Below are 92,355 nucleotides of genomic sequence, written 5' to 3' on the forward strand. Positions count from 1 at the left end.
CATTGATTAACTCTAATCAAATTCTACACTTTAATGTGCTTTTTCAGCAAACCATTTACACATTCGTAACCGTGTTTCCATCAAATGATCTGACATTCACGGAGCAACGCTTTGGATCGCAGGGGGATTGATCCCGGACGCATTGCTCCAGACAGAAACGTGTGACCCGGATTGGGATTAGTAGCTGTGTTAGGTATGCGTTTTCTTCGCAGTGCACGGGCGATTGCCCGGATAGGCAAGGTACTGGCGCTCGGCGCTGTTTTTTTAAGCCTTCCCGCGACCGCAATGGCCAACCCAAAGTATGCCGGCATCGTCGTCGACGCCAAGACTGGCAAAACGCTTTATTCTTATTCGGCAGACGCCTACCGGTATCCCGCTTCTCTCACCAAGATCATGACGCTCTACGTGGTGTTTGAGGAACTCGAAGCCGGGCGCCTGTCCTTGAGCTCGCGCCTCAAGGTCTCGAAATATGCCGCTGGCCGGCCGCCTTCCAAGATTGGCCTGAAACCAGGAACGACCATCAAGGTTAAGGACGCGATCCTGGCGCTTGTGACCAAATCTGCCAATGACGTTGCCACGGTTGTTGCTGAGAATATTGGCGGCTCCGAGAAAAGATTTGCTGAGCGCATGACCCGCACAGCGCGCGCGCTCGGGATGAAGAAGACGACTTTCCGCAATCCTCATGGCTTGCCGAATTCGGGTCAACGCACGACGGCTCGGGACATGGCGACCCTTGGGCGCGCCATCCAGGAGCACTTCCCGCAGTACTACGGGTACTTCAAGACACGGTCCTACAAGTACAAGGGCCGCACATACGGCAACCACAACAAGTTGCTCGGCAGCGTGAAGGGTGTCGACGGTATCAAGACAGGTTACATCCGGGCCTCCGGCTTCAATCTCGTCACGTCCGTCAATACGAATGGCCGCCAGATTGTTGCCGTTGTCATGGGTGGCAGGACCGGTGCGTCCCGAAACGCTCAGATGACCAAACTGATCAACCGGCATCTGTCAAAGGCAAGTCGCGGCAAAAAGACCGTACCAGCGATCGCAAAACGGGGCGCAGCGCAGATCTTCGTCGCATCAGCGCTCACGAACCCGCCCTTGCCGAAAGCCAAGCCCGGCAGCACGCCTGCTCCCGCCACCGGGTCGCCAATGGTGCTTGCATTCAATCCCGTCGAAAAGCCATCGCCAATTCCTGCACCGGCCGCGGCAGCTGAAACAAAACCCGCAGACGTGGCACGGACGACCTCTTCCACGGTTCCTGGCTTCGGTGAATCGATCCCGCTGCCGCCGAGACTGGTCAAGCAGCGTTTCGACAGCACCTTTGCCGTTGCGACGGCACTGCCTCCGATCCGGCGCGAGAATCCCGAACTTGATTTGACGACCAACTCGGTTTCGAAACAGGCGCTCCGGGATGCCGCAAGGTCCGAGGCTGAAAGACGGACTCAGGGTCAAAAAGCCATTGCAGCTGCAGTGCCGCCCAAGACAATTCAGGTCGAGACCATCAGGATTGAAACGGCCCCGGCTCCCGAAGTGCGGACCGCACCGGTAAAGGTGGCAACCGCATCAATTGCCGCGACCCCGGTCTCCAATGTCAGTGAAAAGGGTGACACCGTTACGGTGGCGACCAGCGACACACCAGACATTGAACCAGGCTGGCAGGTACAGATCGCGGCCTCCGAAACAGAGAACCAGGCTGTTGCGCTCCTCAAGAAAGCCAGGGCCAGGACCGGCGGCGCCCTTCGCGGACGCTCGCCTTACACCGAACCGGTGCAAGCGAACGGGACCACTCTTTACCGCGCTCGCTTCGTCGGCTTTGAAACCAAGTCTTCAGCCCGCAAGGCTTGTAGAACACTCAAAAAGGCAAAATTCGCCTGCTTCGCCATCTATCAGTAACTGCGTAATGGATGCCGTCAATGTCTTCTGAGAAGCGTGTCTTTAGCCTCGTTGATTTTCGCCGCGAGGAAACTGGATCCCCCCTTGTCGGGGTGAACCCGCACCATAAGTCTGCGATGCGCGGCTCGAATTTCCGCGTCCCCGGCATCGGGAGAAAGCCCCAGGATCTCGTAGGCCTCCTCATCTGTCATGGGGCCAGAGCTCGCCGGGCTTCCCTGCCCCTCTGCTCCATCCGACTGGAAGTGTTCACGCCATCCGGAAAGCCTGCGGTCGAGATAAGCTTCGACTAGTTTCCGGCTCTGATCGTCCTGACCGGTCTCCTGCCAGAAGGCATAGAGATCCTGTTCGCTGAGATCGTCGAGCCTCTGACCCTGAAAACTGCCGGCCAATATCAGACCGGCCATTTCACCAGTATCGTGGTCCAGCTCCATTTCAACCATCGCGGTGCGGACGCGCGATCTTTGCCCGGACGCCTTGTTGGGCTTGTAAGTCCCCGTCAGGCCGCCAAGGCCGGCGACACCTAGAAGCGACAAACCCAGCCCTATTGCCGGTATCGCAAACATGAAGCGACCGGTTACGGCGAAAAGACCCCCCAGAAGCAAAAGCAGAATCCCACCGTATTTTCGCACCTGCCGCGCGAGATCCGCCGGATTGGCCTGGACGAAGCCACGCGCTCCGAAAATGATCGCAAGGAGCAGGATCACTCCAACGAGAAAATAAAACATCAGCTGCGTTTAATCTGTTCCAGGAGCAACCGGGCACCTCGCCCACCGCTCTTGTCGAGCGCCTTGAGCGCTTTGTGCCCACCGCTGGCGAAGACTGCCACCGCCTTCAGCAGCTCTGCCAATTGCTGCGCCGATCCGGCATCGAAGGGACAATAGGCGCCATTGGTCAGACGTGCCATTTCCCGAAAGGCGCTTTCGGCGACCGAGTCCCGTCCTTCCTGAAACAGGAACATCGGCACGCCCAACAGGCCGAGTTGACCCGCCCGGTCGCAAAGCATGTCAACGTCTTCCTCCATGCAGTCGCCGACGTAAACGACTGCGGCAATTTTTTCGTCAGCCGCCGCAGACAGCGCCGCCGACAGCACTTTGCCTATTTGCGTGCGCCCTCCCTGCACCGATATCCGGCTCATGGCCCTGGCAAGCTCGTCGCTCTTCTCGAACCAACGCGAGGCCCTGCATTCACCAAAACCGCGAAAATAAACGAGCTTGATTTTCAAGCCGCCGATCTTCCCGGCCTCCTGAAACATTTCCGCCTGGATGTGGCAAGCCCTGTCCCATGTCGCCTGCCGGCTCATGGTCGCATCCAGAGCAAATATCAACCGGCCACCGCCTCCCGGCTGGGGTTTGATTTCTTTCGCCTTTTCGAGAAAAGCGGAGATATCATCGGCAGCCGAAGGGACGCCGGCACTTTGCCGAACGAGAGTGTCCCTGTCGCTGTTCCGGGTTTTGGCCATTCTGCCTGATCCTTGTCGCAGTCCTTGTCCAAGAAAGTGGGACGGGCAGTTCGATTTGGCAAGTTTTGAAAAGCTGCTCAGTGTTCAAGGCTATGCCTTAAAGCAGGCAGAGTTCAGTCAGATCGCGGCGCATACCATCCGGCATCGCCTTGGTATCACCGATCGCGCGCATGTCTTCGGGTGCGTCCGACACCTTCAGATAGCGCCAACCCTGAAACGGGCGCTTTGGCTGGTAGCGGGTCAGTATCAGCCGTGGCTCCAGAACAAGATTGCATCTCTTGACCCCGGCATCGTCCGTGAACGGGCGAATATCCAGCAGATGCTGACGTGCCTGGATCCTGCCCTTGATGACCCAATAGAGCGAACCGCCGTCCAGCAGTTCATCTTTGCGGGTCGGCACCATGCGTGTGGTGTGGGTCGTTACTTCCTCAAGACCGGCAGTCCGCGCCTGTTCAACGCGAAAGTCGATCCAGGCCTGAAGAGACTCCGCACTATCGGCGCCCACGCATAATTTCACCAGATGCAAGGTCATACTTCTGACCTAGCAGGCCTGCACATAAGGTCAAGGAAACCGGCTCAATGGGTGGTGGGTTGTACACAGGTGCCCACATCAAAACCTTGCGCGCCAACCGCGAAAAGGGTTCACTTTTCCAATGGACGTGTTTGTAACCGGCGGCACCGGTGTCATTGGTTCCGCCGTGGTGAGAAGCCTGATTTCAAACGGCGTCCGTGTCATCGCTCTGGCACGGTCGGAATCTTCGTCTGACAAATTACGTGCCCTTGGGGCAAGCGCCTTTCCCGGTGATCTCAGAACGCCTGAGGGCTGGGTGGAACGGGCAGCATCATGCGAGGCCGTCATCCACACGGCCGCGACATTCACTGAGGACATGGGCCGAATCGACCGGTTGGCGATGTTGTCGCTCAAACAGGCAGCCAAACACAAGAAACAGCCCCTGAAGCTCATCTACACAGGTGGCATATGGTTGTTTCCTGCACTCGGCGGTGAAGAGGTCATCACGGAGAAAACCCCCTTCTCTCCTCTCCCGGCCTTTCGATTCATGGGTGAAACGATCCGGACGCTTTCACACGGTATGGATTTGAACCTTGTGATCATCCATCCGGCTCTTGTGTGCGGTCGGGAGCACGGGCCGATCACAGACATGACCAAAGCGCTCAAAGAGGGCGTTCCCTTTGAAACACGGGCGACGCCGGATACCATCTGGCCGCTCATCGAGGTCAACGATCTTGCCGCATTTTATGTCCTGGGTCTGAAGCAGGCCCGTTTCCGAATGTCCCTGATTGCCAGCAGTATACCGGGTATATCGGTCGGACATCTGGCCTCTCACATTTCTGCACGGCACGGTCTGCCGCTGGAAATCAAGACGGTGCCGACGCCTGAGAATGCAGTTCCGGAAACGGACTGGTCAGCAGGTTATGCCCTTTCGCAACGTGTCGATGTCGCGCACACGCAAAGGGCAATCGGCTGGCAAGCAGAGCTTTCCACGATCGAAGACCTTGTCGTGACACTCTCACGATAACCGGCTCATCTGACGCACTCACAACCCAGCCTGTTCCAAGACTTTCTAAACCTGTCTTCCTTTAGGATGCGCGGAAGAACAACAGGACCTGTGCATGCCAAGGCTGATTTCAATTTTTGCGTCTTTGATTTTGCTCGCCGTCACGCAAACGACTGCGCAGGAACTACCAACAGGCGAATTCAGCGTCGTCAACACCACCGGTTTCGTGGAACAAAATGGCAGCAGACAGCCCCTGCTTCCGGATCGCAAATCCGGCCTGGTCACCATGGTCTTGGATCCGGACCACAATCTCAACGTATCGATCAACGGCACGCAATTCAGGCTGTTCCCGCTTGAAGGCGGCCTTGCAGGCCTGTCCTGGAACGCATCTGATACTGAACTGTTGCACGGGATTGATATCGAGGCGTTGAACGCTCCAGAAAAGCTGGAAGCAATTCCAGCATGGGGCGCAGACATTGTTTGGCCGCAACTTGGCCTTGCGCGGTTCGTTCTCTTGCCGCTTGGACCGGCAGCCTACACTGGTTTCCTGGTGAGCTATCCAGAGGGCAAGACAGTCGTGCGCCAGATGGAATTCCGCCGGAATTCCGGCCCGCTTGACCGGCCCGATCCGTCCATCGCGCTTGATTGACGCTTGAATGGCTTCAAATTGAAAAAGGCGCAGTCTTCGCTGCGCCTTTTATTGAAAACGTCCCGTTGGCCTTACTTGGCAACGATGACGGCTTGTTGAGCGCTTTCCACGTCATTGAACAAAAGGATCATCGTCAATGCGGCGCCTACTGCAGCGACAGTCCAAAGAGTGACGCTCCAACAAGATTTCTGCACGTTTTCGTCCATAAAAGCCCTACACTTTTTTTTAGAGCGCCATGCCCTGCATCACGAAATATGGCGCCATTGGGGCGAGGAGGTAAACGATCCATTACCAAACCGCAAGCGCAAAAATGGAGCAGCTGACCAGCTATTTTTGCAGATCAAAAAATCCCTTCTTTGATTTCAGCCGCTTATGATTTTAAAGGGAGGCAGAATTTGAATGAAAGTTTTGCCATGCATGCTCTTTCGAACCTGGATTTAGCCGCAGCTATCTGGTTCCTGGTCGCCTGGTTCGGCTACGATCTGATCGTGGAGCTGAGCCCTTTAAGCAAAAGGACACTCTCCCACGCCATGGACGACTACCGGCGCGGCTGGATGATTTCCATGTGCTCGCGCGAGGTTCGCATCATGGACACCTCGATTATGTCCGGACTTCAACAGGGCACCGCTTTTTTCGCCTCAACTGCCTTATTGGCGATCGGTGGAGGGTTCGCGCTGCTTGAAGCAACGGACCGGATCGTTCAGATCGCAGGAGACCTTTCGATACCGGTTGAAACGAGCCGCGCCCTATGGGAGGTCAAAGTCCTCGGGCTGATGCTCATTTTTGCGTACAGCTTCTTCAAGTTTGGCTGGGCCTACCGGCTCTTCAACTACGCCAGCATTGTCATGGGAGCGGTGCCTGAACGGGAAACGTCTGACTCTCGCGAGGCTCAGAAAGTTGGCCTTCAGGCAGCGGACCTGATCGTGCTCGCCGGCCGCCACTTTAACCGCGGCCAGCGAGCCCTTTTCTTCGCGATCGGATTTCTGGGCTGGTTCGCCGGACCCTTTGCCTTCGCCCTGGCAACGCTGGCAGTGCTTGTTGTGCTGCTGCGTCGTCAGTTCGCTTCAAGGGCCAGAGCTGCCGTGTTGTCAGGGCAGTATCCGAACTTGGAGTCTCCGGACAAGTCAGGTGAATAGACAGAAACAGGCTCTTCGAAGCCCTTGACCTTGTAACGGCCGTAGAGGCCTGACCGGCATCCCATGATGTCCGACAAGGCATCAGATACGAGCACTTCCCGACCAAGATCCTTTGACAGCTGGGCAATCCGGGCAGCCAGATTGACAACCGGACCGACAACGGTGAAATCGAGGCGGGTCTCACTCCCGACATTGCCGTAAAAGACGTCGCCGGCATGAAGCGCGATGCCAACGCTCAGATCCGGTGTCATGGCACATGTGTTCGAAGAATTGATGTTGTCGATGCGCTTAAGCGTGTCCCGCGCTGCAAGCAGCGCCCGCTTCGCCGCATCCCGTGCCTCTTCCTCGCTCTCGTACGGAAAGATTGCCATGACCTCGTCGCCTATGAACTTCAACACCTCGCCGCCATGCGCTTCGACCGCAGCCGTCATGGCGCCGAAATACTTGTTCAGGAACTTAACGAGCATGTCCGCTGGAAGCGTGTTGGAAAGACGTGTGAAACCGCGAATATCCGCGAAACTGACAACCGCCTTGATCCATTCTCCCTGACCGCGCCGCGTGGTCCCGTCCAGAACCTTCACGCCCGCGCGCGGCCCGACATAGGTGTCGAGCACCGTCTCGGCAGTCCGCCGGAGCGTTTTGAGTTCACAGACCAGAGCAAGGGGACGAACGAGTGATTCAAAGACGCTGATGTGAGAGCCGCTGAACCCCCCGGGCGACTTGGTTGCAAATCCCGTCACCTTGACCGAACCGTCCGAGAACGGCAACGGCAACGCTATGTAATCCGTGTATCCGGCATCGCGCAGTTCGACGGTTATCGGAAATTGCGCAGCCTCTTCGGGTGACTTTTCCAACCGCACCCTGACGGGCTCTCTGGTCACATGGACTCGTTTGATCGGACTGGTCTGATAGTCTTCGTCGGAGCTGTTATCGGCTGTATAGAGCCGCAGTTCCTTGGTCCCGTCACTGGTCCAAACGGATCCCTCTGCGCGCACAATGGGATGAACAACCCAAATTCCGGTGGTCGCCCTGTCGACAGGCACACCGCCATCGCGCAGGCGCTCGGCCAGCTCGCTGATAATTTCAAGCGTGTCTTTCAAATGAGATGCATCGCTATAGAGCCACTGCACCACGTCTGCCGCAACAATCGGCGCTTCGAGGACCATCTGCCCACGTCCTTATCTAACCCTGAGATCCTTCATATGGTGCGCCGCAACGTCCTGAAAAAGAGGTAACTTTGGACTTATGATCACTATTTGTCCGATTGCGGCAGTTTCGGTGCCGGGAAAAGTGACGCACTGCGCCCCGTCAATCGGTAAACGAGCAGTCCGACCCATTCCCTGAAGGCAAGATCAAATCGCCTCAATCCCTTGGAAGCACCTGAAAACCCAAGTGACCTGTCCTCTTCACCGCGCGTTCTGTAGTCGACCGGATAGGCCGTTACGCCGGTCCACCCGGCCTCCTCAAAAACGCCCATGGCACGCGGCATGTGATATGCAGAGGTAGCAACCATTTTTGGCCCAGCTTCGGGTCAACGAGCTCCTTGGTCAGAACGGCATTCTCCCAGGTATTGCGAGACGCGTCCTCGAGAATCACCCTGTCAGGTGAAATGCCAAAATCGTCAAACAACCGGGCCGCTCCTTCAGCTTCGGTCGCCTGAGAAGACACGATGATCCCCTGCCCCCCGGAATGAATGACCTTGGCTTCGGGAAGGTGCGTCGCAAGACGCGCCGTAATGGTGATTCGCTCACCGGACGTGGTCAGTGCCGTATCACCACGCCCTCCCGTCACAATGGTATCGACTGCACCGCCCAGAACCACAATTCCGTCGACGTTTTCGATTTCCGAGGGTCTTGGGAACCGTTCTTCAAGGGGCAGGATTATCCAATTCGCTGCCGGAGACAGGCCACAAACTGCCAGTCCGGCGACCCCGAGCCAGGCCAAACTCAGGCCCGTTTTCCGGCGCTTGCCTAACGCAGTGAGCGCTAATCCGAAAAGCACAATCGCAATGAGAAAATTGGAGGGCTGGATGAAAAAATATCCGATCTTTGCAAGGTAAAAGAACATAAAGCAGTATCCGTTTGGCTTGGAATCGATTGCAAAGGCGGTGAGCCAGAGGCTGACTATTTTGAGATCGCAATGCAATCCACCTCAGACCTTGAGTAACAGTGTTACCCACTCGACAGGCAACATGTTTTCAGTCGTACCGGCTTTATTTCCAGGTTCTCATCTTCGTACAGCCAGATAAATTCTTCAGAAAAAAGATCCATTATTCCAGCTACTTAAGCTAATCGCGTTTGAGACATTACTGTAAATCAAATGTCATAATTTACGGCGAAGCTTCACCGGGTTTCCGCGCTTGAATGCAGGGTGACGCGTCGCTCATGTTGTCACAAAAACCTGTCGTTTTTCACAAAGGTGATAACCGTGATCGGGGTCACAGGGATGTGAGCGGAACTGCGGCAGTATTGTGGCACTCATTCAAAGGCACATTCGAGGGTAGCCAGATGACACTTTATTTGAAACTCGGTGGACGCGAAGCAGTCATGCGAGCGATGCCCCGCCTGCAAGCCAGGCTTGAGCAGGATCCTTGTTTCGACACCGCCGCGTTCCGCCAGGAATTTGAAAGCTCGGACGACCTGTCCGAATTCCTGATTTTTCTTGCAGGCGGTGCACCCTTTTATGACGGCAAGCCGATATGCGAACTCTTGTCACCGATTTGCACATGCGCGGATGTCTACGACCGCTTCGTGGATCATCTGATCATCGTGTTCTTCGCCGGAAAGAGAAACGAGTGCGATGAAGCGGAACTGCGCGGTCTGATGGAGATGTTGCAGCCTCAGGTTCTCGATCCAAAGCCAGTCGCGCCGATCATGGTGTATTCCGTCGAACAGGATGTCCTGAGCGCCTGACAAAGCCCGCCCTCATACAAAAAACGCCGGCGATCCCTCGCCGGTGTTTTTGTTTGAAATCGAGGGATTTCAGCCCAGTTCCTCGACGCTGGTCACAATCTTGCCGACCAGCCCGTATTCGATCCCCTCTTCAGGGCTCATCCAATAATCACGGTCGGTGTCTTTCTCGATCCGGTCAATCGGCTGCCCCGTTGCATCTGCAAAGATCTTGTTGAGGCGATCCCGCATCTTGATGATCTCTTTGGCCTGAATCTCGATGTCGGTCGCCATACCACCGGCCCCACCTGACGGTTGATGCAGCAGGAAGCGGGTATTTGGGGTGCAGAAACGTTTGTCCTTGGGTACGGAAACGTAAATCAAAGCACCGGCACTCGCGACCCATCCCATGCCGAGAATACGAACTTCCGGAGCAATGAACTTGATCGTGTCATGAATCATGTCACCGGATTCGACGTGGCCGCCAGGCGAAGACACGATAACCGTGATCGGATCGTTTGAGACCTGTGCCAGAGCCAGAAGACGGGCACAAACGTCACGGGCCATGTCCTGCGTCACCGGTCCGGTGATGAGCACGGTACGCGCCTCAAACAGGTGCTTGTCGACCTGAATCGACGGCTGGCTCTTTGGTTTGTCGTCCTCGTCATCATCGAGACGTGCAGGCACAGTGGTCGAATAGTCTTTCATGCGCAGGATTTAGCTCCCTTGGCTGTTGGGCCGGCCGGACCGGCAATTGTCTGGCGCGGACTGGTCTCGCCGCCGCGCAGGATTGGTTCATGTTTATGCGAAGTGTCGGCTCCTCGCAAACCTTGAAAACCTGAATAACGTGAAAAGAGTTATCAGAAAGGCAATGGTGGACGACACGCCCTGTTTCAATCTCCGCTCTTCGGGTTTTCGTTCAAAGCTCCCTCTCTTCGACCGACGACAAGGTGCCAGACAAGCATTGCTGCAAAGGGCAGCGAAGGCCAGAAGAACCAGAGCGTCGACAGGCCGGACGTCAGAAGGTTCAACACGAAGAAAACGCCGATCATGAAGACGCAGAACCTTACCCGGCGCGGCTGCCCGCGTAACCAGCGGCGCGCCTGTTCAAATCCATTCGCGACCGCGCGCGTGTCTTTGTCCCAGTCGGGGTGGGGTTCACTAGCGTTCGGCGCCGCAGAAGGGTCTTCTCCAGTCTGGTCAGACGGCATCTCCTGCGGAGCGTTTCGACCGCCAAGTCTTACGGCATAAGTCTCCACGGGCTCGCTTACGTTCTTGACCTGCTGCGGACCGAGTGGGTCGAAGCCAAGCGCGACCTTGGCCTTGACCTGGTCATACACCGATTGCGACAGCATGATCCCGCCGCGCGGCGCAAGCTCTTGCAAGCGCGCGGCAACGTTCACGCCGTCGCCGTATATGTCGTCCCCCTCAACCATGATGTCGCCGAGGTTGATTCCGACACGAAAGTCCATCCGGTTGATTTCAGGGAGGTCCGAATTTCGAAGCGACAGTTCGTTTTGAATGTCGACCGCGCACTGCACCGCCTCAATCACGGAGGCGAATTCAATGATAACCGCATCGCCCCACGTATTCACAATGCGCCCATTGTGGCTTTCTGTCAGCGACGACATGACGGACCGATAGGCTTTTAAGCGGTCGAGCGTCCCGTGTTCGTCCCGCTCCATCAGCTTGGAATATTGTGCAACATCTGCGCACATAATGGCCGACAGACGCCGCTTCACCCGTTGCATGACCTTACCCCTGAATGCTTACGGTTAGGAATGGGAACCCGCGCGCCAAATTGCAAGGTCAAATCCACGGCTCCTAAGACTTTCAGCCGGTCAGGCTATCCCTGATTTCGCTCTGAGAACCTCCAGGGCGTCTTCCGCCCGTTCAGCCGGCACGAAGACGTGGTCGTGAAAATAGGCCGCGACCACATTGGCCGGTATCCCTTCTTCAGCAAGCGCTGCAGCAATTGCAGCGGTGAGACCGACTGCTTCCAGGGAAGAGTGTACCGTCAGCGTGATTCTGCGAAACCACTCGGCGTCAGCAAGGCCCAGTTCCCGGGCGCGCTCGACCGGCAAGATCGCCGTTATGCCCTCCGTTTCAGCGAACAGGCCGACGGGCTCATACTCGGCAAGTTGCTCAAGTGTCCTGTTTGCGAAGGTGCAAAAGACATAGGGCTCCGGATCGAGCATGGGCCGCATATGCGAGATCAGGACATTCAGGTCGGTTTCGCCGGACATGGCGGGACACCTCTTAAGCGATTCCAAATCCGTCTGTCCGAATTTGGCGGAACATTTGAACTATGGCGCACATTGCGCTGCTCTGAATCGGTCAGGCAGCGCGCGCCCTTGCGGCCATTGCCATGTTGCACAGCAGCTCGAATATGATGGAAACACCGAGAAACGCGGTCGCGCCGCTCGCGTCGAAGGGCGGCGATACTTCCACCAGGTCGGCGCCGACGATATCCACGCCCTCCAGCAGCCGCGCCACCTGCAGCGACTGAAACGAATTCGGACCGCCCACTTCAGGCGTACCCGTGCCCGGAGCGAACGCGGGATCGACAAAATCAATGTCGTAGGAAACATAGGTTGGACCTGTTCCGGCGATCTCCCGCGCCTCGACCATCACATCTTCCGGTCCGCGTGCATGAAATTCTTCGATGGGAATGACCTTGATCCCGACACTTTCGGCAAAATCCCTGTCTTCGCTGTCATAGGCCGTGCCTCGAATGCCGATCTGCACGACCCGCTTCGGGTCCAGCAAACCTTCTTCGACGGCGCGGCGAAACGGTGTGCCGTGAGTGTACTGCATCCCACCGAAATAACTCTTGAAGAGGTCCGTGTGGCTGTCGAAGTGGATCATGCCAAGCGGCTTGGTCCTGGCCAGCGATCTCAATATCGGCAGGGAACACAAATGATCGCCGCCTGCCGAGAGTGGAACAATGCCAGCGGCAACGACCTTGTCGTAGAAGGTGGTCATGCGCACGAGACTGTCGTCAACGCTCGCGGGATTGGGGCCAACATCACCAAGGTCCGCGCAATTGACCAGTTCAAACGGCCTGACACCGGTCGCACCGTTCTGGGCCCGGATCATCGTGGACATGTCCCTGAGTTGCCGCGGGCCATGCCGCGGGCCCGGCCGGTTCGTCGTTCCGCCATCCCAGGGCATGCCGATCAAACCGATGGTAACCTCCGAAATCCTTGGATCCTCCAGATCCACATGCGGCAGTCGCATGAATGTCGGAACACCTGCAAAACGCGGCAAGTCGAACCCGGACACGGGATGGAAAAATGGATCGGTCATGTGTGCTACCTGAAACGTGCCAAATTGGAGGAAACCAGCTCAGAACGTTATTTCTGGCAGAAACGATGGCAGGTTCAACAAAAACCCGCTTACCAGGAAATCGTCTTGCCCATGTGGTCGAAAAAGCCGCCGGTCTGCGATGGAGACAGAGAGTCTACCACAGACAGCAGACGGCCTGCCGCGATTTCGGGCTCCTGGACGTCCAGACCGCTTTTGGAAAAACCGTCCGTCAGCTGGGTCCGGACGGTACCGGGATGCAAAGCAACGCAGATCGCCTCCGGAGCCTTTCGCGCAAGTTCCACGGAAGCCGTTCGCACGATCTGGTTCAGCGCGGCCTTGGAGGCACGATAGGCGTACCATCCACCGAGCTTGTTGTCGCCGATCGACCCCACGCGGGCAGATAGCACGGCAAAGACGCTGCGGCCTTGTCTCGGCAACAATGGCAAAAAGTGTTTCAGCAACAGCGCAGGTCCAATTGCGTTGATCGCGTAAGACCTTGCCAGCAGATCGGGATCAATTTCGCGCAAGCTCTTTTCCGGGCGCATGCCATCCGGCGTAAGCGAACCGGTCGCCACGAAAACCAATCGAATGTCACCTTCAAGTGACCCGGCCCAGTGCGCACAAGCAGCGATCGTCTTTTCGTCCAGCAAATCCAGAGGCGGCGCGGAGTTTCGGTTCAGCCCGATGACCTCATCGTAACTGGCCGATGTTTCCAGGGCCTCAATTGTAGCTCCGCCAATTCCTCCCGTGGAACCGGCAACCAACGCGATTTTTCGGGTCATGCAACGTCCTGATCAACTCTTCGGGCATGTACGCAACCCGGACAGCAGGAGATCAGGCATCAATGGTTTCCTGCCAAATGCCGTCCACATATTCAGCTTCGTCATCTCCGGGCCATGGCGGCATGGATATGCAGATGAACTTGAGGAATTGGTTTTCGTCGCTCCGATACTGAAAAGCAGTGCCAACGGGGATGTCGATCGACACGCCAGGTTCCAAATCGACAACACTTTGCGAACTGCCGTCCGACCGCCAGATTTGCCCCTTGCCTTCCAGCACGAACCAGAATTCGCTTACGGTCTTGTGCCGCGTCGCCCGATTGATCTGACCGGCTGGAACTGATGCGTGGATCATGTTGCCAGTCGCACCGTCCATGAGAAAACTGATATCTGCTCCCGCCGGGGATTTTGCATCCGCAGTGTCCGGCACTCTTGATTGTTTCACGACCCGCTCGCTTCCTCGTCGATCCTGGATTGAAGGTATTCAGAGAACCAGCCTCGATACCGTTTTTGCAGGTTTTCGATTTTCCAGTCCATTCCCGAGACCAGACCCCGGCAGTTTTTCGATCCGCAGGAACACGTCATGCTCCAGTCGTCATTGTCCCCGGTCGCATAATCGAAAGTCAGTTCTTCACCGGGCTCGATGCTGCGCATTGCATGAAAGCAGATTTGGCCTTTGATGCCGACATTGGGTTCACAGGAATGATTGAGGAACATCATGGAAGCGGCGCGCTCTTCGGGCGCTCGCGGCCCAAGAAACAGGTCATCGGCAATCTGGATCTCGGCCGGACCGAGACTTTGCGCCAGATGGTCGCGGGTTGCGCGGTCGAAGATGTGCCCGCCTTTCACAACAAGCAGCTCACCTTCAAAAATCTGAGTTTTGGCAAAAAGGCCCGTCCCCTCAATCCTGCTGGACTTCTTTTCGACCTTCGCTGAGAACCAGCTCGCGCTCATTCTCCCCCTCCTCCTGGGCAAAGGCGCGACCCTGCCTGACAATTACGACGTCTTGTTGAAGATTTCACGCCCGATCAGCATGCGCCGGATTTCGGACGTTCCTGCCCCGATCTCATAGAGTTTGGCATCGCGCAGCAAGCGTCCTGTCGGATATTCGTTGATATACCCGTTGCCTCCCAGAAGCTGGATGGCATCAAGCGCGATTTTGGTCGCATTTTCCGCGGCAAACAAAATGGCCCCGGCAGCATCTTCGCGTGTGGTCTCGCCGCGGTCGCATGCTCTTGCGACCGCATAAACGTAGGACTTCGTCGCATTCATGGTGACATACATGTCGGCGACCTTGCCCTGCACCAACTGGAACGTGCCGATCGGCTGGCCGAACTGCTGACGTTCATGCACATAAGGCATGACCACATCCATGGCCGCCTGCATAATGCCGACCGAGCCGGCGGCAAGTACAGCTCGTTCGTAATCGAGACCGGACATCAGGACATTGACGCCCTTACCGACTTCGCCAAGAACGTTTTCCTCCGGCACCTCGCAGTCCTGGAACACAAGCTCGCCCGTGTCGGAGCCACGCATGCCCAGTTTGTCCAGTTTCTGGGCAACGGAAAACCCTGGAAAGTCCCGCTCGACAAGGAACGCTGTTATCCCTTTCGGTCCCGCGTCAGGATCCGTTTTTGCATAGATGATCAAGGTGTCCGCAGTCGGTCCGTTGGTGATCCACATCTTCGAACCGTTAAGGACATAGCGATCCCCTTTCTTGTCAGCGCGCAGCTTCATGGAAACCACATCAGACCCGGCTCCCGGCTCGGACATGGCCAGCGCACCGAGATGCTCTCCGGTAATCAGTTTTTCAAGATATCTCTTTTTCTGATCGTCGGTGCCCCAACGGCGCATTTGATTGACGCACAGGTTGGAGTGCGCGCCGTAGCTCAATCCGACGGAGGCTGATGCCCGGCTGACTTCTTCCATCGCGATGCAGTGCTCCAGATAGCCAAGTCCGGAACCACCCCACTCTTCCTCAACCGTGATGCCATGCAGACCGAGTTCACCCATCTCGGGCCAGATTTCCCGCGGGAACCAGTCCTCCCTGTCAATCTTTTCGGCAAGGGGCGCTATACGGTCCTGACTGTAGGAACGTACGGTGTCCCGAAGCATGTCCGCCGTTTCACCGAGATCGAAGTTAAAGTTCGGAAAGTCGTTTCTGATCATTGATTTACCTCCCGGCGGCCCCATCCTTGGGCCGCACGTAGCGTATGGAATCGCTTAGCTCGCCGATGCGGTCGTAGAGCACCTGCGCGCGCTTGTTCTTTTGATCTGTGTGCCAGTACACCTTGCCGCTCGCATTCGATTCCGCGTCGGCGGCTGCGTAGACGGCTTCAATCAGTTTGCCACCAACACCACCGCCGCGAATGTCCGGGCTGACATACAAGTCTTCCAAATAGCAGACCCGATCCGAAGTCCACGTGCTGTCGTGGAAAAGGTAATGGACCAGGCCGACAACGTTCCCGTCGATTTCGGCGACAAAAGCACGGTGGGACGCCGGCGAAAGCAGCCTTTCAAACAGATCCTCCGTTACTCCGGCCGCCAGTTCCTGCTCGTAGAACACGAGGTATTCGCCCCAGAGCTTTTCCCACTCGGGTCTGTCGTCCCGTTCCAGCGGGCGCACCAGAATTTCAACCATTCTTCAGTCCTTCACCCCGGCAACGCTCATCAGCGTAAAAAGCCCGGTCGCCACATGAACCTGCAAACCATCGTCGAGCCCGTAAACGTCCGCCTTTGCGATCGTCAGCGTTTTGCCGGGCTTGATTACCCTTCCGCGCGCAAGAAGCACGGATTGTTTCGCGGGATTGAGCAGATTGACTTTGTACTCGCTGGTAAGCACCCCAAAGTCGGCGGCAAACAGCGTCAACGCCGCATATCCAGCGGAACTGTCGGCAATCGAGGATGTCGCCCCGGCGTGAAAGAAACCATGCTGCTGGGTGAGCTCCGGCCGCATCCTGAGCTCGATATCGACCCCACCAGGGGACAGATGCACCAGCTCGGCTCCCAGATATTCCATGAATTTTTGGGCCGCGAAACTCTTTCGAACACGGCTTTCCCAATCGGGATCCCTCGGGGCAAGATCCATCAATCGTTCTCCATTCGAACCTTGGCGCCTAATTCGGCCATACGCGCCTTGGCACCTTCTTCGACTTCATCGAGTTCGAGCAGGGTCAGCTCGATGTCACGCTGTTTTTCAAGCAGCTCGTCGCGCCGGAAGGAAATCCTTTCAAGCAGCAACCCAAGCTGCCCGGCTTCACCTGGCGCACTGCCATACATCTCGATCATTTCCTTGATCTCATTCAGGGAAAAGCCGAGCCGCTTGCCACGCAAAATCAGCTTGATGCGGGTCCTGTCACCGGGTGTGTAAAGCCGTTGCCTGCCACGCCGGTTCGGAGACACAAGTCCCTGAGCCTCGTAAAAGCGAAGCGTACGTGTGGTGATGTCAAATTCCTGCGTAAGCTGGGTGATCGTGAAATAGCGCTGCATGCCCGCTCCTTGTTGAGCGCACAGTTTCGCCTTTTTACGTTAAAGTCAATACATCTGTTTTTTTATAATAAATACAGATAATTAAATATCATGACTTCAGATCATTCACGCTGATCTCGCCGTTCAGAACATTCAGGTCCACATTGCCTGTAATGCCCTCGATCATGCCCCTGTCCTGATACTGCCAGAGGAACCAGTCCTTTGTGTAGGACGGCGAATGCCAGATGGACCGGGTCCAGAGCCGCCGGTTCAACCCCTGATCTTTCAGATAGGAGCGATAGAACTCTTCCGGTGCGTAGAAGATGACCTTTTTGGCGACCGACTGCTCCACGAGCTTCACGAATTCAGAGATTTCCCTTTGAACGTCCGCGACCGGCGGCCGCTTCGTGCAGCCATCGGTGAATTCAAGATCCAGCACGGGTGCCAGCATTCCCTGGTCGTTCGGCAGAACGCTCAGGAAGTTGGCCGCCTGTTCACGACCTGGCTTGCACAGACTGAAATAATGATAAGCGCCGCGTGCGACACCGGCTGCGCCCGCCCCTGCCCAGTTCCGAGCAAATGCACCATCCCGGAAGTCACCGCCCTCGCTGGCTTTCATATAGGCGAAGGCAACGTCGTCGCCGGCAACCTTGTCCCAATCGATCTCACCGAGATGATGCGAGACATCTATGCCTCGAATGGGAAATTCGTCTCTGTCCGGTTCCCAGTTCATGAAGAAATATGCCGCCCCTGCGATCGAGATAACCCCCCCGACCACAACGTAGAACAATGTTCGAAAGATTGCCTGCAAGAAGTTCATTTTGCCACCCGCACGCTAGGGTACGGACTCATAAATGAAGCCGATTTGGCGGCAGAATGGCGAAATCTCGCGAGGAAGCGTGTGAAGAGCGGGCTTGTTGCCCGGTCAAGCACGGTGACGCTGCGAGGTGAAGCCATTTTGCCGTCCTTCGGATTTGGCCGTTTTGACCATCTGCCACGTCACGAAAGGCTTGAAAATGAACCACAATTCCTGCGCTTTCGTTCCTTTCATATGGTCAAAACGACCCAAACCAGATCGATTTCATTTATGAGTCCGTACCCTTGGCTCAGACCCCAAGTGGCAAAACTTGCCCGAAAAATCTTAAGATTCACGATAAGAAGTTGAGCCAGAGTGGCGCAGCTGCCAATTCCAGGACATTTCCGTCCGGGTCCTCGAAGTAAATGCTGATACCTCCTGCGGGCCAGGTGACCTCACTCGTAATCGCCACGCCGCTTTTGGTCAGGTAGTCGCGCCAGGGCTGCAACTGATCTCTGGAAATCCGAAAGGCAAAATGGCCGTGCCCGACCGTGTCATGGCCCGGAACAACACCGCCTGACGTTTCAACGTCTTCACCTGTATGGCCGCGGTAAAACACGAGCAGTGTCTGCGCAGGGCCCGCGTCATAGGCAAACAAGCGCTCGCCGGCGACCATACGCTTGAGCCCAAGTATGTCTGAATAAAAAGCGTGAGCGGCCTCCATATCGTCGACATAGACGGCTGTTTCCAAAATGCCATCGATAGGTGGTGGTGCACTGGTCATTCATCCGCTCACAAAGACTCGTGTTAAAGGCAGTATTTCAGGTAACCGACTTGCTCGTCCATCGGTTTGAACGCAAAAACGCCCCGCACAGATGCAGGGCGTTCTGAATTGATTTCAATGCTACTCCGACCTAGGCAATCGAAAGCTTCACATCGATGTTGTTGCGTGTCGCGTTGGAATAGGGGCAGACCTGATGGGCTTTGGCAACGAGGTCTTCAGCCACGGAGCGCTCGACACCTGGCAATGAAATTTCCAGAGCCACCTCCAGACCGAAGCCACCTTCAGAACGCGGGCCGATCCCGACCGTGGACGTGATGGAGGTTTCGGCTGGTACCGCAATCTTTTCCTGGCCACCGACAAATTTCATTGCACCGATGAAACAGGCCGCATAACCGGCGGCAAACAGTTCTTCAGGGTTGTTTCCCGCACCGCCGGCGCCGCCCAATTCCTTTGGTGTCGCAAGATCCACCTTGAATGAACCGCTAAGGGTCTCAGCTTTGCCATCGCGTCCGCCCGTTGCGCGGGCCCTGGTTTCATAAAGCACATCCACTGTCATCTCATCGCTCCTTTTTCATCTGTAAATTCGCAGCAATCGCATTAGCTTGCAAATTTTTATATCGTGCACGATATATTTATTCACATATACAAACGTCCGAAAGAGGTCAACTGGTTGCGACCATATCGCGCACGACTTATAAGGTGACGAATGAACGAGACGACCAATCAGATGTCTCTTCTGGACGCGATCGGATTTTCCGCGCCCGGAGAGACCCAAAAGAGCAAAAAAGACCCTTCGCCAACGAAGAAGAAGCCCCTCAACAAGTCACAAGCCAAGAAAGAGGATGCGCCACAATCAGGTGCTACGGACAAGCGTGACACTGGGGAGGTGCGGCCCGGCGGGCAACCACCGGAAGGAGCCGCGACCGGCACCAGTCCGCAAGAAGCGGTGCGGGAAACGGCTCCGCATTCAGCAAACGCGTCGGCTCCACCCGAGCCGTTGCACCTTGATGATTTTCTCTGCTTTGCGCTTTATTCGGCAAATCACGCCATGCACGGCGTCTACAAGGACCTCTTGAAGGAGATCGGCCTCACCTATCCGCAGTTCCTCGCCATGACGGTGCTTTGGGAAAAGAACAACGTGCCGGTCGGAACCATCACCTCGAAATTGCAACTCGACACCAATACGTTGACGCCTCTCCTGAAACGCCTTGAGGCGATGGGGCTGCTGACGCGCACGCGCAACAGCAAGGACGAGCGCCAGGTCATTTTGAAGCTGACTCGCAAAGGCCGCGAATTGCGGAAAAAAACCGAGCGTTTCAGCTCCTGTGTCTTCTCCGCATCTGGCTTGACCACGGACGAGATCATGGATCTTCAGGCAAAGATCATGAAGCTGCGCGATAACTTAAGAAAATCCGATCAAAGCTGAATGCTCAAAGCGGCAGCCCGAACCAGATTGCCGCAATGCCGAGAAAGGCAAAGAAGCCGACGACATCTGTCACGGTGGTGACGAATACGCTCGATGCGATGGCCGGGTCGACATTGAACCGATCCAGCACGATCGGGATCAGCAGACCCGAAAGACCGGCAAACAGCATGTTGATGACAATGGCCCCGGCAATCACCACGCCAAGCCCTGGGCTGGAAAACCAAAGCCAGGCCGTCACACCGATAAGCACGGCCAGCGCCACGCCGTTGACCACACTGACAAGAACCTCGCGATTGAGAACCCGCATCATGTTGCGGGCACTGAGTTCCTGGGTCGCGATCCCGCGCACGGCAACCGTCATTGTCTGAGTGCCGGCATTCCCGCCCATGGACGCAACGATCGGCATCAGCACCGCAAGGGCAACCATCGCTTCGATGGTATCTTCAAAGAGGGCAATCACGATCGACGCCAGGATCGCTGTGCCGAGATTGACCACAAGCCAGGCAAGGCGCGAGCGGGCAATGGTGACCACGCTGTCGGAAATCTCTTCGTCGCCGACCCCTGCCAGCGCGCGCAGATCCTCTTCGGCCTCTTCCTGGATCACGTCGACGATATCGTCGACGGTGAGGACCCCGACCAGCCGGTCGTTCTCGTCGACGACGGCCGAAGACACCAGATTGTAGCGTTCGAACCGGCGCGCAACTTCCTCCTGATCCTCCGTCGCCAGAACCGCCTGCCGGGTTTCCTCCATGATTGAGGTCACCTTCTCGGCGCGCTTGGTGCGCAGGATCTTGTCGAGATGGACGGAGCCGAGGAGCTTGAAAGCCGGATCAACCACATAAATTTCGTAAAAACTGTCCGGCAAGTCGCGCGCTTCGCGCATGTAGTCGATGGTCTGGCCGACCGTCCAGAAGGGAGCAACGGCGATAAACTCGCTTTGCATCCGCCGGCCGGCACTTTCTTCCGGATAATCAAGGGCTTTTTTCAGCTGCGCCCGGTCGGCATATGGCAGCTCCTCAAGAATGGCCGCCTGATCGTCTTCGTCCAGATCTTCAAGGATGTAGACGGCATCATCTGAATCGAGGTCGCCAAGCCCCTCGGCGATGACTTCATTCGGCAGGTCTTCCAGCACCTGGAGGCGAACGGCCTCGTCCGTCTCCGTGAGCGCCGTATAATCGAATTCGTCGCCCAAAAGCCGGATAAAGGCCGCACGTTCATCGGCATCGAGCGTTTCAAGAAGGTCACCGGTGTCCGCTTCGTGCAGATCCCCGGCAAGATCCTTCAGCTCAATTCGGTCATCGGCTTCAATCGCAGCTTCGACCGCAGCAATGAAGTCGGGATTGAGGCGTTCTTCCTCGTCGCGAACAGGAATTTGCGGTTCCGGTGAGGCTGTGACGTCCAGCTCAGCTGCTTCGCTCATCTGTTGCCTCCCTCACCGCGCGTTCCCCGAAACCACGTCAAGAACTAGCGGTTACGCAGATAAAGCGCCACCGCAAAAGCCGAACCGGTCCACAGGCCAGCCGTGTTTTAGCTTGGAAGGATTTGGCTGTGTATTTTCGCACATACCGGATTTGTTCAAAATCCGGCACAACCCTTTTGCCGCCCAACCTGCCGGAGCTGGCCGAGATAATTTTGTGCTTTGGCTGGCAAAATCTTTTCGTTCGATGAGATGCAGCGATCAGCGCGGCTGAAGGCCCGCTTGGCCCGCTCGCTCTGAAGGCACACCCTGCCCTCGGCAAGCGTCTGCTGCTCCACATACCAAAGCTGCTGGCACGTCATTGCCGTAAAGCGTGCCGGGTTCGTGGAAAGGGACTGAGCGACCGAAACGGTCACAGGCAAAAACGCAATGCCGACGCCCGCCAGACCAAGAAAGACGAATTTGAAAAGAGCCATGCAACCGCCGCACACATGATAGCAACGCCGGTTATCTAGAGATCCAATCAGGGCGGCACCAAGGCCCCAAACCTGCCGGCGATAAATGCCCACAAAAAAACCGGCTCACGCCGGTTTTTGCACCACTCCTGTCGGAGTGAATGGTGCGGTCGAGAAGCATATTTTTGCATATGCAGTTACATGCAAATTCGCGCACATAGCGGAAAAATGCTATTATAATCAGTAACTTGACTGCGCAATTTTTTGCAAACTCGCTTGAAATTGTGCAGGCCGTGTGCCTATTTTTTGTGTAAGACATTGCATGGAGCACATAACATGGGCGCGATCCACAAGATCACACAGAAGCAAATCAACGAGGCCGAACGCACTTGCAGGAGCCTTGCAAAAGACACTCGAATCTCAGATGGCGGCGGGCTCTCCCTTCATATCAGAAGGCACGGCGCTTTGTATTGGGCGGTGCAGGTTACCATCAAGGCACCGTTTGGTCAGGGCAAGCGTGTCGAGATCGGCTTGGGCCGGTATCCTGACATGAGCCTTGCGCAAGCACGTGACGCGGCAAAAGAAGCCCGCGATCTTGCACGGCAGGGCATTGACCTCAGAGAGGAACGCAAGAAGCAGATAATTGCGAACCAGCACAAGGGCCGCACATTCAAAGAGATGTGCGACGAAGCATTTGAAGCCTACAAAGCCAAGCTTAAAGGCGGTGGCAAAAATGGCCGCTGGATGTCGCCTCTTGAGATTCATGTGCTGCCAACGTTGGGCACACGGCCGATTGAAGAGATCGACCAGAAAGAGCTAGCAAAGCTGCTCAAGCCGATTTGGCACACGAAGGCGTCAACCGCTGCAAAGTGCATGGACCGTATCGGCATCGTGTTCCGGCACGCGGCAGCGGCCGACCTCAATGTCAGCCTGGAAACAGTTCCTAAGGCCCGCACGCTGCTCGGCGCACAAGATCATGTCGTCAAGCATATCGAAGCGCTGTTGTGGCAGGACACGCCGGACTTCTACACCACGTTGGCCGACGACAACGTCACACAGCTTGCCCTTAAGCTACTGATCTTGACCGGTGCCCGTAGCTACGCCATTCGTCACGCCCATGTCGACCAGCTTAACGACGGTGTATGGACGATTCCGGCTGAGAACATGAAAGGGCAAAAGGGCAAGGCAAAGGACTTTGATATCCCACTTAGCCGTGAAGCTCAGCGCGTCGTTAAACTAGCTGTTTCCCGCAGCAAAGGCGGCTACCTATTCGCCAGCCCGCGCAAAGGCGTTATCAGCGACATGGCTATGAGCAAGTTTATGAAGGATCGCGGCATGGACGCCCGGCCACACGGTTTCCGTAGCACGCTCCGCGATTGGCTGACCGAGGAAACCGATGCTCAGTTTGACACTCGCGAACGCGTCCTGGCCCATAAGATTGGTGACAGCACGACTCAGGCATATGACCGCTCAAAAGACCTGAAGCGCCGCGCCGTGCTGATGGAACGTTGGGCCGGTCACGTAACTGGCGATGACGGTGTTGTCGTTAAACTGCTGAAGGCAAGCTAATGGCTGAGATCGAGTTCGACGAAGTTAAACTAGAAGCTGTACGTGCGGTGTTGAACGCAGACGTGTTTATTCGGACTGGTGGAACTGTTTCGATTCCGCCTGAGTTTCTCAACGATGCAGACAGCTTGAAGGAACTTGTTGATAGGGCCGAAACGGATTTTTTCCTCCACGAGTATCTTCGATCCTGGCTTGCCGGAGATTTAGAACACGAGGTGCCTGAGCACTTGCCAGCGGCACTTACGCCCTTCGTACAAAGGCTTGCCGCGCGTAAAGCCCCCGACGGTAGAGGCAGAAAGAAACCAGCACCGGACAGCCGACTTATTGCCATGTGCTACGCTGCACTGATGATGCAGTTCAAGTGCAAAAAAGGCGAGGCCTACGCCCACATCGGACATGTCCTAAATTGGAGCGCCGAAACAGTTCGGAGAGAAATTCAAAAGGTAAAAGAAGCCCGGAAACGGGGGTAAAACATATTTTTATAAACACAATATGCAAATACGCGCCAATTCGCAAACATAGCTCCATAACAACTCTAAACAACGCTAAAGTAAGTTATGGATCAATACAGTGTCATGGATAAATCTAAAACAACTATGCGAAAAGCTTGGCGATAGATCTAAGCGCGCAATCTATGATGACCTTAAGAAAGGTCTTCTCCCCCAGCCCCTCAAGCTGAACGGTACCAACCTCTGGAATGAGGAAGAGATTGACAAGCATCTAGCCGACATGGCCCTCAAGCAGCGTGAGGAGGCAGGCAAATGACCATCGCCCTCAAGCTGCTCGAACTGTTCGGCCTTACGCTTTATGTGCAGACAGCAAATCACATCATGCAGATCGCCGGGGGTGTGGCATGACCATCATTCCAGCTTTCCCCGGCCATTGGGAACAGGACCACGGCAACAAGTTGATGGTTGTTGCTTGGAAAATTTCTAGTAACGGAACTGCCAGCCCCATCGCCGTTGAGCCCGGTTCCCAAGTCGAATACGTCAGCCCTTACGAAGCCTCAGCACCGACCGTGGGGCCGGTGCCGCACACTCCGCCCAAAACAGCCGCACCAGCGCCCGTAAAGCCCGCCCCTGTGCCAATACCCCCGGCACCCGTGGCAAAGCCACCAGCGGCCCCCGCTAGCGATGCAGGCTACGTTAAGCAGCCTCGCGTGGCATCCACCTTTGAGATCAAAAGCAGTTCGGTGCACGGCCCAAACGCAAGCTCGAAGCAACGGTACCTTGCGTTCAGTTTGAAGAACGACATTACCCAGAGCTTGCTTCTCAAGTTCATGCGCAACAGCCCAAACGAACAAGAACGCTGGGACCGCTTGTTGCGCGAGTTCTACCTGAAAACCGGCATTGACGCGTTTGAAGATACCAGCGAGTTGAACGGTTACACCGTGAACCTGAATGTCTGGGGCATACCTCCGCACTCCGACACGTTGGCCGGATTGGATTCCATTGCCAACGCATTGGGAGTGCGACAACCATGAACCGCGAGCTAAGGCGAAAAATTGGAGCCGTGAAACGGCAGGGTCGCGGGTTACCAGTTGAGCTGGGGCCTGCGAATGCTGCGTTCCTGCGTGGCCGTATTTCAGCAAAGCCCGGCAAGATGCTTATCGACGGCAGTTCCTCTCAAAGTGACCGACATGTCACTGGTGTAAAGATATCCGAGTAGAACAATAAAAAAAAGCAATAAAACAAGATAAATCTACCAATTACTTGGATTCTATAGCGATGCCACGTACCGCTTGCTTCCCTGTTACTGCAGACAACACTGCAAAACAGAGCGACGAAAAGTAAAATCCCGAGCACTAGGGCCAGGATTCCGAGCAGACATCAAGGAATGATGAACACGCAACAGGTTAAGCACTGTTAGGCGCACAGCACACCAAAGATGTTTTCGCGTATAAATTTGTAGATTATTGGAATGTGCAATGCTTTCTCGGAATATATCTCCCATACACTCCGACCGTATACTTGGTATTATTCATAACGGTTCAAGAGATACACACATTGACATACTTTCTGACGGTAGAATAAACACTTCGCCGCATGCTGGTCAGCCATACGACACAATTACGCTTTCGAAGTTCATTGAGCTGGTTGAAAACCCGCAGGACGTACTAAAGGAAAACGCTCAGTGCATTATTGCTTCCAGCTACAACGAGTTTGACGCCCGAACCCACGAAGTGCAGCGTCAACGAGGAATGTACAATGCGCTTGTCGGTGACTTGGACGACTGTAACGCCAGCCTGTCACATGTCGATGCGTGCCTAGCTAAGTGTCTGGGCAACGATGTCTTTCGCATCCTGTACACCACTAAAAGCAGCACACCTGAAAAGCAGAAGTCGCGTTTTGTTATCCCGCTGGCCAAACAGTTGCCTGGCGACAAGTACAGCGCCTATCAGGCAGCGCTTTTTGATGCCCTGCAACAACAAGGCTTAGCGCTAGACCGCAGCCTGGAGCGCACCGCGCAAGTCTTTTACGGGCCGAACATGGGTGACCACTATGAGCACCTTATCAATGGCAGTGAGTTTCTAGACTACGACGGGCACCCGATAGAAATCGTCGCTAAGATCCATCTGGACACCATGCACAGCGAGAGCCAGAAAAGCAACACGGCGGCCACCGAGGGGCGCATGTCCTATATCGGCGCATTCCGCCGGAAGCATTCAATTGACGAGATGCTTGCGCTTTACGGTTTTGAATGTAGTCCAACGCACCGGGATCTGTGGCGGCATCCAGATCAGTCGACGGTCGGCTACGGCTCGATGCGCATAATGCGATACGCCAACGGTGACCGCTGGGTTTCCCTGTCCGACACGATCAACAAGTTCGGTGTTGGGCGTGAATCAGGACACGGGAGGCGGACTGGCGACGCTTTCGATTTGTACCTCTGTTTCGATGCCAACCGCGAACAGGCGAAAGCTTATGCGGTTGTGTGTTGGGAAGAATGGGAAGCGAAGCTTCTTGGTTGGAATCCAGAGTTGGAAACCGCCCGGGAATGTCTGGACCGCTTTATAAAACATGGGAAAGAGCTTTGGGCTAGGGTGGATTATATCGAAGGCATTCCTTACAGCGCCATAGCGAAAAACGAACAGATTGAATCCATCCGGCAGAAAAACCAAGCCGCTATACAGCCGGAAACTAGCGAGGACGACGAATGGGAGAGTGTGCCCAAAATCGACCCTGTCGCGCCACGGGAGCGTCCCACACCAGCACGTGCGATGACGGCGGCTGAGTTCTATAAGCGCTTCCCTCTAAAGCTGTCGCCATTCCCCATTACTAACCCACAAGAACAAGTTGGCGGCTTTGCAGGGGCGCTTGCGGACTATATCGACCGAGCTTCCGAAGTCAGTTCAATCAACGGCTCGTTTATGTTGTCCCTGTCGCTGCTAGCTGCCGTCATTGGACCCCGATGCGCGACGGCTGGCACACAAACCAGAACCAATATGAACTTCGCCGGTCTGGATGAGTCTGGCATGGGTAAGTCGTCGCTGCTCCAAGTTGTTTACGATCTCTTGGATAACTTTAAGCCGGTGGAAAGCGACTTAAACGCAACGAGCTATCTGTCAGCGCTGCGAGGGAGTGAAGACTTCCACAGCGACAGCGCCATCGTCGACGAACTACTCAACAAGAAAGCCGGTGGCTACAGCGTGAAGCTCTGTCTTATGGACGAGTTCGGAAAGATAATGCACCACGCGCTGAAGGGATCATCGGCAACACACAAACGCAAAATCATTGATGCGTTCACCAAGCTTTTCAGCAAGAGCAACAGCATCGACAAGGGAACGGGAGCTGCGACAAAGGAAGCCAAGCGCCCGCCTATTGAATACCCACACTTAAACCTTTTCGGATTCAGCACACCTGAAGTTTATTGGGGTGCTCTTGGCAGTGGAAACCTGCTTGACGGCAGTATCGCCCGCTACCTTGCTTTTTGCTTGGGCGATACCGTTGACCAGACAGCCGACCGCGCAGACGAGGAACACTTCCGAACGAAGCTGGAGCAGTTTGTTGTCTGGCTAAACGCCCTGCCCTCGGTGACCGCTGCCAACCCTTACCGCATCGCGTGGGATGGCAATACACACGATCGACGCATCAAGCTTCGCCGTTCGATGGCTGCCGCAGCAAAATTTGCACGAGAGAACAGCATACCGGGCGCTCCCGCCATCGTAAGGCGCGTGGCAGAAATGACCGCTAAGATCGCGCTGGTCCTGGCCCTGAGCCGAACCTTCTGGATCACCGGTCATAAGGCAGAAGAAACCCGCATCACGGACCACGATTTTGATATCGCCGCTGCGGTCGCGTTCCATTGCGCTGGTCTGGCCATCAACAATATCGGCAACCACATAACCGAGAACGACCACGACGCTAATTCAAAAGAGGTGTTGCGGTTCATTGAGGACGGCAAGGCCAAGGGCAAAACGATGAGCGACATCCGTCGCAAGTTTTCCAAGAAGTTCCCGTCTAGAGCTTTGGCCACCGTGTTGGAGTCTCTTGTTTCTGGCGAGGAAGTAGTCCACATCACTGAGGAAATGGACAGGATTCGCAAGCTGGGTCAAAAAGGCCGTCCGTCAGAACGCTATATTCATAGGGCGCACCTTTAGCATTTGTTGTATTTCTTGCACCGAAATGCAATAAATCAAAAAAGAATTTAAGTTATTGTTTTTATTATTTTTTTACCTTTAAGGGCTCATTTGTTGTATTTTTGCAGGGGGTGCACCTCCACTCCCCACAAATCACCAAAAAGTTGCAAAGCAATTTGAATACAGTCAAAAACAATGCTGGGGAAGCTACCCCCATAGCAACAATTAAAACAAATACTTTTTCCTTATATAAGTTATTGGTTTTATTGGGTTTCATTTGTTGTTTTTTTCAAATGCAACAAATGCGCAACAAATACAAGAAATGAAGGCTGGTGCTTCTTGAAGTTTTGTCTAAGGGCACATCAATTTAGAGATTGGAGAATTTTGTTGGTTGGGTGGCTGGCCGAGCAAAACCCTCGTTGGCCAAGGCTATTGGACTGTAGTAAACTGCCTTGCCGTTTCTACCCTTGATTGAATCCATGAGCCCGTCTTAGGATTGCTTTGAGCTTTGCCCGTGACCATCCAATCCGGTCGCTCCAATAACACTTGAACTAACTACCCCACCGCCTTAAGCCCGCCCTTCGGACCGGGCTTTTTCTCCTTGCAATCTTTGGTTGATTTTGTGACGTGTATTTACGGCCCGTTTTTTGGGCCTCTAAGCACAGCACTTACTTGAAGGCTGCCCTTGTGGGTGGCCTTTCTTTTTGCCTGACTAGTCTATTTTTCGTGTAATGAATCGCGCACGATACTTCCTATCTTGCTGTTAATAATAGACTTTTGACTCAAAACAGGTGCGTTCCGAGCGCACATAACTCTCATAGAATGCCCCCCACTGGTGGTGCACTAAGGGCAACTTTCAACGACTGAGATTCCGATACTGAGTTTTCAGGAGTGTCGTCCAACGAAGGTGCGAGCCACCACGCCTGTTTGCCTAGCCCCCAATTGACCGCAAAAAAGTAAGCCTTGCAAAGTGGAAACCCACCCGCTTGGATTGCGGATTACCAATGCCATAGGCTACAATTTTTCCATGCAAACGGCAGTCTAATGCGATGAAAATCAGAGATAAAAACCCCAATCGCCCTCCCTGGAGACCGCGAAAGATCGCTGCTCCTGAGGAGCTTATTGAATCCTTCGTAGCATACGCAAAGGACGTAGAGGAAAATCCTTTCTACACCGAAAAAATTTTCATAGTCGATGGCGGTGTCTTGAAAGCGAATCTGCGGGTCGCTCGTCCCATGACTATCGCCGGTTTCTGCAACTTCCTCGGCGTGTCTTCTCAAGCATGGAGATACTGGCGCGCTAAGCGCAAAGATCTCGCTGAGGCAATAGAGATTATCGACGGTGCAGTGTTTGCGCAAAAATTTGAAGGTGCTGCTGCAGGGATATTTAAAGCGAACATCATAAGCCGCGACTTGGCCCGCGGACATCAATCATAGCCCGAGACGTCCACTAGCAGCTGAAGCGTCGCCAGCCATTTGGTCTGGCTTGCGACGTAGTATTTTTATTTTGCCCAACGACCAGACAAAACCGCTTTTCGTCCACTCAGTCTAAGCAGGTCCGTGAGCTTGTCTCTTCGTGGGCACCAATAAGGGTCACTTCTCTTACAAACTGTCGATTGTCTGCATCCACAACATCCGCGACAGATGCGGTGATGCTGAGCTCGTTTGCCGGAATGTCATTGGGCGTTGTGTATAAGCCAATTCCGATTTCTCGTGACTCACCTGGATTTATTCCGCCAGAGATTTTGTAGAAGCTATTGCCCTCTTCCCACGGCACTTGCCGATTTTGGGATTGAACTGAATAAGAAATGCGCACTGAAGACACTGGCCAGGACAAATTGTTAGTAACAGTCACTCGCAGCTGCCTACTCGACACATATTTCATGCGTTCAACCCGAGCATTTTTAACAGGCAAGGCGCTCATCAGACAACGCTTCTTGCCTTCCTTATCGGCAACTTGAGATTTGGGTTCGGGTGTCGCTTTTCCAGCGTTTGGTGTTTTCAACCCTGCGGCTATGATTTCCGCGGCGGTCTTTCCGTCAACCATTGGCCGGATAAAGGCGATCACATCGGCCTGGGACAATTTAGATGCCCCGTTCTCGGCTTTCGGTCGCGCAAAAGCTTTTGGAAGAAGCGCAGTAACGGTGATTTTTGTCAGTGCCGCTTTAAACCTCTGCTGGTCTTCCGGCGACAGTTTGGACACAACGACGGCGATACTTTTTTCCATCGCCTCAGCAGAACTCGCATCTATCGTTTGTGCTCGAACCGAAAAAGACATCACTGTTGTAGCACCCACCAATATGGCTCCAGCAGTCAACACAGCCTTTAACATCACGGCCACTCTTTCTACTCTTGATTGCGTTTCTCGTACAAGCTACTTATGTGTGATTTATTAAACAAACGTAAATGGTCAAAAATTTCTTTAAAATTCTGTTTTTATTCACCTTTTTAGATTTCACGAATAGAGCAACCAATTCACACGACAGACGCGTTAGTGATATCTGACGCTGTTGGGTTGGAGCAATTGAACGAGTTTGTGGCCACCTCCCAGCACAAACAGCTGCTTTACAAAAAAGCCCTAGCACTGAAACACCAGTTTCAAGCTTCAAGATCACTTAAGAGTGTTGAGACTCTGAATTACCGGCTCGTTTGTTGCCCTACCATTGTCCACTTTGCGCTTCCATTTCGGTCGCTCGCCGCATATTAGGCTGCGCCCGAAAGCAGACGTTCATTTGAGGCGCAGCAAATTCACGGATTGGGCGGAGAGCGGACTTTTCCAGTGATTTGCATAATGGTCCGCTTTGCAAATGAATGTTATTTCGATCCGCAGATGTGGACTCGCGCCACTAGGTATTTGCCCGCGTTGGGAGCAGAACAAGCCAAGAAACGCTGCTGCCCAAAAAGACACTTTTTGAAGCACTAGCGCCCAGATTCACAGCGTCGTCTCATTGTAAGCAAGGTTCTTAGTGCACCTGACTTGCGCTCTGAAAATGACGTTTGCGGTCGTGGAAACGTGGCTCTCTTGCTGCAAGATTATTCGAGTATGGCACCTACGAAAGCGGCGATCGCAGCAGCATCCCAGCCGGTAAAGGCCTGTTCGCGACCATCTGCTAGCCGGACATAGAAGCCTGGCGTTCCTTGTATCCCAAGAGCGCGCATCGCGGCAGTGTTGATCCGCATTTCGTTCTGGTAGGCGTCGATCGCTTCCTGAGTGTTTGTCAGACCTGGCAAGATTCCGAGTTTCTCAAGTTCGCGCAAGGCCCGCACGCCGTTTATCTGACCCCGCCCGACCATCAACGCGTGGTAGGCGCGGTTGTAATCGTCAGGGGACACGAGCGAGAATGTGTGTGCCGTCGCTTCGCGCGAACCTGGCCCGATCAACGGCACGTCCACCGCGACGACGCGGGTGTTGTCGGGCAATTGCGCAAGGAAACGACCCATCTGCCGGTGCGCGATCCGGCAGATGGAGCAGTTGAAGTCGAAGAATTTATAGATCACGAGATCGCCGTCTGGGTTCCCGAAATATCCGCCCCGCGCCTCGGCGGCGGCCAGCGCTTCGGCGATGATCGCCTGCGGGTCTTCGTCGGCGTCGGGGGCTGCGGTCACCGCCAGCGGCAGCGGACGAGTCTGTGCAACCGGTCGTCCGGCGATGCGGTCGTCGATCCAGGCCGCGATGGCCCGGCGCCCGGCTCCGCTGACAACGTGGGGGACGGCGAAGATCTGCAACTCAACCGACAGGTCCGCGTCCGACAGCGCCGCGATTGTGGCGTCAAGCTCCTCGGCGCTGAACCGCGAGTCGCGGGTGCCATACCCAATAAGCACAGGAGCGCCGTTTTTGATTGTCCAGCCTTCGGCCCGCACTTCAGGCGGAAGGCCACCAGCGAACGCGATGTACCCCGCTGCAAGATCGGGGTGCGTCAGCGCAAGTCCGAGCGCCATCGACGCCCCTTGGCTGAAGCCGACGATATAGACTTGCGCCGGGTCCGCGCCAGTCTCGGTAACCAGTGCAGAGGTCGCGCTGGCGACCCATTCCGCATTCAAGCGCACGTCATCGGGGTCAACGGCGACAAAGCCAGAGCTGTCGTCAACCGGGTACCAAGCTCCGCCTCCGCCCTCTACGGGAACAGGCGCCTGGAGCGCAGCAAATGCGTGATCCGCTTGGGGTTCGACGTTGACAAGGGTTTCAATCTGCCTGGCATCCATCCCGTAGCCGTGAAGCCCGACAATCAGCGCGGCGCCAGGCATGTCAGCCTGGCGTATGATCCGGGCTTCGACTTCGCCGACTCCAGTTGTCAGCGTGACCGTCTCGGATGCCGACTGCGCTGTGGCACCGGTCGGTGCCACAGCAACGAGAGTAGCTGCCACGCCAAGTGCCATCAACATTGACTTGAATCTAAGCATGTACAGCACCTTTGCGATCAGGTCGGTGACGGGAACTGACGGGCGTAGGGCTCCCCGTTCTCGAGGAAGTACTTGAGATCGTCGATACCGAACCCGGCGAACATGTAGAAATTCGTCCGCGCGAATGCGACGGCCTGCGGTGGAACACCAGGGGCGGTCTCGAAAACGATCGAAACCGTAACTTCAGAAGTGTTCTCGTCGATCGGTGCGACGCTCCACACTGCCTCGTTGGAAGTCACAAAGGGAGGCATGCCTTCTTCGATCGTGTAAGCATAGGTGAGATTGTCTTCGTCGTACCGTGTGATGATCTCGCGGGTCGCGCCACCAAGACCGGGGATGAAGCAGGCGCGAACGTCGCCAACTTTCCCATCCGTGTCCTCAAATTCGATGGACTCGATCACGCTCGACCATTCGTGAGCGTTGGCGTAGTTCTCGGCAACCTCAGCCCAGACCTCCTGCGCCGACACGTTGAACACCCGGGTATGGGTGAGCGTCACGTCGGCAATTCCGGTGTGGGTACCCGCAATGTAACCGCCCAATTCCGAAGCCAGGCTGGCCGCGGCGTTCGTGTAAAGCGCGAGATCCTCTTTGCTGGCCTGTCCATCATAATATTGCTGCCAGCTCACAACCGAGCCCTCGCGCTCTTCGGCAGGACGGACCTGAAGGACGCCAAGGTGGTTCGACAACCCCATCGGGTTACCGTCGGCCAGACTGTAGGCGAACGAAAGTTTGTCGGCGTCGTTGACATGGATGATCTCTTTGATCTTGCTACCGTCGGACAAGGTCAGATCGCGAGACATGCCGTCAGCGGCCATCATCGCGGCGTCCACGCCATCTACCACTTTGGCGACGTTGTCGGCATCTGTGACGAACGCAAAGACGTCCGCTGGCGAGGCGGCAAGTTCGACTTCAATTGTAAACTGCATCGGTGCCATGGTCAGTTCGTCGACCATAACCGCGCCGACGACACGCGGCGGCATTTCCTGAGCGACCGCAACAGGTGCGGTAGCCGCGAGACTTGTGGCAACGGCCACAATGGCGGCGGTTGTCTTGAGAGTAGAAATCAGGCGCATGGGAAACCTCCTGGTTGGGTACCTGCGCACGAAAGCTACACCATTCGAATGTGCACCTCGTGTTCTGAATATGGGCCGAGCTGGACGAAAAATGGAACACCGGCTATGTATTGAAGTGTGACATCCACACACGAACGAAAATACAGCCTCTTAGCCAAAGGTGATCTCCACGGTGTCTGTCGATTGGAACGATTTGAAGGTCTTTCTCGCCGTCGCGCGTGCGGGTTCGATTCGCGGTGCATCAGATAGCTTGAAGGTCGCGCACTCCACCGTGTCCCGCAGAATGGATGCGCTTGAATTTGCGTTAAAGACCCGACTCTTTGACCGGACGTCGGACGGCTTGCTGATAACCTCGGCGGGCGAAGACCTGCTTGGATCTGCGCGAACGATTGAAGAAACAATGCATTCTGCCGAACGGTCCGTCGCGGGACGGGACCGCGAGCTGTCCGGCGACGTCCGCTTTACTCTTCCGCTACCAATGGCCGTTTGCGTTCTGACCGACGACCTAGCCAGCTTCGTTGAGCAAAATCCACTCGTTAACCTGATCCTCGATATAACCGAGGACCTTCTTGATCTGTCAAAGCGGGAAGCTGACATCGCAATGCGTTTTACATCGCAAGGCAATTCACCGCCTGACTACCTGGTTGGGCGCAACCTGGCGACTCAGGCGTCTTGTGCCTATGCCTCGGCCGGTTACATCGAGTCACATGTCTTTACAGGATCCGATCGAAACGGACGTTGGCTTGGATGGGATGACGTTGTCGAATATCCAAAATGGGTTCACTCGGCGGGGCTGGAGCCCATGCCAGTCACCGGCAGTTTCGACGACGTGTTTGTTCAGATGGCTTTTGCCAAGCGTGGCCTTGGTATGGCCTTTCTACCATGCATGATGGGCGACCTCGAACCGGGACTTCAGCGGGTACCCGGCGCACGACCGGTTCCGCATACTTCGCTGTGGGTTCTGACCCATCCGGACCTGCGGGACAGCGTACGACTTCGCAGCTTCCGCGAGTATCTGTACGACGCCGTTTCCGACAAGCTTGATCTCATCGAGGGGCGCGGCGCTTAACCTTGCGCCTCCCGAAGGGCGTCTAGGACGGCTCCGCGGGTCAAAAGCTCAGGCAGCACGATCCCGTCCGGCGCGCCGGGCCCGTAGACCACATTGAACGGAATGCCGTAGCGGCCGTGGCTCGTCAGATACGAAAGAATGCTATCGTCGCGCTGCGTCCAGTCGGCTTGCAGGGGCACGACTCCCTCCGCTTCCAATGCCGCGCGTACATCGCCGTCGCTGAGGGCAATGCGCTTATTGACCTGGCACGTGATGCACCAATCCGCTGTCACATCGACGAAGACGACCTCGCCCGCCGAGACGAGACGGTCTCGCTCCGCTACGTTGAATACTCCGAATTCGGCTGTTGCCACAGAGGAAGCACCGGGCTGCGGCGAGGTGATCACGCTAGGGCTGAACAACAGTGCCAACGCGACAATGGCAAGTGTCGCTCCGATGGCGCCGCCCCGGCCCTCCACCGACCGGCCTGTCCAAAGCGCCGCCCCCATAGCGACAAGGCCAACCGACACGACGATGGCAAGGCTCTGCCCAGAAACGCCAGCGATGACGAATAGAAGCCACACGGTCGTTGCAGCAAGGGCAAGCCCAAGCACCTTCTTCATTGTTAGCATCCACTTGCCGGGCTTGGGCATCGACGTCGCAAGTCGAGGGAACACAGCAACCAGCAGGAAGGGCGCGGCAAGACCGACACCGAGCGCCGTGAAAATAACGAGTATCTCGAACGTACCCGATGAAAGCGCGAAACCGATTGCTGTTCCGACGAAGGGCGCGGAACACGGGGTTGCGAGCAGTGTTGCGAAGACGCCCGTCAGAAAGTGACCCTTTAGCGTGTCGGAGTTGCCGATCTGCGCGGCTCCGGACATCCATTTTGGGAGCGGAATTTCGAACATGCCCAGCAGATTGTAGGCGAACACCGTAACGATGACGGCCATGAAGACAAGGAAGTAGGGGTTCTGGAATTGAATGCCCCATCCGACCGCAACACCGACTGATCGCAACGCGACAGCCCCAAGTGCGAGGACCCAGAACGAGGCGAGGATGCCCAAGGCTGACGCGAGAAAAGACAGCCGCACTCTCGCCGGGCTGTGCCCACCGTAAGACACGACCGAGAGCAGCTTCAAAGACAGCACGGGCAGCACGCATGGCATCAGGTTAAGGATCATGCCGCCGACAAAGGCGATCCCGACGAATCCCAGAAACGCGGAAATCGAGATGCCGGTCGTTGCCTGGGCGAACGCCGCGGTGTTCAGGTGAGCTTCAAGACCGCGTGTGCCATCCACGATGGTGAGTGTCAGGTTTTTGCCCGCGAGGTCGGCGGGCGTCCCTTCAAACGTCTCGGCCTCTAGCGTTGCCGAAAATCCCAGCCCGTTTTCCTGCAACTCTATCATTGGCCTCGAAAACAGGATGTCTTCTGGTCCCTCCACGACCACGTCCGGAGAAGTCAGCGGGAAAACGGAATTAACGCGCACTGAGATGCCGTTGCCGGTGTCCGTGAGGGTGACGTCCTCCAGAGACAAACCGGATTGCGAACCATCGCCCGGAACCTGAGACTGGTAGAAGTCTATCAACTGCGCATCCGGGCCAGCGGTCGGCGTACCTGGTTCGAGTGTAAGAGAGACTGAGGCGACCTGCGGGACGCAAATTTCCTTGCAGAGCAGATAGTCTACCACCGCATTCAATTGAACGGGCTGTGTCGGATCTGGGACATTCACATTCACCGGAAACACGACGCGTTCGCCGTATCCAAAGGTGTCAAGGTCGAACAGCGAAAACCGATGCGGTGCCGGCCATTGCATTTGGGTAGGTTGGGCGTTGTCCGAACCCGACCAATCCACCGTTACCGGATACCCCGCGTCGCCTGGGCTTCTCCAATAGGTTTTCCAGCCATCGACGAGCCGAATGTCGACGCCGACCTGAAGCGGCCCATCGGCTGGCGCTGCCGCTTGCGCCGCGATCAACCGCGCGCTGGACAAATCCAGATCCGTCCAGCCCTCATCCGCCTGCGCGGACAACCCTGAAAAGAGGGCAATCGCAACTGCAAACGACCTGAAAAACCTCATCGGACCACTCCTGTTCTCAGATAACTGCACACATCCTAACGGACCAACTTCAGACCAACATCCATCATTTTTGGAACTGACCGGTGCAAAATTGAGCATGGCGTAGATGAAGCCAAGCCCCCACCTTGGCGTCATCGATAATCAAAGGAGTTACGGCCATGTCCAAGCCTTCGCTCATATCAGTTGAGCTCAAGACATCCGACACCGCCGAAGGTGCCGCAGCGGGTATGGCGGGCTATGCCCTGTCCGATGACGATCTCGCGGAAAATGCCGCATAAGCGCGTGTCGCGCGCACCTCACCCTTAAACCTAGAAGGAACAAAAACATGCATGCTGAAATGACAAAACGCGTGAATGCGTCGGCCGAAGACGTCTGGGCGGCCTTTAACGACTGGGGCGGCATCTGGCGCTTTCAGCCATGGGTCGTGCGCTCCCCGCTGCTGAGCGAGAATAACCACGGAGTAGGCGCCAAGCGCCGCTGTGAGTTCGTCGACAAGACGTCCATCGTCGAGACAATCACGAAAATCGACGAAGGTCGCGCCATTCACATGTCGCTCAGCGAGACCCCCAAACCTATGAAGGGCGGGATGTCCGTCATCCGACTTAGCCCAAGTGGCAACATCACCAACGTCACCGTCGAAATGGACATAGAAATCGGCATGGGGCCCCTCGGCGCGATCATGGGAAATCTCATGATGAAGCCGATGATGAAAAAGCGCGTGTCGCTGATGCTGGAAAGCCTCGAGCACCACCTCAAGACCGGCGGAAAGATCGACAGCAAAGGCGTCAAGCACAGCTCCCCGTCTGCGGCAGGTGTCGTGCCCGCATAAAACATCAAAACGAAACAGGGCGTGGCCGGTCGTCGCGCCGCCTACGATGGAGAAAAAGATGAAGAAGATACTCAAAATATTTGGCGGCCTCGTCGTGATCGCTATCGTTGGGGGATTTGGGTTTCTCAGTTTCAGCCCCACTCTGAGAAGCGACCCGGGTGTCGGCCTTTCGCCCGAAACTCATGTGTTTGGGGAGTTGGATGTCCGCGATTTCACCGATAAACCGCTCGGCGCTGAGGTCAAGGTGTTCCTGCCGATGACACCGTCTGAAGCGATGGTGATCGTCGCTGCGTTCGAAGACTACTCCGAGTGGGTATCCCCTCCACCGGAGAATGTTGTGATTGACAACTCAGCCAGGGAAACTGGGGACTTTGGTGTCGGTTCTCTTGTTTCTTACAAGGAAGGCGAAACAGACGAAATCGTGCATCTTGACCCAGAGGCTTCCATGATCGCGAGGCCGCTTTGGGCACCTGATGCTTTTGAAGGTCACCGGGGGGTCGTGATCGTCACCCCTGCCGAGGGCGGATCCATCATGCACATGCGGCGGTACTTTGAAACTACCAGCATGAAAGGCTGGATGATGTCGAGGATGATGCCGATGTTCATGGAATCGAGCGCAGAAAATCTCGCGGAGATCTACGGCGGCGAGGTGTATTGAACGCCGGAGTTTCGGAGGGGGACGAGATCGTATCGCGCCGCGCAATCGATAGGCGGCGCGGTTTATCCAATCGCCAAAGTGATGCTTCTGTCGTTGTGTCCCCAATGGCGCGCTAGGGCGCGATGTCAGGCGATAGATTGATGAGCAATCGTTGCACACAAAATCACTCAACCCACTGAAATCCTGCGCAAATCGCCATCACCCATCGCAAGACAGAAGCAGGAACCATCCTCGAATAACCGCTTCACAGCTGTTTTCAGACCTTGGTGCAGATTGCAGCATCCCGTAGTTTGGGCTCTAAACGGGCTTTCGCTGCGCGGTGTGTCAACGACCGCTTTGGGGCCGAAACCGGCCGCCAACTTGCGATGCGAGAATGTCCGCTTCAATGACTTTTCGGATGGAAACCGACCGTCCGCTTCCGGCCCCATTCCGGTCATTCGAACAAATCGCAATGAAAGTTCGCTTGCCGCCCGAAGCGGTCATCGGCGTTTATCCAATTATGAGCAAACATCCTAGCGGGGCATCGGCCGCACGAAAGTGTCTTCCTCCTGTCCGGCAAGACCATGCCCCTGTCCGTACCTTGTCGCGACGAACACGTGATCAACCGCCCAGGACTTGTGCTATTAGCGTTGAAATAGTGGACTACGGTGGGTGGCTATACACCTAAGCCCTTCCATTTCCGGTCAAATACCCGAATGACCGGTGCGCACCACACGCACCTACCCACGTTGGCCAACGTGTGGGGTGCCATTGGCTACCGATCGCGCGTTTCTTGATACATTTCCAGAAGCTCATCTAAGCTGTGATAACTAATCTCTTTGTATGCAAATCCGGCGTCATCCGGCGACACTTGTGGCTTGGTGATGCCAGTAAGCAAACTCAGCTTCTCGTTCAGATCACTTATGGACCATGAGTGAGGATCACGCGCAGCGTTTTCTTCTTTTTCGAACTTTCGAAAAACGCTTTCCAAGAGTGCTGACTGGATTTCACCCCTCTTCGTCCAGAAATTGTGCTCGACGGACTAAACTGCCGCTAACTAGGATAATTCCGGTGTCCGATCTAACCCCTAAATCGTCCGCTGAGAGCTGTCGGCTCCGTTAGAAATCGAGCGGACTCGGCGCCTCGTTTCGCCCTCCAGTTGTTGCCATACTGGGATTAGCGTTGAAACGAGGGCAGCGATAAGTAAGACTAGCGGAGGCTAGTTATTGCTAACAGTTGAACGCGCGACACTAATTGATCTTCCCACTATGTCCGATTCGCCCGAAATTGAAATTATTCGCATCGCGTCCCAGGAAACGCTTGAAGCCTATTTACGTGCTGGGGATGAGGTTGCAATCAGCCTGATTCTAGAAGGAGCGAAAAGCTACTTGTTGGATCACGGTTTTCGCCGCCTTGCATTGTTGTCGAGAGGGTTCTCGCCAGATTTTACGCCCCTCGTTTCGGACTTGAAGAAGGCCAAGAAGCTCATGCTGATGGGCTTGCATATTTCGGATTCCGAATTCGAATTTGTTTTAGAAGCAAGCAACTCGCTGCAGTCCCTATCAGTCATTCGTGGTGGTCTGAATACCCGTCATGCGAACCTGATTGCAAAAAATCTGCCGAACCTCACCGAGCTCTGGCTCCAAGCAAACCTTGTAGGCGACGCCGGGGCGAAGGCCATCGCAAAAGGGCTACCGAACCTAACCACTCTCTTTCTCTATGAAAACAATGTGGGTGACGACGGAGCGCAGGCCATCGCGGAGGGAATGCCGAACCTAACCTCGCTAGCTCTCGTTGGTAATAGAGTGGGCGATTCTGGCGCGCAGGCCATCGCGGAAGGGCTGCCTCACCTCGCCACCCTCAGTCTCGCCAAAGGAAGCGTGCGCAAGGCCGGGGCGCAGGCCATCGCGGAAGGGTTGCCGAACCTAACCGCGCTCAATCTCAGTGATAACAGCTTGGGCGACGTTGGGGCGAAGGCCATCGCGGAAGGGCTGCCAAACCTCATCGCGCTCGATCTCGCTAAGAACAGATTGAGCGAGGCTGGGGCGCAAGCCATCTCGGAGCGGCTGCTGAACCTCGAATCGCTCAATCTCTACAGAAACAGTGTAGGCGATTCTGGCGCGCGGGCTATCGCAGAGCGATTGCCGAGCGTCACAACGCTCAATCTCGCTGGCAACAATGTGGGCAACACCGGCACGAAGGCCATTGCGGAAGGACTGCCGAACCTATCCTCGCTCAATCTCTATGGTATCAGAGTGAGTCACGTTGGGGCGCAGGCCATCGCGGAGGGGTTGCCGAACCTCACCACTCTCAATCTCAATGGTAGCGGCGTGGGCGACGACGGAGCGCTGGCCATAGCGAAGGGGCTGCCAAACCTCGCCAAACTCAATCTCCAAAGTAGCGGAGTCGGCGAGGTCGGGGCGAAGGCGATCGCGAAGGGGCTGCCAAACCTCGCCAAACTCAATCTCCAAAGTAACGGAGTGGGCGACGTTGGGGCGAAGGCCATTGCGGAAGGGCTGCCAAACCTCGGCTCCCTCATTTTAAGCAATAACCGTGTGGGTGACGCTGGGGCGCAGGCCATCGCGGAAGGGTTGCCGAACCTCACCGAGCTCTGGCTCCAAGAAAACCTTGTAGGCGACGCCGGGGCGAAGGCCATCGCAAAAGGGCTACCGAACCTAACCACTCTCTTTCTCTATGAAAACAATGTGGGTGACGACGGAGCGCAGGCCATCGCGGAAGGGCTTCCGAACCTCACTGCGCTCTTTCTCAACGGCAACAACGTGGGCGACGCCGGGGCGAAGGCCATTGCGGAGGGGCTACCGATCCTTGCTGGGCTCGATCTCAGTGGAAACAGCGTGGGTAGCGCCGGTGCAAAGGCCATTTTGGACAACTATCAGTTCCGGTTCCTTTCTTTACTCGATCTTTCAAAAAATCCGTGTACGGATCAACTTCTAACCAAGGCAACATTCCAAAGCAGTGATGCAAAGGCGCTTCTCGCAGCGTGGACAGAATTCGTCGCGGCCGACGCTTCAGGGACTCTCGTGCCATTAAATGAGGCCAAACTACTCGTGCTGGGGGACGAGGCGGTTGGTAAAACCTCGCTCGCGCGCTTCCTTTTGGAAGGCAAAGCAAGAGATCCTAACGAACGTAAGACGCCAAACGTTCGCCATTTTGAGCGCATCGAAACCAGAACTTGGCTTCCTGATGGGAGCGATATCCGATTGAATGTCTGGGACTTCGGTGGTCAGGAAATTATGCGCGGCACACATCGATACTTCTTAACCGAACGCAGCTTGTATATTTTAGTTTTAGAAGACAGAAGGGAAGATGACGATTCAATCGACCCTTGGCTACGCATGATACATTCTTCAGCTGGCAATGTCCCAATACTGGTGGTCATAAACAAATGTGATGGTGGTAAAGCGGACCTACGCATCGACGAACCGCACTACCAACGAGAATACCCTCAAATAATTGGGTTTTATCGAATTTCATGCAACGATGACAAATACAGTAAACAGCGGGCTGCAGCGCTGCGGGCAGTAATTGCAAATACGCTTGTTGTGCACGAGGCTTTCGAAGCAGCACGCACGCCCCAACCCTCCTCATGGCTCGCGGTAAAGGAAGCATTGACCGCGCGAGCGCGAGAGGAGTCGGTTTTGGAAGCGACGATATTCAATGCTATTTGTGTTGACCCGGAGGTTGTAGGTGACCGGCCGTTGGCAGGCGATGATGAACGCCGTTCACTGTTGCGGACTTTGCATGCAATGGGCGTGGTAGTTGCACATGGACTGGGTCGCGACGCCCCTGCCGCGCTGAAAGGCATCACGCTCCTAGACCCAAACTGGTTGACCGACGCTATTTACGAAGTTTTGGACCGGATAAAGACTGAAGAGCTTGGCGGACGCTTCACGCGGGCGAGTATTGCCGAGTGGCTAAACCCAAAAGTGTATCCTATTGAGCACCATGAATTCATAATATCCATGATGCTCGATGAAAAGATTGAACTTTGCTATCGCTTGCCAGATGAGAAGGAGACTTATCTCGCGCCTGAAGCGTTGCGCGTTAAATCCCCTGACTACAGCGCTTTCGAGCGGGACGCGCTGCGCTTTCGATATAGGTACAAAGACTTGCCACGCGCGCTGGTTCCAAGACTGATTGTGCGGTTGCACGACCGATTGCGCGACCCTGAGGACGCTTGGCTGACAGGTGCAAAGCTTAGGATAGACGATGCCGAAGCTGTGATCCGGGCCGATCGTGACGCCAAGCGGATTGACATCGCCATTCAGGGAGAACGTTGTCGCGAAGCACTAGCTGTACTGCGAGACGCGTTTTTGACCGTACACAAGGCGCTTGGTGACCTTGAAGCGACTGCCTGGGTACCTATGCCCGATAATCCCGAAATAGAGGAATCATATGACTTTTTGCTGCGCCTAGAACGAGAAGAAGAACCTGATTATCGGCATCGCCCAACCGATGCAGACCATTCCTACAAGATCAGTGAGCTTCTACACCATGTGGACTTAAGGCTCGTTCAACAGGGCGAAGCGGAGTTTCCTTCAACGCCACAACTACAAAATGATGTCAACCGCTCGTTTGAGTTGCCCTCATTTCAGCAGATCTTTCCTTTTGTGCCGGCAATTTATGTACTTGGTGTACTCTTGTTGGATTCCGAAATGGGGTGGTCGGTGAGTATCGGCGCGGCCATAGTAGTATTTATGCTGGTAAGGTATGGGCTTCGGTTGCTGGATCCAGCCTATTTCTTTCGTCGCCTTTTCCAAATGTGGGCGCTGACGGGCGCCGCACTGCTTGGTGCGCGTGGTATCGCTATGGCCTTGGATCTTGGATGGTTCAGCGCAAATATTGGAGACAGTGTAACCATTACGGCTGCCGTAATGTGGATAGTCGCTTTTATGATTTTAGGATTACTTGCTCACAACGAGACACATCGAAAACAATAAGCTTTCTTCACGTAGGAAGAGTGCGCGAGTGCGGTTCAATTTTGAGCTGATCTAGAATAGGTTAAGGCAAGCTCTATGACCTATTGCGTTGAATAAGCTGAATGCTTTCGACGTTCAAATAGCTAAGTCTTTCTAGTTCGTATCAAGTTGTTGCAAAAGCGATGCGCATAGCATGCACAGCTTTACGTCGTCACCCTAAAACCCACCGCAAATACTTAACTTAGCAAGCGTTTTCGAGCAAAGAAATAGTCAGTTAGTTGAGCTGAGCATTGTGATTTTGGAGAACTAACTTTGCTCATTTGCAGTCTCAGGTAGTAAGCGTTGTGCTAGATTCTCTTCAAGCAAAAAGATTCGAGGTGGCATATGCGTGAGAGTCTCAAGATAGTCCGCATCTTCATAGGTTCTCCCGGAGGACTGGACAAAGAGCGTAATGCTGCACATCATGTTGTAGGTGAAGTGAACCGAAACAACTCAGAGCATTGGGGCTGCCACTTCAAGCTGTACGGTTGGGAAGATGCGATCCCAGGATACCAGCGCCCGCAGAGCAAGATTAATGAAGACCTCGATAGGTGCGATTATTTTATCGGGGTCATGTGGAACAAGTGGGGCTCACGGCCTTCTACCGACGCAAATGGTTATACATCGGGTTTTGAGGAGGAATACTGTCGCGCAATCGATCGAATCGAAAGCGGAAATATGAAGGATATGGCCCTATTCTTCAAAACCATAGATTCACCAGAAGGATTCCAGCCCGGTGAAGATATACAGAAGGTTTTAGACTTCCGACAGAGCTGCATTGAAGAAAAGAAAGTATTTTTTAAAGACTTTAACGACACTTCTGATTTCAAAGATGTTGTTCGAGATAAACTGATGGAGATTGGCTGGCGCGAAACATCCTTCAAACCTTTCGAGAGCGTTGAAGACGATGGATCCGAAGCTCCACCTGAAGATGATTCAGATACCGAAACGACCGCGAGCTCTGCCTCACGTCTCATTGAAGAAAATGCTGGTTCTTTTTTGAGTGACGTTGCAAATCGGTCATATGGTTGGGATGCTGTATCTTCGCAAGAAGTTGCAAGATTTAGACTAATTTCCACTACACTGCATAGGTCTGGAAATGACGAAATATATTTGGAAAATCATGATGCAAATCTAATTTTTAAACACTACCGAGACGAAAAACTATCAGATCGAGAGTATAATGCTCTGGTGGAATGCGGTGTTATAGGGTTTACTCATCGGAATGTTCCTCTTTGGCGCTGGGTACAAAAATCTGGAGATTTGGAGAACCAGTTCTTTTACCTAAGATTTTTGTCGCAAGTGGGGACTCAGGACGAACAGCAGCGTTCTATTCGCATTCTCAAGCTTTTAGGCCAACCGCTAATCGACCTTTCAGAGCTGATCTCAAAGAGGAAAACACTACAAACGTGGCTCTCAAACGAGACTAAAGATCAAGTATTTGACGCTGCCGTATCTTTTTTGGCAACAAATGCCGTTCACGAGGATATTCCTCTGCTTGAAGAGATGTCCAATGATTGCGACCCGAAACGCAAGCAACAAATCGAGGGCGCAGTCGTAGCCATCCTCGCTCGAGGTAGCACTGACTCGGCGCTGAAGCGTCTTTGTCGCAATGAAGTAGACAAAGTCGAAAGTAGGGTTGCGGATGATCTCTTTAGCAGCCCACAGTCCTTACTGTCCGAAACTTTGGTCTCTTGTCTATCGGCAAAACAAGACGAAATACGCCTTCGTGCGGCACGAGTTTTATTTGATCGAAGCGAAATTCCAAAAGAGGCTATTGATTCACTCCTCACAGACAACATGCATGAAATTCGTCTGATCGCGGCCGAAACTCTTGCAAATCTCGACCAAGCGTTAACGGACGAAGTTTTAAAAAAGGCACTGACAATAGAGCGTCGTGCGGTCGGTCTTGGTATTGCATTAGGTTCAGCAACACGCAAAGAAACAGACACTAAATTCTATGAGCGTTATCGAGTAAATCGTCTTTCCGAACTGAGCTTTACAGACTTGAAGAGTAAAGTTGAAAAAGCTGGTGTTTTTAACGAACAAGAACTAACGGTTCTTTACTCAAGATTTAGATCAAAAACACAATCAGACATCCGGAAAAATCTTGCCGATGGATTTAGATCTCAGTTCGAAACCGAATTGAAAAAACTGGCAGCCAATTCCGGGGTTGTTGGCACTGCTGCAATTGAGAACATTCGCAAACTGGGTCCTTTTCTGACAAATAAGCTTTCCAGCAGTGCTCTGTCTATCCTTTGCGAGCTTCGAAATCGGAAAGATCTGGATTTAGTAAGAAAAACAATAGACTCGTTCGAAATCGACGCCAGTGAAAGCATAACGCGTTACCTGGGACGTTTTGGCGAATGGCCGGACGTCGAACGCATCAAAAAGTTGGGCGATTATCCTTCGGAAGGAAGCCTTGTGAGTTTCAGATCAACCAAGCTTCCCCAACAAAAAGCATCTGCAATTTTGGCTTTGGGCAGACAAAGAGTTGCAGATACATTAGACTTAGAATTGGACTCGCAAATTAGAGATGCCCTTCTAAAGCTAATTCCAAACAAACTAATTGCCAGTTTGAGTGACGATATAGTAATTCGAGAACTCGGGCGTAAGAATGACAGCGCCAGAGAGATATTCGCAATAAGATGCGTTCAATCTATACCAAAAAAGCGACTAACGTCGTTGCTTGATAACTACGTGGACGGTGAAAACCAACGTTATTATAATAGCGTTCATTGGTTGGATCTGGGCACATCTTTACCCAGTAGGTTAGCAAAATCAGTTGCTGAAAATTGGCTAAGGTGAGCTCGAACGCCCAAGTTCCGGCTAAACTACTGTGTTGTGGACAGCTTCTTGAAAGCGCTCCTTAGACCGCTAGCACAAACACACGTCAACTGCTGCCGCACGTTGACGAAATCAATCGTTCGAGGTTGAACGAAGCTCACGGCCATTGTTGAATTGTTGAATTCATTCAGAGAGTTGGTTTTTCCACAACCTCGTTGACCGCTGCAAAACCGTGCAAACCACGGCAAAACGCCTACGGGATTTTCGTGTAAGAAATCACTGCTGAAAACACCTAAATCATTGGGAAACATACGTTTACCCCAATCGAATGGTGCGGTCGAGAAGACTCGAACTTCCACGGGTTTTACCCCACAGCGACCTCAACGCTGCGCGTCTACCAATTCCGCCACGACCGCATATTCGATTGTTCCCGGCGCCTGTCTGCGTCGAGGCGCTCCATGTAGCAAAAGGATTTTGGGGGCGCAAGAGCCGAAACCGTATTAATTCACAAGCGCCCGATATTTCTTTGAGCCAGGCTTACAACGGCCCGTCGGTCCGCATCGGACGTACTTCCGGTGCACGCATCAGAACCTCGGTAATCGAAATACCAATCCGTTCGCCGAGCAGTACCACCTGTCCACGTGCCACCAGTGTATTGTTGGCGTAGATCTTGACATCATCGTCTTCTGATACGTCCAGATCGATGACGGCACCACGGCCCATGCGCAGGAGCTGATGCACCGGCATTTCGGATTCGCCGAGCACGACGGAAATGTCGACTTTGATTTCGTCAAAGGTGGTCATCGGACGTCAAGATCCTTAAATAGGGCGAACCCGCCAGCGCCACACCATATCACGGCCCGGCAAGCCAGCTCAAAAAACAAAGAAGTGTCATCCACATGTCACCAGCCGAAAGAGACCAGATTTCTCTCAGTTTTCAGCCGAAAACGGGTTCTGAACCGGTGGAGTGGAAGATATCTGACGAGCTTGTGGACTATGAGCACGCGCTTGAGGAAATGGAAAGTCGCGTCGAGAGAATCATCTCGGGCGAAGCCCGCGAGCTTGTCTGGCTTCTCGAACACCCTCCACTTTACACCGCCGGAACCAGGGCGGACGACAGGGATCTGGTGACCCCTGACCGCTTCCCCGTCTACCGCACCAAGCGCGGCGGCCAGCACACCTATCACGGTCCGGGCCAACGCATCGCCTACGTGATGCTCAACCTGAAAACGCGGAAGCAGGACGTCCGGGCCTTCGTGTCAGCGCTCGAAACCTGGCTCATCAACACGTTGTGGCATTACCACATCCGCGGTGAGCGGCGCGAGGACAGGGTTGGCGTCTGGGTTAGCCGTCCGGACCGGGGCGAAGCCGTCGAGGACAAGATTGCCGCCCTTGGTCTTCGGCTGCGCAGATGGGTCACTTATCACGGTATCAGCTTCAACGTTGAACCGGAGCTCGACCACTTTTCCGGCATCGTGCCCTGCGGTGTCAAAGACCACGGTGTCACAAGCCTTGTCGATCTTGGGATCCCGGTGACCATGGCGGAAAACGACATGGTTCTGCGCGCGGAATTCGAAAAGATCTTCGGCCCTGTCGTCTCTGTCTAGCTTCGCGTTGTTTCAAACAGGCGAACAGGTATTCAAGAAATCCTGCAGACGCTGAACACCACCGGGCTTCCATCCAAGGGCCCGGAGCCTGGCCGTATCCATTTCGCCCGGGATCCTGGAAGACTTTTCAGGAACTTCAATACCGACCGCTCGAAGCGAAGCGAGCATTCCAAGAAGGTCGCTCCGGTCCAGCATGAGGTCGGACACGTTGAAAACATCAAACCTTTTCCCGGTATTCCCCTGCTTCAAAAGCAAGGCGACGGCTGCTGCAAGGTCGTCTCCGTGCACTTCCGTTCCGCACCTTGGCTCGATCCGATTGCCCGACAGAAAGCTGTCGAACAGGCCGGACCACTTGTGCTCACGAAGACCTGGAGCCACACCGTAGACGCCGGTCGTTCTCAAGACGATCCCGCAAAACGCTTCATCGCATAAATCCGAAAGCTGGTGTTCACCGGCCAGCTTGGCCTCGCCGTAAAGCGTGTCAGGTGCCGGCTCATCGGCTTCACGCAGTGTCTCGCCGCCGCGATGATCGCCATAGACGGCTCGGCTGGAGACGAACACAGCATGCCGGCAACTGGTGGCTTTGGCGGCCGCGAAGAGCGCCTTCGTTCCATCGACGTTCAATCGCCAGAAGCGGTCCGGATCCGTCCCCTCGCCGCCACGGAACTTGCCCGGCGCGTGGTGAAGCGCACAATGGATGAGCACATCGGCCCTGGGTAGGTCAGGCACTGGATTGGCAAGGTCAAAGGGTGAAAACGCAAGTGGCATGTCCGCGACGGGAGCGCGGCCAAGCGAGGTGACGTCATGTCCCTCTGTCAGCATCCGATGCGCGAGAAATCGGCCAACTGTTCCACCGGCGCCTGTGATCAGGACATGCATTCAGGACGCCTGTTGCTCGGCCCATTCCGAAGGCCCTTTCAGCCGCGTCGTATCCGCCGGAATTCCGTCTCCGGTCGCAAAGGCTTGCCAAAGATCGATCAGTGGCCGGAGCCGATCCGCCTTTTCGTGCCCCGCCTGCCATGGCTTTTCATACTGATAATGCAGAATGTGGATTTGCTCCCAGCTCCACAGCTCCGGCAGGTTGAACCAGACATATTGCAGCATATTGTAAAAGACCGGCAGACCTTGCCAATCGGGAAAGTAATTCTCAAGGAACGTCTGATCGGTACGACGCCAGAAGACATCCGGCTTGTCCAGCCTGGAAAGCATCTGCTCGAACGTGGTTTCGCTCGGCCGCGCCGTGAAGACACCGCTGTTCAACCGATGAAAGTCGGCCAAACCCTCATAGACATTTGGTGCCGCGCAGAATTCCGGAAACTCAAACAACCGGTCGCAGTTCTGAAGCACAAGCGCGTCAGCATCGATGAACACGACGCGCTCATACTCGACAAGTTGCCAGAGCCGCAGCTTCACGAAATTGTCGAGCGGCGTATGAAAGACCGGCTTGCCTCCTTTTGAAAACGGTGCGGCCTTGTGCAGGCGGCCACGTTCGTGCCGCTCGTTGAAAGCATCGGATGTTGGCAACCGTTCGCAGCGTCCAAGCCGCGGTTCAAAGGTCTTTAGGGCTGCAAGGTCCTCGTCGTCGACACCCGGCGTTTGGAGAACCACAAGATCGGCGTCGGATCGTGCTCTGCGCAACGACCGCAGCAGCGCCGTCGCACCAAGAACATAGTCCCTGTTGGTCACCAGCGTTACATAGGCATATCTGGCGCCCTGCGCCTTGTTGAACTCCGGTTCACCGGTCATGCCAAAGCCTCACGAGACCGATTTTAGCCGGGGATGCTCCGGATCGTGCTCGATCTCTTCCGCGATTTCACGGGTCCACGCGGAAACTGCCGGTACCCGGCTGCGGTCAACCCGATAGGCATAGGCCTTGGCCACATCGACCACCTCCTCCAGAAGGCCGTCTTCCAGCTTGATCGGATCGAGCCCGAGATCCAGGAATTGTTCGTTCCTGACGACAAGGTCGTTTTCGGCTGCCTCCTTACGCGGGTTGGGCAGATAAGCCACCTTTGCGCCAGTCAGTCTGGAAATCAGTTCGGCAAGGCCACGGACCCGATGTGTTTCCGTCATCTGATTGAAGACCTTGACCCGGTCGCCGCTTTGCGGCGGGTTTTTCAGGGCAAGTTCAATGCAGCGCACCGAGTCCTGAATATGGATGAAGGCGCGGGTCTGGCCACCGGTGCCATGCACGGTCAGCGGATAGTCGATTGCCGCCTGGATGAGGAACCGGTTCAGGACGGTTCCATAGTCTCCGTCATAGTCGAAACGGTTGATGAGCTGCTTGTGGCGTTTGGTCTGTTCCGTGTGCGTGCCCCAAACAATGCCCTGATGCAGATCGGTGATCCTGAGACCGTCATTCTTGGCATAGAACTGGAAAAGCAGCTGATCGAGACACTTGGTCATGTGGTAGATCGATCCGGGATTAGCCGGATAAAGGATCTCCTGATTGACCTTTTCTCCGGCCAGGGTCTCGACATCGACGCCCAGATAGCCCTCTGGGATGGCCGCTCCGACGTTTGAGTATCCATAGACCCCCATCGTGCCGAGATGCACCAGATGTGCATCCAGATTCAGCTCAACCATGGCGTTGAGCAAATGATGGGTAGCATTGACGTTGTTGTTGACGGTGTAGTTCTTGTGCTGATCCGACTTCATCGAATACGGCGCCGCCCGCTGTTCGGCAAAGTGGATGATCGCATCGGGACGGTTGTCAGACAGCCAGGCCTTGAACACTTCATAGTTCTCGGCAATATCGATCAGATGGAAATGGATTGTATTGCCCGTTTCCTGTTTCCAGATGCGTGTGCGTTCCTGAATGGAATCCATCGGTGTGAGCGATTGGACGCCAAGTTCCGCATCGATCCAGCGCCGGCTCAAATCATCAATGATATGGATTTCGTGGCCGATGTCGGACAGATGCAAAGAGGTGGGCCAACCAACGAATCCGTCACCACCGAGAACCGCTATTTTCACGAGAAATCTCCCTGATTGGGCAGAAAAGCTTAAATCAGACGTTCTGATTGTTTCATATGTGAGATCAGATCATTGCGATAATTCAATGACAGTTCAACGTTGAAATTCGTAATTGATACACAAATCCAAAGATGACGCCGTCTCTTAAGCAGTTTCCCTGACTTTGAACGGGCCTTCTTGCAACTCGACCGGGTCCAGTTCCTTGACGCCGGTTACTTTGGCAAGTCGTGGTCCACGCCAGACAGCATCCAGCATGTCGGCGACACCTGCTGGCTGGCCTGAAAAGACCGCCTCAACGGCGCCGGAAGTTCTGTTCCTGACCCATCCTGAGAGACCGCGCGCGATTGCCGTGTCCGCACACCAGGCTCTGTAGCCGACGCCCTGCACCCGGCCCTCGATGAGAACGTGAACGGTCACCAGCCCAGATGTCATGGTCATTGTCCTGTCTTGTCTCTGGCGGCAATGTACCGGCGCTTGATCGGGCGCCGGTACAGTCTCAGCGACGTGCTCTTGAGGTCGTTTCTAGCTCATTTTCCGCAACGAGGCGCGTTATCTTGTGCGCTTCCCAATCACCGGGCGGTTCAAGTTTCTTCACCAGACCGGCGAGAGCCTCATCCGGTATTGCTGTGGATCTGCCACGGTTCTGCTGGAACAACCTGTCCGGTCCCGCTTCAAGATAGACGATTTCGATATGCGCGCCGTAGTCCCGGAACAGACGCAGCGGCTTCGCCCTGAGCTGCTCCGAAACATTCGTGGCGTTCCAGACAAAGTCCCGGCCCGCACGCAAGTAAGACCGCGCCAGCTCATAGGCAGCCTGGACTACACGCCCCTGATTGCCGGTTGCCGGCTCGCCAATCATGTCTCGCACGGCGTCAAGACTGACGACGGGCAGATCGGGGCAGTTCGCGGCAATCCAGGTATCCTTGCCAACACCCGGCAGACCGGACATCAACTTGACCCTGCTTTTGAAGCTCTCATGAGCCGCAAAGTTCGGGTCCCGGTCCGATCGTTCGAAAAATGCAACACGGCTCTCGTCATTTGCAAAGGCGAACCTCGACGAAAGACAGGCACTTTCTTCAAAGAGCTGCTCGGCCAGCGCGACATTGTCCAGAATGGACTGCTTGTCCGCGCAGACCCGTCCCAATGCGTCTGCGCGGGCATGAGTGCACAGAAGATCGGGCAGGCACCTGAAGGACGTTTTGATCGCCTGCCTCTGTCCGTCTTCCCGCTCAATGAGCCAGAACGGCAATTGATGACAGGTAATCAATCCGCAGATCTCTTCACGCCATGCGAACGGAGCCGCCGCTTCCCAGAGAAGTTGCCGGGCAATGAGCGCCCCTACCCTGGAGTGACCGCGCGAGGTCACCCGGCCGTTGTCTTCCTTCATCGTCACGGCCGGTTTGCCGACATCATGCAGGACCGCAGCCCAGAAAAGACAGAACCGTTGCCGCTGATCCAGGGACCGCCAGGCAGACATTGACACGAGCTCTTCGACAACCATGCGCGTATGAGTGCCGACATCGCCCTCTGCGTGATGAACCGGATCCTGGGGGCACACGTCCAAAGCGGCAAGCTGCGGCCACAACGCCCAGATGCGTCCCCAGTCGATCTGCCAGTCAGGTGCTGCAGGTACGAGGTCCAACAGATCGGGATACGAAACCTGGTTGGTGTTTCTAGACTTCATCGTAAGCCCCTTTCACGCCAAGAACAGGAGCAAATATGTCGGTGTCTGCAGCCAGTTGGTTCGGCAGTATGGGTCGAGATTGCCAGTGGCCATCAGAATCCGTAATTGCCTGAACGAAGTCTGCTCTGACGAACTTGAACCGATCCAGAACGTAGTCTTCGTCTTCAGACTTTACGTAAAGTCCTTCGGCAAGATCCGTGTCTTCCGTCTGCCGCTCGACCATGTCGAGCCGGTTTTTCGACGCCTCGGCCGATCGTTCCAGTTCGTTTCGCCAGCCGGCGGACTTGTACAGCGAAGGCTTTATGAGCCGGCGCAGGTCTTCAACCGACGACACCGCTCCCTCGTGAAGGACCGGGACAGGCATGACCGGCAGCCCGCCAAGCACGCGTCTGCGACCGGCAGTGCTCAAGAAACGGCCGGTTTCCCGATCGAATACATCAAATTCAAGAAAGTAGTGCGGCAGCCGGTCATAGAAGCTGGTGTGCTTCGCATAGAGCCATTCGCCGAACATGATGTAGCGGCGACCGAGCACCTCGCTCAGCGCATTGGCGTGAACGGATGCCCAGGTCTTCAGGAGATCGAAGTGCCTTTCGCGGTATCCGCCGACCAGAAAATGTCCGCGGCTTTGCAGCCTCAGCGTCCCTTCCGGATCGAACGAAACGGCACAATTGGCACCATCTATCTTTTCCTCGATGACAAGAAACTGGTCCGCCAATTCCGCAATCGGCTTGTCGTCCCCAAGATCACCTTCCTGCAGCCGCGACCCTTCCAGGTGCCGCGTGCGCGGATATTTCAATAATTCCATGATATCGCTCGAAGTTTCCAAGATCCGGGCCAAAGCAACCTCGTCGTCAGCGGACCATTAGAGTCCGTTGAGCTTGTTGTTGTCTGAAACGTCTGGAATCCTGAATTGCACAAAGAACCGATCCCGTTTGATTGGATCAGCCCGTTTTCAGCAAAGTGATCGAGCGGGTTACATTTTTCTGGCTCAAAACATTCGGGTTACTATGCGCTGCGTTATACAGCAATTGGACTGCCACGCAAAGCAGCCCCGCTTTTTTGGCCTGAAAGCAACTGGGCTGCGTGACGGAAACAGTGACCCTTTAAAACGCCTTTGCAAGACTGCTTCAGGCTGCCGCGCACAAAAACTCGACGATATCCGCAGGCCTCGCAGCAATCAGGATTGGGCTCTCCGCTTCAAGTTCCTTGCGGCTGCCATAGCCCCAAAGGACACCAATACTGGCCACTTCATTGACATTGGCACCGACAAGGTCGTGGCTGCGATCTCCGATCATCACGGTCTCGGACGCTGACAATCCCTCTTCTTCGAGAATGTGCGCAATCAGTTCACTCTTGGCGGAGCGATGCCCGCTGAGCTCGGATCCGTAAACCTTGCCGAAATGCGGCATCATCTCGAAATGATCGACGATCTTGCCGGCATATGCGTGGGGCTTGGACGTGCACACATGCAAGTTCATTTCCTCGTTCCGCAAGGTTTGCAGCACGCGCGGAATTCCCTCGATAAGCGTGTTTTCGTAGAGGCCGGTGACAGTGTAACGCTCTCTGTAAAATGCCACAGCCCTGTCAAGCTCTGTGCGCTCGCCTGTGTTCAACAGAGTTTCGAAACTGTCCCAAAGCGGCGGACCAATACACCAACGAAGGTCTTCACCTTCCGGAACCGCCGCCCCCATCTTTCCCAGAGCGTACTGGATCGATCTGGTGATCCCGTCGAAGGGGTCGGTCAGCGTGCCGTCAAGATCAAATAGAACGGTCGAAAACGCCATGAAGGCTTCCTTGCTTGAAAAAATAAAACGGCCCGGGACGTGGTGTCACAGGCCGCTTCAATACCTTTGGACCTGAAGTCCCGTCAATTCTCCGGATCAGGAAAACTCCATAATGACCGCGTCCACTGCAAGGCTGTCTCCCGGCGCTGCCTTGATTGCTGACACGACGCAATCCCGCTCGGCCTTAAGGACATTTTCCATCTTCATCGCCTCGACCACAGCGAGCTGCTCACCGGCCTTGACCTCTTGCCCTTCTTCGACGGCAATCGACACAACGAGCCCCGGCATCGGACACAGCAGCATCTTGGAGGTGTCGGGCGGCACTTTTTCGGGCATGAGCTGATCAAGTTCGGCGACACGCGGTGTCAGAACATTGGCCGTGACGGAATAGCCCTGCCAGTCAAGGCGATACCCGCCTGTTACAGGACGCACCTGAACCGTCACATCCTGATTGCCGACCTTTCCGGACCAGAGCACATCGCCCGGGCTCCATTCCGATTCGACATTTACTACTGGTCCATCACCGATTGCGACATCAAGCTCCACCGGCGTGCCGGGATATCCGGCAGCGATGCGGATCGGCACATATGCCTTGTCGAGCTTTATCACCCAGTCCTCCCGGATCGCTCCGGAATGCGGCCTGAGGCGTCCCGGCAGGTGATCAAGGCGCTCGCGTTCCAACGCTCCCATGGAGAGCGCTACGGCGGCGAGAACCGAATAGGCCGCTTCGTCCGGAACAGCAGGCAAGAACCCATCCGGATATTCATCAGCAATGAAACTCGTGGCAAGTTCGCCCGAGCGCCAGCGAGGGTGATTCATCAATGCCGTCAGGAACGGAACATTGTGCTGAATTCCGTCGACATAAAACGCATCGAGCGCGGCGCTCATGCCGTCAATTGCCTGTTCGCGCGTGGGTGCGTGCGTGATCAGCTTAGCAATCATCGGGTCATAGAACATTGAAATTTCCGATCCCTCGACCACACCGGTGTCGTTTCGGATCGTCAGCTCTTCCGCGTCGATTTCTTCCGGCGGCTGATACCGCACCAGGCGGCCAATTGACGGAAGGAAATTGCGATAGGGATCTTCCGCGTAGATCCGGCTTTCGACCGACCAGCCATTCAATTTGACGTCGTCCTGAGAGATCGTGAGTTCTTCGCCCGCAGCAACCCGGATCATCTGCTCGACAAGATCGACGCCCGTGATCAATTCGGTGACCGGATGTTCGACCTGAAGGCGGGTGTTCATCTCCAGGAAGAAGAAACTCTTGTCTTGTCCGGCAACGAATTCGACGGTGCCGGCGCTGTCATAGTCGACCGCCTTTGCAAGGGCGACGGCCTGTTCGCCCATCTTGCGGCGCGTTTCTTCGTCCAGAAGCGGCGACGGTGCTTCTTCGATGACCTTCTGGTTCCGGCGCTGAATGGAACACTCGCGCTCGCCAAGGTAAATCGCGTTGCCGTGCTTGTCGCCGAGCACCTGGATTTCGATGTGGCGCGGGTTTTCAATGAACTTTTCGACAAAGACCCGGTCGTCGCCGAAGGATGACGCTGCTTCCGATTTCGACCGGGCGTAGCCGTCCATGACCTCGTCAGCGTTCCAGGCGATCCGCATGCCCTTGCCGCCACCGCCGGCCGACGCCTTGATCATGACCGGGTAACCGATGTCCTTCGCAATCTGGACGGCTTGTTCGGGCGACTCGATAACCCCCAGATATCCAGGAACGGTGCTGACTTTCGCATCATTGGCGAATTTCTTGGATTCGATCTTGTCGCCCATCGCTTCGATTGCGCGCGGATTGGGGCCGATCCAGACGATCCCCTCCTTTGCCAGCGCTTCGGGAAAGCTTGAACGCTCTGACAAAAAGCCGTAGCCCGGGTGCACCGCTTCTGCGCCGGTCTCCTTGCAGGCAGCGATGATCTTGTCCGCAACCAGATAGGACTCCGCCGCAGCAGCAGGGCCGATATGTACAGCTTCATCCGCCATTTCGACATGAAGCGCGTCCCTGTCGGCATCCGAATAAACGGCAACAGTCTTGATCCCCATGCGACGCGCGGTTTTCATGACGCGGCATGCGATCTCACCCCGGTTGGCAACAAGAATTTTCGAGAACATTTATTTTCACCCAGCTGGATCGTTTGTTTGTTTGTAGGCTGCGGGTGAAACCGGCGCAACTTATCCAAAGGGCGAGAGTTGGATTTGCTGATGCGTGGAACTTGGCGAATATCGAACCGGTAAAACCTGCTCCTGAAGTGCCATTTCACCCACGCATTCCACATCGTGATACCATCGCGCGTGATCAAAGGTTGGCACACCCGCGACCTGCCGCTGGTTTCCTTTCCCGTGAATGATGATTTCTGTGGTGTCGATCACAACGGCTACACAATGCCTGCAGCACACTTGGATGTGTAACGCGCCTTACCGCAGGTGCACCTGAATATTACGAGGGTACCTACCCTGGGCTGGGCCGATCTTGTTTGGAAAACCCAGACATCAATGGAGCCAAAGATGAAAAACCGCCAATTTGCAACCGCAGCCTTCGTGCTCGGCAGCCTGTTTCTGACAACCGCAGCTGAAGCCAGACCGGATCTGCGCCAAATGTCATGCAATCAGGCACAAAACCTTGTCAGGCAGCACGGCGCAGTCGTGTTCACCACCGGCCAGTACACATATTCCATGTTCGTTTCGAACCGGAGTTACTGCGACTACAATCAGGAACTTTTCATTCAGTACGGCCCGACCCGCGACAATCGCCAATGCCCGGTTGCCTATCAGTGCAAAGAGCCTCTGTTTCCGCGTGGCTTCAATCGCTGGCGCTGATGCAATACGGGCCGGAAAACCCGGCCCGAAGTCGTCATGATGACGAACTGCTTCGACCCTCAGGTCTCAAAGCGGAATGTTGTCGTGCTTCTTCCAAGGCGTTTCGACCTTTTTGGTGCGCAGCAACTCCAGGGCTTTTGCGACCCGCCGCCGCGTTGAATGAGGCCGGATCACATCATCGATGTATCCGCGTTCGGCAGCAACGAACGGGTTCGCAAAGCGGTCTTCATAGTCTTTCGTCCGTTTCGCGATCTTGTCCGGATCACCCAGTTCGGACCGATAGAGAATTTCAACTGCTCCCTTGGCACCCATCACGGCAATTTCGGCACTTGGCCAGGCATAATTGATGTCGCCGCCGATATGCTTTGAACTCATCACGTCATAGGCGCCGCCATAGGCCTTTCGGGTGATCACGGTCACTTTTGGGACGGTGGCTTCCGTGAACGCAAACAGCAGCTTTGCGCCATGTTTGATCAATCCGCCATATTCCTGCGACGTCCCGGGAAGGAACCCTGGAACATCCACAAAAGTGAGGATCGGAATACCGAAGCAATCACAGAACCGGACAAACCTGGAAGCCTTGCGGCTGGCATCGGAATCCAGAACACCGGCAAGAACCATCGGTTGATTGGCAACGATCCCGACGGTCCGGCCTTCAATGCGTCCAAACCCGGTGATGATATTGCCTGCAAAGCTCTTCTGAATCTCGAAGAAGTCCCCCTCATCCACGGTCTTCAGCACAAGCTCGCGCATGTCGTAGGGCTTGTTGGGGTTGTCGGGGATCAGCGTGTCGAGGCTCATGTCGATCCGGTCTGGATCGTCGTGATTGGTCAGTTCGGGAAGGTCTGCCTGGTTGTTCATCGGTAGAAAATCGATCATCCGACGCATTTCCAGCAAGGCTTCGATATCATTGTCGAAGGCACCGTCCGCGATCGAAGATTTTGTTGTGTGGATTGACGCTCCACCTAGTTCTTCTGCGGTGACCGTCTCGTTGGTCACGGTCTTGACCACATCCGGACCGGTAACGAACATGTAGGACGTATCGCGGACCATGAAGATAAAGTCGGTCATCGCGGGACAATAAACGTCACCACCTGCACATGGTCCCATGATCAGGGAAATCTGCGGAATAACGCCCGAGGCCAGGACGTTACGACGAAACACTTCTCCGTAGCCGCCCAGGGCCGCGACACCTTCCTGAATTCGAGCACCGCCGGCGTCAAACAGACCGATAACCGGTGCACGGTTCTGAAGCGCCATGTCCTGCAACTTGGTGATCTTTTCCGCGTGCGCCTCGGACAAGGAACCGCCGAACACCGTGAAATCCTTGGAGAACACGTAGACCGTCCGGCCGTTGACGGTACCCCAGCCGGTTACCACGCCGTCGCCCGGGATATGCTGTTCCGCCATCCCGAAATCCGTGCAGCGGTGCTGCTTGAACATGTCGAATTCTTCGAAGGAGCCTTCGTCGAGCAGAACCTCGATGCGTTCGCGCGCCGTCAGCTTTCCCTTGGAATGCTGACTGTCGATGCGCCGTTGACCGCCACCGAGCCGAGCCGTCTCGCGGCGTTGTTCCAATTCGGCCAGAACTTCTTTCATGCGGTCCTCCAGTTCCCAGTCTGTTCAGGCCGTACCATGAACCAACTGTGAGGCATAGTCAGCACAAGGGCTTAGGAACCGTCTGCGCGGGTCTAACCAGAAGAAACTGGGCAAGAAATGATTTGCAACACATCCCGTGAGGTAATTTTCTAGTATTCTTGGTTCCCGGCAAAGGTGCTTTTCATACCTGCCAGCCTGAATAACACTTTGGAATTTTCGAAATAATTCAGACCATTACGGCCGTTTCTCCGGGCCGAAAGAGAGGTTTTTCGATGTCTTTATACAATCCAGACACCACTTGGATCGCCCTCTTGGGCGGAGGTTTTTCCGGTTCGGTACTTGCCGGGGGCAGTGTTTTTCAATTCGATCTCTGGAACATGGGAAGCAAACGCCTTCCCGTACAAGTGCTCGTCGTCGGAAAACGAGCGGGCCTCATGGCAGAAGTCGGAACCGCATTTGCCTTGCTGCTGGTGACTGGATGCAAGTCCGCAAGGGAGATGAACGGTATCACATCGTCCGGGGTCGATTGGGAAGCGTCACTTGTCGGCGACCTAGACGCAGGTATCAAGTCGGGCGCTAAGTTGTTCAAGGAAGTCATGAAGCACGCCGGCAAGAAGACCGGCGACTGGGCCCTTCAGGAATCGGGCAAGAGGCTGGCCCAATGGATTACCAATGATCTCGGCGTCGTGCAGCCGGGTCCTCAGTTTAATCTGCTGCCTACGCCGCTTTCGGTTTCTGCCGGCGCAGGCATCTTTTACGAATGGCAGACACTCTATCTTCTCGATAATGAGATCGGCTGGAATTACATTTCACCAAAGTATTCGGTCGAGAACCGGTCGGGATCCGTCTACATGCAAATGAAGGACATTCCGGTCAAGGACGGAACAACAATCCATCTCGGCTTTGGTGTTTCGGAATGGCTTTCCATTGATCCGAATATTCGATGGGCCTCAACACGAACCGGGCCCCGGATCGGCCGAAGCAAGTTGCATATCGAATGCACAGTCTATGGAGGCGTGCTTTACGAATCCCGCAGCAGGAACAGTGAGCCCGGCATCAATCTCAGTCAGCTCCAGCCTGCGGGCCGCAGCGAAGCCGGCATGCTGACCGTGACGCAGACGAAGGAAGTTGCCAAGAACGGGAAGCTGACCATTTATCCGCGCATTTTCAAGTTCACCAACTATCCCTACTGGAGCGCGGACGACACCATGACCGTTCATGTTGATGCGCAAGGCAGGTTCACGAAGGTAGACGGCTCGTCAGGCTATCGGGACTAGGAACGCGACTTGAGACTGACGTTAGGTCAGCTAAAGAATGGCTGAATCCATTTGAACGAACGAGGAAAGAGCGGACCAGGCGTCCGCTCGCAGACGCCGCCAAATAACGGCGCGCCGCTTTGTCAACGTCGGTTTTTCACATAACTGCCTAACCTCTAGGCAAATGCGGCGCGATATTGTTCTTTGACACACCTAAGAATTTTGCCATGATTGCCAAAGACCAAAACAATACAAAGGGGAGGCAATGGCGGACGATCGGTCTTTCTTCAACGAAATGCTCGATGATACCGGCGGTCCACGCTCGCCTTATTCAAGGCTTGCCGACTGGCTCGAGGACAAGCCCCCAAACTTCCTGACAAAGAAAAGCCGCGACGCCGAGACGATTTTTCGCCGCCTTGGCATTACTTTTGCGGTTTATGGCGCAGAAGAAGCGACGGAACGCCTGATACCGTTCGACCCCATCCCGCGCATCATATCGGCTTCGGAGTGGCGCCGCCTGTCGGCTGGCATAGACCAGCGTGTGCGCGCACTGAACGCTTTCATGCACGATATCTATCATCGTCAGGAAATCCTGCGTGCGGGCCGCATTCCGGCGAATCTCATTCTTCAAAATGAAGCGTTTCTGCCGGAAATGGCTGGGTTCACACCCGCACGAAAGGTCTATGCCCACATTATCGGCACGGACCTTGTTCGTGTTTCCGAAAACGAGTTCTACGTCCTGGAGGACAACACGCGCACCCCTTCCGGTGTCTCCTACATGATGGAGAACCGCGAAACCATGATGCGTCTGTTTCCCGAGCTGTTTCAGACCCATCGGGTCGCACCTGTTGAACAGTACCCTGAACTTTTGCGCAGAACGCTGGAAAGCGTTGCTCCCGATCCCTCGAAATCGGCGCAGACCATCGTTGTCCTAACACCCGGCATCTACAATTCCGCCTATTTTGAGCATGCCTTCCTGGCTGACTCCATGGGCGTTGAACTGGTTGAAGGACGGGACCTGTTTGTCGACGCCGGCAAGGTCTTCATGCGCACGACCCGCGAACCGGAACAGGTGGACGTTATCTACCGGCGCATCGACGATGCGTTCCTGGATCCCCTCACCTTCAATGCGGACAGCATGCTCGGAGTGCCCGGCCTGTTCGATGCCTACAGGGCCGGCAGTGTCACGATCTGCAACGCCCCCGGGACCGGCATCGCCGACGACAAGGCGATCTACGCCTATGTTCCAGACATCATAGAATTCTACACCGGGCAAAAACCTATCCTGAACAATGTCCCGACATGGAATTGCTCGCTCGCTGACGATCTGGCCTATGTGCTCGACAATCTCGAAGAGATTGTTGTCAAGGAAGTGCATGGATCAGGTGGTTACGGAATGCTCATCGGCCCGACCGCGTCAAAGCGCGAAATCGCGGAATTCCGAAAGGTTCTGGAAGCAAATCCCTCAAACTACATTGCCCAGCCGACACTGGCCCTGTCAGCCTGTCCCACCCACGTCGCCTCGGGGGTTGCACCCCGGCACGTGGATTTGCGCCCCTTCGTTCTGATCGGCGACCAGGTACGCATCACCCCGGGCGGGCTGACCCGCGTGGCTCTTAAGAAAGGATCGCTTGTCGTCAATTCAAGCCAGGGCGGCGGCACCAAGGACACCTGGGTACTCGAGGACTGACACTTTATGCTCGGAAGAACCGCCTCTTCGCTGTTTTGGTTGTCTCGATATCACGAGCGCGCCCAGAATGTTGCCCGGCTGCTGGAAGTGGCCTATCGCGGCGCCATCATGTCCCATCGCGGTCAGGAGCACGGAACCCATTGGGCATTCGCGCTTGCCTGTTCGGGATGCGAACCGGAATTTACGGAAAAATATGACGACATGAACATCCGGAACGTCGCCGCGTTTCTTATGTTTTCCAAGGAGAACCCGGTAAGCGTCCGCAACAGCCTGGAACTTGCCCGCAACAACGCACGGGCCGTGAGAACGGGCATAACCGCCGAACTCTGGGAAGCAATCAACACGACATGGATTGAGTTTATCGAAGTCAATCCGCAAACCATCACTCAGGAACGTCTGCCGGATTTTCTGGCTTGGGTAAACCAGCGCGCGCATCTGTTCCGCGGCGCTCTCTTGAACACGATCCTGCGTGACGATGGATACTATTTTTCGCAGATGGGCAATTTTGTGGAGCGGGCGGACAACACCGCGCGGATCTTGAACACGCAATATTGGGCCCTTCTCCCCGACAGCGACATTGTCGATGACGGATCGGTGGAACGGTATCAGTGGTCAGCTATCCTGAGAGCACTCTCGGGCCGGCGCAGCTACCGGTTCGCATATCCCAACGCCAGAATGAAGGCTTTCAACATTGCGGAATTTCTAATTCTGAGAAAGGCCATGCCGCGATCCCTCGCCCATTGCTACAACTGGATTTCGGATACATCGGAAGACCTGGCGCAGCTTTACAGCTCCCGCGAGCCCAGTCTTGATCTGGCAGAATCGATTTCCCGCGACCTGTCGGAAAAACAGATGCGCGAGATTTATCAGGACGGGCTGCACGAGTTTTTGACCGACTTCATCGGCAAGAACAACCAGTTCGCGCTGCAGCTTTCGAAAGACTACAATTTTGCCTGATCAACGAATTCAGCTTTCTGGTGCCGCATGCAACTGACCGTTCGACACACCACTCGCTACCGGTACGACGCGCCGCTCGCAAACGCCATGCAGCAATTACGCCTGACACCGGAAAACGGGCCTGCCCAAACTGTGCTGGAATGGACGATCGACGCTCCGGGAATATCAAGGGCGACCACCTATAAGGACGCATTCGGCAATTGTGTGCATATGGTTTCACGCAGCGAACCTGTCGAAGACGTGGAAATCACCGCGACAGGCGTCGTCGAAACGCGCGACACCAACGGCGTTCTGGGGCATGAGCCCGATGCGACTGTCCCCCCGCGCATCTACACCCGCGTAACGCCGCTCACACAGTCCAACCAGGCCATTCGAAAACTGGCTGCGCACGCTGAAGGTCACGACCGGATTGCCGGGTTCCACGATCTCATGCACGCCATCAGGTCGAAAGTCGATTACAAGGTCGGCGTCACGGATACGTCTTCTTCCGCAGTGTCTGCGTTGGCGGCGGGTGAAGGAGTGTGCCAGGACCACGCGCATATCTTTATTGCGGCTGCCAGATCCATCGGCATTCCGGCCCGGTACGTGTCCGGGTACCTGCTTCTGGAAGACGAGCAGGCCTCCGAAGCACATCACGCCTGGGCCGAGGTCATGATAGAAGGCCTCGGCTGGACGGGGTTCGATGTCTCCAACGAAATGTGCCCGACCGATCGTTACGTCCGATTGACCGCGGGACTCGATTCCCGCTCTGCTGCGCCAATCAGAGGTATCCGGTTTGGCGGCCTTGAGGAAAATCTCCAGGTTGAGGTCGACGTGGCACAAGCAGCTTTTCAACAGCAGCAATGAATGTCATTTTCCGGACGCCTAACCCGCGTTCACTGTGCTAACAGGGTTTGGGGTGACGTCTGAGGGGCTTGGGAATGACTTATTGTGTCGGCATGAAACTGGATCGCGGCCTGGTGTTCGCCGCAGATACACGTACCAACGCGGGCGTCGACAATATTGCGACCTACAAAAAGCTGCACGTCTGGGAGGATCCGGGGGAACGCGTCATCACGCTCCTCTCCGCAGGCAATCTGGCGATAACCCAGGCAGTGGTTTCCATTCTCAGCGAGCACATCACGTCAGCAGAGAATGACCGCGCCACGCTCATGACGGCCAAAACCATGTTCCAGGTCGCGCGCCTGGTCGGCAGCGCAGTACGCGAGGTTAAGGCGATCGACGGCGAAGCGCTTGCCACCAGCGCAGAAAGTTTTTTCGTCACCTTTATCCTTGGAGGTCAGATCAAGGGAGAAGAACCACGGCTGTTCCAGGTTTACGCCGCCGGGAATTTCATTGAAGTTGCTGAAGACACGCCTTTCCTGCAGATCGGTGAGCACAAATACGGCAAGCCCATTCTCGATCGGGTTACGCGCCCGGGAATGCGTCTCGGCGAAGCAGCAAAACTTGTCCTGCTTTCCTTTGATTCCACGCTGCGTTCCAATCTCTCGGTCGGCATGCCGATCGACATGTTGCTTTACAACAAGGACACGTTCTCAACCGACCGGCAGGTCCGGATTGAACAGGATGACCCCTATTTCCAGAAACTCTCTCAAGGCTGGTCTGAAAAACTGCGCACGGCCTTTGGCGAGATTGATGAATTCGACGTCTGAATTGCCAATACTTCGTGTCAGGAAGCCGTCATAAAGCGGCAGTAGAAGCGGACTGATCAACCGGAGTGGTTTCATGAACAGCAGCACCGCGAACGAACTCGAGCCCATTGTTTGGACAAGGGAAACGTCGCAGGAGCCGCTGGAAGCCAATGACGCGACACTCAAGTCCATCAGAGAGATGATCAAGTCGGGCAATCGGAATCAGATTGTCGATTTGCTCAAACGCTGGGATCCTGTCGATGTCATGCAACTGCTGACCCGGCTGCGTTTGAAACACGCGCGCAAGCTTTTCCAGTGGCTGCCGGCAAATCCATCCATCAAGGTCGTTGCAGAATTGCGCCCAGAGTTCCGCTCGCTATTGATGGAAGAGTCCACGCTCGACCAGTTCCGCGACATTCTCGCGGGCCTGGATCCGGAAGACGCCACGGAAATCCTCAATGAGTTTCCGGACGACGTTGCAGATGAGCTGATTGCGCGCCTTCCCGATGTGGAAGACATCGCCACCCGAGCGTCTTATGCCGACGACACGGCCGGGCGCGTCATGGCGCGAAAGTTTGTCGCCCTGCGAGAAGACTGTACCGCAGGCGAAGCCGTCGACCAGATGCGCGAGGAAGCCGGTCGAATCCGGAAGATCTTCACGGTCTACGTCACTGATGCGAGCGGCAAACTGACTGGAACGGTTGAGGTTGGAAAGCTCTTGCTGGCTCCGAGCGAAACACCGCTTGCGAAGATAATGAACAGGGACGTACTTGCGGTATCTGCAGACACCGACCAGGAAGAAGTGCTGCGCCTGGCCCGCAAGCGAGACATGCGCACCGTGCCAGTTGTCAGCGCTGACGGACATCTCGTCGGCCGGGTGACCCCAAAGCAGCTCACCAGGATTGCGGCTGACGAGGCCAATGAGGACATGCTGCTGATGAGCGGTGTCTCGGGAGAGGCCCGCTCCGATGACACTATCTTCAGGATCGTTCGCGGCCGTTTGCCGTGGCTGCTTGCTGGTCTCGTTGGCGCAAGTGTCGCGGCCACCGTTGTCGGTTCTTACGAGGACCAGCTGGCGGAAGCCGCAATCCTTGCAGCCTTTATTCCTGTCACCATGTCGATGGCGGGAAATGCCGGTCTCCAGGCGTCCGCTGTCGCGGTACAGGGGATTGCCACCGGTGCACTTTGGTCAGGTGACATTGTCTACAGATTGATGAAGGAATTCGTCGCCGCGCTCTTCAATGGTGCGATCGCCGGGCTGATCCTGGGGGCACTGGTCCTGATCGCATCCCTGGTAGTTCCTCTTGAAGCACCTGGTCAGCTCGCCCTGGCAACGTCGCTATCGCTCCTTTGCGTGACGACGCTCGCCGCCATGGTCGGTGCCACCGTCCCGATCATTCTTGACAAGATCGGCATAGACCCCGCCATGGCTATCGGCGTGTTCATCACGTCCTCGAATGACGTTCTTGGCGTGCTCATCTTCTTCCTGATGGCCACGACGTTTTACATGGCCTAGCTGGACACCCAAACAGCCCACCACGTGTGTCTGTCGAATGAAACACCGCTGACCATGAGGATTCCTGGGTCCCCGTTTTCGCGGGGACCCAGGACACGTCATGGCCAATTGCCGGGCAAATGCCCTCAGGCCTTCTCCAAGATCAGCGCCGCTGCATCGAACTCTGTGCGCTTGTAGGCGCGGATCTGGGCAGCTTCCGCATCTTCGCCCCAGCGCTCAATGTTGAAATCCTCTTCCACATGCGCAGCTGACCAGGCGCTTTCAGCGTTGAGGTGCTGCTCCTTCACAGCAAGCGCGAGCAGCGCCGACCCGGTGAGACTGGTCGCGGTATGGAGCGCTGCGAGCCGAAGCGGTGTTTCACTGGATATCCTGTTTCTGAAGGCTGAGAGCAGGTCGTCAGGCTGCGCCGCATGAATGACACCTTCGATCAGCACAAACCTGCCGCCAAGCAGACCACTTGCCCAATCGACCACAGGGTCCCAGAGGCGGCGCTGCGTATCAACGAGGCTCTGTGGATCATCCGCCCGATAACAAAGCGCGTCGTTTCCGGCAAACCCGACAATATCCTCAACCACATCATCGAATTGCAGGGTCACTGCATCCTGCGCAGAGTTTGCAATCCTTGTCAGCGGCATCGTACCCGGATTGATTTCCTTTTCCTGGGCCGCCCATTCACCAGCAACGGCCGCAGCGACGGCTTCGTTGGGCAACAATAACGTCGACTTTCCGGGGGTCTTGACGACCCGCCCGTCAAGCTGGATTGCAAATCCACCTTCGGCTTCCGAAAACGAGGCCTTTTCGTAGAAGCGCTTGGGCAATTCGCGCCGGGAGAGTTCTCGCGCACGCTGTTCCGGGTCCTTAGCCGCGCCTTCATGCAAAGTTTCAAGAAGATCGCGCATCACGCTGTTTCCTTGTCGAATTTAAGAATTTCAAGAAGTGCTGAATCCAGCTCCTGAAAGTCATGAATGATCCGGGTAGCCCCTTCTTCCACCAGCCTGGAATGATCATGATAGCCCCAGGTAACACCGATCGCATGCACGCCGGCATCCCTTGCCATGGCCATGTCAAACCCGGTATCGCCGATCATGACGGTCTGCTCAGGTTCTGCCCCGGTCTCTGCAAGAGCACGCTCAATCATGTCCGGATGCGGTTTCGATGGAGACGTGTCGGCGGTCTGGATCGTCACGAACTTGCCGTGGAGATCATGGGTATCCTGCATGTGGCGCACACCACGCAAAGCCTTGCCGGTCGCAATACCCAACAGGATATCGTCTCGCGCATGCAGGCGGTCAATGGCTTCCCTGGCACCGGGGTAGAGAGGGTCAATCTCCGCGCCTTGCTGACGGCGCATGATCTTGGACTGCCGATACGCGTCGGCCATGACCGGTATCTTGTCCAGGTGCTCGTCTCCGACGAGATCCGCAAACGCCTGTTCAAGCGACCTGCCGACAATCGACAGCGCGGTTTTCCGGTCCGGCATTGGCAGACCAACACGTTCGAACCCCACCTGAAGACCGTGATAAATCGTCTCCTGGCTATCGACCAGAGTGCCGTCGACATCAAAAACTATCAGATACATGACGAGCCCTTCGCCGCTTCAGCCGAGGCCCGCATGTGCCGGGTTTTGCCCGCCCGGTCAAGAGGGCTTGCCTCACCGGCTTAAAGAGGCAGGTGAAAAGTCGGCAGCGGATAGCCACGCGCCTTGGGTCAGTAGCAGCAAGTAATTCAATACAACCAGTGACATACAACTATCGGCCGAAATTGCCTGTTTCTGAAAGTGTGCCTGAAATTTGCCTTTTTGTAGTGGTTTTCGGAGCACCTACGCAGCGTAAGGTTTGGTTAACCATACTTGTAAACCAACCGGTTACCATAATGCCGGATAGTACTAAGCGCGGGTGGGCGCAGTCGTTTGGGGCAGTTTGTCGCCAAATCGAGAAAAGTTTTTGAAACGCAGTTCGTAAAACTGCGGGCGACAGAGTGGTTTTGCCTGAATGCAGCAGAAAAAGCAGCGACCCGATCAGGACCTCCAGGAAAAGAGCATCAACGGCGAACGCGTTTTTCCGGTTTTGATTGCAGCACTGTCAATTGTCTCCGCAATTCTGGCGGCAGCGATCATGATCTTCGGCCCGACAATCGCACCATCTCACTACTCAGCTTCAATTGATGCGACACAACCTCAGACGCTGGTGCACGCAGCACCGGGAAGCGTTGGCCTTCGATTTGAAGTGAGCGAAAGTCGCCCGGACTTGCTGGCAAGAAACATCGGAGCGATCGTAAGCGTACCGGCGCAAACACTAGCCTTGCCGCGCTCAACAGAATCTCATGGAACAGTGCAGTTTCCGGAAGACGGCAACAGCCAGAATGCCTCCGAGAAGCCTTTCAACCACGCTGAAGCAAAAAGACTAGCAAAACAGCAGCTCGCCAAGAAACTCGCGCAATTGAATCTCTCGCGCTCGCTGGCAGCGACACGTGAAACCGTAATCCCCTCTCCCGATGTCCGCGAGCTTGTAGCCAAAGCAAGGGAACCACGGTCTGAAACAGACGAAAACGTTATCGTTACGGCTTCTCTTCCTAGTTCCCGGGAATTTACCGGCGTTGTTTCAGACGTGACACCGGAGCTTGAGGAACAAACACAAAGCCTTTCCGGAAACATTGAAGACCCGTTGGAATTCCTGGTTCCCGTTCCAGGTTCAAAACCGGAACCACCTGCGCGCCCGGCGCTAGTTGTGACGGAACGCACGGAAGACAAACCGGCGGCGGTCAAACCGGTTCTCGCCTATGCAACACCAGGCAATCCTGAAGAAAACAAGAATGGCGCCTTTGGTGGTATTGGCAAGTTGTTCAGCGGGCGCAAAGGTGGTCTTCCCGGTCGTGGCAGCGGCATCGCCGTTTATGACATCAGCGCTGCAACAGTTCACATGCCGGACGGCACAAAACTGGTGGCGCATTCCGGCATTGGTCATCGCATGGACAATCCCAAATACGCCCATGTCAGGAACCTTGGGCCGACACCACCCAACATTTACGACCTCAGAATGCGCGAACGGCGGTTCCACGGCGTTGAAGCGATACGGATGCTGCCGCGCGACCTGGCGGCGATGAAGGGCCGGGATGGAATGCTTGCCCACTCTCCTCTCCTGCGTCGCTCGAAGGGATCTCACGGCTGCGTCGCATTCAAGGATTACGACAAGTTCCTGAAGGCCTTCAAAGCGGGCAAGGTCAAGAAGATGATTGTGGTCCCGTCCATGGACAAGCTTCCGAAATACATGGCGGCGCTCAATCGCGGCGCCGGTGCCTAGTCGCCTTGCGATTTCATCGGAGATTGTCTAGAGCGGTGTGATCTTATACTCGCCTGGAGCTTTCCTTGACCAAGATACTGGCAGTGCTGTTGATCCTGGTTGCCGCAATACAGGTGATCAAGCCACTCGGTTGGCCCGGCCTCGAAAAACGCTCTGATGCGTGGAAACTGGTCGCTGGCGTCGTTGTCGTCACGGTTATATCCGTGATCCTGAGTGCGCTATTCCAGGTCCTTTAGATGAGCGAGCGGCCGACGCTTCATCTGATCTGCGGTAAAGTCGCTTCAGGCAAATCGACACTGGCACGATCGCTCGCGGCAAATCCGGGAACTGTTCTAATCCAGGAAGATGCCTGGCTAAAGGGACTTTATGCCGACAGGCTCAAGACGCTTTCCGATTTTGTGGACTGTTCGAGAAAACTGCGAGACACGATTGAACCCCATATCGTCGATCTTCTGAGCGCCAACCTATCGGTTGTTCTGGACTTTCAGGCAAACACGATTGAAGCCAGACGCTGGATGCGCCATCTGTTTGAAACAGCCGGTTGCCTTCACGAACTGCATCTGATCGATGTTCCGGACAACGTCTGTAAGCGGCGGCTGAGAAAGCGCAACGCATCGGGAACTCATGAATTTCAGGTTTCCGACGAAGAGTTTGACAGGGTCAGTAGCTACTTTCAGCACCCGACAGAGACCGAAGGTTTCAACATTCGTCTGCACACACCTGACGTCAGCGTCTGATCAGTTCCTCGTCCGGATCGTCCGCTTCCGGATCATAGTCGCTTGCATCAAAACCAAGCAGGTTCCAGGTTTGCTGCATGTGCGGCGGCAAAGGTGCCGAAACATCAATTGTGCCATGCCCTGACGGATGGGGGATGACGATCCGCCGGGCCAGAAGGTGCAGCCTGTTTTGAATTCCGCCCGGCAGTTCCCAGTTCTCGATGTTGAAATACTTGTCGTCGCCGATGATTGGGTGGCCGATATGAGCTGCATGTGCGCGTAACTGATGCGTGCGCCCTGTTACCGGCTTCATCGTGACCCAGGAAAGCTTCTGCGCCGATTGTTCGAACACGGAATATAGAGAAACGGCGTGCTGCGCATCATCGTCGCCCTGCCGGACCACTTGCATCCTCTCTTCGCCTTCGCTGCGCGCCAGGAATGTTGAAATGCGTCCCTGCTTGGGTTTTGGAACACCAGCCAGCATGGCCCAATAGATCTTGCGCGTGTTGCGGTGACGGAACGCCTTGGTCAGTTCCTGTGCAGCTTGCCGTGTGCGCGCTACCAGAATGATGCCGGACGTTTCCCGATCAAGCCGGTGGACAAGGCGCGGTTTGTTTCCCTTGCGGTCGGTAAAGGCCTCCAGCATCCCGTCGAGGTGACGCTTGAGCCCGGACCCACCCTGAACGGCCAGTCCCGCAGGTTTGTTCAGCACCATGACCTGATTGTCTTCGAACAAAAGCATATCTTCGATGGCCTTGCGGTCATCGGCAATCAGCTTGGTGGATTTTGGCTTGGCGTTTTTCTTGTCGTCGGCCGGCAATTCAACGCCGAGCGGCGGTATCCGGATTGTCTGCCCCTTGGCGATACGGGTATTTGATTCCGCACGCTTGCCATCAACGCGGACCTGTCCGGTGCGCAACAGCTTCTGCAACCTGCCGAAACCAAGGCCTGGATAATGGGCCTTGAACCAACGGTCGAGGCGCATGCCCGCTTCATCGGCGGTCACTTGTTTCTGTTCAATCGCGGACATCTTGCTCTCAGATCCGTTTGGCGATCTCAACGGATCGCTGTCAACCGAAGCGCTTCGCCTGCTCCGGGCGGACATTCGTTCCGGTGCGTATAGGCGCAATCCATACGAATTGGAAGGGAAACTTACGACACCAACTGGCGGGCGACCACCAGTCCGACAAAGACAGCGGCAATGGACAATAGAACAGAGGCCAGGACATAGATCATCGCAAGATGGGCATCCCCCCGCTCCCAAAGAACGGATGTGTCGAGCGAAAAGGCGGAAAAGGTCGTGAACCCGCCCAAAATGCCGGTCGCGACGAAATAGCGAACCGTCTGAACGTGCTGGAAGTCAGATTTCACCAGCCACCCAATCAGGAGGCCCATGATCAATGACCCAACTACATTGACCGTCAAGGTCCCTACCGGAAAGCCGGTCCCGAACATCCTGATCGTCAAAAGCGCAACCAGATGACGAGCCCCTGCCCCAATACCGCCACCCAGCATGACAAGAAGAAGGTGTTTCAAGTTGTCTCCATCGGTCCGTGGACGGAAATGCCCAGACCCAAAGAGGCCGCTAAACTTCAGCAGCCGGCTGAATGGTTGACGTAGATTTGCTGCCTTATTGAAACGGACCGCTGTTCTGAATCAAGCCCGCAGAGCAAATGGGGCCAAGTTTTCCATGCTTGACCCGAACTGAAAACGCTGTCTCACACTTCTGCTTCGACATGCGCGAAGTCAGGATAGATTGAGCGGATCAGATCGTCGACGCGTTCAATCTCTTCAGGGATCTCTTTCAGTTTCTCCCGCTCTTCCTCAAGGATCGCGAGGAAAATCCGGGCCCTGGCCTGGTTGACCTGCGGCTGCGCCAAGCTGCCCTCGCCCGCTGCCGACAAGATGATGCTGACCAGCCTGTCGGCGGCGTTGAGCCGGCCCCAGAGATAGTCGTGTTCACGCCAGCCACGGTTGAAGAACGCTCCGAAAGAGTTCAAGGCCTTGCCCTTGAGTTCAAAACCGTCGGTATAAAGACTGTCTGCGTCTCGCGGACTGATCCGGTCGACAAGGATTTCTGTAACCTCGGAAAAGTCATTTCGCTGCAGAACAGGAAAGGTAATCAGGTCGTAGAACCCGAACCCGATATAGGATCGCAAAAGAGACAGATGGCGCTCTCTGTCCAGGAGATCCCGCGCCGTTTCGGCAAAAAGCTCATCATGCAAGCGGTCCAGGTCGGCAAGTCCCATCATCCGGGTGAGACTCTTGAGCAGCGGGTCGACTTGATCTTCCGTTCCAGGCGTTCCCGCCGATATGTCGTTCAAGAATGTTTCCGACGGCCCACGGCTCTTTCCACCGAAAAAGCGTTCGGTCCAGCGCCAGCCCAGATGATCAATCTGCTCGTAGAGCAATCCTTTCAAGTGATCGAGGGCATTCGCATCGGGCGGCGGCAGTGTCGGGTCCTTGCGCTCGTGATAAAAGCCGTTGAGCTTGCGGATCGCAAACCGTAAACGCCTGATGCGGTAGTCGACATCCAGCCCGCGCAACAAGGCAACGATGTGCGGGTCCGTCCGGCCAAGACCATCCTTGCTCTCCGAGGCGAGCCTACTGAAATGCTGGGAATAGAGCGACAACGCGCCTTCTTCCTGGATCTGCGTGTTATCAAGACAGCTCAGACGAGCGGTCAAGCTGGCAAGCCGTTCAGCCAGCGCATGCAGCTTCAGGGATTGATAGTTCAAGAATGCGAAACCGGCCTGTTCAAACGCGGCATTGGTCGCATCCTTCCGGCATCTGGCAAGAACATCAGCCGTGATTGATCTTCGGGTTGGAAGCAGACTGGAAACCGCCTGCTCCACCACCGGGCCCGTCGCATCGATCAGTTGCGACAGCCAGCGGCTGCGCCGATTGTTCTGCTCCAGTTCCTTCAGATCGTCACCGATCGGCTCATTTCGCGGAATATGCGCCAGTGAGGCGAGTATCACCCTGAAGAACCCGGGCAACTCGAGCGGACCTTCCCTCGTCTCAGTAATGTCGACAGGAACCGGGTCGACATAGATGAGCCGCCGGGCAACTTCGCGGGCTGCGGGCCTGTCCTCAATGACCTCGATCACCGGCGCGAAGGGCTTGTTCATGACAACGCTGCCGTCGACAAAACAACGCTGCGCGGTCGTGTCCCTCGACAGTCCAAGCCCGCGGGAAAGAAACCTGTCACGACCTGGCCACGGCAGATCGGCCTTCAGAAGAGCGCGCTCCATCTCCGCAACGGTGGCAGGTGGAAAGGCGCCCGGGAACGATGAAGTAGCACGCGCGGCAAACACGAGATCCGGAATGTTTTCCGCCTCGAACTGGCTTTCGACAAAGCCACGCGTGCGATGAGAGGCGTGGAAGTTCAAAATGCGCCTGTGATCCCGCTCCTCGACAAAGGAGGGATCGTCCAGGAGGATACGGCGCGTAACGCCGTTGTAATCCGTGATTGTCACAAACAGGTCCAGCGTCTGACCCCGCGGGATCAGCGTGCGGTCCTCATCGTCGCCGTTTTCCATCTTCTGGCAGGCATCAAGCATCCAGCCGATGAAGCGTTCGCCGGAAAACGGCGGCGAAAACCAGCGCGCCTGCATGAACTGGCGTAGCTTTTCGCGTGTTTCCACACTTTCGATCTGCTTGTCCAAGCGTGATGAAATCAGTTGATCCAGGACAGGAGAAATTGACAGTTTCAGATAGCGGGACAAACCGGACTGAGGCCGGGAAAGCCGGGTGACATCGGCATTTTCGAGCCACATCTCACTATGGCTGTCGAGCGGAAGGTCATGCGCGATCGCTCTTGCCAGCATGATGCCGTTTACGCCGCCGGCGGACGCACCCGCAATCGCATCAACAACCACGCGAATATTGGCGGAACCCGACAGCAGATCGAGCAGGTCCTGATAGGCACCTTGAACAGGATGCTTGCGAAAGGCATCGCTTTCTTGCTGCTTCCCGCCGTTTCGATCCAATCGGATGCTCGAGGCACGCACAAGGTTCAAAATCTCACGGCTCACCCCGTGCATATATATGGCGAGCGAAACACCACCATATAGGACGAGCGCAAGTCTGAGTTCGATTTCCTTCATGGAACGCCTGTTGGATTGATCGGACCACTCTAACAAAAAAGAATTGCCATATCCCTTAAGTGGCTACGAACTGTAATGAACAAAGGCAGGCGCAGGCGCAGCGTGATCATATTCGATCAAACCCGCGCGCGGAAAATGTGTAACGGAAATGTCGTGACGGTTCGAAGTGCGCAAACCTCAATACATTTTTTAACGCAGTAAGCGCAGGGTTTGGGCTAAAGTGCGCGACAAAGTGATTGCTGATTCTGAGTGTGCAACACCCGATCGCCGGAACGCTTCAAGATCACGAACCAACATCGCGAGATGAACAAGACCTTGAAAAAGAGTGCTGGAAAATCCTCGCGGGCGGCAAAGAAGGTCGCTCCCTCAAACGCATTGCAGGAAGAAAACCGGTCACTCCGGTCCGAGCTGGAAGACCTTCGCCTTCTTTACGAAGCGACAATTGAGCATGGCGAAGCCGTCGAAGACCAGCTTGCGGAACAATCGGAACGCATGGAAGCTTTGTCCAAGCAATTGGCAAAATACCTTTCGCCTCAGGTTTATCAGTCGATTTTCGAGGGCCGGCAGGAAGTCAAGATCACGTCGAAGCGCAAGAAACTGACGGTGTTCTTTTCCGATATCGCAGATTTCACCGAGATCGCAGACCGGCTCGAATCCGAAGATCTTACCGGTATGCTGAACCAGTATCTGACCGAAATGTCGGATATTGCGTTGAAGCACGGAGCCACCATCGACAAGTATGTCGGCGATGCGATCGTGATCTTTTTCGGCGACCCGGAAAGCCGTGGCGTGACCGAAGATGCGCTTGCCTGCGTCCGGATGGCGATCGAAATGCAGGACCGCATGACGGAGCTGCAACATGTCTGGCGCGAGGCAGGTATCGCCAAACCGGTGAAGTGCAGAATGGGAATTCATACCGACTTTTGCACTGTCGGCAATTTCGGCAGCAACGACCGTCTCGACTACACGATCATTGGAAGCGGTGTGAACACAGCTTCGCGGCTGGAAACGTTGGCCAAGCCTGGATCGATCCTGATTTCGTTCGAGACCTATTCGCAGGTCAAGAACGAGATCAAATGCGCGTCCAACGGCGAAGTGAACGTCAAAGGTATCGCGTACCCGGTGTCGACCTATGAAGTGATCGAACCGATGGTGCCCGAAGAAAAACCTGACCTTGATGTCAATGTCGACGGGATCACCCGTGACCTGCTAGCCCTTGCGGATGGGTCAGCGAGCGGCATGAGCCCGAAAGAACGCAAGCACTTGATTACGTCCTTGAAAAGTGCCTTGGAAAGGCTGCATCTGGACGACTGAGGTCTTGGACTTCCTTTACGGCTGTTCTCTTTCCTTGCGCAGCTTTGCCCAATAGTCGAGCCGCTTGCGCAGATCCCGCTCAAATCCGCGTTCGGGTGGATCGTAATAGGTCTGACGACCCACTTGCTCCGGAAAGTAATCCTGCCCTGAAAACCCGTCAGGCGCATCGTGATCGTATTTGTAGCCCGCCCCATACCCTTCCTGTTTCATCAACCGGGTCGGTGCGTTCAGGATATGCTTGGGGGGTAGCAGTGACCCGCTGGTCTTGGCGTCTCGCATTGCCGCCTTGTAAGCGACATAAGCGCCGTTGGATTTAGGCGCAGTGGCGAGATAGATCACGGTCTGCGCAAGCGCGAGCTCCCCTTCCGGAGACCCCAGCATCTGAAAAGCGTCGCGGGCGGCATTCGCCTGCACGAGGGCATTGGGATCGGCGAGCCCGATATCTTCCACCGCCATGCGGATGAGGCGCCGGGCGAGATACATCGGATCCTCGCCGCCATCCAGCATCCGGCAAAACCAGTAGAGGGACGCATCCGGGTCAGATCCACGAACCGATTTGTGCAGGGCAGAGATCAGATTGTAGTGGCCGTCCGCACTCTTGTCGTAAATCGGTGCACGCCGCTGCACGATCTCTTGAAGCCTTTCCGCATCAAAGACCTCATCTTCCGCGGCAGCGCGCCAGACATCCTCCGCGAGCGTCAGGGCCGACCGGCCGTCTCCATCCGCCATCCGGATCAGAACCTGCCTGGCTTCCGGATCGAGTGGCAGTTTTTTGTCTTCCGTTTCCTCAGCGCGGCTCAGCAATTGCTCGATCGCGTCCAGAGACAACGCATGAAACGTCATCACATGCGCACGCGAAAGCAGCGCTGCATTTAGTTCAAACGAGGGGTTTTCAGTCGTCGCACCGACAAGCGTGATCGTGCCGTCTTCCATGACGGGAAGAAAACTGTCCTGCTGGGCCCGATTGAAGCGATGGATCTCGTCGACAAACAGCAGTGTTGCGCGGCCGCTCATTCGCCGCGCTCTCGCAGCGTCAAAAACTTTCTTCAGGTCCGAGACACCCGAGAAGATTGCCGAGATCTGTTCGAACGCAAGATCCGTTTCGTTCGCAAGCAACCGCGCAATCGTTGTCTTGCCAGTGCCGGGCGGACCCCAGAAGATAAGCGATCCCAGCGTCCGGGTCTTCAACATGCGAGAGAGCGTTCCGTCAGGACCAAGCAGATGATCCTGACCGACAACATCAGGGAGCGTCGACGGACGCAGACGGTCGGCGAGCGGCCGAGGACCACTTTGGGTCAGACCCGAAGCTTCGAACAGATCGCTCACCGTAAGAGCCCTATCTCAGCTCAAGTTTCGTAACCTTGCCGTCACGTTCGATCTCAATCCGCCAGACACGAGGCGGCGTTTTCGTGATCGTTTCCAGCATGCGCGTTGTCTCCACATCCTGTTCGTTTACGCCTCGGATGATATCGCCGGGCCGCAACCCGACCCGGTTCGCGGTGCTCCCCCTGGTTACCGCTGAAATGACGACGCCCTCAAACAGACCATCCATGCCAAGTTCATGGGAGACTGCCGGCGACAGGTTCATCACGGTCGACCCTTCAAAGGGAGAAAACTCGAGAAGTTCACGGGTGTCTCGCGGCACTGTCTCGGGCGCAGGTTTGAGGGAAACCGACAGGGAGATTTCCTGCCCGCCCCGAACGACCTGAAACTCGGACGTTTCCCCGATCATCTTCGTGGCGAACCGGTAGCCGAACGAATTTGGATCGACAACCTCTTTGCCCTCAATAGACACGACAAGGTCGCTGACCTTCAGGCCAGCTTCATGTGCAGGCGACCCATCAAAGACGGCCGTGACAAGAACGCCTTGCGGCCGGTCCAGAGATAGTGCTTCGGCAATTTCCGCATTGACGAGCTGGACGGTGGCACCCAGCCACGGACGCCTCACCTTGCCGCCTTCGTCCGCTGCCTGAGCAACAAAGCGGGCCATATGGGCCGGAATGGCAAAGCCGATGCCGTTCGATCCACCGGAACGGGAAAAGATCGCAGTATTGATGCCAACGAGCCTGCCGGTCATATCGACGAGCGCGCCACCGGAATTACCTGGATTGATCGCGGCATCTGTTTGAATGAAGAACTGAAAATCTGTCACGCCCACCTGTGTCCGCGCCAGGGCGGAAACAATCCCTTGCGTTACGGTTTGCCCGACGCCAAAGGGATTGCCGATGGCAAGAACAATGTCACCGACCTCAAGACTGTCCGAGCCGGCGAAACTGACATGTTCAAAATCCCCCTCGCCCCGAATCTTAAGCACGGCAAGATCTGTGCGCTCATCCATGAGCACAATGTCGGCATCAAACTCCCGCCGGTCGCTCAACGCGACGCGGACAGCGTCCGCACCTTTGATCACGTGGTGGTTGGTGATCACCGTGCCATCGGCTGAGATGATGACGCCAGAGCCAAGAGAAGACTCAACCCGTTCCCGGGGCTGGCTGAACCCGCCCCCCGGTTGTCCGAAGAAACGGCGAAAGAACGGATCTTCGAAGAAAGGCGAAACGCGCTGACGCTGGACCACCTTTCGACTGGCATAGACATTGACAACAGCCGGCGCGACCTCCTTCACGATCGGTGCGAAGGATAGCTTGATCTGCGCTTCGTTCTGCGGGACCAGCCGCAGATCCGCAGGCGACGGGTCAACAGACTGGGCATAGGTCGCAGTTGCCAGGAGACCGGTCAGAGCCGCAAGCAACATGCGGCACAAAGGGCGGAAACGGTTTGAATTTGCAAGGCGCATTGCCGGGGCCCTCAATCTCGAATCGTCTTTTCACTCGGCGATACATGGCAGATAGGGTGGAATGGAGGCAAACGCAAAAACAATAAGCCACCGAAAGGTCCCAGTGGTTCACATTATTGTTTGAATATGGCAGCTCAGCACCACTTCAATTGCCGAACCGTCAGATAAATCGGCAGTTCGTCGACGCCCGTTGAAACCTGCAATTGCCCGAAAAAAAAGGCGGACCAAAGGCCCGCCTTTTGAAAGTAAAGCACTTGCTGTCCGAACAGATCGGATCAGGCTGCGGTTTCAGCAGCTTCTTCTGCTTCAGCGCGCGCGCGATCATCGGCACCACGTGCATCCGGGTCCCGGTCGACCAGCTCGATGACTGCCATCGGAGCGTTGTCGCCATAGCGGAAACCGGCCTTGAGCACGCGGGAATAACCGCCGCTACGGTCCTTGTAGCGCTCACCGAGCGTGTCAAACAGCTTGGCTACCATGGCCGTGTCGCGAATCTGCGAGATTGCCTGGCGGCGTGCATGGAGATCACCGCGCTTGCCTAGAGTGATGAGCTTGTCGATGATCGGCTTCATTTCTTTAGCCTTCGGCAGTGTCGTGACGATCTGTTCGTGCTTGATCAGCGACGCTGCCATGTTCGCGAACATAGCCTTGCGGTGGCTAGAGGTCCGGTTGAGCTTGCGGCCGGATTTACCGTGGCGCATGGCCCTCTCCTTTTTCTTTCAGGCAGTCTGCTCTTTCTGCAAAGCACTTGCCCGGTTGATCCTTCAGGGACGCGTGCGTCCCTTAATACTGATGGTCTTCGTAGCGCTTCGCGAGATCGTCGATGTTCTCAGGCGGCCAGTTGGCGACTTCCATGCCGAGATGGAGACCCATCTGGGCGAGAACTTCCTTGATCTCGTTGAGCGACTTGCGGCCGAAATTCGGTGTCCGCAGCATTTCCGCTTCGGTCTTCTGAATGAGATCGCCAATATACACGATATTGTCGTTCTTCAGGCAGTTCGCAGACCGGACAGACAGTTCCAGCTCGTCGACTTTCTTGAGAAGCGCCGGGTTGAACGCAAGTTCCGGGACAGTGTCCTCGGCGACTTCGCGTTGCGGCTCTTCGAAGTTGACGAAGATGGAGAGCTGATCCTGCAGAATGCGTGCAGCAAATGCCACGGCATCATCCGGCTTGACGGAACCATCGGTTTCGACAGTCAGGGTCAGCTTATCGTAATCAAGAACCTGGCCTTCACGGGTGTTTTCCACCTTGTAGGAGACCTTCTTGACCGGAGAGTAGAGGCTGTCGACCGGAATGAGGCCGATCGGCGCATCTTCCGGACGGTTGCGGTCGGAGGAATGATATCCCTTGCCGGTGTTGACGGTGAATTCCATGCGGATCTCGGCACCCTCGTCGAGTGTGCAAAGCACGAGTTCCGGATTGAGAACTTCCACGTCGCCGACAGTCTGGATGTCACCGGCCGTCACCACACCCGGGCCCTGCTTGCGCACAACCATGCGCTTGGGACCCTCGCCTTCCATGCGGATGGCGATTTCCTTGATGTTGAGAACAATGTCGGTAACGTCTTCGCGCACGCCCGGGATCGACGAGAACTCATGCAGGACACCGTCGATCTGAACCGCGGTCACCGCTGCCCCTTGCAGGGAAGACAGCAGGATACGGCGCAGCGCGTTGCCCAGTGTCAGGCCATAACCGCGCTCGAGAGGTTCGGCAACAACAGTTGCCAGAAAGCGGGGATCATGACCCGGCTTGATCTCGAGTTTGGTCGGCTTGATCAGTTCTTGCCAGTTTTTTTGAATGGTCACGTTTTCGTCCCTTCGGCTATCCCGCCCGGTGCTTCAGACCGGGCCATTCTTTGCCATTGGAGAAACAGGTAACTAAAGCTGGAAAGCCTTAGACGCGGCGGCGCTTGCGCGGACGGCAGCCATTGTGCGGAATCGGCGTCACGTCGCGGATGGACGTGATCAGGAAACCGGCAGCCTGCAGAGCGCGCAATGCGGATTCACGACCTGAACCCGGCCCGCGAACTTCAACTTCCAGAGTGCGCATGCCGTGCTCGGCAGCTTTCTTCGCCGCGTCTTCAGCAGCGACCTGGGCAGCATAAGGAGTCGACTTACGCGAACCCTTAAAGCCGAGCGCACCGGCGGACGACCAGGAAATCGCGTTGCCCTGTGCGTCCGTAATCGTGATCATGGTGTTGTTGAACGTAGAGTTCACATGTGCGACGCCAGAAGAGATATTCTTGCGCTCGCGGCGACGCACGCGCGTCGTGTCTTTAGCCATTCGTTTGTCCTTGTTTTGATCTCGTCACTGCCGTAATGCCGGCAGCTCCACCACCAATCGCTGTCTGATGATTATTTCTTCTTACCGGCGATCGGTTTTGCCGGACCCTTGCGGGTACGTGCGTTCGTGTGCGTCCGCTGGCCACGGACCGGAAGGCCGCGACGATGACGCAGGCCGCGGTAACAGCCGAGGTCCATGAGACGCTTGATGTTCATGGCGGTGTCACGGCGAAGGTCGCCTTCAACCATGTAGTCACGGTCAATCGTTTCGCGGATCGACAGGACTTCGGAGTCAGAAAGCTCGTTCACGCGGCGAGAAGCATCGATGTTGTTCTTCTCGATGATTTCCTGCGCGAATTTCGCACCGATGCCATGAATGTACTGAAGCGCAATAACGACGCGCTTGTTCGTAGGAATGTTAACGCCAGCAATACGTGCCACGTTTGTCTCCATGTTTGTGCGCCAGCCCGTTCGGCTTGCCGCAGTGGGTAAAGCCCGCGTCCGGTGGAGTCCGGCCCTTGCGGGGTACGAAATGCCAGGATGCTCCCGGCACAGAGAATGCCGGTCCCACTGACATGGAACCGGCTAAACTGTCTGGTAGAGCGCGTCGTGTAGCGCCCTTAAACCTTTTCGTCAAGTCCCTGAAGGACGGTTTCTATAGAAGCCGAAACTTCATCAATCGCCTGCATTCCGTCAATCACGGAAAGAAGGCCTGTCTTCTCGTAATAAGGCACGACAACAGCTGTATCGCGGTTGTAAGCCTCAAGGCGCTGCTTGAAGACTTCAGGGTCGTCGTCCTTGCGCACCGGCTGACCCGCAGCCTTGGCCTCTTCGGCCCGCTTGACAATACGATCGACCAGTTTCGTGTGATCGACACGCAGTTCAAGTACACCGTTCAGCTTGAGGCCGTTTTCCTCCAGCATCTGGTCAAGGGCTTCCGCCTGCGGAAGGGTTCTCGGGAATCCGTCAAGGATGAATCCGTTCTCGGCATCGTCTTCGGAAATGCGGTCGCGAATGATGCCTACAACGATTTCATCAGACACCAATCCACCGGCGTCCATAACTTCCTTGGCCTTTAGGCCGACCGGCGTCTGAGCCGCGACGGCGGCGCGAAGCATATCTCCGGTGGACAGCTGCGGGATGCTGTACTTTTCAACGAGGCGCGTAGCCTGCGTTCCCTTACCCGCCCCCGGCGGTCCAACCAGAATGAGCCTCATCGACGTTTCCCCCTGAGTTTTGCTTTCTTCACCAGTCCCTCATACTGATGCGCAAGCAGGTGGCCCTGGATCTGCGATACGGTATCCATTGTCACGCTTACGACGATCAGCAACGAAGTTCCCCCGAAATAGAACGGAACGCCAGTCGCCGAAATGAGGAATTCGGGTAATAGACAAACGAGGGTGATATAAAGGGCACCCACTACCGTGATGCGCGTCAGCACAAAATCGATGTATTGCGCGGTCCTTTCACCCGGACGGATCCCCGGGATAAAACCCCCATGTTTCTTGAGGTTATCAGCCGTGTCGCTCGGATTGAAAACGATCGCGGTGTAGAAGAAACAGAAGAAGATGATCATGGCCGCGTAAAAGACCATGAACAACGGCTGCCCGTGACCAAGCGCCGCAGTTATGTAAGTCAGCCACTCATTGCCGCCACCTTGGCCGAAGCCGGAAATCGTTGCCGGTACCAGCAGCAGCGAAGAGGCGAAGATCGGCGGAATAACACCGGCGGTGTTCAGCTTGAGCGGCAGGAACGAGGTGTTGCCCTCAAACATCCGGTTGCCCATCTGGCGCTTCGGATACTGGATCAGGAGCCGGCGCTGCGCGCGTTCCATGAACACGATGAAGGCGATAACGACGATGGCCAGCAGGATCACGCCCAGAATGATCCAGGTCGCCAGAGATCCCTGGCGCCCGAGTTCGAGCGTTTGAACGACCGCTGATGGCAACCCGGCGACAATACCGGCGAAAATGATCAACGAGATACCGTTGCCGATGCCGCGTGACGTGATCTGTTCACCCAGCCACATCAGGAACATGGTTCCACCGACGAGCGTAATCACGGTCGAAGCGCGGAAGAACCAGCCCGGATCGGTCACGACGTTGGCCGCCCCTTCCAGGCCGACCGCGATCCCGTATGCCTGAAACGCCGCCAGGACCACCGTGCCGTAGCGGGTGTACTGGTTGATGACCTTCCTGCCCTGCTCGCCTTCCTTCTTCAACTGCTCCAGGGACGGCACGACGGTCGTCATGAGCTGCATGATAATGGAGGCGGAAATATACGGCATGATGCCGAGGGCGAAGATTGCCATGCGTTCGACGGCACCGCCGGCGAACATGTTGAACATGCCGATAATGCCCTGCTGCGCACTGTCAAAGGCCTGCGCAAAGGCTTCCGGATTGATGCCGGGCATCGGGATATAGGTGCCCAGTCGATAAACCAAAAGCGCCCCCAGCGTGAACCAGATGCGCTTTTTGAGTTCTTCAGCCTTGGCGAAAGCTGAGAAATTTAGATTTGACGCCAGTTGCTCGGCGGCCGATGCCATGCCCTACTCCGGTCAGATGCTTGCTGACAAATGGGAAAAGCCCAGGCTGTTAAGCCTGAGCTCCCAGAACGGCAACCTTGCCGCCCGCTTTTTCAATTGCTGCAACAGCGCCCTTGGAGGCACCGGCAACTTCAAAGGTCACAGCAGCGGTGAGTTCACCGTTGGCAACGATGCGCACACCGTCGCGGACCCGTTTGACAACACCGGCTGCCTTGAGCGCCTCGACGGTGACCGTCTCGGAAGCGTTCAGCTTGCCTGCGTCGATTGCCTTTTGAACACGGCCAACGGATACAGTGTTGAAATCCTTGGCGAAGATGTTCGTGAAACCGCGCTTCGGCAAGCGGCGGTGAAGCGGCATCTGACCGCCTTCAAAGCCTTTGATCGCAACGCCGGAACGGGACTTCTGACCCTTGACACCACGGCCACCGGTTTTGCCCTTGCCGGAACCGATGCCGCGTCCAACGCGAGTGCGCTCTTTCACGGCACCTTCGTTGTCACGAAGTTCGTTGAGCTTCATTTTGTTTCTCCTCACCCCGTCCTTATGCGTTGTCTTCGACGACGCGAACGAGATGCTGGACCTTATTGATCATTCCGCGCACTTCAGGAGTGTCCTTCAGCGTGGAACGGCGGTGCATCTTGTTCAGGCCGAGACCGATGAGCGTCGCGCGCTGGTCCTTAGGACGGCGCAGCGGGCTGCCGATCTGTTCGACCGTAACAGTCTTTTCGGTGTTCGCCATGGAACCTACCCTCTCTCAGCTGGGGTCCGGAGCCGCCAAGGTCAAGCCTCAGCAGCAGCCGGAGCAACCTCTTCGGTGTTGTCACGACGACGGGACTGCAGCACGGAGACCTTGAGGCCACGGCGTGCAGCGACGGAACGCGGGCTGTCTTCCTTCTTCAGCGCCGCAAACGTTGCGCGAACCATGTTGTACGGGTTCGAAGTCCCCAGGGACTTTGCAACAACGTCCTGAACGCCGAGCGTTTCAAAGACTGCACGCATCGGACCACCTGCGATGATACCGGTACCGGCCGGGGCTGCACGCAGCAACACCTTGCCTGCGCCGTGACGGCCTTCCACGTCGTGGTGCAACGTCCGGCCTTCGCGCAGCGGCACGCGGATCATGGTGCGCTTTGCAGCTTCAGTTGCTTTCCGGATGGCTTCCGGCACTTCGCGTGCCTTGCCATGACCGAAGCCGACACGGCCCTTCTGATCACCAACCACAACCAGGGCTGCGAAGCCGAAACGGCGGCCACCCTTGACCACTTTCGCAACGCGGTTGATGTGTACGAGCTTGTCGACGAATTCGCTGTCTCGCTCTTCGCGATCGCGATTATCCTGTCTCGCCATATTATTTGTCTTCCGTTCTTAAGAGCGCCAACGGGCGCTGGTCAGAATTCAAGTCCACCTTCGCGGGCCGCATCGGCAAGCGCTTTCACGCGCCCATGATACATGTACCCGCCACGGTCGAACACGACCTGCTTGACGCCTGCGGCAACTGCGCGTTCGGCGACAAGCTTGCCAACGGCAGCAGCTGCTGCAACGTCGGCGCCCGTTTTCAGGCTGCCCTTGAGATCTTTTTCGATCGTAGAAGCAGAGGCAATCGTATGCCCCTCCGCGTCGTCAATGATCTGGGCGTAGATCTGCTTCGACGAGCGGAAGATGGAAAGGCGCGGGCGTCCGCCGGCGGCTTTCCTGATCGAACGACGCACGCGATCGCGGCGGCGCTCGAAAGCTTGTTTGCTGTTCGCCATGATCCTGGTCCGTTACTTCTTCTTGCCTTCTTTGCGGACGATGAACTCGTCTGCATAACGTACGCCTTTGCCTTTGTAGGGCTCAGGCGGGCGGAATTCGCGGATTTCAGCCGCAACCTGCCCGACGCGCTGTTTGTCGGTACCGGTGATGCTGATTTCCGTGGGTTTCGGGCACTTGATATCGATGCCTTCCGGGATCGGATAGACGACGTCGTGCGAGAAACCAAGCGCAAGCTGAAGGTTCTGACCCTGGACCTGGGCACGATAACCGACACCGGTAATGGCGAGGTCCTTCTTGAAGCCATCGGTTACGCCGGTGATCAGGTTCGAGACCATCGTCCGGCTCATGCCCCACATGGAGCGGGCAGGCTTGGAATTGTTGCGCGGATCAATTTTGATCCCGTCATCCGTCATTTCGGCCAGAACAAGATCATTGAGCACGAAAGACTTCTCGCCTTTCGGGCCCTTGACCGTAAGAGTCTGACCGTCGATCGATGCCGTTACCCCGCTTGGCACGGGGACTGGCTTTTTGCCAATTCGAGACATATGACCAACCTTGTCGTTGTTTAAAGGCGAGGCAGCCGCATCAGAAGACGCGGCAAAGAACCTCACCACCTACATTTTCTTCCCGCGCCTGATGGTCGCTCATGACACCGCGCGGAGTCGAAATGATCGACACGCCCAGGCCATTCGAGACATGCGGGATGTTTTTCACCGAAGAGTACACGCGGCGGCCCGGCTTTGAGACCCGCTCAATTGTGCGGATAACCGGCTCACCGTCGAAATACTTCAGTTCGATTTCCAACTCGGACTTACCGCCCTCGTAGTCAACCGTGGTGTAGCCACGGATGTAGCCCTCTTTTGCAAGCACATCAAGTACGTGTGCACGCAATTTGGAATTTGGTGAACTGACCTTGTTCTTGCGACGCAGTTGCGCGTTGCGAATCCGGGTCAGCATATCCCCCAACGGATCAGTAATTGCCATCGGAGTTTCTCCTTACCAGCTCGACTTGACCAGGCCCGGGATCTTGCCCAGGGAGCCCAGTTCACGAAGCGCGATACGCGACATCTTCAGCTTGCGGTAAAAACCGCGCGGGCGGCCGGACACTTCGCAACGGTTGCGAACGCGGTTCGGCGCGGAATTCCGCGGCAGTTTCGCCAGCTTCAAACGTGCGTTGTAGCGCTCTTCCAGGGACAGGCTGTCGTCTTTCGCCATTGCCTTCAGAGCTGCGCGCTTCTCAGCGTATTTCTTGACAAGCTTCTCGCGGCGCTTGTTTTTCTCGATTGCGCTTTTCTTCGCCATCGTCGTTCCCTTCCTTGCCCGTTACTTCGTGAACGGGAAGTTGAACGCGCGCAGAAGCTCGCGCGCTTCGTCATCAGTCGGCGCCGTGGTGCAAACGATCACGTCCATGCCCCAGATCTGGTCGACCTTGTCGTACTCGATTTCCGGGAACACGATGTGTTCTTTGATGCCCATGGCGTAGTTGCCACGACCGTCGAAGCTCTTCGGGTTCAGGCCACGGAAGTCACGAACGCGCGGCAACGCGATTGTGATCAGACGGTCCATGAATTCGTACATCTGCTGGCGGCGCAGGGTCACCTTCACACCCAGCGGCATGCCCTCGCGGACCTTGAAAGTCGCGATGGATTTCTTCGCCTTGGTGATAACCGGCTTCTGACCGGCAATCGCAGCAAGATCCTCTGCAGCAGTGCGCGCTTTCTTGGAATCGCCAACCGCTTCACCGACACCGATGTTCAGGACGATCTTTTCCAGCTGCGGAACCTGCATGACGTTCTTGTACTGGAACTGTTCCAGAAGCTGCTTGCGCACGACTTCGTTGTAATGCGTCTTAAGACGCGGCACGTAAGTGGTCTCAGCCATCGATCAGGTCTCCCGAACGCTTGGACACACGAACCTTGGTGCCATCGTCCTGCAGTTTAAACCCGACGCGGGTCGGTTTGCCGTCACCCGGATCGGCCAGCGCGACGTTGGACAGATGGATCGGTGCCTCTTTGGACACGATGCCAGCTTCCTGCGTCTGGGTCTGCTTCTGGTGGCGGCGGACCATGTTGATGCCGCGAACCAGGGCTTTGTTGTCACTCGGCAAAAGTCTGATGACTTCACCGGACTTGCCCTTGTCACGACCGGTCAGAACAACCACCGTGTCGCCTTTTTTGATTTTCGCAGCCATCAGAGCACCTCCGGCGCGAGCGAAATGATCTTCATATGGTTCTTAGCGCGGAGCTCGCGCGGCACCGGACCAAAGATACGGGTGCCGACCGGCTCCTTGTTGTTATTGACCAGCACGGCCGCATTGCGGTCGAACCGGATCACGCTGCCATCGGGACGGCGGATATCCTTAGCCGTGCGCACGACGACAGCCTTCATCACGTCGCCCTTTTTGACGCGGCCCCGCGGAATAGCCTCTTTGACGGAAACAACAATGATGTCTCCAACCTGGGCGTATTTGCGCTTGGAGCCGCCGAGCACTTTGATGCACATGACACGACGGGCACCGGAATTGTCGGCGACGTCGAGGTTTGTTTGCATCTGAATCATGACTGGCTGCCTTGTTCTTCTATTGGCGCACGGGTCACGGGCGCCTGATGCTCACTGAATGGAGCGGGGTCACTGAGCGACCACGGTCCAACGTTTGTTTTTCGAGATCGGCGCGCACTCTTCAATCTGAACAGAGTCGCCAACCTTGTACTGGTTGCTTTCATCATGTGCACGGTACTTCTTCGTACGACGCACGGTCTTCTTCAAAAGCGGGTGCGTGAAGCGGCGCTCCACATTCACCGTCACCGTCTTGTCATTGGCGTCGCTGACAACGGTGCCCTGCAGGATACGCTTCGGCATGGCCGTCTCCTTACGCGTTCGCCGTCACGCGCTTTTCGCGCATGATCGTCTGGATACGCGCGATGTCGCGGCGGATCTGCCGGACGCGCGCTGTGTTTTCAAGCTGACCCGTTGCCTTCTGGAAGCGCAGGTTGAACTGCTCCTTCTTCAGGCCCTCAAGCTCACCGCGGAGCTCATCAAGGGTCTTAGCCCGTACATCGGTAGCCTTCATGGCTTAACTCCTCGCCTGCCTTAGTCGCCGATACGCTGAACGAAACGGCATTTGATCGGCAGCTTGGCAGCGGCAAGACGCATGGCTTCGCGAGCCACGTCTTCCGGCACACCGTCGATTTCAAACATGATCCGGCCAGGCTTGACGCGGCAAGCCCAGAAATCCGGGGAACCCTTACCCTTACCCATGCGGACTTCGGCAGGTTTCGAGGAAACCGGAACGTCCGGGAAGATACGGATCCAAACACGACCCGCACGCTTCATGTGACGGGTCATAGCACGACGGGCCGCTTCGATCTGACGTGCTGTCACACGCTCCGGCTCAAGAGCCTTCAGACCGAATGCGCCGAAGTTGAGGTCAGTCCCCCCCTTCGACAAGCCGTGGATGCGGCCTTTGTGCTGCTTGCGGAACTTTGTGCGCTTCGGTTGCAGCATCGTTCTTCTCTCGTCTTTCTTGTCTTACGAGCGGCAGGCAGCTTGACTTAAGCTGCGCGCTCGCGGCCCCGATCCCGGCGTCCGCCGCGATCACCCTGGTTACCTTCAGAAGCTGCCGTTGCGCGACGCTCGGACGCCATCGGATCATGCTCCAGAATTTCACCCTTGAAGATCCAGACCTTCACACCGCACACGCCGTAAGCCGTGTGAGCGCTCGCGACACCGTAGTCGATGTCGGCACGCAGAGTGTGAAGCGGCACGCGGCCTTCACGGTACCATTCGATACGTGCGATTTCCGCACCGCCGAGGCGACCACCACAGTTGATCCGGATGCCCTGGGCGCCGAGACGCATGGCGGACTGAACAGCCCGTTTCATGGCACGGCGGAAAGCAACACGGCGTTCCAGCTGCTGAGCGATCGAGGCGGCAACTAAAGTCGCATCGATTTCCGGCTTGCGCACTTCAACAATGTTGAGATGCACTTCGGAGTTGGTGATATCGGCGATCTTCTTGCGAAGACGCTCGATGTCGGCGCCTTTCTTGCCGATGACCACACCCGGACGACCGGAGTGGATCGACACACGGCACTTCTTGTGCGGGCGCTCGATAACAACCTTGGAAACAGCGGCTTGCTTCAGTTCCTTCAGAAGGAACTCGCGAATGCGGAAGTCTTCATGAAGAAGGTCGCCGTATTCGTTCTTGTTCGCATACCAGCGGGAATCCCAGGTGCGGTTGATCCCGAGGCGCATGCCGATCGGGTTTACTTTATGTCCCATCAGGCAGTCTCCTCAACTTCGCGCACGACGATGGTCAGGTTCGAGAACGGCTTCTCGATCCGGCCGACACGGCCGCGTGCACGGGCCTGGAACCGCTTGATGACAAATGCCTTGCCAACATGAGCTTCGGCAACCACCAGGTTGTCGATGTCCAGGTCATGGTTGTTTTCCGCGTTAGCAACGGCGGACATGAGCGTCTTCTTGACGTCCTGCGCGATACGCTTGCGGGAGAACGTCAGGTCCGCGATCGCGGAACCGACCTTTTTGCCACGGATCGAAGCCGCAACGAGATTCAGCTTACGCGGCGAAACGCGTATCATGCGGGTCATTGCCCGAGCCTCGTTGTCAGCGAGCGTCCGCTCACGCTTCGGCTTGCCCATCGTTACTTCCTCTTCGCCTTCTTGTCGGCGCCGTGTCCGTAATAGGTCCGGGTCGGCGAAAACTCGCCGAACTTGTGACCAATCATTTCTTCAGACACCAGCACCGGTACGTGCTTTTGACCGTTGTAAACACCGAAGGTCAAACCGACGAACTGCGGCAGGATCGTCGAGCGGCGGCTCCAGGTCTTGATGACCTCGTTCCGGCCGGACTCACGTACCTTGTCCGCTTTCTTCAGCAGATACCCGTCGACAAACGGACCTTTCCAGATCGAACGTGCCACGATCCTTGCCCTTTACTTCTTACGCGCGTGGCGGCTGCGGACGATATACTTATCAGTCTGCTTGTTGCGCCGCGTGCGCTTACCTTTGGTCGGTTTGCCCCAAGGGGTAACCGGATGACGACCGCCGGATGTCCGGCCTTCACCACCACCGTGCGGGTGGTCGATCGGGTTCATGGCGACACCGCGCGTATGCGGGCGAATGCCAAGCCAGCGGGAACGGCCTGCCTTGCCGTGGTTGATGTTGGCGTGGTCCGGGTTGGACACGGCGCCAATGGAAGCCATGCAGGTTCCAAGGACACGGCGCTGTTCGCCAGACATCAGGCGAAGCGTGGTGTAACCTTGGTCACGGCCGACGATCTGAACGAATGCACCGGCAGACCGAGCGATCTGGGCGCCTTTGCCCGGCTTCAGCTCGATGTTGTGCACAATCGTTCCAACCGGAATGCTGGCCAGCGGCGCGGCATTGCCTGGTTTCACGTCAACGTTTTCACCGGCAAGGACAGTGTCGCCAACAGCCAGGCGCTGCGGCGCCAGGATGTAGCTCAGCTCACCGTCTTCGTAGCGGATCAGAGCAATGAATGCGGTCCGGTTCGGATCGTATTCGAGGCGCTCGACCGTTGCCGGTACATCCCACTTGCGGCGTTTGAAGTCGACCAGGCGGTAGGACCGCTTGTGACCGCCACCACGGTTCGGAGACGTCAGCCGGCCGGTGTTGTTGCGGCCGCCCTTTTTGGACAGGCCTTCGGTCAGTGTCTTGACCGGCTTGCCTTTCCAAAGTCCGGAACGGTCAACCTGAACAAGCTGACGGCGACCCGGGGACGTTGGATTGAATGTCTTAAGTGCCATTTTCTAAGTCCCCGTCTCAGAGCCCGGTGGTCACGTCGATGGCGTGACCTTCCTGCAGCGTAACGACGGCCTTCTTGAAGTCGGACTGACGGCCAAGGCGTCCACGGAAGCGCTTCACCTTGCCCTTGCGGACCAGGGTGTTCACTGCGGTGACCTTGACGCCGAACAGTGCTTCGACCGCGGCCTTGATTTCCGGCTTCGTTGCATCGTTGGCGACCTTGAAGACAACCTTGTTCTCTTCAGAAGCCATCGTCGACTTTTCGGTGATCACCGGGCCGACGATTTTGTCGTAGTGAGGAAGTTTGCTCATTTGAAGCGCTCCTCAAGTGCGGACACCGCAGCTTTGGTCAACACCAGCGTGTTGGCCTGCAGGATGTCGTAAACGTTGATGCCCTGCACCGGCAGCACATCCACATGCGGGATGTTGCGCGAGGCTAGTGCGAAGTTGTTGTCGACTTCGGCGCCGTCAATCACCAACGCACTGGAAAGGCCGAGCTTTTCAAGCTGAGCTTTCAGAGCCTTGGTCTTTGCCTCGGCAGCCTTGGCGTCTTCCACCACAACGATGCTTTCTGCCTTCGCCTTGGCGGACAGAGCATGCTTCAGGCCAAGGGCGCGAACCTTCTTGGGCGGGTCATGGCCGTGGTCACGAACGACCGGGCCGAATGCCTTGCCGCCACCGCGAAACTGCGGGGCCTTCTTGTTGCCGTGACGCGCGCCGCCGGAACCCTTCTGGCGGACGAACTTCTTCGTCGTACCGGAAATTTCCGAACGCTTCAGCGTCTTGTGGGTGCCCGCCTGGCGCTTGGCCAGTTGCCAGCGCACCACACGGTGGATCAAATCGGTGCGCGGCTCGAGACCAAAGATCTCGTCAGACACCGTGATCGAACCGGCCGCCCCGCCTTCGAGGGTCTTGACCTGGAGTTCCATCACTCACTCTCCTTCCCGGCAGCCTCAGTCGCCTCGGACGCCTTGAAAGCACCCGGAACCGGAACGTTTTCCGGCAGCGCCTTTTTGATCGCGTCGCGGACCAGGATCCAGCCGCCCTTGGCGCCCGGAACAGAGCCCTCGACCATGATCAGGCCACGCTCAACATCAGTGCGCACAACCTTCAGGTTCTGCGTGGTCACGCGGGCATCGCCCATGTGACCGGCCATTTTCTTGCCCTTGAACACGCGGCCCGGATCCTGACACTGACCCGTGGAACCGTGTGAGCGGTGCGAGATCGAGTTACCGTGCGATGCGCGTCCACCACCGAAGTTGTGGCGCTTCATTGCACCGGCAAAACCCTTACCGATCGACGTACCGGTCACGTCCACGAACTGGCCCTCGACATAGTGGTCGGCGGTCAGTACCGCACCAACGTCGATCATGTTGTCCGCAGTGACGCGGAACTCGGCCACGGTCCGCTTCGGCTCGACCTTTGCGACAGCAAAGTGACCGCGCAGTGCCTTCGGCGTATTCTTTACTTTGCGGGTACCCGCGCCGAGCTGCAGCGCAGTGTATCCATTCTTTTCGTCAGTCCGGTGGGCAACCACCTGGCAGTTTTCCAGCCGCAAAACCGTGACCGGAACATGCTCGCCCGCATCGTTGTAGATGCGGGTCATGCCCACTTTCTGAGCGATCACTCCAGAACGCATAATGTGTCCCCTTGACCCCGCCTTAGAGCTTGATCTCGACGTCGACACCAGCGGCCAGGTCGAGCTTCATCAGCGCGTCCACCGTCTGGGGCGTCGGATCAACGATGTCGAGAAGGCGCTTGTGCGTACGCATCTCGAACTGATCGCGGCTTTTCTTATCGATGTGCGGTCCGCGAAGCACCGTGTACTTCTCGATCCGCGTCGGCAGCGGCACGGGACCCCGCACCTGAGCACCGGTCCGCTTGGCCGTATTGACGATCTCCTTGGTGGAGGCGTCGAGAATACGGTGGTCAAACGCCTTCAGGCGGATCCGGATATTCTGACCGTTCATTGTTATTGTTCCCAATAAGACTGCGGGCCTGCCCGCGTTTCGTGTTGTTGCGCCGGCAGGCCCGGCTGTCGATTATTCGATGATGGATGCGACGACGCCGGCGCCGACGGTACGGCCACCTTCGCGGATTGCGAAGCGCAGGCCTTCTTCCATGGCGATCGGCACGATCAGCTCAACGTCAACGGAGACGTTGTCGCCCGGCATCACCATTTCCGTGCCTTCCGGCAGAGACACCACACCAGTCACGTCCGTCGTACGGAAGTAGAACTGCGGGCGGTAGTTGGTGAAGAACGGCGTGTGACGGCCACCTTCTTCCTT

At 55.9% G+C, this 92,355-nt stretch carries 96 protein-coding genes, 1 tRNA gene and 2 pseudogenes; 28 read left to right on the plus strand and 71 right to left on the minus strand.

The genetic code is table 11. The annotated features are described in order from the left end of the window. The first annotated feature begins 195 nt into the window (after positions 1-195). Positions 196-1,896, plus strand: coding sequence for a D-alanyl-D-alanine carboxypeptidase (locus tag RBB47_RS24740; RefSeq protein WP_305988589.1), 1,701 nt, complete (start codon positions 196-198; stop codon positions 1,894-1,896). Positions 1,897-1,913: 17 nt separating this feature from the next. Here the strand turns inward: RBB47_RS24740 and RBB47_RS24745 are convergent, their stop codons facing one another. From RBB47_RS24745 to RBB47_RS24755, 3 genes are all read right to left on the minus strand, one after another. Next, the gene (locus RBB47_RS24745) at positions 1,914-2,621 is read right to left on the minus strand and encodes a DnaJ domain-containing protein (RefSeq protein WP_305988590.1); all 708 of its coding nucleotides are present in this window, start codon (positions 2,619-2,621) and stop codon (positions 1,914-1,916) included. Then, positions 2,621-3,355: a VWA domain-containing protein gene (locus RBB47_RS24750; protein ID WP_305988591.1), complete on the minus strand. Its 735-nt coding sequence runs from the start codon at positions 3,353-3,355 to the stop codon at positions 2,621-2,623. The genes RBB47_RS24745 and RBB47_RS24750 overlap by 1 nt, the downstream gene beginning before the upstream one ends. A 97-nt stretch (positions 3,356-3,452) precedes the next feature. After that, the gene (locus tag RBB47_RS24755) at positions 3,453-3,887 is read right to left on the minus strand and encodes a DUF1489 family protein (RefSeq protein WP_305988592.1); all 435 of its coding nucleotides are present in this window, start codon (positions 3,885-3,887) and stop codon (positions 3,453-3,455) included. A 121-nt stretch (positions 3,888-4,008) separates the two neighbouring features. Between RBB47_RS24755 and RBB47_RS24760 the strand changes: the two genes are divergently transcribed. The 3 genes from RBB47_RS24760 (at position 4,009) to RBB47_RS24770 (ending at position 6,657) form a co-directional block, all read left to right on the plus strand. Continuing rightward, positions 4,009-4,893 (plus strand): SDR family oxidoreductase, encoded by an 885-nt coding sequence (locus RBB47_RS24760; RefSeq protein ID WP_305988593.1) that lies wholly within the window; start codon positions 4,009-4,011, stop codon positions 4,891-4,893. A gap of 94 nt (positions 4,894-4,987) precedes the next feature. Further along, on the plus strand, positions 4,988-5,521 hold the full coding sequence (locus RBB47_RS24765) for a hypothetical protein (RefSeq protein WP_305988594.1): 534 nt from the start codon (positions 4,988-4,990) through the stop codon (positions 5,519-5,521). 395 nt (positions 5,522-5,916) lie between these two features. Further along, on the plus strand, positions 5,917-6,657 hold the full coding sequence (locus RBB47_RS24770; protein ID WP_371932852.1) for a DUF599 domain-containing protein: 741 nt from the start codon (positions 5,917-5,919) through the stop codon (positions 6,655-6,657). Here the strand turns inward: RBB47_RS24770 and RBB47_RS24775 are convergent. Both RBB47_RS24775 and RBB47_RS24785 read right to left on the minus strand, forming a co-directional pair. Next, a complete protein-coding gene (locus tag RBB47_RS24775) occupies positions 6,576-7,823 on the minus strand; it encodes an adenylate/guanylate cyclase domain-containing protein (protein ID WP_305988595.1) in 1,248 nt (415 codons plus the stop codon). The two genes, RBB47_RS24770 and RBB47_RS24775, sit on opposite strands and share 82 nt — an antisense overlap. An 86-nt stretch (positions 7,824-7,909) precedes the next feature. Then, positions 7,910-8,724 (minus strand): annotated as a pseudogene (locus RBB47_RS24785) (YdcF family protein). A gap of 440 nt (positions 8,725-9,164) precedes the next feature. On the opposite strand from RBB47_RS24785, the gene RBB47_RS24790 reads away from it, so the two are divergent. Next, entirely contained in the window at positions 9,165-9,569 is a 405-nt protein-coding gene (locus RBB47_RS24790) for a Clp protease ClpP (protein WP_305988598.1), read from the plus strand. A 69-nt stretch (positions 9,570-9,638) separates the two neighbouring features. Here RBB47_RS24790 and RBB47_RS24795 read toward each other — a convergent pair whose 3' ends face one another. The 14 genes from RBB47_RS24795 to RBB47_RS24860 all read right to left on the minus strand — a co-directional run bounded on the left by RBB47_RS24795 (position 9,639) and on the right by RBB47_RS24860 (position 19,237). Next, positions 9,639-10,253: an ATP-dependent Clp protease proteolytic subunit gene (locus RBB47_RS24795; RefSeq protein WP_305988599.1), complete on the minus strand. Its 615-nt coding sequence runs from the start codon at positions 10,251-10,253 to the stop codon at positions 9,639-9,641. Positions 10,254-10,438: 185 nt separating this feature from the next. Beyond that, positions 10,439-11,296: an adenylate/guanylate cyclase domain-containing protein gene (locus RBB47_RS24800; protein ID WP_305988600.1), complete on the minus strand. Its 858-nt coding sequence runs from the start codon at positions 11,294-11,296 to the stop codon at positions 10,439-10,441. Between the two features lie 90 nt (positions 11,297-11,386). Continuing rightward, a complete protein-coding gene (locus tag RBB47_RS24805; protein WP_305988601.1) occupies positions 11,387-11,791 on the minus strand; it encodes an ACT domain-containing protein in 405 nt (134 codons plus the stop codon). 91 nt (positions 11,792-11,882) lie between these two features. Continuing rightward, positions 11,883-12,854 carry an agmatinase gene (locus RBB47_RS24810; protein ID WP_305988602.1) on the minus strand — a complete coding sequence of 324 codons (972 nt, stop codon included), beginning with the start codon at positions 12,852-12,854 and terminating at the stop codon, positions 11,883-11,885. A gap of 89 nt (positions 12,855-12,943) precedes the next feature. Then, positions 12,944-13,636: an SDR family oxidoreductase gene (locus RBB47_RS24815; RefSeq protein ID WP_305988603.1), complete on the minus strand. Its 693-nt coding sequence runs from the start codon at positions 13,634-13,636 to the stop codon at positions 12,944-12,946. Positions 13,637-13,688: 52 nt separating this feature from the next. After that, positions 13,689-14,078, minus strand: coding sequence for a cupin domain-containing protein (locus tag RBB47_RS24820; protein ID WP_305988604.1), 390 nt, complete (start codon positions 14,076-14,078; stop codon positions 13,689-13,691). Further along, on the minus strand, positions 14,075-14,587 hold the full coding sequence (locus RBB47_RS24825; protein WP_305988605.1) for an SET domain-containing protein: 513 nt from the start codon (positions 14,585-14,587) through the stop codon (positions 14,075-14,077). Before RBB47_RS24825 ends, RBB47_RS24820 begins: the two co-directional genes overlap by 4 nt. Positions 14,588-14,629: 42 nt before the next feature. Next, a complete protein-coding gene (locus tag RBB47_RS24830; protein ID WP_305988606.1) occupies positions 14,630-15,802 on the minus strand; it encodes an isovaleryl-CoA dehydrogenase in 1,173 nt (390 codons plus the stop codon). A 4-nt stretch (positions 15,803-15,806) separates the two neighbouring features. Next, a complete protein-coding gene (locus RBB47_RS24835) occupies positions 15,807-16,274 on the minus strand; it encodes a GNAT family N-acetyltransferase (protein WP_305988607.1) in 468 nt (155 codons plus the stop codon). 3 nt (positions 16,275-16,277) lie between these two features. Then, a complete protein-coding gene (locus tag RBB47_RS24840) occupies positions 16,278-16,721 on the minus strand; it encodes a PaaI family thioesterase (protein WP_305988608.1) in 444 nt (147 codons plus the stop codon). Then, positions 16,721-17,122: a MerR family DNA-binding transcriptional regulator gene (locus RBB47_RS24845; RefSeq protein WP_305988609.1), complete on the minus strand. Its 402-nt coding sequence runs from the start codon at positions 17,120-17,122 to the stop codon at positions 16,721-16,723. Before RBB47_RS24845 ends, RBB47_RS24840 begins: the two co-directional genes overlap by 1 nt. An 88-nt stretch (positions 17,123-17,210) precedes the next feature. Further along, a complete protein-coding gene (locus tag RBB47_RS24850; RefSeq protein ID WP_305988610.1) occupies positions 17,211-17,921 on the minus strand; it encodes a GH25 family lysozyme in 711 nt (236 codons plus the stop codon). A gap of 328 nt (positions 17,922-18,249) precedes the next feature. Beyond that, positions 18,250-18,681 (minus strand): VOC family protein, encoded by a 432-nt coding sequence (locus RBB47_RS24855; protein ID WP_305988611.1) that lies wholly within the window; start codon positions 18,679-18,681, stop codon positions 18,250-18,252. A gap of 130 nt (positions 18,682-18,811) precedes the next feature. Continuing rightward, on the minus strand, positions 18,812-19,237 hold the full coding sequence (locus RBB47_RS24860) for an organic hydroperoxide resistance protein (RefSeq protein WP_305988612.1): 426 nt from the start codon (positions 19,235-19,237) through the stop codon (positions 18,812-18,814). A gap of 150 nt (positions 19,238-19,387) precedes the next feature. Here RBB47_RS24860 and RBB47_RS24865 point away from each other — a divergent pair, with 150 nt between their 5' ends. Then, the gene (locus RBB47_RS24865) at positions 19,388-20,107 is read left to right on the plus strand and encodes a MarR family winged helix-turn-helix transcriptional regulator (protein ID WP_305988613.1); all 720 of its coding nucleotides are present in this window, start codon (positions 19,388-19,390) and stop codon (positions 20,105-20,107) included. 4 nt (positions 20,108-20,111) lie between these two features. On the opposite strand, the gene mgtE (RBB47_RS24870) is transcribed toward RBB47_RS24865, so the two are convergent. Continuing rightward, on the minus strand, positions 20,112-21,527 hold the full coding sequence (gene mgtE, locus RBB47_RS24870; RefSeq protein ID WP_305988614.1) for a magnesium transporter: 1,416 nt from the start codon (positions 21,525-21,527) through the stop codon (positions 20,112-20,114). A 155-nt stretch (positions 21,528-21,682) separates the two neighbouring features. Beyond that, positions 21,683-22,000, minus strand: coding sequence for a hypothetical protein (locus RBB47_RS24875; RefSeq protein ID WP_305988615.1), 318 nt, complete (start codon positions 21,998-22,000; stop codon positions 21,683-21,685). 315 nt (positions 22,001-22,315) lie between these two features. Between RBB47_RS24875 and RBB47_RS24880 the strand changes: the two genes are divergently transcribed. The 5 genes from RBB47_RS24880 (at position 22,316) to RBB47_RS24900 (ending at position 29,560) form a co-directional block, all read left to right on the plus strand. Further along, a complete protein-coding gene (locus RBB47_RS24880; RefSeq protein WP_305988616.1) occupies positions 22,316-23,548 on the plus strand; it encodes an integrase arm-type DNA-binding domain-containing protein in 1,233 nt (410 codons plus the stop codon). Beyond that, complete coding sequence (locus RBB47_RS24885; RefSeq protein WP_305988617.1) at positions 23,548-24,015, plus strand: hypothetical protein; 468 nt, start codon at positions 23,548-23,550, stop codon at positions 24,013-24,015. Before RBB47_RS24880 ends, RBB47_RS24885 begins: the two co-directional genes overlap by 1 nt. 383 nt (positions 24,016-24,398) lie before the next feature. Continuing rightward, positions 24,399-25,028 (plus strand): hypothetical protein, encoded by a 630-nt coding sequence (locus RBB47_RS24890; protein ID WP_305988618.1) that lies wholly within the window; start codon positions 24,399-24,401, stop codon positions 25,026-25,028. A gap of 444 nt (positions 25,029-25,472) precedes the next feature. Beyond that, the gene (locus RBB47_RS24895; protein WP_305988619.1) at positions 25,473-28,145 is read left to right on the plus strand and encodes a hypothetical protein; all 2,673 of its coding nucleotides are present in this window, start codon (positions 25,473-25,475) and stop codon (positions 28,143-28,145) included. Positions 28,146-29,173: 1,028 nt separating this feature from the next. Further along, complete coding sequence (locus RBB47_RS24900) at positions 29,174-29,560, plus strand: terminase small subunit (RefSeq protein WP_305988620.1); 387 nt, start codon at positions 29,174-29,176, stop codon at positions 29,558-29,560. A gap of 106 nt (positions 29,561-29,666) precedes the next feature. Here the strand turns inward: RBB47_RS24900 and RBB47_RS24905 are convergent, their stop codons facing one another. The 3 genes from RBB47_RS24905 to RBB47_RS24915 all read right to left on the minus strand — a co-directional run bounded on the left by RBB47_RS24905 (position 29,667) and on the right by RBB47_RS24915 (position 33,597). After that, positions 29,667-30,455: a DUF6694 family lipoprotein gene (locus RBB47_RS24905; protein WP_371932854.1), complete on the minus strand. Its 789-nt coding sequence runs from the start codon at positions 30,453-30,455 to the stop codon at positions 29,667-29,669. A 701-nt stretch (positions 30,456-31,156) separates the two neighbouring features. Then, entirely contained in the window at positions 31,157-32,524 is a 1,368-nt protein-coding gene (locus tag RBB47_RS24910) for a dienelactone hydrolase family protein (protein WP_305988622.1), read from the minus strand. A 17-nt stretch (positions 32,525-32,541) separates the two neighbouring features. Then, positions 32,542-33,597: an SRPBCC family protein gene (locus RBB47_RS24915; protein ID WP_305988623.1), complete on the minus strand. Its 1,056-nt coding sequence runs from the start codon at positions 33,595-33,597 to the stop codon at positions 32,542-32,544. A 172-nt stretch (positions 33,598-33,769) separates the two neighbouring features. Between RBB47_RS24915 and RBB47_RS24920 the strand changes: the two genes are divergently transcribed. After that, positions 33,770-34,666 (plus strand): LysR family transcriptional regulator, encoded by an 897-nt coding sequence (locus tag RBB47_RS24920; protein ID WP_299482321.1) that lies wholly within the window; start codon positions 33,770-33,772, stop codon positions 34,664-34,666. Here the strand turns inward: RBB47_RS24920 and RBB47_RS24925 are convergent. Further along, positions 34,663-36,726, minus strand: coding sequence for a protein-disulfide reductase DsbD (locus RBB47_RS24925; RefSeq protein ID WP_305988624.1), 2,064 nt, complete (start codon positions 36,724-36,726; stop codon positions 34,663-34,665). The genes RBB47_RS24920 and RBB47_RS24925 overlap by 4 nt on opposite strands. Before the next feature lie 325 nt (positions 36,727-37,051). Here RBB47_RS24925 and RBB47_RS24930 point away from each other — a divergent pair, with 325 nt between their 5' ends. The 4 genes from RBB47_RS24930 (at position 37,052) to RBB47_RS24945 (ending at position 45,979) form a co-directional block, all read left to right on the plus strand. Next, positions 37,052-37,555, plus strand: a complete 504-nt coding sequence (locus RBB47_RS24930) for an SRPBCC family protein (protein ID WP_305988625.1) — start codon at positions 37,052-37,054, stop codon at positions 37,553-37,555. Between the two features lie 58 nt (positions 37,556-37,613). Beyond that, entirely contained in the window at positions 37,614-38,213 is a 600-nt protein-coding gene (locus tag RBB47_RS24935) for a hypothetical protein (RefSeq protein ID WP_305988626.1), read from the plus strand. A 1,247-nt stretch (positions 38,214-39,460) separates the two neighbouring features. Continuing rightward, positions 39,461-43,153 carry a COR domain-containing protein gene (locus tag RBB47_RS24940; protein ID WP_305988627.1) on the plus strand — a complete coding sequence of 1,231 codons (3,693 nt, stop codon included), beginning with the start codon at positions 39,461-39,463 and terminating at the stop codon, positions 43,151-43,153. Between the two features lie 363 nt (positions 43,154-43,516). Next, entirely contained in the window at positions 43,517-45,979 is a 2,463-nt protein-coding gene (locus RBB47_RS24945) for a DUF4062 domain-containing protein (RefSeq protein WP_305988628.1), read from the plus strand. A gap of 308 nt (positions 45,980-46,287) precedes the next feature. Here RBB47_RS24945 and RBB47_RS24950 read toward each other — a convergent pair. Both RBB47_RS24950 and RBB47_RS24955 read right to left on the minus strand, forming a co-directional pair. After that, positions 46,288-46,374, minus strand: a tRNA-Leu gene (locus RBB47_RS24950). Positions 46,375-46,495: 121 nt separating this feature from the next. Beyond that, the gene (locus RBB47_RS24955; RefSeq protein ID WP_305988629.1) at positions 46,496-46,762 is read right to left on the minus strand and encodes a FliM/FliN family flagellar motor switch protein; all 267 of its coding nucleotides are present in this window, start codon (positions 46,760-46,762) and stop codon (positions 46,496-46,498) included. A 95-nt stretch (positions 46,763-46,857) separates the two neighbouring features. On the opposite strand from RBB47_RS24955, the gene lipB reads away from it, so the two are divergent. Further along, positions 46,858-47,565, plus strand: a complete 708-nt coding sequence (gene lipB, locus RBB47_RS24960) for a lipoyl(octanoyl) transferase LipB (protein ID WP_305988630.1) — start codon at positions 46,858-46,860, stop codon at positions 47,563-47,565. A 12-nt stretch (positions 47,566-47,577) separates the two neighbouring features. On the opposite strand, the gene RBB47_RS24965 is transcribed toward lipB, so the two are convergent. From RBB47_RS24965 to RBB47_RS25000, 8 genes are all read right to left on the minus strand, one after another. Further along, positions 47,578-48,444 (minus strand): NAD(P)-dependent oxidoreductase, encoded by an 867-nt coding sequence (locus tag RBB47_RS24965; RefSeq protein WP_305988631.1) that lies wholly within the window; start codon positions 48,442-48,444, stop codon positions 47,578-47,580. Further along, positions 48,445-49,311: a glycosyltransferase gene (locus tag RBB47_RS24970; RefSeq protein WP_305988632.1), complete on the minus strand. Its 867-nt coding sequence runs from the start codon at positions 49,309-49,311 to the stop codon at positions 48,445-48,447. A 9-nt stretch (positions 49,312-49,320) separates the two neighbouring features. Next, positions 49,321-50,541, minus strand: coding sequence for an NAD-dependent epimerase/dehydratase family protein (locus tag RBB47_RS24975; protein ID WP_305988633.1), 1,221 nt, complete (start codon positions 50,539-50,541; stop codon positions 49,321-49,323). A 144-nt stretch (positions 50,542-50,685) separates the two neighbouring features. Next, a complete protein-coding gene (locus RBB47_RS24980) occupies positions 50,686-50,979 on the minus strand; it encodes an acylphosphatase (protein WP_371932853.1) in 294 nt (97 codons plus the stop codon). Between the two features lie 58 nt (positions 50,980-51,037). After that, complete coding sequence (locus RBB47_RS24985; protein WP_305988634.1) at positions 51,038-52,225, minus strand: AAA family ATPase; 1,188 nt, start codon at positions 52,223-52,225, stop codon at positions 51,038-51,040. Beyond that, the gene (locus RBB47_RS24990; protein WP_305988635.1) at positions 52,215-53,030 is read right to left on the minus strand and encodes an RNA ligase family protein; all 816 of its coding nucleotides are present in this window, start codon (positions 53,028-53,030) and stop codon (positions 52,215-52,217) included. Before RBB47_RS24990 ends, RBB47_RS24985 begins: the two co-directional genes overlap by 11 nt. Before the next feature lie 322 nt (positions 53,031-53,352). Further along, positions 53,353-54,009: an HAD hydrolase-like protein gene (locus tag RBB47_RS24995; protein WP_305988636.1), complete on the minus strand. Its 657-nt coding sequence runs from the start codon at positions 54,007-54,009 to the stop codon at positions 53,353-53,355. A 96-nt stretch (positions 54,010-54,105) separates the two neighbouring features. After that, a complete protein-coding gene (locus RBB47_RS25000; RefSeq protein WP_305988637.1) occupies positions 54,106-56,118 on the minus strand; it encodes an acetyl/propionyl/methylcrotonyl-CoA carboxylase subunit alpha in 2,013 nt (670 codons plus the stop codon). A 393-nt stretch (positions 56,119-56,511) separates the two neighbouring features. On the opposite strand from RBB47_RS25000, the gene RBB47_RS25005 reads away from it, so the two are divergent. Then, positions 56,512-56,823: a hypothetical protein gene (locus RBB47_RS25005; protein WP_305988638.1), complete on the plus strand. Its 312-nt coding sequence runs from the start codon at positions 56,512-56,514 to the stop codon at positions 56,821-56,823. A gap of 66 nt (positions 56,824-56,889) precedes the next feature. Here the strand turns inward: RBB47_RS25005 and RBB47_RS25010 are convergent, their stop codons facing one another. Next, positions 56,890-58,422 (minus strand): acyl-CoA carboxylase subunit beta, encoded by a 1,533-nt coding sequence (locus tag RBB47_RS25010; RefSeq protein WP_305988639.1) that lies wholly within the window; start codon positions 58,420-58,422, stop codon positions 56,890-56,892. Positions 58,423-58,694: 272 nt separating this feature from the next. Between RBB47_RS25010 and RBB47_RS25015 the strand changes: the two genes are divergently transcribed. The 6 genes from RBB47_RS25015 (at position 58,695) to mgtE (RBB47_RS25040) (ending at position 65,472) form a co-directional block, all read left to right on the plus strand. Beyond that, entirely contained in the window at positions 58,695-59,699 is a 1,005-nt protein-coding gene (locus RBB47_RS25015) for a hypothetical protein (RefSeq protein ID WP_305988640.1), read from the plus strand. A 244-nt stretch (positions 59,700-59,943) separates the two neighbouring features. Beyond that, a complete protein-coding gene (locus RBB47_RS25020; protein WP_305988641.1) occupies positions 59,944-61,368 on the plus strand; it encodes a circularly permuted type 2 ATP-grasp protein in 1,425 nt (474 codons plus the stop codon). Positions 61,369-61,374: 6 nt separating this feature from the next. Beyond that, positions 61,375-62,325 (plus strand): alpha-E domain-containing protein, encoded by a 951-nt coding sequence (locus RBB47_RS25025; protein WP_305988642.1) that lies wholly within the window; start codon positions 61,375-61,377, stop codon positions 62,323-62,325. A 27-nt stretch (positions 62,326-62,352) separates the two neighbouring features. After that, positions 62,353-63,171 (plus strand): transglutaminase family protein, encoded by an 819-nt coding sequence (locus RBB47_RS25030; protein WP_305988643.1) that lies wholly within the window; start codon positions 62,353-62,355, stop codon positions 63,169-63,171. A 74-nt stretch (positions 63,172-63,245) separates the two neighbouring features. Next, on the plus strand, positions 63,246-63,977 hold the full coding sequence (locus tag RBB47_RS25035) for a proteasome-type protease (RefSeq protein ID WP_305988644.1): 732 nt from the start codon (positions 63,246-63,248) through the stop codon (positions 63,975-63,977). A gap of 73 nt (positions 63,978-64,050) precedes the next feature. After that, on the plus strand, positions 64,051-65,472 hold the full coding sequence (mgtE, locus tag RBB47_RS25040) for a magnesium transporter (RefSeq protein WP_305988645.1): 1,422 nt from the start codon (positions 64,051-64,053) through the stop codon (positions 65,470-65,472). 125 nt (positions 65,473-65,597) lie between these two features. Here mgtE (RBB47_RS25040) and RBB47_RS25045 read toward each other — a convergent pair whose 3' ends face one another. Further along, positions 65,598-66,371, minus strand: a complete 774-nt coding sequence (locus RBB47_RS25045) for an ATP12 family chaperone protein (RefSeq protein ID WP_305988646.1) — start codon at positions 66,369-66,371, stop codon at positions 65,598-65,600. Next, entirely contained in the window at positions 66,371-67,051 is a 681-nt protein-coding gene (locus RBB47_RS25050) for an HAD-IA family hydrolase (RefSeq protein WP_305988647.1), read from the minus strand. The genes RBB47_RS25045 and RBB47_RS25050 overlap by 1 nt, the downstream gene beginning before the upstream one ends. 412 nt (positions 67,052-67,463) lie before the next feature. Here RBB47_RS25050 and RBB47_RS25055 point away from each other — a divergent pair, with 412 nt between their 5' ends. From RBB47_RS25055 to RBB47_RS25065, 3 genes are all read left to right on the plus strand, one after another. Then, entirely contained in the window at positions 67,464-68,771 is a 1,308-nt protein-coding gene (locus tag RBB47_RS25055; RefSeq protein ID WP_305988648.1) for a DUF2778 domain-containing protein, read from the plus strand. 65 nt (positions 68,772-68,836) lie between these two features. After that, positions 68,837-69,007, plus strand: coding sequence for a hypothetical protein (locus tag RBB47_RS25060; protein ID WP_305988649.1), 171 nt, complete (start codon positions 68,837-68,839; stop codon positions 69,005-69,007). Then, positions 69,008-69,508: an ATP-binding protein gene (locus RBB47_RS25065; protein WP_305988650.1), complete on the plus strand. Its 501-nt coding sequence runs from the start codon at positions 69,008-69,010 to the stop codon at positions 69,506-69,508. Here RBB47_RS25065 and RBB47_RS25070 read toward each other — a convergent pair. From RBB47_RS25070 to RBB47_RS25080, 3 genes are all read right to left on the minus strand, one after another. Next, positions 69,498-70,517 (minus strand): RluA family pseudouridine synthase, encoded by a 1,020-nt coding sequence (locus RBB47_RS25070; protein ID WP_305988651.1) that lies wholly within the window; start codon positions 70,515-70,517, stop codon positions 69,498-69,500. The two genes, RBB47_RS25065 and RBB47_RS25070, sit on opposite strands and share 11 nt — an antisense overlap. 122 nt (positions 70,518-70,639) lie before the next feature. Continuing rightward, positions 70,640-71,023 carry a fluoride efflux transporter CrcB gene (gene crcB / locus RBB47_RS25075; protein ID WP_305988652.1) on the minus strand — a complete coding sequence of 128 codons (384 nt, stop codon included), beginning with the start codon at positions 71,021-71,023 and terminating at the stop codon, positions 70,640-70,642. Between the two features lie 182 nt (positions 71,024-71,205). After that, positions 71,206-73,596: a patatin-like protein gene (locus RBB47_RS25080; protein ID WP_305988653.1), complete on the minus strand. Its 2,391-nt coding sequence runs from the start codon at positions 73,594-73,596 to the stop codon at positions 71,206-71,208. 315 nt (positions 73,597-73,911) lie between these two features. Between RBB47_RS25080 and RBB47_RS25085 the strand changes: the two genes are divergently transcribed. Next, a complete protein-coding gene (locus RBB47_RS25085) occupies positions 73,912-74,910 on the plus strand; it encodes an adenylate/guanylate cyclase domain-containing protein (protein WP_305988654.1) in 999 nt (332 codons plus the stop codon). Between the two features lie 15 nt (positions 74,911-74,925). Here the strand turns inward: RBB47_RS25085 and RBB47_RS25090 are convergent, their stop codons facing one another. The 30 genes and pseudogenes from RBB47_RS25090 to tuf all read right to left on the minus strand — a co-directional run. Continuing rightward, positions 74,926-76,236 (minus strand): replication-associated recombination protein A, encoded by a 1,311-nt coding sequence (locus RBB47_RS25090; protein ID WP_305988655.1) that lies wholly within the window; start codon positions 76,234-76,236, stop codon positions 74,926-74,928. A 10-nt stretch (positions 76,237-76,246) separates the two neighbouring features. Further along, the gene (locus RBB47_RS25095; RefSeq protein ID WP_305988656.1) at positions 76,247-77,704 is read right to left on the minus strand and encodes a DegQ family serine endoprotease; all 1,458 of its coding nucleotides are present in this window, start codon (positions 77,702-77,704) and stop codon (positions 76,247-76,249) included. A gap of 275 nt (positions 77,705-77,979) precedes the next feature. Beyond that, positions 77,980-78,405: a 50S ribosomal protein L17 gene (rplQ, locus tag RBB47_RS25100; protein WP_305988657.1), complete on the minus strand. Its 426-nt coding sequence runs from the start codon at positions 78,403-78,405 to the stop codon at positions 77,980-77,982. Between the two features lie 82 nt (positions 78,406-78,487). Beyond that, positions 78,488-79,510 carry a DNA-directed RNA polymerase subunit alpha gene (locus tag RBB47_RS25105; RefSeq protein WP_299481597.1) on the minus strand — a complete coding sequence of 341 codons (1,023 nt, stop codon included), beginning with the start codon at positions 79,508-79,510 and terminating at the stop codon, positions 78,488-78,490. An 88-nt stretch (positions 79,511-79,598) separates the two neighbouring features. Next, entirely contained in the window at positions 79,599-79,988 is a 390-nt protein-coding gene (rpsK, locus tag RBB47_RS25110; protein WP_006936427.1) for a 30S ribosomal protein S11, read from the minus strand. Between the two features lie 71 nt (positions 79,989-80,059). Continuing rightward, positions 80,060-80,428 (minus strand): 30S ribosomal protein S13, encoded by a 369-nt coding sequence (rpsM, locus tag RBB47_RS25115; RefSeq protein WP_305988658.1) that lies wholly within the window; start codon positions 80,426-80,428, stop codon positions 80,060-80,062. A 179-nt stretch (positions 80,429-80,607) separates the two neighbouring features. Next, the gene (locus RBB47_RS25120; RefSeq protein WP_305988659.1) at positions 80,608-81,204 is read right to left on the minus strand and encodes an adenylate kinase; all 597 of its coding nucleotides are present in this window, start codon (positions 81,202-81,204) and stop codon (positions 80,608-80,610) included. Continuing rightward, positions 81,201-82,532 carry a preprotein translocase subunit SecY gene (gene secY / locus RBB47_RS25125; RefSeq protein ID WP_305988660.1) on the minus strand — a complete coding sequence of 444 codons (1,332 nt, stop codon included), beginning with the start codon at positions 82,530-82,532 and terminating at the stop codon, positions 81,201-81,203. Before secY ends, RBB47_RS25120 begins: the two co-directional genes overlap by 4 nt. A gap of 49 nt (positions 82,533-82,581) precedes the next feature. Beyond that, positions 82,582-83,049, minus strand: a complete 468-nt coding sequence (gene rplO, locus RBB47_RS25130; RefSeq protein ID WP_305988661.1) for a 50S ribosomal protein L15 — start codon at positions 83,047-83,049, stop codon at positions 82,582-82,584. 22 nt (positions 83,050-83,071) lie between these two features. Next, on the minus strand, positions 83,072-83,269 hold the full coding sequence (gene rpmD / locus RBB47_RS25135) for a 50S ribosomal protein L30 (RefSeq protein ID WP_248153173.1): 198 nt from the start codon (positions 83,267-83,269) through the stop codon (positions 83,072-83,074). A gap of 41 nt (positions 83,270-83,310) precedes the next feature. Then, positions 83,311-83,877, minus strand: a complete 567-nt coding sequence (gene rpsE / locus RBB47_RS25140) for a 30S ribosomal protein S5 (protein WP_305988662.1) — start codon at positions 83,875-83,877, stop codon at positions 83,311-83,313. A 41-nt stretch (positions 83,878-83,918) separates the two neighbouring features. After that, complete coding sequence (gene rplR, locus RBB47_RS25145; protein ID WP_305988663.1) at positions 83,919-84,281, minus strand: 50S ribosomal protein L18; 363 nt, start codon at positions 84,279-84,281, stop codon at positions 83,919-83,921. Between the two features lie 12 nt (positions 84,282-84,293). After that, complete coding sequence (rplF, locus tag RBB47_RS25150) at positions 84,294-84,827, minus strand: 50S ribosomal protein L6 (RefSeq protein WP_305988664.1); 534 nt, start codon at positions 84,825-84,827, stop codon at positions 84,294-84,296. Between the two features lie 40 nt (positions 84,828-84,867). Then, positions 84,868-85,266, minus strand: coding sequence for a 30S ribosomal protein S8 (gene rpsH / locus RBB47_RS25155; RefSeq protein WP_305988665.1), 399 nt, complete (start codon positions 85,264-85,266; stop codon positions 84,868-84,870). Positions 85,267-85,278: 12 nt separating this feature from the next. Beyond that, positions 85,279-85,584 carry a 30S ribosomal protein S14 gene (gene rpsN, locus RBB47_RS25160; RefSeq protein WP_155189797.1) on the minus strand — a complete coding sequence of 102 codons (306 nt, stop codon included), beginning with the start codon at positions 85,582-85,584 and terminating at the stop codon, positions 85,279-85,281. Positions 85,585-85,605: 21 nt separating this feature from the next. After that, positions 85,606-86,163 carry a 50S ribosomal protein L5 gene (rplE, locus tag RBB47_RS25165; RefSeq protein WP_305988666.1) on the minus strand — a complete coding sequence of 186 codons (558 nt, stop codon included), beginning with the start codon at positions 86,161-86,163 and terminating at the stop codon, positions 85,606-85,608. Next, on the minus strand, positions 86,156-86,473 hold the full coding sequence (gene rplX / locus RBB47_RS25170; protein ID WP_305988667.1) for a 50S ribosomal protein L24: 318 nt from the start codon (positions 86,471-86,473) through the stop codon (positions 86,156-86,158). The genes rplE and rplX overlap by 8 nt, the downstream gene beginning before the upstream one ends. Beyond that, positions 86,473-86,841: a 50S ribosomal protein L14 gene (rplN, locus tag RBB47_RS25175; protein WP_008191626.1), complete on the minus strand. Its 369-nt coding sequence runs from the start codon at positions 86,839-86,841 to the stop codon at positions 86,473-86,475. Before rplN ends, rplX begins: the two co-directional genes overlap by 1 nt. A 69-nt stretch (positions 86,842-86,910) precedes the next feature. Then, positions 86,911-87,141, minus strand: coding sequence for a 30S ribosomal protein S17 (gene rpsQ / locus RBB47_RS25180; protein ID WP_305988668.1), 231 nt, complete (start codon positions 87,139-87,141; stop codon positions 86,911-86,913). A gap of 10 nt (positions 87,142-87,151) precedes the next feature. Beyond that, positions 87,152-87,352, minus strand: coding sequence for a 50S ribosomal protein L29 (rpmC, locus tag RBB47_RS25185; RefSeq protein ID WP_305988669.1), 201 nt, complete (start codon positions 87,350-87,352; stop codon positions 87,152-87,154). 20 nt (positions 87,353-87,372) lie between these two features. Then, the gene (gene rplP, locus RBB47_RS25190) at positions 87,373-87,786 is read right to left on the minus strand and encodes a 50S ribosomal protein L16 (RefSeq protein WP_305988670.1); all 414 of its coding nucleotides are present in this window, start codon (positions 87,784-87,786) and stop codon (positions 87,373-87,375) included. Between the two features lie 47 nt (positions 87,787-87,833). Further along, on the minus strand, positions 87,834-88,562 hold the full coding sequence (gene rpsC, locus RBB47_RS25195; RefSeq protein ID WP_299481553.1) for a 30S ribosomal protein S3: 729 nt from the start codon (positions 88,560-88,562) through the stop codon (positions 87,834-87,836). Next, entirely contained in the window at positions 88,562-88,942 is a 381-nt protein-coding gene (gene rplV / locus RBB47_RS25200; protein WP_305988671.1) for a 50S ribosomal protein L22, read from the minus strand. Before rplV ends, rpsC begins: the two co-directional genes overlap by 1 nt. A gap of 2 nt (positions 88,943-88,944) precedes the next feature. Further along, positions 88,945-89,223: a 30S ribosomal protein S19 gene (gene rpsS, locus RBB47_RS25205; RefSeq protein WP_148632529.1), complete on the minus strand. Its 279-nt coding sequence runs from the start codon at positions 89,221-89,223 to the stop codon at positions 88,945-88,947. 12 nt (positions 89,224-89,235) lie between these two features. Next, a complete protein-coding gene (rplB, locus tag RBB47_RS25210) occupies positions 89,236-90,069 on the minus strand; it encodes a 50S ribosomal protein L2 (protein ID WP_305988672.1) in 834 nt (277 codons plus the stop codon). Positions 90,070-90,085: 16 nt separating this feature from the next. Further along, a complete protein-coding gene (locus RBB47_RS25215) occupies positions 90,086-90,379 on the minus strand; it encodes a 50S ribosomal protein L23 (RefSeq protein WP_152501370.1) in 294 nt (97 codons plus the stop codon). Next, entirely contained in the window at positions 90,376-90,996 is a 621-nt protein-coding gene (gene rplD / locus RBB47_RS25220; protein WP_305988673.1) for a 50S ribosomal protein L4, read from the minus strand. The genes RBB47_RS25215 and rplD overlap by 4 nt, the downstream gene beginning before the upstream one ends. Beyond that, positions 90,996-91,706, minus strand: a complete 711-nt coding sequence (rplC, locus tag RBB47_RS25225) for a 50S ribosomal protein L3 (protein WP_305988674.1) — start codon at positions 91,704-91,706, stop codon at positions 90,996-90,998. Before rplC ends, rplD begins: the two co-directional genes overlap by 1 nt. A 22-nt stretch (positions 91,707-91,728) precedes the next feature. Continuing rightward, entirely contained in the window at positions 91,729-92,037 is a 309-nt protein-coding gene (gene rpsJ, locus RBB47_RS25230; RefSeq protein WP_006936455.1) for a 30S ribosomal protein S10, read from the minus strand. Positions 92,038-92,109: 72 nt separating this feature from the next. Then, a pseudogene (tuf, locus tag RBB47_RS25235) lies at positions 92,110-92,355 on the minus strand (elongation factor Tu); the annotation flags it as partial.

It is taken from the genome of Roseibium sp. MMSF_3544 (assembly GCF_030732845.1).
Lineage (GTDB): Bacteria > Pseudomonadota > Alphaproteobacteria > Rhizobiales > Stappiaceae > Roseibium.

Excerpts from the sequence above, each read along its gene's own strand:
- RBB47_RS24965 (WP_305988631.1), bottom strand. The coding sequence starts at position 48,444 with ATGCATGTCCTGATCACAGGCGCCGGTGGAACAGTTGGCCGATTTCTC.
- rplX (WP_305988667.1), bottom strand. The coding sequence starts at position 86,473 with ATGGCTGCGAAAATCAAAAAAGGCGACACGGTGGTTGTTCTGACCGGT.
- rplC (WP_305988674.1), bottom strand. The coding sequence starts at position 91,706 with ATGCGTTCTGGAGTGATCGCTCAGAAAGTGGGCATGACCCGCATCTAC.
- rplV (WP_305988671.1), bottom strand. The coding sequence starts at position 88,942 with ATGGGCAAGCCGAAGCGTGAGCGGACGCTCGCTGACAACGAGGCTCGG.
- RBB47_RS24955 (WP_305988629.1), bottom strand. The coding sequence starts at position 46,762 with ATGACCACCTTTGACGAAATCAAAGTCGACATTTCCGTCGTGCTCGGC.
- RBB47_RS24915 (WP_305988623.1), bottom strand. The coding sequence starts at position 33,597 with ATGCGCCTGATTTCTACTCTCAAGACAACCGCCGCCATTGTGGCCGTT.
- RBB47_RS25045 (WP_305988646.1), bottom strand. The coding sequence starts at position 66,371 with ATGCGCGATCTTCTTGAAACTTTGCATGAAGGCGCGGCTAAGGACCCG.
- RBB47_RS25035 (WP_305988644.1), top strand. The coding sequence starts at position 63,246 with ATGACTTATTGTGTCGGCATGAAACTGGATCGCGGCCTGGTGTTCGCC.
- rplO (WP_305988661.1), bottom strand. The coding sequence starts at position 83,049 with ATGAAGCTCAACGAACTTCGTGACAACGAAGGTGCCGTGAAAGAGCGC.
- RBB47_RS25010 (WP_305988639.1), bottom strand. The coding sequence starts at position 58,422 with ATGAAAGAAGTTCTGGCCGAATTGGAACAACGCCGCGAGACGGCTCGG.
- rpmD (WP_248153173.1), bottom strand. The coding sequence starts at position 83,269 with ATGGCGAACACCGAAAAGACTGTTACGGTCGAACAGATCGGCAGCCCG.
- rpsK (WP_006936427.1), bottom strand. The coding sequence starts at position 79,988 with ATGGCTAAAGACACGACGCGCGTGCGTCGCCGCGAGCGCAAGAATATC.
- RBB47_RS24980 (WP_371932853.1), bottom strand. The coding sequence starts at position 50,979 with ATGACCATGACATCTGGGCTGGTGACCGTTCACGTTCTCATCGAGGGC.
- RBB47_RS24940 (WP_305988627.1), top strand. The coding sequence starts at position 39,461 with ATGTCCGATTCGCCCGAAATTGAAATTATTCGCATCGCGTCCCAGGAA.
- RBB47_RS25020 (WP_305988641.1), top strand. The coding sequence starts at position 59,944 with ATGGCGGACGATCGGTCTTTCTTCAACGAAATGCTCGATGATACCGGC.
- rpmC (WP_305988669.1), bottom strand. The coding sequence starts at position 87,352 with ATGAAGGCTACCGATGTACGGGCTAAGACCCTTGATGAGCTCCGCGGT.
- RBB47_RS24775 (WP_305988595.1), bottom strand. The coding sequence starts at position 7,823 with ATGGTCCTCGAAGCGCCGATTGTTGCGGCAGACGTGGTGCAGTGGCTC.
- RBB47_RS24885 (WP_305988617.1), top strand. The coding sequence starts at position 23,548 with ATGGCTGAGATCGAGTTCGACGAAGTTAAACTAGAAGCTGTACGTGCG.
- RBB47_RS25025 (WP_305988642.1), top strand. The coding sequence starts at position 61,375 with ATGCTCGGAAGAACCGCCTCTTCGCTGTTTTGGTTGTCTCGATATCAC.
- RBB47_RS24830 (WP_305988606.1), bottom strand. The coding sequence starts at position 15,802 with ATGATCAGAAACGACTTTCCGAACTTTAACTTCGATCTCGGTGAAACG.
- RBB47_RS24865 (WP_305988613.1), top strand. The coding sequence starts at position 19,388 with ATGAACGAGACGACCAATCAGATGTCTCTTCTGGACGCGATCGGATTT.
- RBB47_RS24845 (WP_305988609.1), bottom strand. The coding sequence starts at position 17,122 with ATGCAGCGCTATTTCACGATCACCCAGCTTACGCAGGAATTTGACATC.
- rplB (WP_305988672.1), bottom strand. The coding sequence starts at position 90,069 with ATGGCACTTAAGACATTCAATCCAACGTCCCCGGGTCGCCGTCAGCTT.
- RBB47_RS24850 (WP_305988610.1), bottom strand. The coding sequence starts at position 17,921 with ATGAACTTCTTGCAGGCAATCTTTCGAACATTGTTCTACGTTGTGGTC.
- RBB47_RS24905 (WP_371932854.1), bottom strand. The coding sequence starts at position 30,455 with ATGTTAAAGGCTGTGTTGACTGCTGGAGCCATATTGGTGGGTGCTACA.
- RBB47_RS24805 (WP_305988601.1), bottom strand. The coding sequence starts at position 11,791 with ATGTCCGGCGAAACCGACCTGAATGTCCTGATCTCGCATATGCGGCCC.
- RBB47_RS24745 (WP_305988590.1), bottom strand. The coding sequence starts at position 2,621 with ATGTTTTATTTTCTCGTTGGAGTGATCCTGCTCCTTGCGATCATTTTC.
- rplQ (WP_305988657.1), bottom strand. The coding sequence starts at position 78,405 with ATGCGCCACGGTAAATCCGGCCGCAAGCTCAACCGGACCTCTAGCCAC.
- RBB47_RS25005 (WP_305988638.1), top strand. The coding sequence starts at position 56,512 with ATGAAAAACCGCCAATTTGCAACCGCAGCCTTCGTGCTCGGCAGCCTG.
- RBB47_RS25055 (WP_305988648.1), top strand. The coding sequence starts at position 67,464 with ATGCAGCAGAAAAAGCAGCGACCCGATCAGGACCTCCAGGAAAAGAGC.
- rpsQ (WP_305988668.1), bottom strand. The coding sequence starts at position 87,141 with ATGCCGAAGCGTATCCTGCAGGGCACCGTTGTCAGCGACGCCAATGAC.
- RBB47_RS24925 (WP_305988624.1), bottom strand. The coding sequence starts at position 36,726 with ATGAGGTTTTTCAGGTCGTTTGCAGTTGCGATTGCCCTCTTTTCAGGG.
- rpsJ (WP_006936455.1), bottom strand. The coding sequence starts at position 92,037 with ATGAACGGTCAGAATATCCGGATCCGCCTGAAGGCGTTTGACCACCGT.
- RBB47_RS24800 (WP_305988600.1), bottom strand. The coding sequence starts at position 11,296 with ATGCAACGGGTGAAGCGGCGTCTGTCGGCCATTATGTGCGCAGATGTT.
- RBB47_RS24750 (WP_305988591.1), bottom strand. The coding sequence starts at position 3,355 with ATGGCCAAAACCCGGAACAGCGACAGGGACACTCTCGTTCGGCAAAGT.
- rplE (WP_305988666.1), bottom strand. The coding sequence starts at position 86,163 with ATGGCTGAGACCACTTACGTGCCGCGTCTTAAGACGCATTACAACGAA.
- RBB47_RS24795 (WP_305988599.1), bottom strand. The coding sequence starts at position 10,253 with ATGAAAGACTATTCGACCACTGTGCCTGCACGTCTCGATGATGACGAG.
- RBB47_RS24880 (WP_305988616.1), top strand. The coding sequence starts at position 22,316 with ATGGGCGCGATCCACAAGATCACACAGAAGCAAATCAACGAGGCCGAA.
- RBB47_RS24995 (WP_305988636.1), bottom strand. The coding sequence starts at position 54,009 with ATGGCGTTTTCGACCGTTCTATTTGATCTTGACGGCACGCTGACCGAC.
- RBB47_RS24875 (WP_305988615.1), bottom strand. The coding sequence starts at position 22,000 with ATGGCTCTTTTCAAATTCGTCTTTCTTGGTCTGGCGGGCGTCGGCATT.
- RBB47_RS24740 (WP_305988589.1), top strand. The coding sequence starts at position 196 with ATGCGTTTTCTTCGCAGTGCACGGGCGATTGCCCGGATAGGCAAGGTA.
- RBB47_RS24835 (WP_305988607.1), bottom strand. The coding sequence starts at position 16,274 with ATGGTTGAAATTCTGGTGCGCCCGCTGGAACGGGACGACAGACCCGAG.
- rplR (WP_305988663.1), bottom strand. The coding sequence starts at position 84,281 with ATGGCGAACAGCAAACAAGCTTTCGAGCGCCGCCGCGATCGCGTGCGT.
- RBB47_RS24900 (WP_305988620.1), top strand. The coding sequence starts at position 29,174 with ATGAAAATCAGAGATAAAAACCCCAATCGCCCTCCCTGGAGACCGCGA.
- mgtE (WP_305988614.1), bottom strand. The coding sequence starts at position 21,527 with ATGAGCGAAGCAGCTGAGCTGGACGTCACAGCCTCACCGGAACCGCAA.
- RBB47_RS25015 (WP_305988640.1), top strand. The coding sequence starts at position 58,695 with ATGTCTTTATACAATCCAGACACCACTTGGATCGCCCTCTTGGGCGGA.
- mgtE (WP_305988645.1), top strand. The coding sequence starts at position 64,051 with ATGAACAGCAGCACCGCGAACGAACTCGAGCCCATTGTTTGGACAAGG.
- RBB47_RS24985 (WP_305988634.1), bottom strand. The coding sequence starts at position 52,225 with ATGAAGTCTAGAAACACCAACCAGGTTTCGTATCCCGATCTGTTGGAC.
- rplN (WP_008191626.1), bottom strand. The coding sequence starts at position 86,841 with ATGATTCAGATGCAAACAAACCTCGACGTCGCCGACAATTCCGGTGCC.
- RBB47_RS24970 (WP_305988632.1), bottom strand. The coding sequence starts at position 49,311 with ATGACCGGTGAACCGGAGTTCAACAAGGCGCAGGGCGCCAGATATGCC.
- RBB47_RS24760 (WP_305988593.1), top strand. The coding sequence starts at position 4,009 with ATGGACGTGTTTGTAACCGGCGGCACCGGTGTCATTGGTTCCGCCGTG.
- RBB47_RS25120 (WP_305988659.1), bottom strand. The coding sequence starts at position 81,204 with ATGAGGCTCATTCTGGTTGGACCGCCGGGGGCGGGTAAGGGAACGCAG.
- RBB47_RS25050 (WP_305988647.1), bottom strand. The coding sequence starts at position 67,051 with ATGTATCTGATAGTTTTTGATGTCGACGGCACTCTGGTCGATAGCCAG.
- RBB47_RS25030 (WP_305988643.1), top strand. The coding sequence starts at position 62,353 with ATGCAACTGACCGTTCGACACACCACTCGCTACCGGTACGACGCGCCG.
- rpsH (WP_305988665.1), bottom strand. The coding sequence starts at position 85,266 with ATGGCAATTACTGATCCGTTGGGGGATATGCTGACCCGGATTCGCAAC.
- RBB47_RS24990 (WP_305988635.1), bottom strand. The coding sequence starts at position 53,030 with ATGGAATTATTGAAATATCCGCGCACGCGGCACCTGGAAGGGTCGCGG.
- RBB47_RS24890 (WP_305988618.1), top strand. The coding sequence starts at position 24,399 with ATGACCATCATTCCAGCTTTCCCCGGCCATTGGGAACAGGACCACGGC.
- RBB47_RS25000 (WP_305988637.1), bottom strand. The coding sequence starts at position 56,118 with ATGTTCTCGAAAATTCTTGTTGCCAACCGGGGTGAGATCGCATGCCGC.
- RBB47_RS25080 (WP_305988653.1), bottom strand. The coding sequence starts at position 73,596 with ATGAAGGAAATCGAACTCAGACTTGCGCTCGTCCTATATGGTGGTGTT.
- RBB47_RS24790 (WP_305988598.1), top strand. The coding sequence starts at position 9,165 with ATGACACTTTATTTGAAACTCGGTGGACGCGAAGCAGTCATGCGAGCG.
- RBB47_RS24765 (WP_305988594.1), top strand. The coding sequence starts at position 4,988 with ATGCCAAGGCTGATTTCAATTTTTGCGTCTTTGATTTTGCTCGCCGTC.
- RBB47_RS24755 (WP_305988592.1), bottom strand. The coding sequence starts at position 3,887 with ATGACCTTGCATCTGGTGAAATTATGCGTGGGCGCCGATAGTGCGGAG.
- RBB47_RS24840 (WP_305988608.1), bottom strand. The coding sequence starts at position 16,721 with ATGGATCTTGCCCCGAGGGATCCCGATTGGGAAAGCCGTGTTCGAAAG.
- rplD (WP_305988673.1), bottom strand. The coding sequence starts at position 90,996 with ATGGAACTCCAGGTCAAGACCCTCGAAGGCGGGGCGGCCGGTTCGATC.
- RBB47_RS25065 (WP_305988650.1), top strand. The coding sequence starts at position 69,008 with ATGAGCGAGCGGCCGACGCTTCATCTGATCTGCGGTAAAGTCGCTTCA.
- RBB47_RS24860 (WP_305988612.1), bottom strand. The coding sequence starts at position 19,237 with ATGACAGTGGATGTGCTTTATGAAACCAGGGCCCGCGCAACGGGCGGA.
- RBB47_RS24935 (WP_305988626.1), top strand. The coding sequence starts at position 37,614 with ATGAAGAAGATACTCAAAATATTTGGCGGCCTCGTCGTGATCGCTATC.
- RBB47_RS25095 (WP_305988656.1), bottom strand. The coding sequence starts at position 77,704 with ATGCGCCTTGCAAATTCAAACCGTTTCCGCCCTTTGTGCCGCATGTTG.
- RBB47_RS24930 (WP_305988625.1), top strand. The coding sequence starts at position 37,052 with ATGCATGCTGAAATGACAAAACGCGTGAATGCGTCGGCCGAAGACGTC.
- rpsE (WP_305988662.1), bottom strand. The coding sequence starts at position 83,877 with ATGGCGAGACAGGATAATCGCGATCGCGAAGAGCGAGACAGCGAATTC.
- lipB (WP_305988630.1), top strand. The coding sequence starts at position 46,858 with ATGTCACCAGCCGAAAGAGACCAGATTTCTCTCAGTTTTCAGCCGAAA.
- RBB47_RS25215 (WP_152501370.1), bottom strand. The coding sequence starts at position 90,379 with ATGAGCAAACTTCCTCACTACGACAAAATCGTCGGCCCGGTGATCACC.
- RBB47_RS24945 (WP_305988628.1), top strand. The coding sequence starts at position 43,517 with ATGCGTGAGAGTCTCAAGATAGTCCGCATCTTCATAGGTTCTCCCGGA.
- rpsC (WP_299481553.1), bottom strand. The coding sequence starts at position 88,562 with ATGGGACATAAAGTAAACCCGATCGGCATGCGCCTCGGGATCAACCGC.
- RBB47_RS24855 (WP_305988611.1), bottom strand. The coding sequence starts at position 18,681 with ATGACCAGTGCACCACCACCTATCGATGGCATTTTGGAAACAGCCGTC.
- rpsN (WP_155189797.1), bottom strand. The coding sequence starts at position 85,584 with ATGGCGAAGAAAAGCGCAATCGAGAAAAACAAGCGCCGCGAGAAGCTT.
- RBB47_RS24910 (WP_305988622.1), bottom strand. The coding sequence starts at position 32,524 with ATGCTTAGATTCAAGTCAATGTTGATGGCACTTGGCGTGGCAGCTACT.
- RBB47_RS25070 (WP_305988651.1), bottom strand. The coding sequence starts at position 70,517 with ATGTCCGCGATTGAACAGAAACAAGTGACCGCCGATGAAGCGGGCATG.
- RBB47_RS24825 (WP_305988605.1), bottom strand. The coding sequence starts at position 14,587 with ATGAGCGCGAGCTGGTTCTCAGCGAAGGTCGAAAAGAAGTCCAGCAGG.
- secY (WP_305988660.1), bottom strand. The coding sequence starts at position 82,532 with ATGGCATCGGCCGCCGAGCAACTGGCGTCAAATCTAAATTTCTCAGCT.
- RBB47_RS24895 (WP_305988619.1), top strand. The coding sequence starts at position 25,473 with ATGCTTTCTCGGAATATATCTCCCATACACTCCGACCGTATACTTGGT.
- RBB47_RS24810 (WP_305988602.1), bottom strand. The coding sequence starts at position 12,854 with ATGACCGATCCATTTTTCCATCCCGTGTCCGGGTTCGACTTGCCGCGT.
- rplP (WP_305988670.1), bottom strand. The coding sequence starts at position 87,786 with ATGCTGCAACCGAAGCGCACAAAGTTCCGCAAGCAGCACAAAGGCCGC.
- rplF (WP_305988664.1), bottom strand. The coding sequence starts at position 84,827 with ATGTCTCGAATTGGCAAAAAGCCAGTCCCCGTGCCAAGCGGGGTAACG.
- RBB47_RS24815 (WP_305988603.1), bottom strand. The coding sequence starts at position 13,636 with ATGACCCGAAAAATCGCGTTGGTTGCCGGTTCCACGGGAGGAATTGGC.